The sequence below is a fragment of the Roseivirga sp. E12 genome, assembly GCF_017592825.1.
GTDB lineage: Bacteria > Bacteroidota > Bacteroidia > Cytophagales > Cyclobacteriaceae > Roseivirga.
Genome location: NZ_JAGFMD010000002.1, coordinates 171470 through 286812, shown reverse-complemented (window position 1 = coordinate 286812; position 115343 = coordinate 171470). Strand labels below are relative to the sequence as shown.

Here is a 115343-nt window from a genome sequence, read left to right as displayed (position 1 = left end):
ATCAAAATGCAGCATTCTCTGACTTTCATGTGACTGGTGGTAACCCTGCGGGAAATGCTTCATTTACTAACCCTGATTATGTGAATCGTAGATTTACTTGGGTGGGAATGAGAGAGCCAGCTCCAAGAGCTTAATACTGTTTGAAAACTTTAATCAAGAGGCCATCTCGATATATCGGGGTGGCTTTTTGTTTTAAAGACTCTTGACCTACTAGTTTCCTTAATACTTAACGAAAACAACATCAGGTTTCGTCATTCCCGCGCAGGCGGGGATCTCCCTATCTCTTAGTAAATTGTGTTATGCAGAAAGGAGGTTATGTATATATTATGTCGAACGTCCACCGGACTGTGTTATACATCGGTGTCACCTCCGATTTGGAATCTAGAGTATATGAACATGAAACAGGTTTAAATAAGGGGTTTACCAAGAGGTATAATTGTGTAGACCTCATCTACTATGAAGTTTTTGATAACATTGAGTCAGCCATTGCTCGAGAAAAGGCAATGAAAAAATGGAATCGCGAGTGGAAAGAACGGCAAATTAAGACCTTGAATCCCGAGCAGAAAAGGCTTAACGAGCAGGTCTTTCGTTTCAATTAAGGAGATTCCCGCCTACGCGGGAATGACGTTAGATGATATATGGGTAGGAATGAGAGAACCAGCTCCAAGAGCTTAAGACTGCCTGAAAATTAATTAAGGCCATTCCGAGAGGGATGGCTTTTTATTTAGTCAAGGATGATCATTTTTTGGCTTAAGTGATGTTCTCTAAAAAATGCCTTTAGCTCCCTTTCGAAATCGATCATTGTTTCTAATACATATTCATTTGAAATTAGATGGTATTGATCATCCAGCGAGGAGATCATCGAAGAGATTTTTTCGTCCAGGTCGTATTCCAAAGAAAGTTTATTCAGAGCCATAACTGAGTTTTCTAAAGAGAATGCGCCCTTTTCATATTGCTCACCAATTATGTTGATCAAAATACTCTCGTCAATCAAATGATGATTATCTAGAATGACTGTCCCAAGAATTTCTAGAATGGCATTTTTATCCGAGGAATAAAGGGAGAGGTCAATGAATATTGGGTGAGGATCCTCTTCTTTCAATAATGTCTCATCCGAAAATGTGGTTACTCTTTCAATTGGCACGATACCCATCTTTATAGAGATGCAGATAATTATCAGTTCATTGATATGATTTTCAAGCTTAAGTTTACTCATCTTACAGTTTTTACCTCACCTTGGCCTTTTTAATGATTTGTGCAAATAGGCCTGGGAAAAAGCGTTTTACATAGGCTGCATAAGACTCTTTCCCAATATAAACTTCTCTTTTTTGATGCTTAGTTGCTCTGATGATTTTTTCAGCGCAACGGTCTGGGCTGAGTCCGTTGGCCTGTGCATCGTCCATTGACCCTAAGGCCGTCCCATCACCTTTCAGCGCATGGATTGACAGGTTGGTTTTGATGAAACCAAGAGCAGCAAGCGTCACTTTGATACCACTATCCTCTAACTCTGCTCGCATACTGTCATAGAAGCCATGAAGCGCATGTTTACTGGCAGCATAACCTGAGCGATATGGCGTTCCAAAAATACCTGTAAGACTGGTGATCACCACAAAGTGTCCATTACCTCTTTCCAGCATATGGGGGATTAGTAGTTTGGTAAGACTCACAGAACCGAAATAGTTGACTTCCATTAAATCGCGATCCACTTCCAAAAGGGTGTCTTTAACTAGTGATCTTTGGCTTTGACCTCCATTGTTGATGAGAATATCTATTTGACCCAAAGCTTCGATGGCCTCGGATGTCTTTTCAACATGCGAATCAGTCTCAGTAAGATTTAATGGTAATACTTTAATGCGATCAGGGTTCTCGCATTCATGTTGTACTCGAAGTAGTTCTGCTTCTCTTCTTGCGGAAAGAATTAGGTTTACATCAAGTTGGCTGAGTCGTTTGGATAGGGCTTCGCCTACGCCTGAGGAGGCTCCAGTAATCCAAATGGTTTTTTGATGTAAATACGGCATGGCAGTAAAATACGCGATTCAGTGGAATTTACTTTTCTTTTGATTCTCCAAAAGAAAAGTAACAAAAGAAAAGGCGACCAACCTGTCTGCCGACAAAGGCAGGTATCAAAACCATCGAAGTGGAATTGTGCCCTTAGTTTTTTTATCGGTCGATGGTCACGCTGATGTTGGATCTCCACCCGCGCAGGTCAGCCAACTTTCATTTATTATATGATCTTAGGCTGGAAATGATTTTGTTGTCAATATTAATCTCCCTCTTTGAAGAGGGAGTGCCGAAGGCGAGGGAGTTGGCTGAGTTGTTTGGCTTCGCCTACGCCTGAGGAGGCTCCAGTAATCCAAATTGTTTTGTGATGTAAGTTTCTCATACCCCTCCGCCTTTCAGGCACCTCCCCTTACAAGGGGAGGAGTTTATTTTTTCGTGTAGGTCACAAAATCAAAGGCATACTTGTGGCGATCGTCTGCAGTGTGGTGAATGCGACCGGCTTCATTCCATTCGTGCTCATTAAACTCAGGAAAGAAAGTATCCGCTCCGTCAATCTCAGCATCTACTTCAGTGATCAACATTTTATCTACCATGCCCTTATCGATGGAGTCTTTGTAAATAACACCACCACCAATAATAAAGACTTCTTTTAGCGAATGCTGAACTTCACAAAGCTCAAAGGCTTCTTCTAAACTATGTACCACAAAGTGACCTTCTGGTGCCACATAATCTTGCTGCCTGGTTATTATCACAAAAGTCCTTCTTGGGAGAAGGCCTGGTAGTGAATCGAATGTTTTGCGACCTAGAATGACAAAATGGTCAACGGTCACCTCTTTGAAGAACTTAAAGTCATCAGGCAATCTCCATAGTAAATCATTGTCTTTACCGATCGCATTGTTCTTGGCTTTGGCTACTACTATTGTCCTGATCATAAGGTGTTTCCTAGTAAAAATGACTTAATGTCCATACGCTTCTTTCCTTCCATTTGCAGTTGGGTGATGGCTATTGCATTGCCTCCGGTTTGGATATGCAAGTAAGACTTGTTGTCCGTTTCATAGTCACCTGGCTTTTCACCAACGCTGGTAAAGTCCAATTTTTTGGCTCCAAAAATCTTGAACTTCTTTCCATTTAGATGTGTCCATGCTGCAGGGTAAGGAGATAAGCCTCTTATAAAGTTGTAGACCTCTTCGGAAGATTTGGTCCAGTCAATCTCGCAGGTCTCCTTAAAGATTTTTGGGGCATGCTTAATCTCTTGATTCGTGTCTTGAGGCTCTTGCGGATAATCACCAGCTTGGATGGCCCGAACGGTTTTGAGCACTAAGTGTGCTCCCTTTTCCATAAGTCGACCATAGACATCTCCGACAGTATCATCTTCTTCAATGGTCTCCTTTTCTTGAAATATGATATTGCCTGTATCGATTTCGTGTTTCAGAAAGAAGGTGGTGACACCAGTTTCTTTTTCGCCATTAATAATGGCCCAATTGATAGGTGCAGCGCCTCTATATTGTGGAAGCAAAGAACCATGCAGGTTGAAAGTGCCAATTTCGGGCATATCCCAGACAGCCACCGGCAACATTCTGAAAGCCACTACTATCTGAAGGTTAGCGTTATAACTTTTCAGCTCTTCAAGAAACTCTGGAGACTTTAGGTTGGTAGGTTGCAAAACGGGAATGTTCTGCGAAACGGCATAGTCTTTCACCGGTGTTGTGGCTACCTTTTGACCCCTACCTTTCGGACGGTCGGGGGCTGTAATGACTGCCACTACATTGAAGCCGTTTTCTACCAGTATTTGCAAACTTGGCACTGCAAACTCTGGTGTTCCCATATATATGATGCGTAGATCCTGCATTTATTCGAAATCAGGGTAAAGTAAATACTTCTTTCTCATGGCCTTGTAAGCATCTAACTTAGGTTGCCAAGTGGCTTTAATCTCTTCTTCAGACCAACCTGCTTCTACCTGCTTCCTAAACTCCTTAGTCCCTGAAAGCTGGTCTATGTAGGACCTAAAAAACGTGGTGTCATCCTTCAGGTCAGCATGATAGTCAAGAAGGTATTTTAAGGTCAACTCTCTCGGGGCAGCTTCGTCACCAAAGTATTTACCTTGGCATAGTTTGCCTTCCATGGGCGGATACTTTGAGCCTCCATTAGGTTGAGGTGTAAAGCTAAAAGTGCCTTTTGAATAGTCTGGATGCCCAATTACTTCGAAGGGAAAATCGGTTCCCCTGCCAACGCTGACTACCGATCCTTCAAAAAGGCCAAGCGTAGGGTAGAGGGCAATTGCGTTATCATTAGGTAGGTTTGGCGAAGGTTTGATAGGAAGGTCATAGATTGAATTATGATCCCATTCATCCATTGCGACTACTGTCAACTTTGATTTAACGGCATCACTTAGCCATCCTTCACCATTAATCATCAATGCTAATTCACCAACTGTTAAGCCATGTACAATTGGAATGGGGTGCATAGCCACAAAGGCGTTGATATCATCGTCTTTCACTGGTCCGTCCACATACATGCCATTAGGATTAGGTCGGTCTAGTACAATGACCTCTTTATCATTTTCGGCAGCAGCCTCCATTACGTAGTGCATGGTGCTGATAAAAGTGTAAAATCTAATGCCTACATCCTGAATATCGAAAATCAGCACATCGACATCCTCGAGCATTTCTGGACTTGGTTTTTTTGTTCTACCATAAATGGAAATGATCGGCAGGCCAGTTTTCTCATCTTTTGCATCATCTATTTTGGCTCCGTCAGGAGCTTCACCTCGAAAACCATGTTCTGGAGCCATCACTTTTACGACATTGACTCCTCTGGAAATCAGCGTATCAACCAGGTGCGTATTATTGATTACTGAGGTTTGATTAACCACCAAGGCTACTCTTTTTTCCTCAAGACTAGGTAGGTATGCCTCCATTCTTTCGGCCCCAAGCTGAAGTTCTTGCGCATTGGAACAGGCAAAAACAGAAAAAATGCAGAGGGCGAGCAGTAGTCGAATCATTCGCTTCGTTTATATTTGAGGAATTGCGTTAAAATTAACCATAATCTTGAACCTCCCTTATTTCATTTCCAAAAGAATCAATGCTACAGATAAGGGTAGTTTTTCATCTATCATCCATCGCGTGGCTATCGCCAGTGTCGCCTTGGGTATTGCCATAATGGTTATCTCTTTTCAAGTGCTGGGAGGCTTTCAGAATAACATCAAGGATAAGATATTCACTTTTTCGGGGCACATTCAGATTAAGAAATTCTCGCTCAATAACTCTTTTGAAGAAGAGCCGATCATTGTTACGGATGAGCGGATGGAATTACTAAAAAACGATCCTTATGTAAGGCACATTCAGGAGTTTGCTCATAAGCCAGGTTTGATAAACCGCAATGGTGAGAATTTTGGCTTGCTGTTCAAAGGAATAGGCAATTCTTTCGATCGTGAGGCCTTCCAAGATTATATGGTCGCGGGTGAAATCCCTGTTTTTGACACGACCAAGTTAGTGACGAACACCGTCATGTTGAGTCAACGTATGGCAGATCGGATGAATGTCGAGCTGGGCGATCGATTGGTGACGGTTTTCATTATGGACCCTCCCCGCAGAAGGAGCATGGTGGTTTCAGGAATCTTCAATACTGGCCTCGATAACTTCGATGAAAAGACTGTCATCGGGGACATTAACATGATTCGAAGCCTTAACGACTGGACTGCCGATCAGGTGGGTGGCTATGAAGTTTTTGTTAAAGATGTGGACAGACTAGATGAGGCTGACGATTCCATCATTCAGAAAATTAGTGTAGAGCAATACACCGAAAAGGTAAACGAGAAGTTCGTGCAGATTTTTGATTGGTTGGGTCTATTGTCCCAGAACGTATATATCCTCATTACCCTGATCTTATTTGTAGCCTGCTTTAACATGATCTCGGTCTTATTCATCCTAATTATGGAGAGAACCCAGATGATTGGCTCCTTCAAGGCCTTTGGTGCAACGAATAGACTAATCAGAAGAATATTCGCTTACAATGGCGTGCGATTGGTTATCAAAGGACTTCTGCTTGGTAATGTGATCGCCATTGCCTTTGGTGTACTTCAATATTACTTCGAACTGATACCACTAGAACCTTCTACATATTATATGGATCATGTGCCGATTGATTGGAATTGGTTGAGTACAATAGGTATTAACCTACTGACATTGGTAATTGTAGCACTGGTATTAATTATTCCGACAGCGGTGATTTCAAGAATTAGCCCTGTCAAGGCCATTCGCTTCGATTAATTGAGTGGTCTCCATCTCTCTTCGGTAGGAACGGAAGAGGCTTCCGATTTTTATTTGCATTACGCCAATTACGGCTTCCTTTATAATGCCGCCACTCATTTTAGATTCACCTCTCGTCCGATCGGTAAAAATGATAGGCACTTCGGTGATTTTAAATCCATACTTCCAAGTGAGGAACTTCATTTCTATCTGGAATGCGTACCCCATAAACCGAACTTTGTCTAGTTCAATTGTTTCCAAAATAGATCGATGATAGCACTTAAAACCTGCAGTCGTGTCACTTATTGGCATGCCCGTTACAATCCTCACATAGTGACTGGCAAAATATGACAGCATAACCCTACTCATAGGCCAGTTAACCACATTAACTCCTGTGACGTACCGCGAACCGATAGCCATTTCGTTGCCATCATTTTTACAAGCTGAATAGAGTCTATTAAGATCTTCTGGGTTGTGAGAGAAGTCAGCATCCATTTCAAAAATGTACTGATAGTTTCGCTTTAATGCCCATCGGAAACCATGGATATAAGCAGTACCTAATCCCAATTTTCCAGAGCGTTCTTCTATGAAGATACGATCGGGATAAGCCTCCATTTTCGCTTTGACTAGAGCCCCAGTACCATCTGGTGACCCATCATCGACTATAAGTAAGTGGAAGTTCGAAGGTTGAGACATCACTGCCTCGATCATCTCTTCGATGTTCTCTTTCTCGTTATAGGTCGGTATGATAACTAGGCTATCGCTCATATGAGGCACACAAATCTAATATAATCTCAAATACGGGCTTCAGGTCGTGAAAATTAATTTACTTTAAGCCACTTGTACTTCGGTAAATGGTTGAACGTCTCAGGAAAGGGATAGTTTTCAACCATGTCTCAATAATTGTTAAATGAAAAAAGCTGTATTTCTAGATAGGGATGGGGTTCTCAATGAAGAACTGGGTTACCAGGTAACTTCAATGGATGAGTTCAAAATCAAAGAAGGAGTTGCCGAAGGCTTAATGAGACTCAAGAAATCTGGTTTTACTTTGATCGTTGTGACCAATCAGAGCGGTATTGCTAAGGGGACTTATGATGATGCCTTTGTGATGGACTGTCACCAACGCCTTCAGGCAGTGTCTCAGAATGTACTTGACGATATCTATTTCGCTCCAGGCTATGATTCCGTCAGCAAGTCATTATCACGAAAGCCAGGTTCTCTAATGTTTGAAAGAGCCATTGCCAAGCATAATGTTGACATTACGAATTCATGGATGATTGGTGACAGAGAAAGTGATATGATTCCGGCTAAGAAAGTCGGGCTAAAAACCATTCAAATTACTCCAGAGACACCATCACCTTTGGCTGATAGTGCTTCAGCAAACCTGAGAGAGGCCGTTAAACTCATAGTTGGAAAAAGCTAGGAGCAAGTTTAAACCTGCTCCTAAATTCTTTATTCGCTTCTTAAGCCTTCAGTTGGCGCAGTTGTCATTACCTTTCTAATCTGCGATGAAACGGTAGTGATAACCATGGCTACCACTATCACAAAAGCAATTGCAAATGGTATAACAGTTATGGGTTTATGTACTTCATAGACCGTCTCGAATAGTGAGCTCATTAGCATATAGCTTATTGGAAGACCAAGGATAAGCGCCACTGCCAAGAACACTACAAATTGCCTGTTTATGACGTAGGCTAAGTTTTTCAACCCAGCGCCTAGGGCTTTTCTAATGCTGAATTCCTTGGTTCTGCTAGCAACATTGAGCGATACAAGTCCATACAATCCAAGGCATGATAGAATAATGCACATAGATGCGACAATACGCATGAGCTTCCCATGTCCGTCAATTTCTCTGAAATAGTTCTCAAGTGTCGCCTCTTGATAGAAGCCTCCAAATGGCTTTTCGGGAAATAGCTCTGCCCACTTGTCTTCAAGTGCTTCATAAGTGGAAACCAGAGTTCCGGGTTTTACTCTCATAGAAACAAAAGAGTACTCATCTTCTGGACTAAGCTTTATAATCATTGGTTCGATTTCTTCAGAGAAGTCATCCTGATGAAAGTCTTTGATAATGCCTATTACGGCATAACTCAAGGTATCTGATTTGAAGCGTTCGCCAAGAGCACCCTCTGGGTTAATTATTCTGGCCATACGCTCGTTGACCAATACGTTTTGAAAATCTGCTTCACGACCCTTTTCAAACGATCTACCTGTAACAACTTCTAGTTCCATGGTTTCAATGTATTCAGGCCCTACTTCCAAAGTGAGTATATCCAAGTCTTCTTCCAAGATTTGGATTTCCATTCGGGTAGCCCGTCTACTGAGGTGATGTTTTGATGGTGCTATCGATTCTATATTAGGGTTGGCTTCCATTGCTGCCATTAACTGCATTGCTTCTGTGGCTGGAAAGACGTTGGCACTAATGGTGGCTTCTTCATTGTACCCCCAATCCTGACTTTTTTGGAAGGTAGTATTTTGGGTGAACATTATGCCACCAACTACCGCAATGCAGGCCAGTATGTACTGAAAGGTTAGAAATACCTTCGTCATCTTGTTCTTGCCTCCAAACTTCAACCTCCCTCTAAAGATGTGTACTGCGCTGAAATTGGATATGTACAATGCCGGATAGGCCCCTGAGGCAAGCCCAGTAAATACAACCAATATCAAAAGGAAAACCCAAAGTGATGGTTGAGCAATATCGAATTCCATTCCGATATCAAACATCTGATCGAAGCCTGGAATTAAAACGGTGGTACCTAGGATAAAACCAAACACCAAGGCTACTAGTGTTAGGAATACGTTTTCTGCTAGAAATTGAAAAACCAATGATTTCCGAGTGCTCCCCATGACCTTGCGAACACCAATTTCTTTAAGCCGTTTGGTTGCAGATACTATCGCTATGTTGATGTAGTTGAAAATCGCCAGGACGAGAATAAACCCAGCTATAATTGATAATACTAGACTCCCAATACCATCTGTACTCCCTGTGATGGTATTCCTCATATGATCACCCTTGGTGTACAAATCAGTCCATGCGAAGAAACGAAAGCGCGTTGCAGGATAGTCCTTTCTCACCTCGTTTTGAAGCGCTACATATTGCTGTACGTTTTGAGTGATGTTGCTTATTGCCGAAGGATCGTCAAGTTGAATGAATGTGGCATCCAGAAATCTACCCCAGCTTGTTAGGTCAATATCCGGATTTACCTGTTTTAGTTGATCGAAGTTGACTAGTACTTGAAAGGCCATGCTTCTCTTGTATGGAAACTTTTTGGCTACTCCAGCTACTTCAAAAGTATACCGATTAGACCCGAATTCGAAGGTCATGGATTCCCCTAGTGGGTTTTTATCACCGAAATACTTAATTGAGGTGTTCTCACTTATGATAATCTTGTTTGGCTGATTGAGTGCTGATTTATCTCCCCATTTCAATGGGAAGGTGAACATGTCTAAGAACTCAGGGTCAACAAAACTGAAGCTTTGATTGAATACGTTAGCACCATTCTTTAAAACTCCACTTAATCGTTCTACTCTCACTACCCGGTCGATTTGCGGGAAGTCATTCATTAAGACCTCGGCAAAAGGAGAGGGGGTTATACCATATTCGGCTTCCTGACCACTTCGGTTAAGAAAGGAGGTGGCCATGTATATATCACCTTTGTTTTCGTGAAACTGGTCGGTAGTATACTCCATATCCACAAAGGCATATACCATAATGGCTACGCCTAGTGCCATGGCCAATCCGAAAATATTAATAAAAGAAGCTAGCGGACTACGTTTAATAGTCCGCAAAGTAGTTTTGAGATATGATTTAAGCATGTTGGTTGAGTTTTGACCTTATGCTTAGTGAGATGCAAAAGCCATCTCCAAGGTTGCATCAACTCCCTTTTTTTCTCAAACAGGTAAATGAATGCCCGTCACTCCAAATAGTGAGCGATACAATTTCCTTCTTGTCATTTCTCTTGAATTCCATTTTTAACCCTCCGGTATTAGTAAGGTCAAACTTATCTTCTTCGAATGCCACAAGAAGTGTTATTGGCTGAGATTTATTGGTGGGCTGCGCCATTAGTTTGGCACCGCCATCCATACTAACTGTTATGTCAAATCCTTGCTCAGAATTGTTATCATAGATATACTCGCCTACATAGGCTTTCAACTCCTTGTTTTCAATTTTATGTGCATCGCTTGATGTAGTTTGAGCTGTCGCTAGTTGGGCAAATGATGTGAATGCGATAAGGACAAATAGTCTGAAAAGGAATTTTGATTGTCTGGTCATAATGTTTGAGTTTTTAAGCTTGGAGGTGAGTTTTTAAAAAAAGGTTACAGTTTGAGTAATTCAGTGTACAATAAAAACTAAAAATATAGTTATTAAATCGGTAAGCCAAATTGGCTACTTAATATTCTATATTTATTAAGGCGGCAACTGCCTTCAACAATTAATCATTTTTAGCATGTCCAGAAGTATCAAACTAACCATCTTCAACCTGATGATCATATTCTTAATTGCTGCTTGTAGTAGTAAGAAAGAGTCTTCTAGTGAGCTTGATCGGAGGGCGGATGAGCGATTCACCGCATACATTTCCTCTTATACCACAGGTCAGGTTTCTTCACGGTCTTTCGTGACCGTACAATTAGCCAGTGAGGTGCCACAGGATTTGCAGCGGAAGGATGTTTTGAGTTTTTCCCCATCACTGCAGGGCGAGGTTAACTGGCTTACTGATCGCGTTATTGAATTTCGGCCTAACAGTGCTTTAAAGAATGGACAGGAATACAAGGCTAAGCTGAACCTAATGGACTTAGGCCTCGAGGTTGAAGAAGGTAGTGAGGATTTTGAGTTTCTGTTTGAAGCCATTGCTCAGGATTTTGACTTTAGGATCACGAGCGTTGTTAGCGACTCTGATGAACCCATGACAAAACAGGTGGTCAATGGCGAATTGCAGACAGCAGATTATGCCGATACATTGAAGATAAGTCGAGCTTTAATAGCCCGACAGCCAGGTGCAGAATTAGAGATACGCTGGGATTTTGATAAAAATGCTGGAACCAACCACTCATTTACCATTACTGGTGCAAAGCGTAAGGATGAAGCTGTGCAGCTTAGCTATGAGTTTAATGGGGAAGCAATAGGTGTAGTACGATCTAGCAGGGGTAAAATTGACATTCCAGCCTTGAGTGACTTCAAAGTTGTGACAAGCAGGGTTTTTAAGGTGGGAAGCCCTTATGTGCTTTTGAGTTTTTCAGACCCGCTCAATGAAGGCCAGGATTTGCACGGTTTGATCACCCTTGAAGATGATAATAATCTTAGGTTTTCAATCACCGAAAACCAGGTCAGGGTGTATACTTCGACTAACTTGACAGGGTCGAAAAGACTCTCGGTTTACCCGGGTATCAAAAACAAGCTGGACTATAAAATGCAAAACAGCTTTGATACCAATGTTTCATTTGCTCAAACAAAACCAGAAGTTAAGGTTGCCAATAAGGGAACTATTCTGCCGAGTACCGATGGCTTGGTATTGCCTTTTGATGCTGTAAACTTAAGGGCTGTTGATGTGACGGTCATCAAAATTTTTGAAGACAATGTCATTCAATTTCTACAAACCAATAATCTCGATGGCAATCAGCAACTGAGAAGTGTTGGGAGACCAATCCATGAAAGTCGTGTGATTTTGGACGAATCCAATCTACTTGACCTTTCGGGTTGGAACCGCTTCAATCTTGATCTGTCAGAATTAATCAATACCGAGCCAGGGGCTATTTATCAGGTGAGGCTAAGTTTTAAAAAGGCCTATTCACTATACAATTGTGGTGAGGGTACCCTTGACGAGTTGCCATTAGAAGGTGAGATTGAAGAAGATCAGTGGGATGCCAATAGTGGGGAAAATAGCGGTGCCTATGATAGCTACTATAATTACAGATACAATGCTAACTATGACTGGCGTGAGCGTGATAATCCTTGTAGTGACAGCTACTACTATGGTAATAATAGAATAGTCGATACTAATATTCTCGCATCTGACCTTGGGCTTATCGCTAAGATCGGAAACAACAGAAAGCTGGATGCTTTTGTAACGGACCTGCGTACGACTAAGCCAATTTCTAATGCAGTTGTGGAGGTATATGATTTTCAACAAACAATCATTGAAAGTCTAACTACCGACAGTGAGGGAAAAGTGAGCCTGAATCTTGACAGAAAGCCCTTTCTACTGGTTGTTAAAAGAGGCGTTGAAAGAGGATACCTGAAGCTTTGGGATGGACATTCGCTATCGCTGAGTAACTTCAATGTGGGAGGAGCCAGAGTTCAGCGTGGCATCAAGGGTTTTATCTATGGAGAAAGAGGTGTCTGGCGGCCTGGAGATAATATCTACCTCAATTTTATGCTGGAAGATGCAGATGCCAACCTTCCAAAGGACCATCCAGTAGTGATGGAATTAGTCGATCCTTCGGGAAATGTGAAAGTGAGGAGGGTTGAGACGGGATCTTTAAATGGGTTCTATCACTTTCCACTCAAAACGCAAGATGATGCTCCGACCGGAAACTGGCTAGCGAGGGTTAAAATTGGAGGCACTGAATTCACCAAGCGTATTAAGATTGAGACTGTAAAGCCCAATCGCTTGAAGATTGATTTGAAATTTGATAAAGATCGGATTACTGCAGGTAGTGGTGCCTTGAAAGGTGATCTTGATGTCCAGTGGTTGAGTGGGGCGCCAGCTAAAAACCTGAAAGCAGAGTTTGATGTTTCATTGAGCCCTTCTAGAACCACTTTCGAAGATTATCCTAACTATATGTTCGATGACCGAGCAAAAGAATTTCAATCTGAAAAAGAGAGCATCTTCAGTGGTACAATCGATGCAAAAGGTCATGCGAATGTTAATGTTTCCCTAAACAAGAAGTCGAATTCTCCAGGCATGCTGACCGCTACTTTCAGTGGCAAGGTTTTCGAGCCAGGGGGTGATTTCAGCATCGATCAGTTTAGTATTCCCTTTTATCCTTATGAAAGTTTTGTGGGTATACAGAAGCCCGAGGGCGATCGAAGAGGTCAACTCCTGACTGAGAAAGATCATGTCTTACAGCTTGTTTCAGTTAGTACTGAAGGGAATCCAATAAATAAAAAGCGTCTTGTGGTTGAGGTTTTCAAGCTCAATTGGCGCTGGTGGTGGGATAGATCCTCTGATGATCTTGCTTATTACATCAGTCGTAACTACAACCAGCCTTATGATCGGCAGGTGGTTGAAACCAATGAAGGTAAGGCCTCTGTTAAGTTGAATATTCCAAACCGAGATTGGGGTCGGTATTATGTGAGAGTAAGAGACACGGAGTCTGGACATTCTGCCGGTGCCATCACTTACTTCGATTGGCCGGGTTGGGCTGAAGAAGGTAGACCGGGTGGAGCTGCACTGCTTAACTTTTCAACCGATGCTGAAGACTATGAAGTCGGTAAACCAGTAAAAATCAACATTCCTGCCAGTGCAGAAGGCCGTGCATTGGTAAGCATTGAGAACGGGAGTAAAGTGGTCGCCTCATATTGGGTAGAAACCAAAGAAGGCGCCAACGAATTTGTGTTTGAGACCACGCGAGAAATGGTGCCCAATGCCTATGTGCATGCTACACTTTTACAACCTCATGCCCAGACTAGAAATGATTTACCAATTAGGCTTTATGGGATTGTGCCCATCAATATCAGTGATCAGAGCACTAAGTTAACTCCTGAGATTCTACTTCCAGATGTACTAGAGCCTGAGTCTGAAGTGACCGTGCAAGTATCCGAGCAAAACGGGAGTCCAATGACTTATACAATTGCTGTGGTTGACGAAGGTTTATTGGATATTACACGTTTTAGGACACCCGATCCTTGGAATACCTTTTTTGCTAGACAAGCCTTGGGTGTCAAGACTTGGGATGTTTACGATGATGTGATCGGAGCATATAACGGTGACTTATCGCGACTACTCGCACTCGGAGGTGATGGCTCAGCAGCAAGGCCAGAAAAAGTGAAGGCCAATCGGTTTAAGCCTGTTGTAATGCACTTGGGACCGTTTGAATTGAATGCGGGAGAGTCGGCATCGCATAGCTTTCAGATGCCTAATTATGTCGGTTCAGTAAGAACAATGGTCATCGCAGGACAGGACGGTGCTTATGGAAAAACTGAGCAGGCGACCCCAGTTCGAAAGCCTTTGATGGTACTCGGTACGTTACCAAGAGTGGTAGGGCCGGGAGAAAAAATCAAGCTACCTGTTTCGGTTTTTGTCATGGATGGCAATGTGAAGGATGTTCAAGTGAGTGTTAAAGGAAACGATTTGTTGAAAATCGTGAGTGCCAAAAATCAATCAATGAGATTCGATGAAATAGGCGATCAGGTTATTGACTTTGAATTTGAGGTAAGCGAATCAGTAGGTGTTGGAGAAGTAGAAATAGTGGCTACTTCTGGTAGAGAGCGAGCTACTTATAAAGTCGAGGTCCAAGTCCGGAACCCTAACCCCTTTATCACTGATGTAAAGGAATTTACCCTTCAATCAGGAGAAAGTCTGAATAATACCTTCGAACAGGTCGGTATGGTCGGCACCAATGAGTTCACTCTTGAACTGAGCGTTATTCCACCCATTAATCTGGGTAGGAGGCTGAGTTATTTGATGCGTTATCCGCATGGTTGTATCGAGCAGACTACTTCTTCCGTATTTCCACAGCTATTCCTTAGTGACATTACTGAGCTTTCCGAAAGAGAAGTTGAGGATGTACAAAGGAATGTGAAGGCTGGAATTGATCGCATCGGGAAATTCCAAACTGCTACAGGAGGGTTCGCCTATTGGCCAGGCAATAGCGATGACAATGATTGGGGTACGAATTACGGAGGTCACTTTCTTTTGGAAGCCAAGGATAAAGGCTATTTCATTCCTTCGCGTCTTCTAAACAATTGGAAAAAATATCAGAGAAAACGAGCTCGTAGCTGGAGCAGGTACTCTGCTTACAATGATGACCTAGTACAAGCCTATCGTTTATATGTATTGGCAAAGGCACAGGTTCCAGAGCTCGGAGCTATGAATCGATTGAGGGAAGATGAAAGACTCAGTTTGGAAGCCAAATGGCGATTAGCTGCCGCCTATGCGCTCACTGGCAGAGCCCAGGTTGCCAGAGAAATCATTAATGATTTGTCTATCGAGTCGGCAAGAAAGTCGAACTACTATTATTACGGATCCATGCTCAGAGATAACGCTATGATTCTTGAAACCCTTGGTCTCTTGAATATGCAGGATGAAGGACTGACGCTAATGCGATCGATAGCGAAATCGCTGAGTGAAGACCGGTGGATGAGTACACAAACAACGGCCTATGCTTTGTTGTCGATCATCAAGTTTGCAGGTGCTGATAAAACCAATAATGGAGTCGAAGCTAGCTACAAGGTGAATGATAATGCCATGCAACAGGTGTTAACCGCGAGACCTATTGTGTTGGTAGATGCTCCAATTCGTGCGAAAGAATCTACCAAGGTAGAAGTAGAGAACAAAGGTACTGGCGTGCTCTTCGTGAGAGCGATCAGAAAAGGACAGCCTCTTGCTGGACAGGAAAAACCTGCTGAGGAAGGCCTGCGCCTTTCAGTCACTTATACCGATAGAAACGGGAATGTGATTGATCCGAATAGTCTAGATCAGGGTGCTGACTTTTTTGCAGAGGTTTCTATTTACAACCCAGGGACCAAAGGAGTTTACAAAGACCTGGCGTTAAGCCAAATCTTCCCCTCAGGTTGGGAGATACTGAATGATCGATTGAACGAAGTTTCAGGCACGGTTCAAAAAGTAGACTATGATTATCGTGATATTAGAGATGATCGAGTGTTCACGTATTTCGACCTAAGACCTAATGAGCGAAAGAAGTTTCGAGTTGCGCTAAATGCTACTTATGCTGGGCAATACTATTTACCAGCGGTCAAGGTTGAAGCCATGTATGATGATACTATTAGTGCCAATACAGCCGGTCAATGGGTAAAAGTTGAGAGAAGCGATCGGTGAGAGTCTATATAAGACGATATCGTAAATGGCTATTGGCCTTTGCCACTTTGGTGGGTATAGTGTATTACTTTGCCCTGCCAAAGGAGCTATTCGATGATCCTTATGCCACCGTGGTCAATGACTTTCGAGGTGAATTGATGTCTGCCAGAATTGCCCAAGACGGTCAGTGGCGCTTTCCTGAGGTCACCGAGATACCAGATAAATATGAAAGAGCACTGTTGCTATTTGAAGACCAGCACTTTTATCAGCACCCAGGGGTAAACCCAATAGCCCTAGGCCGAGCCTTATGGCAGAATGTAAGCAAGGGAAAGGTAGTCAGTGGAGGAAGTACCATTACTATGCAAGTGATTCGTCTCTCACGAAAGGGTAGAGGGCGATCGCTGGCCGAAAAGTTGATTGAAATGACTTTGGCAACGCGACTCGAGCTTCGCTATAAAAAGTCTAGTATCCTCAAGCTTTATGCGTCTCATGCTCCTTTTGGAGGTAATACAGTTGGGTTAAGTGCTGCTTCATGGAGGTACTTTCAACGTCCTCCTGAGAATTTATCATGGGCCGAGTCTGCTTTACTGGCTATACTCCCCAACCAACCGTCATTACTTTTCCCAGGTAGAAGAAACGAAAAACTAAAGGGTAAAAGAGATCGACTGTTAGATAGGCTCTATGCCGAAGGGTATATGGATGCTACTTCACTTGAATTGGCGAAAGCTGAGCCACTCCCGGATGGACCAGGCAACTTGCCTCAGAAATCGAGTCACTTCCTTAACTACCTAGCCAGTAATGGGCAGTCAGGAAGGGTGACATTGTCCAGTGTTGATGGTCATCTTCAAGATAGAGTGAATGGAGTGTTAGAGGCGCATCATCAACTATTGAAAACTGATGGTATTCACAATGCTGCGGTCCTTGTGCTTGATGTGAAGGCCAATAGGGTTTTATCGTATAACGGTAATGTGCTAACAGCGGGCAAGGATCATGCGACTTCGGTAGATGTGATTCAAGCCCCAAGAAGTACGGGGAGTTTGCTAAAGCCAATGCTTTACGCTAGTCTACTTGATGAGGGCCTGATCTTACCGAAGACTTTAATACCTGATGTTCCGACCTTCTATGCTGACTTTGCACCTAAGAACTTTACAAGAAGGTATGACGGAGCAGTGCAGGCCGATATGGCCATTGCGAGATCATTGAATGTTCCAGCGGTGAATATGCTCAGGCTATATGGCTACCCCAAGTTTCATCAAAAATTGAGGGAATTAGGTATGTCGACATTGACGCAACCTGCCGACCATTACGGGCTTGCGATGATTTTAGGGGGCTCTGATGGTACACTCTGGGATATGGCAAATATCTATGCCGGAATGGCCAGATCGCTGTCAAGTTTTAATGAGAGTAGATCGGCTTTATACAAGGCCAATGACTTTGAATTTGCCACTTATTCAGGTGCTAAAACACCGAGTGTGGATGAATCAATGGAGTCGTCCCCTTTGAATGCAGCCAGTCTATGGTTTACTTTTCAGGCCATGCTAGAAGTTTATCGCCCTGACGAGGATGCTTCGTGGAAAATGTACTCGAGTGCACGAAAGGTAGCTTGGAAAACGGGAACGAGTTTCGGCTATCGTGATGGCTGGGCTATTGGTGTTACCCCTGAATACGTAGTCGGTGTGTGGGTTGGTAATGCCGATGGAGAAGGCAGGCCTGGGTTGACGGGCATAAAGGCAGCTGCTCCAATTATGTTTGATGTGTTTAATCTATTGCCAAAGACTAGTTGGTTTTTACCTCCAAGGCGGGAATTGACCGTGGCAGCTGTTGATCGTCAGAGTGGTTATTTGGCCTCTCCATACTCAGATGAAGTCGATACGGTATTTATTCCGAAGGTTGGCTTAAGAACTGTAGCAAGCCCTTATCACCAAAGGGTCCATTTGGACAAGACAGAGTCTTTCAGGGTAAATTCCGGGTGTTATCCATTGAATGATATAGTCTCAAAGAACTGGTTTGTATTGCCTCCAAAACAGGCTTTCTACTTCAAGAAAAAGAATCCTACTTATCAAGAGTTACCACCGCTGAAAAGCGATTGTACCAATGAAGAATTATCCTTGGTGGTGATGGATATGATCTATCCAGAACCAAATGCTACCTTATATATCCCAATTCAGCAAGATGGGACTAGAGGTCAGTTGGTTTTTGAAGCAACTCACCGGAAGCAAGCTTCAGAATTGCATTGGCATTTGGATGATAAATACCTGGGTAGTACCAGTGACCAACATGTCATGGGCTTACAGCCTACAGCCGGTGAGCATGTGCTAAGAGTGATTGACCCAGAAGGCAACGAATTGGTGAGGGCATTCAAAGTGCTTTCCAAGGAAGGTGATGAATAAAACGGAGTCTCATTACAACCTCATTTAATGGAAGTGTGTCAAAGACATAGACAAAGCTCAAAGGCAAATGAAAAAGCTCAAATACTTATTGTTGATGATGACCTTGGTTGTGATCAGCTCTTGTGGAGAAGAAGACACACTACCAGAGTCATGTTTAGAGGCAGGAGAAATAATTCTTACGGTTGAAAATGGTGTTGGCTCCATCAAAGAAGAAAGCGGTCAACGTATCATTACCTATTTCATTCCAGGAACCATAGATTCGTTCAGAGTAGGTGTGGTCTGTAACAACGAATTCCCAGACTTTCTGATTACGGAGGAAAGTGAAGTGCGATTCTCAGGCCATTTCCGTAGTAATAACAATCCTGTTGGAAATGTATTGGCCTTTGGTGATAACAGTATTGATATTCTGGAACTTACTTTTATTGAAGACATTACCGGAGACAATTAATTCTACTCTCCAATTGTAGTTAGAAGTTTAAGGTTGAAAAAGACCCCGCACTGGCGGGGTCTTTTTGTTTAACTAGTTCATCTCTGGTTTTAACCTATCGGCAAACATTGCCCTTAGTTTGGCAACTTTGGGGTCAATAATCGCTGTGCAGTAACCTTGACTTCGATGATCATTATAGTAATTCTGATGATCTGCATCTGCAGGGTAATAAGCTGCTAGCGGACTTACTTCGGTGACAATCGGATCGTCAAAGTAGTCCTTCATTTCCAAGACAATTTCTTCTGCTACTTGCTTTTCCTTATCGTCTTGATAGAAAATCACAGAACGATATTGCGTTCCTTGATCGTAGCCTTGTCTGTTCAAAGTAGTCGGATCATGTGTTGAGAAGAATATCCTCAACAAATCAGCATAATCCAGTACTTCAGGATCATAAGTAATCTTAATCACCTCGGCATGACCCGTTCTTCCCGAACAAATCTCTCTATATGTCGGGTTTTTAATCTGTCCACCTGAATAGCCAGATTCCACATGACTTACACCTTTTACTCTCTGAAAAACTGCCTCGGTACACCAGAAACAACCACCACCAATTATTGCAGTTGCTTCTTTGTTATCATCTTCCAGCAATTGCATGGAAGCTGAGTTGATACAGTACCTCAAACCACTTGGCTCAGGGCCATCCGGAAACACATGTCCCTGGTGTGCATCACAAGTATTGCATACCACCTCAACACGCGTCATACCATAACTCGTGTCCTTTATGTATCCAATAGCATTTTCCTTAACGGGTTGAGCAAAACTCGGCCAACCTGTTCCAGATTCAAACTTTACTCTGGAATCAAATAGTGGAGTTCCACAGCAAACACAGCCATATAGGCCTGGTTCGTGCCTTTCACAGAAAGCGCCCGTTCCGGCTCTTTCAGTGCCCTTAAGTCTTGCAATTTGGAACTGTTCTGGTGTGAGAATTGCCCTCCACTCATCTTCTGTTTTTTCTACCCTTCTGTCAGGGCTTGGGTTGCCATTATTGGCAAATTTGATCACATCAATCCACGTGAGCATATTATTCCTTTCTTTTGCTAAAAGAACAAATCTATGAAAGGATTAGTTTGAATTTGCAACAATAATTTTGTCATGAAAATTGGGATAGATTTTGGGAGTAAACTGGCAGGTACAACCGTGATCGCTTATCAAAAAGATGGACTGATTTATTTCGAGAAGTCCATAAAGAATCAGGATGCTGATCAAATGATCATCGAGTTTGTGAGGGAACAAAAACCTCAAATGGTTGGGATAGATGCGCCATTGTCTTTGCCAGGAGTCTATACTAACCTGAAAGGATATGAAGATTATCACTATCGTTTATGTGACAAGGAATTGAAAGCCATGTCTCCTATGTTTTTGGGAGGGTTGACCGCTCGAGCTATCAAACTAAAAGATCAACTAAGTGTAGAAGGAGTGCAGGTGTTTGAGACTTATCCTGTTCAGACGGGCGGAGGCTTGGGATTAAAGGAATTTGGGTATCGTTCCAAGGCATCTGATTACAACGCTATGCTTCAAGTATTGGGAAAAAGAGGCTTTCAGCTGGCTCCTGAGTCCAAAGTGGAGACTAGTCATGATTTAGATAGCGTTTTAGCGCTCATGGCAATCCACAATATGAGTACGGCTAACGAAAAGAGATCTGGCGATCCTAACGAAGGGCTGATTTTCTACTGAGGGTCAACCCTCTAAGACGACACTAACCCTGTTCTAAGCTGATATTTTTTCCTCTATATATTCTACCGCCTGCCCCACGGTTTGAAGTCTTTCTGCATCACTATCAGGAATTCTGATATTAAAGGTTTGTTCGAATTCCATTACTATTTCGGCATAGTCCAAGGAGTCGATACCTAGGTCTTTTATAAAATTTGCGTCAGTCGTGGCTTCGGTCGGTGCGATACCTATTTTTTCAACAAGTATTTGAATTACTTTTTCTAGCGTATTGCTCATTGGGGACTCTTGAATGAAATGATTTCGGAAGATAACCGATTCCTTTAAAATATTTAAAACCTCAGTGTAAATTCTGTGCCCTCGTTCATCACAGACTTAACGGTAATAGCACCACCATGTTTTCTCATTATTTGTTTAGACAAACTTAGCCCAATACCTGAACCTTGTTTTTTGGTAGTGAAAAATGGAATGAAAATTTTACCGAGTGCCTCTTCATCAATTCCTACACCATTATCTCTGATGGTAAGCGTAGGCCTTCCGTATTCGTTAATGAAGGCATTTAGGATAATCATTTTGTCTCCATCATTCTCGTCTAGGGCATGAATTGCATTTTGCAATAGATTAATCAGTACCTGATCGATTAACTCCTTGTCTATGTTAAACATCAAGCCTTTCGGCTCAATTTTTAGTCTGAAGTCGATACCCTTAGCAGCTATTTCATGTTTCAAAAGAAGACTGATATGATCTAGCACTTTTTGAACTTCTATCTCTTGAAGTTTTGGCTCTGGAATTCTCGTTAAGTTTCTAAAGTCAGATACAAAACGAATTAGTCCTTCACTTCTTCGCTTGATCGTTTGGACTGCGAGGTAAATGTCTTCTAGCTCTTCCTTTTCTATTGGAACATCATCTTCAATATTGTCTACAAGGTTTTCCTCTACAGTCGCAGCTAAGGAAGATAAAGGAGTCACAGAATTCATGATTTCATGTGTCAAAACCCTGATCAGGTTTTGCCATGCCTCCATTTCTTTTTCTTCCAGTTCACTTTGGATGTTCTGTATAGAGACTAGTTTGAATTCTTCGCCTCTTAAAACCAACTCAATCACGTAAACCGAAAGTTGAGTACGATTACCTTCATTCGTAAGCTCAATAAGAGCGCTTCCACCAGTCTTGAGCTTCACTAATGATTCCACCAGTTTTGCACTGACCTTACTCAGCTCGAAGATGTTAGTAATAGATTCTATACCAATTAGTTTTTTGGCAGAGCTGTTGATAATCTGAATATCACCTAATTTGTTGAAAGTGATAAGTCCAATGCCAACGTGCTGAACAATTGTTCGGAAGTAATGATAATTGGCTTCTTTGTCAGCGCGTATTTCTCTAAACTTCTTGATTACATTGTTGAACTCGTTATAAAGTTCATTCATTGACTGTCCACGACCATGAGTGGGGTAGGTGGTAGTGAAGTCATCGTATTTGATTGAACTCAGAAAGCCAGATATTTCTCGATTAGTCTTGTCAATAGACCTAACCAAGAAATAGATCTGAATGGCAATGATCATTGTCAAAAAGGTGGTATTGACACTATTAGGTACCTGAAATACCACATATGCCAAAAGCATAATTGAACCGATCAGTAAAACTATTCGGAGTACGAGAAGTAGCCGAATATTTTTAAAGCCCATGCTTCTCTAAACGTCTATATAATGATGCTCTTGTGAGTCCAAGTTCTTTGGCAGCCTTCGATATGTTGCCCGAATGTTTGTTGACAGCTTTTAGGATAATGTTCTTTTCGACATCATCAAGATTAAGGTTGTCTACAGCTTCGGTTTGACTATCTGTTTTCTGAACAAGGAAGAAGAAATCGTCAGGCATAAGAATATTGCCCTCACTCATAATTATTGCTCGCTCAATAGCATGCTGTAGTTCACGGATGTTCCCTGGCCAAGGGTATTTGCTAAGCTTCTTCATTGTTGAGGAAGCTACTTTCTTGTGAGGCTTGCGATATTTATCACAGTAAACCTTAACAAAGTGTTCTGCAAGGAGATTTACATCATCTTGTCTCTCTCTAAGAGGAGGTAAGTGAAGTTCTACCGTGTTAATTCTGTATAGCAAATCTTGCCTGAAAGTATTTTCAGCCACCATGTCATAGACAGGCATATTTGTTGCACAGACGAGCCTAATGTCAATATCAACAGCTTTGTTAGACCCAATGCGGGTCACTTGTCGCCCTTGTAAAACCGATAATAATTTAGATTGCAATGGCATACTGAGATTGCCAATTTCGTCTAAGAAGAGAGAACCGCCAGTAGCGATTTCAAAGCGACCTGCTCTGTCTTCTTTAGCATCCGTGAAGGCTCCTTTCTTGTGCCCAAAGAGCTCACTCTCGAACAAAGTCTCAGTAATGGCTCCCATATCGACACCTACAAATACATTGTCCTTTCGTAATGATCTTTGATGGATCGCTCTAGCGACTAATTCTTTACCGGTACCATTTTCGCCAAGTATCAAAACGTTGGCGTCAGTGCCAGCAACTTTGTCAATGATACTAAAGACGTTTTTCATTGCCGGACTGTCACCAATTATATCCTTGAAAGGCTTATTGATATCGTCCTCTAACTGTTTCTTAGCACTTTTAAGCTTATCGACTTCTTTATAAGATTCTTTTAGTTTGATAGCTGCAGATAATGTACCGATGAGTTTTTCATTTTGCCATGGCTTCAAAACAAAATCTGTAGCACCTTCTTTTAGTGCCTTGACAGCCATTTCAACATCACCAAACGCGGTTATTAGGATGACGACAGCTTGTGGGTCTGCATCAAGAATCTGCTCTAACCAATAGAAACCTTCTTTGCCACTTGTAATGTCTTTGCTGAAATTCATGTCCAGCAGAATGACGTCATAAGTACCATTGTTCATTAAGAACGGAATCTTCTTAGGGTTTTTCTCTATGATTACTTCTTTGGCATGTTTTTTCAAGAGCAGCTTAGCTGCAATCAAAACATCCTCATCATCATCGATTATTAAAATCTTACCTAATTCTTTATCCACAGTGTCGTTAGTTTATTCGAATGGCGTTTCTTAAGCCTAAATAGTGCCAATAGCCTTAATGCATCTAATATATAGGTTTTAGATACTTATGTGTCCGAATCCGTAACAAAAATTGATCGAATATGGACATGTTTTTGAGCTTTCATTGGAGGATAATGATTGTGTCTAATTTCCATGTTCAATTGTAATTGTAATTATTGAAGGATGAATTTTATATAAAGGGTATGTACATGTAACTGAAACCGATGGTATAAAAAAACACAATATTTAAGGAACGAAGATTTTGCAGAAGTGATTAAAGTACATATATTGCACACGTTGTTTTGAATTAATTTAAATATTAATTCAGATATTTTGAGTTTTTGACCTTTGGGCTCGGTACTGACCATACTGAGCCTTTTTTTATTCCCTCCTGTCAATAGTCTTAACCATAAAGTGTTCGAATACGATCAATCCGTGTGTTATAATTGTACACTTTGAGCCAGACTGAAATCTATAATATTGTCGTAACAAGCTGTAAATCAGTTTTTTGAAAAAGTGGCACTCTTGTTGTCTATAGCTGGCCGGATTAGAAAACACTATAACAACAGCAATGGATAAAAAAATCAAAAAGAAAACATTCACTACCAAGCGGGTCGTAACAGTACTTGGTAGCGCAGGATTAGTATTCCTTATACTATATGTTTTTGTTTTTGCCGATAAGGCTTCAAAACTCAATGTAGATTCAGAGAAAATCAGTATGGCCGAAGTGGTTGAAGGACCATTTCAAGAATACATACCTATAGAAGGAACAGTTCAACCCAAAGCGACATTCAGGCTTGACGCGAAAGTAGGTGGTAACGTTCAAGAAAAATTCTTGGAAGGCGGTGTAGAAGTTCAAAAAGGAGATACAATTCTTAAACTTGAGAATAGTTCTCTCGAAATGAACTATATAAGTCAACAAACTCAAACCAACCGTCTTAGGAATGAGATAGAAAATACCAACAATGGTTTGAAACAGTCTCTCTTTAGGTCGAATGCCGAAGTAATCAGGATTGATTTTGATATTGATGCTGCGAAAGACGTTTATACAAGAAATCAACAGCTTTGGAAGGATAAAGTAATCTCTGAACAAGAATATCTTAATTCAAAGCGTACTTATGATCGCTTAATAGCAACACGTGTTAACACTATAAAAACGAAAGAATTTGATTCTCTTAATTCTGTGAATCAGGTTAGTCAAAACACCCAAAGGCTCATCACATCTCAAGAGAGTTTGAGAATTGTTGAAGGCCAGTTAGACGATTTGTGGGTTACTGCACCTGTTAATGGACTATTGTCCACTGTAAATGCTGAAATTGGTCAGAGTATTGGTCAAGGAACTACGATCGCTCAAATTGATGACTTAGAGGGCTTTAAAATTCAAGCAAATGTTGATCAACACTATTTACCAAGAGTTTATGAAGGCCTAGTAGGTACTTATGACTTTGCGGGCTCTACTTACTCTTTAGAGATCAGAAAAAAATTCCCAGAGATTAATAACGGTACTTTCGTAGTAGAAATGGTAGGCCAAGTGCCTCAAGGTGTTCGTAGAGGGCAGACCATCTCTATCAGACTTCAATTGAGCGAAGAAAAGAATGCTATTCAAATCCCTAGAGGAAGCTTTTTCCAAACTACAGGGGGGAACTGGATTTTCGTTGTAGACGAGTCAGGAACCGTTGCAACAAGAAGACAAATCAGAATTGGAAACCAGACGCCACGTCACTATGAAGTGCTTGAAGGTTTACAACCTGGAGAAAAAGTCATATTTTCATCCTACGAAGGGTATGACGATAAAGACAAACTAATAATCAAACAATAAATTAATTCAAACAACCGATAACTTTTTACATTATGGAAAATGGTAAAAACATTATTACAACAAAAGGTCTGAAGAAGTTCTATTACACTGACGAGATCGAAACTACTGCACTAAACAACGTTAATCTGGCGATTGGCGAAGGAGAATTCGTGGCAATCATGGGTCCTTCTGGTTGCGGAAAATCTACTTTACTAAACATCATTGGTCTACTGGACAACCCTTCTGAAGGTGAGTTCTTCTTTTATGATGAAGAGGTTTCAAAATATTCTGAAAGACAAAGAGCTGAGCTAAGGAAGAAGAACATTGGTTTCGTATTCCAGAGCTTTAACTTGATTGACGAGCTTACAGTTTACGAAAACGTTGAGCTTCCTTTAATTTACTTGAAGTACCCTGCTGCGGATAGAAAGAAGAGAGTAGAAGAAGTGTTAGAGACTATGCAGATCATGCACAGAAAAGATCACTTCCCTCAGCAGCTTTCTGGTGGTCAGCAACAAAGGGTTGCGGTAGCTAGAGCTGTAGTTGCTAAACCAAACCTTATTCTTGCGGATGAGCCTACTGGTAACTTGGATTCAACAAATGGTCAAGAAGTAATGACTTTATTGAGCGATTTGAATGCCAAAGGAACTACCGTAGTAATGGTTACTCACTCTGCAACTGATGCAGAATACGCTCACAGAGTAATTAACCTATTTGATGGTCAGGTAGTATCTGAGAACATCAATTCTAAAGAGAACTCTCTAGTTTAATAATATTCCCTTATGGGTTTACATCCACTTGCCTAATGGCAGGTGGATGTTAAAAGAAGCTTTTAAATAGCTTCCTGGTATTGTATTGCCTAAAAGATAGAAAACACCATTATGAAAAAAATATATTACACGTGCTTGGCATTCCTCATGCTGTCAAGTGTAAGCTTTGGACAGCGTACCTTAACGCTCGAAGAGTGTATTAATATTGCTCTTGATAATAACATAAGTATTAAGAGAGCAAGAAATAATGCTCTAATTGCCAAGTCTACTTTTACTCAAAGCAAATTTAATTTCTTGCCTTCGTTGAATGCGGGTGCTTCCCACAACTGGGCAGAAGGTCTGTCATTTGACCAGACATCAGGAGGGCTTGTGAACACAACCACATTAAGTGGAGGTGGTTCAATCAGTGCAAACCTCAATATATTCAATGGGTTCTCCAATAGATTGGGAATGCAGCGTAGTAATCTCCTGTATCAAGCGGCAGAGCAAGATGTCAAAGGAAATGTTCAGGCTACGGAAGCAAGTATTGTATTCTCTTTTCTACAAGTGATTACCACTGGTGAGAACCTGAAAATCGCAGAACAAACAAAGGAGTTGTTGCAAGAACAATTGGAGCAACAGGAAATTAGAGAGAGAGCTGGAGTTGGCAACATGGAGCAGGTTTACAATTTCCGTTCACAGATTGCTTCGCAGGACCTAGCAATTGTAAACCTGAGGAACTCTTTGCAGAGCAACAGACTTACACTACTTCAATTATTGTTCTTAGATCCAACGGAGGAGTACACATTCGAGGGAATAACTGGTGATGATGTAACACTAGAACAAGAAATCGAAGAGTACGGTACTGTGTTTTCTAGGTCAATGGAATTTTCTCCGGCAGTAAAATCAGCTGAACTAAACCTGCAAGCTTCTAAGAAAACCTTGAAGATTGCTCAGTTCGCTTGGCTCCCATCATTAAGTGCTAGTGCTGCAACTGGTACAAGCTGGTCTTCCAACTTAAGAAATCAAGATGGCTCGGTCGTTGATCTGTCAGATCAGTTTGATACAAATAGAAGGAAAAACGCGAGCCTAAACCTTGGAATTCCACTCTTTACTAGATTTCAAAACAGGACTCAGATGCAACAGTCTAAAATCCAATACTTGAACTCTGAATTGAATCTAGAGCAGGCAAAAAACACGCTAACCAACCAAGTTCAGCAGGCTTATTTGGATTTAGTCAACGCGCAATCCACATATTCAGCGGCTAAAACGAGTCTTTTGAACCTTGATAATGCCTATGAATTCGCAAAGAATAGATATGAAAGCGGAACTATTGACTTTGTTACTTATTTACAAAGTTTGAATGGCAAGAATAGAGGTGAGTTGGAGCTTATTAGAGCTAAGTATAGCATCCTTTTAAGAAAAGCTATTCTGGATATTTACACAGGTGAATTGGATCCCGCAAACTCTAATTAAGTTTGAATACATCCACAGTTTGGTTATGCACTAAGAAAATTTGATTGTTTTCCATAAGTACAAATTGATAAGGGAGGTCAGGTAAACTGATTTCCCTTTTTGTTTTTTTATAGAGGTGAACCATATAAAGCTTGGAATCACTAATGAAGATGATCTCATCCTGATTGAATGTGAAATTATTCGTACTCTGGCCTGTGATTTTTTCGATGTAGTTACCAAGGTTGTCAAAAGCTAGAATGCCTTCCTCTTCAATTGCAATAAAGAGATAGTTTTGGTAGGACCTAATAAATTTCATTTCCCAATTCTCCAAATCTAGACTTAGGTTCAGCTTATTTTCGGCAAGTACTTCTCTGTCATTAATATCAACTTTAATCAAGCTTAATTCCTGATTGTTCAGTATCCAGAGGTTATTGTCGCTTGCTAGTGTTGCCAAACCTGAAAAATTGCTGATCTGATTATTATTGATAGAATACCTTTCAGAAGTATTTAGAAATCTATCTAGCAGAAGGTATTCTTGAAAGCTTTGGTAGTACACAAAGGTCCTTAATCCTTGCCATGCATCAATTAATGTTGGAGTCCCTTGTTTTTGGGGAGAGAAGTGATACACCTGCTTTCCTGTTTGATCCAATTTGTCAATTGCTCCCTGATTATTTGAAAAATACAGATAGCCTCGTCTATCTATTGAAGCCGCTGTAGGCGTGTAACCTAGATTGAATGAGTCAACCTTGACTAATTCTTGAGCAGGGCTACAAAAGTAAATGAGAAGAAAAGAGAATATGTATATACTAGCCCTCAAACGTCTTAAGCTTTATTTCACCATCAGAATACTCCGCATAAGTGTAATAGTTAAGCCACTCGCCTAGGTTAACATATCTGCTGTTCTGTCCCACCTCCAAATCTAAAGGAAGATGTCTGTGGCCAAAAATGTAATAGTCATAGTGATTGACCTTCTCCATCTCTTTAGAGAAGCTCCAAAGCCATTCATCGTCACCCATGAACCTCTGTTCTGTATCATTGGCTTGAGCACGACTTTTACCCGACCAGAAGTTAGCTAAACCAATGCCGATATTGGGATGTAACCAACGGAAGCACCATTGGAAAAATCTATTTCTAAAGATTTTTTTCAAAAATTTATAGCCACTATCTCCAGGTCCAATACCATCACCATGCCCCACAAAGAGTTTTTTCTCATTGATGAAAACATCAATAGGATCGTAGATGACTTTAGCTCCTAATTCTCGGTCTAGATAGCCGAACATCCAGAGGTCATGATTGCCAGTGAAGATTACTAGGTTGATTCCAGCATCCGCTATCTCAGACAGCTTGCCCAAAAATCTCGAGAAGCCTTTGGGTACAGTTGACCTGTACTCAAACCAGAAGTCAAAAAGGTCACCGACAAGGAAAATCGTATGCGCGTCTTTTTTGCATTCATCTAGCCAGCGAATGATCTTTTTCTCTCGCTCCAAACTGATCTCAGCTGTCGGAACCCCAAGATGGAAATCTGATGCGAAATAGACTTTTTGATGTGAAGCAGGATTTAATTTCATAAGTGAAGCAAAGTAAAAATTGCAAAACCTGTGTAAATAAAAAAATCAGGTCGTTAAACCTGATTTTTAATGTATTGAAACTATCTCTTTATTCTGTCTTTGGATCTTCCGCAGAAGCCTCAGGAGCAACATTGTCTTCGACTATTGGTGCTTCTTCGACCACCTTGTCAGTCTTAGCCTTTTCAATAGCCTCTTCTTCTTCTTCTTCTTCTTCTTCTTGGGCTTTTCCATTGTTATTGGTAAAAGCCTCGTAAGTGGTTTGCTTCTCAAAAGGTCGAGGTCCAATAAGACCTTCCAGATCTGATTGGAAGAGGATCTCTTTTGCCAAAAGCTCTTTTGCCAAGACTTCTAATTCAGACTTTTTATCAGTAAGTAGATCGATAGTCCTTTTGTAGGCCTTATCAACGATCTTTTTCACTTCTTCATCAATTGTCTTTGCCGTGTCTTCAGAATACGGTTTCGAGAAGCCGTATTCATTCTGTTTAGAATCATAGAATGAGATATGGCCAACCTTTTCATTCATACCATAGACGGTAACAATGCTGTAAGCCACTTTGGTAACTCTTTCTAAGTCACTCAGTGCTCCAGTAGAAATCTTATTGAAAATAATTTCTTCTGCTGCTCTACCACCTAGAGTCATACACATCTCATCTATGAGTTGCTCTGTCTGGTAAAGGAATTGTTCCTTCGGAAGGTATTGAGCGTAACCTAATGCTGCGACTCCTCTTGGTACAATAGAAACCTTTACCAATGGATCGGCATGTTCTAAAAACCAACCTGCTACCGCATGGCCAGCCTCGTGGTAAGCAACAATTTTCTTTTCTTCAGGAGAAATAATTTTGCTTTTCTTTTCAAGACCACCAATCACTCTATCAATCGCATCTTGGAAGTCTTCCATATCAACGGCCTTCTTGTCTTTTCGAGCAGCAATCAAAGCGGCTTCGTTACAGACGTTAGCAATCTCAGCACCGGCAAAACCTGGTGTTTGAGCGGATAACTTTTTAGGATCTATATCCTTAGCCAATTTAATAGGGCCTAGGTGAACTTTGAAAATAGCTTCTCTACCCACAATGTCTGGCTTGTCAATGCCAATCTGTCTGTCAAAACGACCTGGCCTTAAAAGTGCATTGTCTAATACATCAGGTCGGTTGGTAGCCGCGAGAATGATTACTCCAGAGTCAGTCGCAAAACCATCCATTTCTACTAACAATGAGTTAAGCGTGTTTTCACGTTCGTCATTTGAGCCGGGCATTTGACCTTTTCCACGTGATCTACCTATAGCATCTATCTCATCTATAAAGACGATACATGGCGCCTTTTCTTTGGCTTGTTTGAAAAGGTCACGTACACGAGCTGCACCCACACCAACAAACATTTCAACAAAGTCAGAACCTGATAGAGAGAAGAACGGTACCGCTGCTTCTCCTGCAACAGCTTTTGCTAACAAGGTTTTACCTGTACCTGGAGGTCCTACAAGTAAGGCTCCCTTAGGTATTTTCCCACCTAATTTGGTGAATTTCGAAGGGTTCTTTAAGAAGTCAACAATCTCTTTTACTTCTTCTTTGGCTTCATCCAATCCAGCAACATTGTCGAATGTGATTTTGACTTTGTTCTCTGCATCAAACAGAGCCGCACGTGATTTCCCAATATTGAAAATCTGACCACCAGGACCGGCATTGCCTGTCATTCTGCGCATCATCAGCCAGAAGAATAGTACAATAAGTATTAAGAATCCCCATGTGCTAAGGAAGTCCATGATAGTTGTTCTATCATCGAATTCTATTCTTACTTGCTGTTGCTTAGGGATTTTATTCGTGTCAACGAAGTTATCGTAGTAAGTACGAAAATCTTCAGCCGAGAAGAATTGCTTTTGGATTGTATAATGTGGTCCGCTATTAAAGCCAAATACGCTATTGCCGTCTAATTCAGTCTTATATTTCGCATTCTGTAGAGCTTCTTGCTTAAGTGTAACTTCTACAGTGTTTTGGCCATTAATAAAGACCACACGTGCAACGTCATTGCTTTTCACCATGTCCTCAAAACGGGATGGAGTGATAGCAATTCCGGTACTTTGACTTGTGAAATACGATACAGCGAAAAATACAATAATAAGGGATACGAATATCCAAACCTGGTTATTAGGTCTTTTACCACCTGGGCCTGGCTTGCCTAGTATATTCTTCTTTCTTGGGTTATCCGGCATTCTATATATTTTAAATTTTGTAAACCTACTTAATAACGCACTCTTAACAATAATGTTAGCTATGCATTTTGAGAAACACGACTGATTTTTGCATCACCCCATAATTCCTCTATGGCGTAATGGTCACGCTTTGCTTTATTGAAAATATGAGCCACTACATTCACATAATCGATTAGAATCCACTCTCTATTTGTGAATCCTTCTTTACGCCATGGGCTTTCTTTTGAATCTGTTTTTACCTCATGTTCTACAGACTCGGCAATGGATTCAATTTGAGTGTCAGAGTTTCCAGAGCAAATGATGAAAAAATCACTGATTGCACCTTTCACTTCTCTAAGGTCCATAACAACAATGTCCTCAGCTTTCTTCTCTTCCATCCCCTTAACAACGATGTTGCTCAATTCTTCAGAATTCATTCAATTGGGTAAGTGATTTTTAACTTATTTTAAGGATCAAAACTACTAAAAATTCATTGTACAAAATCCTTGCTAATACCTTATTTCTGGGCAAAAAGGTTATTTACATGCCAAGTTGTCATTCTACCAACGACATCGCTCTGGAAATGGCTAGAAACTCTGACATCACGGAAGGGACTGTCATAATAACCGATGACCAGACTGAGGGTAGGGGTCAGAGAGGAAATAGCTGGCATGCTTCACCAGGCAAGAACATTACACTGTCCTTATTGCTTAAGCCGAAATTCTTGGAAGCATCCAAACAGTATCCTTTGAATATGGCAATATCACTGGCAGTGTTAAAGACGGTTAATGACCAGCTGGCAGATAATGAGGCTAGTATTAAATGGCCAAATGATATTTATGTAGGGAGAAGAAAAATCGCTGGAATGCTTATTGAAAATGGCCTCAGTAGGAAAACTTTGGATTATTCAGTCATTGGTATTGGATTGAATGTCAATCAGTCTGATTTCGGAGGACTGCAGGCGACATCATTGAAAGATGAGTTAGATAAGGATAGTGACCTTGAACTCATATTTCAAAAGTTAGTGGAAAATGTTGAAGCTTATTATCTACAGCTGAAGGCAGGTAAAAGTTTGGCAATCAAGGAGGAATATTTGAGGTCTCTTTTGGGCTATAGATCCAAGCTAAAGTTCAGAACAGAGTACGAGTTTGAGGGGACAATTCAGGATGTAACAGAGTCTGGCCAGTTATCCGTTTCTATTAATGGGAGGTCTGAAAACTTTAGTTTTAAGGAGATCGATTTCATTCTTTAATCTTTTGACAATCTTTGATTTTCCTATTCACTTAGCTTACCTTTGTGCCGCAATTAATCAACGAATTATGCAAGAAACGCTTGAACATAAAGTAAAAGATATCAATCTATCTGATTGGGGTAGAAAAGAAATTGAATTAGCTGAGGCTGAAATGCCAGGTTTAATGTCTTTGAGAGAGGAATTTGGTCCATCTCAAATTCTTAAGGGAGCTAGAATTGCAGGGTGTTTGCATATGACAATTCAGACTGCGGTTTTGATTGAGACCCTTACCGCGCTTGGTGCAGAGGTTTCTTGGTCTTCATGTAATATTTTCTCCACGCAGGATCATGCTGCTGCAGCCATTGCGAAAGCTGGAATCCCAGTTTATGCTTGGAAGGGCATGAATGATGAAGAGTTTGACTGGTGTATAGAGCAGACATTGTTTGCGTTTGAGGGTGGAAAGCCCTTAAACATGATTCTTGATGATGGAGGTGATCTTACTAATATGGTATTGGACAAATACCCAGAGTTAGTACCTGAAATCAAAGGATTGTCCGAAGAAACTACCACAGGAGTTCATAGACTTTATGAGCGCATGAAGAATGGTACTCTTCCAATGCCAGCGATCAATGTTAATGATTCAGTGACTAAGTCCAAGTTTGATAACAAATACGGTTGTAAGGAATCACTAGTAGATGCTATCAGAAGAGCTACTGACGTAATGCTTGCAGGTAAAGTGGCTGTTGTAGCAGGTTATGGTGACGTTGGAAAAGGTTCTGCTGCTTCTTTGGCAGGTGCTGGCGTCCGAGTGATTGTTACCGAGATTGACCCAATTTGTGCGCTTCAGGCGGCAATGGATGGTTTCGAAGTTCAGAAAATGGATAACGCTATTCCTAGAGCTAACATTATTGTGACTGCAACGGGTAACTACAATATTATCCAGCAGAGACACTTTGAAGCTATGAAGGATAAGACCATTGTTTGTAACATCGGTCACTTCGATAATGAAATTGACATGGCATGGTTAAACGGAAACCATGGTGATAGCAAAATAGAGATTAAGCCTCAAGTGGATCTTTATAACCTAAACGGTAATGATATTATCGTTTTGGCTGAAGGTCGTTTGGTGAACCTTGGTTGTGCTACGGGACACCCTTCTTTCGTAATGTCTAACTCTTTTACAAACCAAACACTGGCTCAAATTGAGCTTTGGACTAATAGAGAAGCTTATGAAAACGCAGTATATACACTGCCTAAGCACTTGGATGAGAAAGTAGCCAAACTTCATCTTGCCAATATTGGTGTGGAACTTGAAGAGCTTACTCAAGAGCAGGCTGAGTATATCGGTGTTACTGTTGAAGGCCCTTATAAGCCAGAGCACTACAGGTACTAGAATTAAGGAGTATAGTGAGATTAGAAAATGGGCCGTAAGGCCCATTTTTATTTTAGGTCTTCGTTAATATAAATAAGGTTCTCACCGCTAACAGTTTTTGTAAAGCTGTATCGTGAAACGGCTTGTTCAAATACCTGGGTACACCCAGGTTGCATTTTTTCGTGGAGCTCTACAATTAGAAGCTTTACTTTCGGTAACCAGGATTCATAATCAGAGGTGAATACGTTCATTTCGGACCCTTCAATATCTAGTTTAAGAAAGTCTACAGATTCCCATCCCATTTGTGTTATCAAGTCACTAATGGAGTAGGCTTGAAAGGCACCCTCTGCTGATTCGTCAGTCTCTTCCACTTCAAATGCCCACTTTTCAAAATCAGGATTCTTGATTCTAAGATGTGAGGTTTTTCCCCAAATAGCGGATTTTAATGCTTTGATATTTGAGAATTCCTTTGTGTTTTTTTGAACTAATTCGAAGTTAGAGCTATCGGGCTCTACGGCTAATACTTCTGCATTTGGATACTTATTTGCAAAGAAAACAGAAGCAAATCCGACATTTGCTCCACCATCAATTATAGTCTTTGGTACATACGGTAACTCCATTTCATATCTGGTATTCAGAAAGATTTGTTGAAATGTAGGTACGTCTGAAGTTTCTTGTCTTAGGTAGAGTTTGGCCGAATACCCTTCCACATTGAAGTCTACTACTCTATTTGCCTTAGTATCGGTATAAAACTTATGGTAAAGGGCTAAACCCTTAGGTTTGCCGAACTTCCTAATGTACTGCTTAGGTCGATAGTAGAGCTTTAATTTATCTTGAATCGGGGCATATAAACTATTAGCAATATTTTTTATCGATCGAATAAATCCCATATCAGTTCTTTGGTTCAAAGACGAAGTTATTGGAGTAGAGCTGCTTATTGATAATCTCTTTATTATCATCAATAGCCTGATGTTTTGAAGCATCAAATTGATCTATACTAGTGAGCTTTCCATTTAAGAAGAAGAAGCCTTGGTAATCTAATGATTTCAAATACTCAAAAACGTCTTCTACTTTGATGCTATTCAAGTGCCGATTTTCACACTCAAATATGAGTTTTGGTCTATCGACTGTTAGAATGTCATTGGCACCTTTAAAAACTTGAAGTTCGTGACCTTCTACATCCATTTTTATAAAGTTCACTGGCTTTACTCTATCCATGAGAAGCTTGTCAAGCTGTATTACTGGTACTGTAATGAAGTGTCCGTCCTTAGTGTCATGTCTTTTCTCAAAAGTAGCCCCAGGTGAAGTCAGGCCCTCGGCCTTTGGGATGAATAATTCTAGCGTACTCTCTCGAGAAGACACACCAGCATGGTGAAGTGTTATGTTTTTGTAACCATAAGCGTTGATAGCCTCACTCACATACTTGTAAAGACTTGGTTGCGGCTCGAATGCTATCACTGAGCCACTATCGCCAACTGCCTTTCTCAGCCAATGCAGGTAACCGCCTTTATGTGTACCTATGTCCAATACCGAATCACCAGAATTGATGTTCTTAAGGATATACCCTAACTCAGGTGCATCGTCTTTGTATCTATACTTCACAGCGCGATACAAAAACTTGATTTTAGAAAAATTCCCTTTTGACATAACCTTTTATTGGTTTCGATGAACAAGGTGGTACTTGGCGAACTTAGATAAATCCCCATTTTCGGCATCTATACATGCTATAATGAATTTAGCAAATTGCGATTCACTAGGAAAATCGTAGATGAAACCTGACCATAGTAACTCAAAACCGGATAGTTCTGATAAACTCTCATCTCTAATTAAGGCAAGGGTTTCACCTGTTTTATTATTGATTTGCTCGGGTGTCATATCCCGTTGAGCAAAACGTTTGGCGTAATAAGGGATATTATGAATTAAAGTAGCCTCTATTAGGATTGGTGTCTTTTCACTTACCACGGTACTTTCATTTAGTACCTGACCAATCTCATCATAAGGTCTAAACTTCTCCAGTCTTGGTAATACAGTTGCGAAGCAAAAAAGAAAGAGTAGAATGATCCAGAAAGGGGCTGCCACCAAGAGTTGATTTTTGGATTCCACTTTTCTGAAATGGAAGTAAATCAATATGGCTAAACCTAGCGCAGGTGCTAAATAGGTAAGTGGGTGAAGGTTTAACTGTTGGATAGCAATCACATTAGCAGCGATGATCAGAACCGCAGGAAATAAAAAGCTACCGGACCATATGGCTTTCCAAAGAGTTGATTTGGGCTCATATTGCAACAGAAGAGGAACAATCATCAGTAACATAGCTGGATGCGCTTGAATCATGTAGGTGGGTATTTTCCCCTTGGCTATTGTGAATACAATGAACATGACTATAAACCAGCAGATGGGAAATAGTACTGCCGAAGCTCTTTTCCAATCTCTTATCCATTTGATTAGCGCAAAGAAAAATACCAGCGAATACGGAAGAATACTCCAAGAGATTACTTCAAGGTAGAAGAATGGTTTAGGGCCATTCGTCTTCTTACTTAGTGCCCTGCCGAAGGTTTCCCGATAGTAAATCTCCCAAAACTCAGCTCCATCTTTTATATACATGAAGATAACCCAACTGAGGCCAATTAACAGTGTAATAGGTATACCAAGGTGTAGTTTTAGTAGTTTGATATCATCCCAGATTCTTTGCCATTTGAAAGGCCCCTTCAGCAATACATAGAGGCCAATAATCCCTCCAATAACAATAATATATGGGAATCCCTTGGTAAGCACTGTCAGGCCTAATATGGCGAAGGCTAATATCATGTATTTACCCTTTTTCAACTCGAACCCTTTTAAGAAATAATACATGGTCAGGGTAAAGAAAAAGGTCAAAGGTATTTCTGGTGAGGCGTACTGTTTGACAGCAAGCAGTTGTACACTGAAGGCCATCATGATCATGGCATAGAGCCCTCCTTTATTGCCATAGAGCTGCCTTCCGATTAGGTAAGTAAACCAGATACTACCTAAAGCCATAAGAACGATTGGAAGACGAATGGCAAATTCATTCAGCCCGAAAATAGATGAAGAAGTGGCAATTAACCAATAGGTGAGAGGGGGCTTATTGTATCTCGGCTCATAATTATAAAATATTTCTAGAAAGTTTCCTGACTCGAACATTTCTCTGACAGCCTCAGCGTAAAAGCTTTCGTTAGGAGTCCAAATGTCATTGACATGAAAGTTAAAAAGGTAGAGCAAGGCGATGATGAGCATCAAAAACCTTGTTTGTTTCTTGTGCTCTCCATCAAGGGCTATATAATCCAGAAACTTGTTCATTCTACAGATTTGCCTTTATGAATGAGCCTCAAATACATGTATTTAAGGAAAGTATAATAACTGGCTGTTTTGCATATGATCAAACCCTCAAATCCATCTCTAAATCCACCTCGAAAAAAATAATCATTGATAAACCTGTAAAATGGACTGGCAATTAGTTTTATAATACTCGGGTTCTTACCCATAGCTTTCATTGCTAGTGCCGCTTCCTTAGCGTATTTGGCAGAACGATTGATGTGATCTTCATAACTCGTATAAGAATAGTGATTGATATCTGCCTTTATGGCAACTGTTGAACTACCTGCCTTCATAATCACTTCTGGGTGAGGGTCTAATCCCCGCCAATTTCCTTTTTTTCGATTATAAAGCCTCAGTTTTGAATCAGGGTACCATCCGGAATGTTTGATCCATTTTCCGCAATAATTAGTGAACCTATTGAAGAAATAACCATCATATGACCAAGAGTTTTTAACGGTTGCTATCTGAGCCTTTAGGCTTTCTGAAAGTTCTTCGTCAGCATCTAATTGTAAGACATAGTCATATTGAGCAGCGTTTTGGGCAAAGTTTTTCTGGTCAAGAAAACCTTTCCAAGGATTTTCAATAACCCTGGCTCCAAGTCCTTTGGCAATTTCTCTAGTTCTGTCAGTTGAAAAGGAATCGACCACCAAGAGTTCATCGCAAACACCTTCAAGTGAGGTTAGACATCTTTTGATGTTCTCTTCTTCATTAAAGGTGATAATGACACCAGAAATTTTTACGGATTGACTCATGGATTAAAATCGCTGCAATTTAGCATTTTGATTCGATTAGATGATGTGATGGTTATATTTGCCTTTGAAAAATTAGTGTCATGATTTTAATAGAGAACGCAGTAATAAGTGATGATATCAAAGAACAGTTCTTTGTTTGTGATATTGACAAGTGTAAAGGAGCATGCTGTGTTGAAGGAGATCTAGGAGCCCCACTAGAAGAATCTGAACTCAAAGAACTTGAAGAGTGCTATGAGGTTGTAAAACCATACTTATCTCCAGAGGGTATCGCGGCTATTGAGAAAGAAGGCACTTATATTAAAGATTTTGAAGGAGACTATTCCACTACTACAATTGGTGGTAAAGAATGCGCTTTCGCCATCTATGACGAAAAAAATGTTTTGAAATGTGGGATTGAGCAAGCTTACATTGATGGTAAGACTAAGTTCAAGAAACCCATTTCATGCCATCTATACCCGATAAGAATAACTAAGTACGACCACTATGAAGCGCTGAATTACGACCGATGGTCAATTTGTTCCGCTGCCTGTGCATTAGGCGAGAAACTGGGAGTTCCCATCTACAAGTTTCTCAAAGACGCATTGATTCGTAAATATGGAGAAGCTTGGTATCAGGAGCTTTGCGATGATATTGAGGTATAGACTAGTCTACCAAAAAGGACTCTCTATCTACATTATGATATAGTACTTCTATTTCTTTTTAGAAAATAGCTCTAATTGCTTATCTCATGTTTTGAAAACTCAAAACAACAGAATCATGGTTAAGAACTATTTAAAAATGGCATGGAGGAACTTGTTGAAACACAAGGGGCATACCGCCATCAATGTCTTTGGATTGGCAGTAGGAATGGCCTGCTTCCTACTCATCCTCTTTTATGTAAAAGACGAGTCCTCATTTGATAAATTCCATAAAGATTACGATCGGGTCTATCGGATTACTGAAGTCAACTATTCGGATGGAGGAGATAATTATTTGGCTAATGCATACAGTGCTATTGGTCCGGCACTCAAGAGTGATTTCCCTGAGTTTGAAGCTTTCGTAAGGCTTCATATAGAAGAATTCTCTGTAGCTAATGGACCGGAAAAGAAATTCCAAGAACCAAATTTTGCTTTCGCTGATTCCACACTATGGGAGGTGCTCGACTTTGGCTTACTCGAGGGTGACAAGGCTAGTGCATTGGCAGATCCATTTTCAATAGTTATTACTGAGTCAATGGCCTCTAAGTACTTTGGAGATGATGATGCTATGGGGAAAACTCTGAAAGTCGATGGTCAATATGACTTTCAGGTTACGGGTATACTTAAAGACCTACCGAAGAACTCTCATATGCAATTCGATTTCTTAGCTTCGTTCATAAGCCTTAGACAATTGCAAGGTGGGTGGATGTTCAATAACTGGTACTGGCCACCAATGTATACATATGTCAAAGTTCCAGCCGGAGCGAACGTTGAAAACATGGAGGCAAAATTTCCGGCTATGGTTGAAAAGTATCTGGGAAAACTTACGGCTGAGCAGCGTGGCTATCAAATGCAACCTCTTGAGGAAATACATACCACCACCGACTATGCCAATGAGTTAGGTAAAACTACCAACAAGACCTACCTGCTTATTCTCACCACAACAGCCTTTCTTATTTTGGCAATCGCCTGCGTTAATTTTATGAACCTCTCTTTGGCTAGATCTATCAGTCGATCAGGTGAAGTAGGAGTCAGAAAGGTTTTTGGAGCTGTAAGAGAACAGATCATTGTTCAATACCTGAGTGAATCTGTTTTGGTAACCATTATTTCAGGGGTAATAGGTTTTGGCTTCTTTCTGCTGGCAATGCCAGCTTTTAACGGATTAACCGAAAAGTCCCTTGAGGTTGCGGCTGCGGATGTGCCATTGATTTTGGGAGGGTTAATAGTGATTGCCCTGATTGTGGGGTTTCTGTCAGGGATTTATCCAGCACTCTTTCTCTCTGGTTTTTCGCCAGCGGCTATCCTAAAAGGAAAAGTCGCTAAGCAAAGCCCTTTTGCCAGTCTGTTCAAGAAATCTCTTATCACTTTCCAGTTCGTAATCTCTGCGGCCTTAATCATTTCCACCTTTATCATATACTTCCAGTTACAGTTTATGAGAAACAAGGCCTTAGGTTTTGATAAGGAACAGACTGTAGTATTGGAAGTACGGTCACTTAGGGATCAAACGAGAATTAAAACACTTAAGGATAGACTGAATCAATTACCTCAAGTTAGAGGAACGGCTGTATCATCCAGAATTCCTGGACATGAGGGCTTTTACGATTATAATGTGCTTCCAGAAGGAGAAACAGCCGAGAACAATATGCTCTTTATGCGTTTGGAAACAGATCTAGACTTTGCTAGCCTCTATGAGTTTGAAGTACTGAAAGGACGTGGTTTTGATAACCGCCTTTCGACAGATTCTTTAGCATACTTAATCAATGAAACTGCCGCGGCACAATTGGGTTGGGACGAAAGTGACCTTAACAAGAAACTGAACATGGGCAGTCTCAATCAAGATGGCACCTTTAGAGCAGTACATACGGGAAGTGTCATTGGTATCGTAAAGGACTTTAATTTCATATCACTGCATAACGATGTAGACCCTGTTGTTATCAGTGTGATTCCTAGCTCTCAACCATATATGCAAGGGAAGTTATCTGTCAAACTTGCCTCTGGAGATTTGATGGAATCTATGCAGGTGATAGAAGAGGAGTGGAGGCAATTTACAGCTGCCTCACAGTTTGAGTATTTCTTTCTTGATGATTCTGTGGAAAGGATGTATGCTGCAGAGAAACAATTGGGTAAGGTGTTTCTGACCTTTTCATCCATTAGTATTATACTGGCATGCCTAGGACTCCTCGCCATGACGACTCTTCTAGCAGCTCAATTGAAAAAGGAAATTGGCATAAGAAAAGTGTTAGGTGCTACTGTTGGAAGTATTGTTCTCCTTATGTCCAAAGGGTATATGCAACTGATTACTATCTCGTTTGTCATCGCTAGCGTGATCACCTATCTTGTCATGGAGAAATGGCTTGAGAACTTCGCTTATCATATTCAAATGCAAGTTTGGTACTTCCTATTGGCTGGCGTGGTTTTAGGGCTTATTTCGTTTATAACTATGAGTTTTAAATCTTTAAAAGCAGCTTACGGCAACCCGGTGGAGGCCCTTAGATACGAATGAAAATCAACTGGAAAATCTTAGGTGCCCATTTGCTTTTTTGGCTACTCTATATAGTCATCTGGGGAATACATGATCTTGCTTTTGCACCTACTTTTTGGGATACCGTTGAAGGGAATGTAATTGGTAGTCTTTGGTATGCTGTAGGGGTTTATATCAATTTATACCTGTTAATACCCTACTTACTCCTAAAGAACAAAAGGTGGGCTTATGTAGGCTTGGTTATACTGCTTATGCTTTTAGTCTCATATGGTCTGGCTCAGACATTTGCTTGGCATTATTTGAGTATTCACAAAGGGACGAGTGATTTCTTCGCAAGTGTTCAGGGGATTGCCAACACAGCATCTGATTTTTTGGTTGTCTATGGACTGGCCACATGTTTGTTTTTCATTAATGAATGGTACATAAAAGAAAGAAAGCTTCGTGAACTTGAGAGTCAAAATTTGAAAGCAGAATTAGTCATGCTGAAAGGGCAAATCAATCCACACTTTCTCTTCAATGCCCTTAACAGCGTGCATGTACTGATTAGAACCAATCCTGAACTTGCAACTGATACTTTAGAAAAGTTTTCTGACCTGTTGAGCCATCAGTTGTACGATGTAGAACAGGACAAAATTACGCTTAGCCAGGAGGTTCAAAACCTCGATAACTTTATTGAGCTTCAGAAAATGAGGCATAAGGATCATGTAGATGTGGATTGGTCCTATACTGGAAGTCTTGAGGGGCGACTGATATCACCGATGCTGTTTTTGAACTTTGTAGAAAATGCGTTTAAGCATGGATCTGCTAATGGTGATGAGCATGTCAAAGTTGAGATTTCACTTAGTCTTGCTGAAAATCAGTTGAGCTTTGTGTGTTCAAATTCTGCTTCTGAAGATGGTCGTGAACCTAAGAGTATAGGCCTGGGAATCGCAAATGTGAGGCGTAGGCTGGATATCATTTACCCCGACAAATATCAACTCTCTACAGGCTTTGATGAAGGTGCTTACAGAGTTCTGCTTAAATTAGATATTAGTGAAGCTTGATTGTATCATAATAGATGATGAGCCCCTGGCCCGAGATGGGCTAAGAGACTATGTGAAGAAAGTGAGTCTCCTACAATTGGTAGGTGAGTTTAAAAATGCCATCGAAGCGAAAGCCTTCATAGAAGAACACCCAGTTGATTTGATGTTTTTGGATATCAACATGCCAAAGATAAATGGCTTGAACTTCGTGAGATCTTTAGAGGAACCTCCAAAAGTAATATTCACCACGGCTTATCGCGAATTTGCAACCGAAAGCTATGACCTCGATGGTATAGACTATCTTTTAAAGCCTATCTCTTTTGAGAGATTCTTCAAAGCCGTGAATAAGGTGTTGGAGCTTTTACAACCCAATATCGAAGAGGGTACCCGAGATCATTTCTTTGTGAAAGTTGATGGTACAATCAAGAGAGTGCTCAATAGTGAGGTACTCTATATTGAAGGTATGAAAGACTATATCAAGATTTATCTAGCCAATGGATCGACTTTGATAACGCTCCTTTCACTAAAACAGATGGAACTAGCCTTGCCTGAAGGATTTATACGTGTCCATCGCTCTTTTATCGTTTCTCTGCGCAAAGTAGGAGAGATATCGGGGAATGTCTTGAAAATAGCAGGCTCTGATGTGCCCATGGCTCCCAACCTGAGGGCAGAAGTAATGCAGAAAGTCCTAGGAGACAACTATTTGAAAAGGAATTAAAAAAGCCGGCTACTAGCCGGCTTTTTTATAAGTCTGAAAAATCAAAATCATCGAGGAAGGCGGTAGTAAAGTCTCCTGACTTAAAGCCTTCATCATCCATTAGTTTTATATGGAATGGAATGGTAGTCTTGATTCCTTCGATTACGAATTCTTCTAAGGCTCTCTTCATTCTTACTAATACCTCTTCTCTAGATTGAGCGCTAACGATAAGCTTAGCAATCATGGAGTCGTAGTTTGGGGGAATAGAGTAACCAGCATAGACATGGCTGTCTACACGTACACCATGTCCGCCAGGAAGGTGGAGGTTGGTGATTTTGCCTGGAGAGGGTCTAAACCCATGACCAGGATCTTCCGCATTGATACGACATTCCATAGCGTACAATTTTGGGTGGTACGCTGTTCCCACAATTGGTACACCGGCAGCAGCCTTGATTTGTTCTTTGATCAAGTCAAAATCCGTGACCTCTTCGGTAATCGGATGCTCTACTTGAATACGGGTATTCATTTCCATGAAATAGAAATCCCCATGTTTGTCCAATAGGAATTCTACTGTTCCTGCACCCTCATAACCAATGGCTTCGGCAGCTTTTATTGCTGCAGTTCCCATCTTGTCTCTAAGCTTCTCATCAACCGCAGGAGATGGCGTTTCTTCTACGAGCTTCTGATGCCTTCTTTGGATAGAACAATCTCTTTCTGAAAGATGACATGCCTTTCCAAAACTGTCGCCAACTATTTGGATTTCAACATGGCGTGGTTCTTCTATGAATTTCTCTAGATAAAGACCGTCATTACCGAATGCGGCAGCCGATTCCATTCTAGCATCATCCCATGCCTTTTGAAAACCGTCATCATCCTTAACAATCCTCATACCTCGACCTCCACCACCAGCGGTGGCTTTTAAGATCACAGGGTATTTCATTTTGTTGGCGATTTTAATACCGTTTTCAACCGTATCAAGCAGGCCGTCTGAACCAGGAATGGTAGGTACACCTGCGGCCTTCATTGTAGCTTTGGCAGTAGCCTTATCACCCATTTTATCAATCATATCTGGGCTGGCACCTATAAATTTTATGCCGTACTCCTCACAAACGCGGGAAAATTCAGCGTTTTCGGAGAGGAATCCATAACCAGGGTGAATAGCATCAGCATTAGTGATTTCAGCTGCTGAAATGATATGAGGTATTTTCAAATATGACTCATTGGAAGGAGCGGGTCCAATGTTTACAGCCTCGTCAGCGAATCTGACATGTAAACTGTCCTTATCAGCGGCAGAATAAACAGCCACTGTTTTAATGCCCATTTCTTTACAAGTTCTAATAACTCGTAGGGCAATCTCTCCTCTATTGGCAATTAATATTTTCTTGAACACGGTGATTCAATTAAAGATGATACATAACGGGATTTATCCCTTTGCCTTATGACGGGTCAACCAAGAATAGTGGCTGATCGTACTCTATTGGCGATGCATTTTCAACTAGTACTTTTACAATAGTACCAGATATCTCTGATTCTATTTCATTGAAAAGTTTCATTGCTTCAATAATTCCAACTTTTTGTCCAACCGAGACAGTATCTCCAACACTCATGAAAGGAGGATCTTCTGGTTTTGGAGCTCTGTAGAAGGTTCCAATCATTGGCGATTTAATCTCAACGTATTTGCTGGTGTCATCCGCAGCAGGTGCAGCAGCCTTTGGCGCTTCTGCAGCAGGTGCCGCTGGCGCAGGTGCTGCCGGAGCAGCTGCAGGTAGGGCAGGAGTACTAGCCACTACTGTTGCTTCAGCATTTCGTTTCACCTCAATTTTGAACTCTTCAGTTTCAATGTTGACTTCTGCCAAACCAGATTTGGCAATAAAGTCGATCATGTTTTTAATTTCTTTCGGATTCATTCGTAGGTAAGTTGATTATTTTACTCGCTCACCGTAAGAGTGAGTTCTAGTGTCTACTTTAATTTTGTCCCCTAAGTTAATGAATAATGGCACTTGAATTTCAGCACCGGTTTCTAGGGTAGCGGGCTTGGTGGCATTAGTAGCTGTATCGCCTTTAATACCTGGCTCCGTGTAAGTGATTTCGAGTACTACATAAGCAGGTAACTCGCAGGTAAGAGCAAGTTCAGTTTCAGCATGAAATAGAATGTCGACTTCTTGACCGTCTTTAATAAGGCCAGCACTTTTGCCGATCATTTGCTCTTCGATCATTACTTGTTCGAAGGTATCGGAATTCATAAAATGAAAACCGAAATCGTCTTTAAACAAGAATTGATGTTTTCTTTTTTCAACTCTTGCCGTTTCAATCTTGTGCCCAGCAGAGAAGGTGTTGTCAACAACCTTTCCCGTTTTGACATTCTTTAATTTGGTTCTAACAAAAGCAGGACCTTTACCGGGTTTCACATGTTGAAACTCTGTGATCATCCAGAGGTCTTGATCTTTAACTATACAAAGTCCGTTTTTTATGTCTGCAGTAGTTGCCATATGACAAATCTATAGAGTTATGTCTAAAATTATTTAGGATCGTAGGCCCATTTTAACCAAATCGACCCCCAGGTGAAACCTCCACCGAAAGCCGCAATGATCAAATTATCACCTTTGCGAAGTTGAGATTCATAATCCCATAAACACAGCGGAATTGTTCCACTGGTAGTATTACCATATTTATGGATGTTCAACATCACTTTTTCTTCTCCCACGTCCATGCGTCTAGCTGTAGCATCAATGATACGTTTATTTGCTTGGTGTGGTACAAGATAGGCGATGTCGTCTCCTGTAAGGTTATTTCTTTGCATTACTTCAGCTGCAGCATCCGCCATATTAGTCACAGCAAATTTGAATACAGCAGAACCTTCCTGATAGACAAAATGCTCTCTATTTTGAATGGTCTCCAGACTGGCCGGTTTTCTACTCCCACCAGCTTTCATGTGTAAGTGCTGTGCTCCTGAGCCATCTGATTTAAGCATTGAGTCCATGATTCCAAAATCAGGAGATCCTGGTTCTAGTAAAACGGCTCCGCCACCGTCACCAAATATAATGCAGGTAGTTCTGTCGGTGTAGTCTATGATGGAAGACATTTTGTCTGCCCCCACAACAACGACTTTTTTGTATTTGCCAGTTTCGATGAACTGTGATCCTGTGATCAATGCATAGATAAAGCCAGAACAGGCAGCTTGCAAGTCATAGTTGAAAGCATTTTTGGCACCCACTGCATCTCCAATCAAGTTGGCTGTTGCAGGAAAAGTCATGTCTGGGGTAGTGGTGGCGCAAATGATCAGGTCAATATCCTCGGCATTGGTGTTAGTTTTCTCTAGGAGTCCTTTAACGGCTTCTATACCGATAACTGAGGTTCCCTGATTTTCACCTTTCAGAATGTGTCTTTGCTTGATGCCAGTTCTTGAAGTGATCCATTCATCAGTGGTGTCTACAATAGTTTCAAGTTCCTTGTTCGTTAAAACATAGTCTGGAACGTAACCATGGACACCCGTGATTTGAGCTCGAATGTTCGTCATTAAGTAGTATTAAGGCCTATATGATGACCTGAATTAAAAGTTCGGAGCCTAATATAAGCGTAAACCATTCAGAATCATAATCAGAAATTAGAAAGAGGTTAATGGACAAATGCCCTTAAATAAGTACTGCTCCTGAATTGATATCCAGGAGCAGTACTTTCAAGACTTTAGTAATTAAACTAAAACTTCTTTTTCCATTACCACTTTACCTTTGTAGTAAAGTTTACCCTCATGCCAGAACGCTCTGTGAGGCATGTGAAGCTCGCCAGTTGTAGGACAAACTACCAATGTCTTGGGAGTTAATTTTTTGTGAGTTCTACGCTTGTCTCTACGAGTTCTTGAAATTTTTCTTTTAGGATGCGCCATCTTAAATCTTATTTATATCGCTTTCGCTATTTTTTACTCTGTAAATCTTTTAACGCTGCCCATCTAGGGTCAACATCTTCTTCTTGCTGTTCGTCAGTATGTCCATCATCCTTATGTGAGGTATAGACCATTTCGCCTTCGGCATCTTGATCATCTTCCTCTTCTTGAAATCTGGGATGAAGTTTTTTCATTGGAATTTGTAAACCAATGAACTCGAAAAGTAAGTCAGCGATATTGATGGTTTGTGTATCTTTTAAGATAACCATCACTTCCTCTGACAACTCTTTTTCTTCTTCGCCAAACTTGAAAATCATTTTACTCTCAAAAGAGATTGGCTGATCAAATAAGTCTAGACTTCTATCACAAGTCAACTCAACACTTCCTTCAATTTTGAAGTCCATTTGAATCATACTGGCTGACTTTTGAAGTGAAACGTCTGCAGTAAGTTTCCCCTTGCTAAACATTTCATTTTCAAACAGTTCAAAGAACGAATCTAAAATTTCGAATTGATAATCGTAATTACCATTCGCTAGCTTGAAAATGTGAATATCAAATGCTCTCCTTGCTTTCAATTCCCTAGCTTAAATTTCAGGACTGCAAAGGTATGCAATTATTGATTAATGATGAAATATGTTTAGCATAAAAAAAGTATCTCGAAAAGAGCCTTTTAGCAGACCTGTTTTTCGCTGACAATCATTAAGCTTCCGGTCGCTCTAACTCTTTCTCTTTTATCATATTCTTAGCGGCCTTAGCGTCTACCATTAGTTCCCCAAGTGACTGCTCGTAACCATTAAGGTCAAGTTGCTCTGTACAGCACATTTTCAAGTCAATATTTTTGTATTTAGCACTCTCTTTAAAGTCGCTCAATATCTCTAATACATCATGTTGAATGTGACGTGTTCTTGACGCATCAATGAGAAGTTCGGCATCATTTGGCACCCTATTTAACACTCTCAAGATCTGCGCTTTGTTGAGGAAGGTCACCATTTCTGCCAAGACAATACGGTAATGCTTATGCGCCTTGTCATGCGTTTCCTTTAATACAAAAGGGTTTTTAAGATTATTTAAGAGAATGTAGAAAATAGCTACTGCCATACCTATTCCAATACCCTTTAGTAAATCGGTGAGTACAATGGCTAGCACAGTAACCACGAAAGGAATGAACTGCTGGTAACCAGACTTGAACATCTGCTTGAAAAGAGAAGGCTTAGCTAATTTGTACCCCACAACTAGGAGAATAGCGGCTAAACTCGACAGGGGAATCATATTGAGAACATTGGGAATAATCATTGCAGAGATTAGAATTAGAAATCCATGAATCAATGCTGATGCCCTCGTTTTACCTCCAGACTGAATATTAGCTGAGCTACGTACAATTACCTGAGTCACCGGCAGGCCACCTATCATTCCTGAAACAAAATTACCGATCCCTTGAGCCCGGAGCTCTCTACTCGTAGGAGTAACACGTTTCTGTGGATCTAATTTATCAGTTGCTTCAACACACAAAAGTGTTTCTAAACTCGCAACTATAGCAATGGTAATACCCAAAACCCATACTTCAATCATTCCGAAGGCACTAAAATCCGGCAGTGTGAATTGATCGATAAAGCCGTTGAAATCACTTGCAACAGGAATGCTAACCATATGGTCCTGGCTAATTGCCATTGAGGTTCCAGAAAATGAGATGGCCAATATAATCCCAACAATTACCACAACTAAAGGCCCTTGAATGACCTGCGTTATTTTAATTCGTTTGATAAACTGCTGTTCCCAAAGAATGAGAATTGCAAGCGAAATAAGCGCAATGGTGATAGCTCCTGGGGAGATAAAGTTGATCATATTGATCAGTTCCGAGAATGTATTTTCTCCATCGGCTTGAATAAAACCTAAATCCCCTTCAGGGTCTGCGTCATAGCCAAAAGCATGTGGGATCTGCTTTAGGAAAATGATAAGCCCAATTCCTGCCAGCATTCCTTTGATGACCGCACTTGGAAAGTAGTAGCCAATAATACCCGCTCTGGCTACGCCCAAAACGAATTGAATTATACCAGCTATCACTACAGCAACCAAAAAGATTTCAAAGGCACCCAGTTCTTGAATACCGGCCAAAACTATGGCGGCAAGCCCAGCTGCCGGTCCGCTCACTCCAAGTTGCGAACCGCTGAACATAGTGACTACAATGCCACCCACCATGCCGGCAATAATACCGGAGAAGAGTGGCGCACCAGACGCCAAGGCAATACCCAAACAGAGGGGGACTGCTACGAGAAATACAACGAGACCCGCAGGGGCATCAGATTTTAGGTTTGAAAAAAAACTATTATTCATTAGTAAGGTCTTAGTGTCCATTACAACTCGTGCAATGGCTAATTGTTAAGTAAATTTGATTTGAAAAGTAAACTGGATTGTTAGAACCTTAGTTCTGGAGGAGGAGTATTTATTTCTCCATGACTATTCTTTCTAGTCAGAAATAGATCCATTTCATGGGTCTCTGAATCGAATGAAATTGACGTTGAGCCTCCCTTGTTGTTGGTGACCAAAAAACCTTCTTTTAAATCCTCTAGGTCTTTTTCGGACTCCTCCGAATCGGATTCATAGAGTTCCATGCAATCGAAATTATCAAAAACCTGAGTGAAGGATTCTGCAGTAACGATTACCGAAAAAGTGCAAAAAAGTAAAAAAGCTATAGTCCTGTTCACCAGTTTCAAGATAACAAAGAATACGTTTGGATAATCATTCAGTTTTATAAATCGATCAATTCGTCTTTTATTCTGACAAACTACCTATTGTTCAGACTCAGCGCTGTTTCTATTACGGATAATGTCAACGGCCATATAAATAGCACTCCGCATACTCTGTTCATTGGCCATATTCTTTCCCGCAATATTAAAGGCCGTTCCATGGTCCGGAGATGTTCTTACAATGGATAAACCAGCGGTAAAGTTCACTCCATCTTCAAAAGCAATAGTTTTGAAAGGGATCAGGCCTTGATCGTGATACATGGCTAGTACACCATCAAAGTTAGAGTAACTGGCATTACCAAAAAAGCCATCGGCAGGATAGGGGCCAAAAACTAGCTTTCCCTTTTCTTTAAATTCGGAAACCAACGGAGCAATTAATTCTTTTTCCTCACTACCTAATAGGCCTTCTTCACCGGCATGGGGATTAAGTCCAAGTAGTGCCACTCTTGGCTTGGCTTTACCAAAGTCCTTCTTGAGCGAGGTCAACATTAGATTTAACTTTTCTTGTAGCACTTTCTTCGTCAGTTTTTGACTGATTTCCGAGAGGGCAATGTGCCCTGTAGCCACACCGATCCTTAGACTCTCGTTGCACAAGAACATAAGGCTGTCTTTCGCTTCGAAGTTGGAAGTGAAGTATTCCGTATGTCCAGGGAATTTAAAATCATCAGATTGAATATTGTTCTTGCTTATTGGTGCTGTAACAACTCCCTGAATACTGCCGTTTTTCAGGTCCTCAGTGGCTTGTTTGAGAGCAGCGAGGGCAAACCTTCCGGCTTCTGGAGTCTCAGTTCCGACCTTCAGCTCGAAATCCTCAGTCCAGCAGTTGATGACATTCAACTTGTTCTGACGATACTCTTTTATAGATCGAGCTTGATGGAATGAGAATTTCTCTATGTTCAGAATGGTCTTGTAAAGCGAAAAGACTTTGCCATGACCGTAAACAACTATATCTACATGGTTTAGAAGGAGATTGTTTTGTACTGCCTTGATAATTACCTCAGGCCCAATTCCGTTGATGTCGCCTATGGTAATGCCAATAATTGGTTTAATTCGATTGTGGTTTGCTGCCTCGTTCATGTCTCTTCTAAATCAGTAATCCATTTTCCTACCAAGCCTTAAATCGAGATTTTTGCGCAAATTAATGTTTTTTGCCTAAGTTGTCACGATGTCTTCAGTACGCCCTAAAAAACACCTCGGTCAACATTTTCTAAAGGACTTAAGCATAGCCGAGAATATAGCCAAAGCGCTTAGCGGCCATGGCGACTATAACCGAGTTTTGGAGATTGGTCCAGGGACAGGTGTGCTGACGCAATTCTTATTAGAACAACCAATCGAAACTTGGGTGATTGAAGTGGATAGAGAGTCGGTTTCCTATTTAAAGGATAACTTTTCTTCCTTGAGCGATAGAATTATTGAGGGTAATTTTCTAAAAGTCGACTTTATGAAGGCTACAAATACGCCTGTGGCGATAGTAGGCAATTTTCCATACAATATCTCTTCCCAAATATTTTTTCGGGTACTAGATTTCAAGAATGATATTCCCGAGGTGGTTTGTATGATTCAGAAAGAGGTCGCTGAACGTCTGGCATCGCCCCCTGGTAATAAGACTTATGGTATACTGAGTGTATTGCTACAGGCCTATTATGATATAGAGTACTTGTTTACAGTAAAACCAACAGTTTTCAATCCACCGCCAAAAGTTGATTCTGGAGTGATTCGCCTTAAGCGTAACAATATCAATAAGTTAGGTTGTGATGAAAGCCTTTTTAAGGCAGTAGTTAAAGCCGGCTTTCAAATGAGGCGGAAAACATTGCGCAATGCATTAAAACCTATAAATTTGCCCTCCGAATTGGTCGATCACCCAATGTTAAATTTGCGTGCTGAGACCCTTTCAGTTGAAGATTTTGTAACCCTAACAAATCTAATTTCATCGTGTCAGAAGCGGGCGTAAAATTTGAGCTTTCCAAGGAATATCTTGATCTGGTCGTTCAGGCAATCGAGCGGGCAGATAATGCTTTTATCCTTGAGACGATGGAAGGAGTCGATCCGGCAGACATCTCTCAATTACTGGAGGAGGCTACTCCTGAGAACACCAAATTTGTCCTCGATTTACTTCAAAATGAGGTGGGTGCTGAGGTCATTGAGGAGCTCGAAGAAGATACGCGTCAGGATTTCTTGAAGGAATTGAATCCTGAAGAGATTGCCGAATACATAGAAGAAATGGACTCTGATGATGCGGTGGATGTCATAAACGACTTACCCGTCAGAGTTAGAGAAGAAGTAATTGCAGCCATCAAGGATCCAGAAAGTGCAGCGCATATCCAGGAGCTGATGCGCTATGACGAGGATTGCGCTGGTGGACTGATGGCGAAGGAAATGATTGTCGCCAATGTGAACTGGACAATCCTTCAGACCATTGAAGAAATTCGTAGGCAAGCAGAAAATGTCGACAAGATTTATTCCATCTATGTAGTTGATGATAGACAGAAGCTTTTAGGTAAGGTTTCTGTTAAGCGTATCATACTTACCAATGACACGACCCATATCAAAGATATCTATGATGAAGATATCAAAGCGGTTGAGACCTACATGGATGAGGAGGAAGTGGCGGATATCATGCAGAGGTATGACTTGGATGCCGTGCCAGTCATCAACCTTCAGGGGAAATTGGTGGGTAGAATTACGATCGATGATATTGTAGATGTCATCACTGAGCAAGCAGAGGAAGATATGCAGTTGATGTCCGGTATATCTGCCGATGTGGAGGAGGACGATAGCATTTGGGCAATTTCCAAAGCACGACTTCCCTGGCTAATGATTGGTTTAGTAGGAGGTACCTTGGGTGCCTGGGCGATCGGCTTTTTCGAAGGAGATTTAGAAAGCAACGCTGCATTGGCATTCTTTATTCCACTTGTTATGGCAACAGGGGGTAACGTAGGTATTCAGTCATCTACTTTGGTGGTACAAAGTCTGGCCAATAGATCGGCATTTACAGAGTCTTTCAGTAAAAGAATTGGTAAGATGTTTTTGGTGGCCATTTTCACTGGGGTAGTGTTAGCCGCAATAAGTTTTGGCATTGTCTACATATGGAAAGGTGATGCTGATTTAGGTAAAGTTGTAGCCATCTCATTGATCTGTGTCATTATGCTGGCTTCCTTCACCGGGACTTCCACACCTTTAATATTAGACAAGTTCGGAATCAATCCCGCACTCGCCTCTGGTCCATTTATTACGACCACGAACGATATCCTCGGGATTATCGTTTACCTAGCCATCGCTAACGTTTTACTCTCATAAAAATGTCCAAGAAGTGCCTTATTGTTGATGAGATGCATGAAAGCATCCAGGATTTACTATCGCAAATTGGGATAGAACCTGTCTATCTTCCTAAAGCTTCGAGGTCCGAAATTCTGGATAAGATTCATGATTTTGAGGGTTTACTTATCAGAAGTAAAACTACAGTAGACCAAGAGCTGGTAGACAAGGCAGTTAAGTTAGAATTCATTGGAAGAGCAGGTGCTGGACTCGATAAAATTGATGTCGAATATGTCGAAAATCGTGACATAGAGATACTCAATGCTCCTGAAGGAAATCGTGACGCCTTGGCCGAGCATGCTGTGGCTATGCTACTGAACTTGCTGAACAATATTAACCGTGCCGATCGTGAAGTAAGAAATTGGATTTGGGATAGAGAGGGCAATCGGGGAGTAGAACTTAGTGACAAGACGGTCGGCATTATCGGCTATGGTCATATGGGGCAGGCTTTTGTGCAAAGACTGCGGGCCTTTGATTGTCGCGTGTTGGTCTATGATAAGTATAGGAAAGGTTTCGGGACAAAGAATGTAGAAGAGGTAAGCCTAGAGAAGATGTTTGCCAAAGCCGATATTTTGAGCTTACATGTTCCTTTAACAGAAGAGACGCGCGGCTGGATTAATGCTGACTTCTTCGAACAGTTCCATAAGAATATCTATTTACTAAATACAGCCAGAGGCGAAATTGTTCCCACAAAGGACTTACTGGCGCTTTTGGATTCAGGTAAGCTCTTAGGGGCAGCGCTGGATGTATTAGAGAAAGAAAAGTTCGATCAGTTAAGCAAGGACCAGAAGGTTCTTTTTGAGAATCTTTTTACGCGAAAGAATGTGGTACTGTCTCCTCATGTGGGAGGGTGGACTTTCGCCTCTTTTAAACGAATCAATGAGGTTTTGGTGGGTAAGATCGCCACACATTACCGTATTGATTGGAATGCTTAAGCTTTAAGATTTGCTAATTTTTAGCTAATTTTGATTTCAATCGCCTGAAGAGGCGATTTTATTTGTTTATAGACGGTTTCAATCTGAGGCCGTTCTTTGTTTAAGAGTACACAAAATATAATGATATGGCAGGTGTTAGTTATTACACTGAAGAGGGATTGCAGCGATTGAAAGATGAACTGCAGGAGTTAAAAACGAAAGGTAGAGCCGATATGTCCAAGCAAATTGCTGAGGCAAGAGACAAAGGTGACTTGAGTGAAAATGCTGAGTATGATGCTGCCAAAGATGCTCAGGGTTTAATGGAAATGCGTATTTCCGAGCTAGAGACTGTCATCGGTGATGCCAGAATAAAAAAACAGGAAGATGTGGACCTTTCAAAGGTGTCTATTCTTTCTACAGTGAAGATTAAGAATGTAAAGAATGGCATGGAAGTGAAATACACTTTGGTGTCAGAAAAGGAAGCCGACCTTAAAAGCGGCAAGATCTCTTATGAATCGCCTATCGGAAAGGGTCTTTTAAATAAGAAGATCGGTGAAATTGCAGAGGTGATTGCCCCTGCAGGAAAAATAGAGTTCGAAATTCTTGACATCACTTTAGAGTAAAATGCCGAGTATCTTCACCCGGATCATCAATCGTGAAATTCCAGGCTATATCGTAGCTGAGAATGAAGATGCGATTGCCTTTCTAGATATCAATCCATTGAATGAAGGGCACACCTTGGTAGTTCCAAAAAAAGAAGTGGACAAGCTTTTCGATCTGGATGAAGATACTTACCTCAAATTACAATCCTTTACACATCAAGTGGCCAAAGCCATTGAGAAGGCCATCCCTTGCCTAAGGGTTGGTGTTGCCGTAATAGGCCTTGAAGTGCCTCATGCCCATATCCACCTGATTCCCCTACATGGTATGCATGATATCGATTTCGGTAGGCCGAAGTTGAAGCTGGAAGCATCTGTCTTAGCAGGTATTGCTTCTAGAATCAATCAGCAGTTAGGCTGATTACTAAGGTATCTTGACTGAAGGATTGTTCTCTTAGTATGCGGATGCCCTTTTCTTTAATCTCAATGCTTTCAGTGATAATCATTGTTTTCATGGGGTGTCAAGCTCAGGAGGAGGAGATACCTGATGTTCTAAATAATTCTCCAGTTGAGGGAGTTAGGAGACGTATTCCTACTACTTCTGTTCCTCCATCTTTAATGCTCTATTGTCAAAATCGTCCAAGAACAGTAAATGATCCTTCCATTGTGTTAGTTAGAAATGGGGAAGAGACTTTTGTTAAAGGTGTCTTGTCTGATCTTAACATGCAGGATGTCGAAAAAATTGAGGTGCTAAAGTCTGAAGCAGCTGTCGCTAGGTTCGGTGAGAAAGCAAATTATGGAGTAATTCGGATTAGTGTTAAATAGATGCTTTTACTTCACCCTCCCCGGATTATCCGCTACAAAATTCTTCCAGCTTTTAGCACGACTTTGTAGGCTTCCGTTTTGGAAGTGATGACAAACAGCCACTGCCAATGCATCGGTAGCATCAAGCATTTTGGGTAGCTCTTTGATACTGAGCAAGGTTTGAAGCATAGAGGCGACTTGTTCTTTAGAGGCATTTCCATTTCCAGTAACGGACTGCTTCACTTTCTTAGGCGCATACTCGGTAATGGGAATGTCTCTGGCCAGGGCAGCAGACATTGCTACGCCTTGAGCTCTACCCAGCTTTAGCATGGATTGAATATTCTTGCCATAGAAGGGTGCTTCCAGCGCTACTTCGTCAGGATGGAACTCTTCGATGATAGAGGTGATCCGCTCGAAAATCTTCTTGAGTTTAAGTTCATGGCCAGAATACTTGCTGAGATGAATCACGCCAAACTGCAGAAGGGATAGCTTTTTACCAGTGACTTTTAAAAGCCCATATCCCATTACGCTGGTCCCGGGATCGATACCTAAGACTATTTTTTCTGGTACTACTGCCATCAGTTTGCAATATAATCAATCCGAATAGGCAGGCTATTTTATTTTTCGATGCTAATGGTATTTATTCGTGTATGATCCTTGCCATTGGCATATATGCGGGCTACCTGATTTTTCTTCTTGCTCTAATAGTTATTTGGAACACTTGGAGAACTGATAGTTTACGCAGGGAAGGGCTTCCGATTTCAGTGATTATTCCGTTTAGGAATGAGGAGGAGAACCTTCGAAAACTTGTTGACAGCTTGAGCAATCAAGCCGATGGAGCTTTTGAGGTTGTTTTTGTCAACGATCACTCTGAAGACAATGGCTTGGAATTGCTTAGTGAACTATTAAGTAGTGCTACTTTTCAGTATCAGGTACATAGTTTGGAAAAAGCTTTCGGGAAGAAGGAAGCTATCACCGCTGGAATTCAATTAGCTACCCATGACCTGATCATTACTACTGATGCCGACTGTTATGCAGAACCACATTGGCTTCGAGAAATGTCGGGCCAATTTCAAGACGATAACCTTCAGATGTTAGTAGGTCCAGTAGCTTTAACGGGAGATAGCTTTTGGCAAAAGATGCAATCCATCGAGTTTTCCTCATTGATAGGAACAGGCGGAGTTTTCTTAAGAATGAAGATGCCACTCATGGCGAATGGTGCTAATCTCGCCTATAGAAAAGAGGTGTTCAATAAAGTAAACGGTTTCAACGGAATTGATTCAACGCCATCAGGAGACGATGAACTGTTAATGCATAAGGTCAAAAAGGAGTTTCCAAATGGCATAAGGTTCCAAAAGTCAAGAGGATCAGCGGTGCAGACTTCGGCCTCCTTCAATTGGAGTACTTTTAAACAACAACGACTGAGATGGGCTAGCAAATGGAAGGTCGCATTTAGGCTTAGCACAATCCTGAGTGCCCTGGTAGTTTTTGTTGTGCAGCTGATACAACTTTGGCTTATCTTCCGACTTATCGAACCTGTCGACAATCTTAAACTAATTACTTCGTTACTATTGTTTAAATTATTGACCGAGTTCATTTTCCTTTGGTCGGTCAGACGATCCTTTGGACAAAAAATGAACGGGATTGCCTTTTTAGTTAACTATCTATTGTATCCCTTTTATGTCATTTATTTTGGCATTGCTGCTAACTTTGGAAAGTTCAAGTGGAAGGGTAGAGCATATTAGATGACAAGCATGACCGATGAGGAATTTGATGTAATGGATGAGTTGTACTTTGTACAGCCCTTCAGTCATTTAATTGAGGAACTCGAGATGAACGCAACTGATTTAAAGAGTGTTTTGAAGGGCTTATTAGATCGGGACTGGATCAAGTGCTTCTATAATATGAATGAGGAAGTTTTTGAAGACAAATTAGACTTTGACAACGAGTTTCAAGATTACTATTACTTAGCCACAAAAACAGGGCTTTTGGCCCACAACGGAAGATAATATGCCGCATAGTTCACTGCAGAATAGATTTGATCAAAAAGAGTTAGAGATTAATGCGCTCTTGGAGATTACTCAGGCAATGAACAATAATCTGCCAGAAGAAGACCTCTATAAAATTTATGAGTTTACGTTGCGAGCCAACCTAAGGCTTGACAAACTCACTCTGTACGTGCAAGAGGAGGAATGGGAATGCAAAGTGCAGTTTGGTACGAAAAAGGATTTTACACAAGTAGCGCTCGGAGAGAGCTGTTTGAAAGTAAGCGAAGCTACTGAGATCAGTAAATTGGATTTAGATGTTCCATGTTTCTCAGAGTTCGATATTATCATTCCTGTAAAGCATAAGGACAGGTTGTTGGCCTTTGTATTCTTAAAGGTTAAAAGCGAGATAGAAGACCTAATTGATACCACCTTTATACAGGCACTCAGTAATATTATATTGGTGGCTATTGAGAATAAGAGACTTGCCAGAAAGCAGTTGGAACAGCAGGCATTACAACGTGATATTGAAATTGCTAGTGATGTTCAAAACTTCCTTTTTCCGAAAGATCTGCCGAGAACCGAAAAGATCGAGATAAAAGCCTTTTACCAGCCATGCCAAACGGTGGGGGGTGATTACTATGATTATATAAGCCTTGAAGATGAGAATCAATTTGTTGTCTGTATTGCCGATGTTTCTGGCAAGGGTGTGCCCGCAGCGATATTGATGTCCAATTTTCAGGCAGTTTTGCGAACAGTTTCCCGGACGGCTCAAGATCCTAAAGAAGTTGTGACCGAATTGAACTACCAACTCAGCCATAATGCCAACAGAGAGAACTTCATTACCTTCTTTTTAGCGGTATATGATTATGGGTCGAAGGAACTGAGGTATATCAATGCAGGGCACAACCCGCCTATGTTAATGAATGGTGCCTCAGATGTGCAACGATTAACAGTCGGCACAACGGTACTCGGTGCCTTCGAGCCATTGCCCTTTTTAGAAATGGGTACTGTTACAGGTTTAGAAGACTTTTCCCTTTTCCTCTTTACCGATGGTTTGACAGAAACCTTTGATGATCAAGACGAAGAGTTTGGCGCAGAAAGATTGCAATCCTTCCTTGAGACGCACCATGGTCGTCCTTTAGATGAAATGCATCAAGACCTTTTGAAAGAACTGGATGATTATCGTAAATCACAGCCCTTTTCGGATGACTTGACTTTCTTATCTTGCAGGGTCAAGAATGGTACCGCATAAAACCCCTTCTCTTTTTAAGTACATATGGCCAAGCCTTGTTTGGAATGTTCCGAACGCTGGTAAGAAGATTTTCTTGACTTTTGATGATGGACCAATTCCAGAACTTACAGAATGGGTGTTAGAAACCTTGGCTCAGTTTAACATCAAGGCTACTTTTTTCTGCGTAGGAGAAAATGTCGATAAGCACCCTGAAGTTTTTGACAAACTCCTGTTGGAAGGCCATAGCATTGGCAATCATACCCATCACCATCTTAATGGCCGGAAGGCCCTGACACAAAACTATCTTGACAATGTTGCGCTGTGCGATGAGGCTCTCGCTAAACACAATGAGACCACCGAGCTTTTTCGGCCACCCTATGGAAGGCTTAAAACAAGGCAAAGAAAGTTGTTGAAGAATAGAAAAGTGGTAATGTGGGATGTGCTATCCAAGGACTATGATCAGTCATTAAGTCCGGAGATTATTTTGGATGGGATTATCAAGGCCACCCAACCAGGGTCCATCGTTGTCTTTCATGACAATCTAAAAGCTGAGAAGAATTTGAAGGTTGTTTTGCCGAAGTATATCCAACACTTTCTTAATCAAGGTTATCAATTTGGTCGGTTGTGATGGTAGTATTACTTGGGATATACCTGCTCCTTTATGTGGTCGAACTATTTTTGATGGCCGTTCATTGGTTGAAGTTTAAGAGTACCTCGCTCTTAGAAGGTGATGAGCTTCCCAAGGTTTCTGTTTTGGTCTGTGCTAGGAATGAAGAGCATAATCTAAGAGATAGTCTGTCGTCATTGCTAAGTTCTGATTACCCCTTTGATCGCCTAGAAATATTGGTAGGCAATGATAATTCCGAAGATAATACAGAGAGCATCATTCAAGAATTCGTTCAGCAGAATGATGTGATCAAATCCATCAGGATAGACGAAGAGAAAGATGGGCTTATCGCCAAGGGCAATGTTTTGAGTCAACTCATTGATGCCAGTCATTTCGAGTATCAAGTGATCATTGATGCCGACATGATCGTGACCAAAGATTGGTTAAAGCTGATGGTTTCCTCGCTCGTTAGTGGAAATGACATGGTAAGTGGCTATACGCAAATCCTTAAGTCTAACTGGATCGCGAATCTCCAATTTATGGATTGGCAATCAGTGCTCTTTGCCATGAAGACCATGGCCGACTTTATTAGACCCATTTCCATATTAGGTAACAACATGGCATTTAGGAAAAGTACCTATGATAGATTGGGAGGCTTTAGAGGACTGGGGCCTACTGACGTTGAAGATCTCGGTTTGCTACAAAGATTCCAGAAAGAAGGCCTAAAGACCATGCAGCTAGTCGAACCTTACGGTCATGCCTATACCAAGCCTCAATTGACTTTTGACGAATTACTTACTCAGCGTTGCCGATGGATGAACGGGGTATTTACACACCATTTTGTGCTGGGCATACCGGCCTTCTTTGCAAGGTTATGGGTGGTAATGGCACTGGTGATGGTCTGGTTTAATAAGGATTGGGCGCTGTTTATTGCTTTCTATGGTCTATGGACTAACTGGATGAAAAGTCGGATCATGACGACTCGGACAAAGTCTCACGACTCAATCTTTCTGATATCACCAATAGTTATTAGTCTTTTAGATACTTTAGCACTTTTAAGAATAATATTCATTGGAAAGGTTAGCTGGAAAGGAAGGAAACACTGATGATTGATACGCACGCTCATATCTATGCCGATCAGTTTAAGGAAGATATCGCTGAGGTTATTGAAAGATCTCAAGAAGCTGGACTGACTCGTATATACATGCCGAACATTGATCATACCTCGATCGATGCCATGCTTGAATTGGAGTTGCAATATCCAGACTTTTGTATTGCAACCATGGGGCTTCACCCATGTTCTGTGAACAGCGACTTTGAAAAAGAACTCTATATAGTAGAGGAGTGGTTATCGAAAAGGGACTTTGTCGCCATTGGGGAGATGGGTACTGATTTATATTGGGATAAGACCTTTGTCGATCAGCAAGTTGAGGCTTTCAATGTTCAAGTCGAGTGGGCCAAAAAATATAAAAGGCCGATCATTATTCATTGCAGAGAGTCGCTAGATATGACGATCGATTTGGTTGAAAAACTAAAAGACGATGACCTGACAGGTGTGTTTCATTGTTTCAATGGCTCGGTAGAGCAAGCCAATAGAATCTCTGCGCTAGATTTTCATATCGGTTTAGGAGGAGTATCTACTTTCAAAAATGCTGGTATGGATAAGGTCATTCCATCATTAGATATGGATCATGTGGTTTTAGAAACGGATAGTCCATATTTGGCACCTGTTCCCCACAGGGGGAAAAGAAATGAGCCAGCCTACGTGCAGTTAGTGGCACAAAAGGTGGCCGATTACAGAGAGACTTCAATAGAAGAGATCATCGCGACTACAACTAACAACGCAAACAAACTATTTCAATTCAATGCTTGAGTTAAAACCAATACAGCACTTTGATTTATTTGATAAGCCTAAGGCGAATATCTTAATCATATATACTGGTGGAACGCTTGGAATGGACTATGATGAGAATGGGGCACTGGCACCATGCGGTTTTGATCAAATACTAAGACGGGCACCAGTAGCCAAAGAGCTGCAGATCAATTTATCGGTCATATCCTTTGAGACTCCTATAGATTCTTCCAAGGTAGAGTTAACGCATTGGCAAAGAATGGCAGAAGTCATTCATAGACATTATGATCAATTCGATGGGTTTCTAATTCTGCATGGTACCGATACTATGGCCTATTCAGCTTCAGCGCTAAGTTTCATGCTTGACGGGCTCAACAAGCCTGTGATTTTTACAGGAGCACAGTTGCCCATTGCCTCTCCACGATCTGATGCCCGCGAAAATCTGGTCACTTCTTTAGAGATCGCTTCCGATAAAAAGAATGGTAAACCGATTATCACAGAAGTGTGCATATTTTTCAATAATGTCCTGCTTAGGGGTAATCGGTCGAAGAAGGTTGAAAGTGAACGCTTTGATGCATTCGAGTCTGAGAACTATCCCGTCTTGGCGAAAGCTGGGATTGCCATAGAGTATCAATGGTCTTATTTGAAGCCTTTTCGAGAGGAACAATTGAAACTCAGCGTGGCCCTGGACCCTGCAATTGTTATTCTAAAGTTATTTCCTGGTCTCAATCTCTCTACGGTTGAACACATCATTAAAGCACCTCTAGTAAAAGGCATTATACTAGAGAGTTATGGTGCAGGAAATGTGCCTCACGAAAAATGGTTTTTGGACTTACTGAAATCAGGTGTCGACACCGGAAAATTAATATTGAATATAAGTCAGTGTAATGGAGGTCGCGTATTGCATGGAAAGTATCAGACCAGTGGAGCTCTAGACAGTATCGGAGTTTTGAGCGGAGCTGATTTAACTACCGAAGCAGCAACCACAAAAATGATGTATGCACTAGGTCGTTTTAGTAATCCTACCGATAGCAAAATGTGCCTGACAACTTCGATTAGAGGTGAAATGAACTGATTTTTCATGGCTGACAAAAACAAATTTCGGCTTGCATACTGAAATTATTATTGATTTATTTGTCACCCTGCGAGAAGCGCAGATATCGAAAAGGAGAGGTGTCCGAGTGGCTTAAGGAGCACGCTTGGAAAGCGTGTGTACCTCTTAAGGGTACCGAGGGTTCGAATCCCTCTCTCTCCGCACTATCAACTAAAACTTTAAGTGATAATTTCTTTTAATCATATTTATTAATAATTTAGAAATCGTTTTAACCTTATATTAATCAAAACTAGACTATGAAAAAGTTATTTTCTTTACTGATGATCCTTGGCCTTTTTGCTTTTGGATTTAACGCTGTAGCTCAAGATAGCACGGGTACAGCTTCAGATACAACTGTCGTAGCGGAGCCAGATCCAATTCCTGAACAACCGGAATATGAGATTGAAGAGGAGGCCCAGTCTTTCGACCAAATCATTAAAGACAAGTTCATCGAAGGTGACCCTCAGTTTATGTCACCAGTATTGATCTGTTTAATTCTTGGCTTAGCTATCGCTATCGAAAGAATTATCAGCCTTAACTTATCAACAACCAATACTCAGAAGTTACTTAGCAAAGTTGAAGACGCACTTGAATCAGGTGGAGTTGAAGCTGCTAAAGAAGTTACTAAGAGCACAAGAGGACCAGTTGCGTCTATCTTTACTCAAGGACTTATGAGAATGTCTGAAGGCATTGAGATGGTTGAAAAATCAGTTATCGCCTACGGATCAGTTGAAATGGGTAGACTTGAAAGAGGTCTAGTTTGGATTTCATTATTTATCTCTCTTGCTCCAATGCTTGGTTTCATGGGTACTGTAATTGGTATGATTGGCGCCTTTGATGCAATTGAGGCTGCAGGTGATATTTCTCCTTCACTAGTTGCGGGTGGTATTAAAGTAGCACTCTTGACAACTGTTGCAGGTCTAATCGTTGCGATTATCCTTCAGTTGTTCTACAACTATTGTGTTTCTAAAATCGACTCTATTGTAAACTCGATGGAAGATGCTTCTATCTCTTTAGTAGACCTTTTGGTGAAGCATAATCTTTCTAAGTAATCATTGTCAACTCTAAAAAGATAAATTATGAGTCAGGAACAATGGATTGATATCGGATTATATGGCGCGATCATTCTGATCATTGTCGCAACACTTGCGGCCATCGGAATGAACCTCGTAAATGCCTTTAGTAATCCTAAAAGCCTTGTAAAAGGCGGAATTGGAATTGGCGTGTTAGCCATAATATTCCTAATTGGTTATTCAACGGCACCAGCAGAATTTGGTGCTTCTACAGCTAAGGCATTGGAAGCCTCCAGTTTTGACCCAAGCAGCGATGCGGCCGTGTCAACTTATAAACTGGTAGGTGGAGCAATGACGACAACGTTAGTACTACTTGTTGTTGCTTTAGTAGGTTTAGTATACTCATCTGTAGCAAGAATTGTAAGATAGTTTTATGGCAAGAAGTAAAGATAAGGGAAGTCAAGAGGTGAATGCGGGCTCAATGGCCGACATCGCGTTCCTGCTTTTGATTTTCTTCCTTGTAACTACCCAGATTGCCACTAACAAAGGACTGACGCTTTTGCTTCCTCCTAAGCAGGAAGAAGACGAGCCAATTGAAATCAAGCAACAAGAACGTAATCTGTTTAAGATCCAGATTAACTCTGCTGATAGACTTTTGGTTGAAGAAGAGCCGTTAGACGATGTTACGCAAATCAGGGATATGGTATATGACTTTGTATTGAACTTTGGAAACCCTAGTGATAAGAAGAAGGGTAAAAACGAAGTGAGTGACAATGATGTATACGCGAGTCTACCAGCTTCAATGAAATCATATATAGGTCGTAACCTAGGGTCATCCGATTCAGCCGATGGTCCAGGTAGCGCAATTATATCACTGAAGGCTGACCGTGGAAGTAGCTACGATATTTTCATTAGTATCCTAGATGAACTAAACGCGGCTTACAATAGAATTTATGGTGAAAGAGTCGGACTGACTGACGAAGAATTCAGAAAGTTGAATAGAAACGACCCGCGCCAGAAAGAGATGTACGATAGAGCTAGGTCGGGTATTCCGAAAGCGATATCTATTGCAGAACCATCAACAGTAGGAGGGTAATATTATGTCTAAGTTCAAGAAGAAAAGTGAATCGAGTCAGGATATACCTACCGCAGCATTGCCGGATATTATCTTTATGCTTCTGTTTTTCTTTATGGTAACCACCGTATTAAGAGAGACTGAGCTTAAGGTAGAACAGAATATCCCAAGGGCTGAACAGTTGGTGAAGCTTGAGAAGAAAAAATTGGTGACCTACTTATACGTAGGTGCTCCAAAAGATGAAAGTCTTGGATCAGAATCCAGAATTCAAGCCAACGATGCCTTTATAGGTATTGAGGGTATTGTACAATGGGTAAACCAAGAGAAGTCTAAGTTGAGCGAAGTAGAACGCGATCAGATCACAATATCTTTGAAGGTTGATGAAGAGACCAAAATGGGAATCATCGTTGATATTCAAACTGAGTTGAGAGAAGCGAATGCGCGTAAGATCATGTACGCTGCACCAACTAAGGCAAGAGATAACTAATCAATAACTTTTTCAAGAAAAGGGACTACTTAGTAGTCCCTTTTTTTATGCATTTTTAGTGATAGATGAACCAGGTAAAACTAAATGACAGAAGAGTCACTAATGGTTGGTGCATGTACGACTGGGCCAATTCTGTCTATTCGCTCACAATAACTACTGCCGTATTTCCCATATACTTTGAAAGTGTAACCACCAGTGCTGAAGGCAGTAAACTGGTAGACTTTTTAGGTTGGCAGTTACCCAATACCGTACTCTATTCTTATGCGCTGTCAGTATCTTTTTTATTAACCGCTCTAATGCTGCCATTATTGACTGGCATTGCTGACTATACAGGTAAGAAGAAGACCTTTCTTAAGATCTTTGCCTATTTGGGTGCATCAGCATGTGCAGCGATGTTCTTTTTCGAGGGCTCAAATATTGAGTTTGGGATAATAATGGTGATTTTGGCCAGTATCGGTTATTCCGGAGGCCTGGTTTTCTACGATGCATATTTGCCTGAGATAGCCACTGCCGACAGGTTTGACAGGTTAAGTGCCAAGGGTTATTCCCTTGGATATATTGGAAGTGTCATACTGTTGATTTTGAACCTTCTGATGATTCAAAAACCAGAGATGTTCGGTTTGCAGGAGGGTTCACTCCCTGCCAGAATTTCCTTTCTTACAGTGGCTGTTTGGTGGGCTGGTTTCGCTCAAATTACGTTTAATCGCCTTCCAGCGAATCCCTTTAATAAAACGGAGACAGATCATTGGTTTAAGAAAGGCTATAAAGAATTAAGACTTGTTTATAGCCAAATAAAGACCTTGCCGAATCTAAAGCGGTATGTGTTGGCCTACTTCTTTTTTAACGCAGGAGTTCAAGCGGTTATGTATTTGGCTTCGCTGTTTGGATCAAAGGAACTTCAACTACCAACCGAAGCCTTGATCAAGATTGTTCTTATTATCCAACTTGTGGCGATCGGTGGAGCATACCTATTTGCTAATCTTTCCAAAAGGAAGGGCAACGTGTATTCCTTAATGGCTATGATAATCATTTGGATCGTTGTATGCATTATGGCATTCTTTGTTCAGAATGAAATGCAGTTCTATGGACTGGCCATTATGGTTGGGTTGATTATGGGTGGTATTCAATCCCTTTCGAGATCAACATACTCCAAACTTATCCCTGAAGACACGCAAGACCACGCTTCCTTTTTTAGTTTTTATGACGTTACCTTCAACGTTTCTATAGTGGCTGGTACCGTAGCTTATGGGACGATTGAATGGCTCACCGGTTCAATGAGGTTTAGTGCACTTGGCCTAGGCGTTTTCTTCATCATAGGCTTAATAATAGTTCGCAATGTCAAGGTTAGAAAGGTTTGACCATAGACAAGCTATGAATCCTTTTTACCGCAAACGTTTGCAACGCGATTAGTGCTCTGAAGCCTCTTTAGCTTAGTTTTTTATAGCTATTATTGATTCTATACGGATTTTGTAAGCAGGAGACGCCTGTTTTATGGAATCGATTTTAAAACTTAAAAGAGCATGAAAAAACTACTTTACACTATGATTGCGATGTCATTATTGACATTCGCCATTACCTCCTGCGACAACGGGAATGCCGATTTTGATGTTGTCGATGTCGCACCGGTAATTTCTATTGCTGATCCCGGGAATGTAATTCAAGGACAAGCAGTAAATATTGAGGTTTCGTTTACTGATGGAAGCGAAAACTTATCTCAGAGTACATTGGCCTCGGCAACTTATGACCTTTCGAATGGGACTACTTCAGTTGCTTCTGGATCATTTACTGTAACCGGAAGAACTGCATCTGGGACGGTATCAGTTTCAGGAGGTCTAGCTGCTGGTGATTATACGTTAAGCGTAACAGCTGTTGACTCTAATGGAAATTCAGGAACTGAGACTTTTGGTTTTGCAGTTACTTCTGATTTCTCAGTAGGAATCATTGGTTCGGCTACGCCAACTGGATGGGATTCTGACACAGACTTAAGCTTTGTTACAGGAACTCAGTATGAGGTCACAATTGCTTTGACAGCAGGTGATGCAAAATTTAGAGCAAATGATGATTGGGGTACTAACTGGGGCGATACTGCATTCCCAACGGGTACTGGTACTCAGGATGGAGCAAATATTCCAATCGCAACTGCAGGTACTTACCTGGTGACTTTTGATACATCCACTGGAGCATATACATTCACTGCACAGTAGTCAAAAGAAAGAACTAGTTAAAAAGCCCAGTAACTGGGCTTTTTTTAACACTAACCTTTATGAAGAAATATCTATTTCCGCTAATACTGTTCTTTCTGACAACATCCCTTTCGTTCGGGCAGATTGTAACATTGGAGCCATCAACAGCTAATGGTGATCAAGAGGTCAAACTGATTTTCGATGCTACTCAAGGCGATGCTGGTTTAGTAGGGGCAAGTAAGGTATATGTTCATACGGGTGTGGTTACAGATAGTCCAACCGGTACCGCATGGACCTTTGTAAAGGGTAATTGGGGTGCCGATGATGGCATTGGTCTTATGACCAAAGTGTCAGGAGAAGATGACAAGTGGGAAATCACTCTTTCTCCCTCTGCACGAGAGTACTATGGAGTGCCTTCTGGTACCAATATGTTCAGGCTATCAATGGTGTTCAGGAATGCTGACGGATCCTCCAAAGGAGCAGGTACTCCTGGCTCAATCAATGGTGGAGAAGTAACTTCTAATGGCGACATCTACATGGATTTGAATGTTGCCAACTTTGTGACTATAACGTCACCTACCAACGAAGACATTTTTGTTGTAGATGGAGAGTCTGTTACACTTTCAGCTGAGGCCTCTAGTGATGTTACCGCTATGGCAATCTCTGTAGATGAAGGAAATGGTTTTGATGAAAAGGCCAACGTCACATCTGGTAATACAATCAGTTTTGACTTTACACCCACGGCAAGTTTTCAGGGAACGTTAAAGGTAACGGCTACGGTCAATGGAGAGAGTCTAGAAGTGACTCAGCCATTGAATGTGACCCTTACACCAGCCACTCAAGAATTAGCACTGCCCGCAGGCCTTGAAAAAGGAATAAACTATGGTGATGATCTAACCAAAGTTAGCTTAGTGCTTGAAGCCCCAGGAAAAGACTTTGTTTATGTGGTAGGAGATTTTAATAACTGGCAAGTTGGGTCAGACTACCTAATGAATGTAACTCCTGATGGTGAACTATTCTGGATAGAACTCTCAGGCTTGACGGCCAACCAAGAATATGTTTTCCAGTACCTAGTTGATGGCAATATAAGGGTAGGAGACCCCTATGCCGATAAGGTTGCCGACCCATGGAACGATTCGTTTATTCCAGCCTCAGTCCATGAAGCAGTTCCTACTTATAACAATATTGAATATGGTATAGCAACAACATTTCAAACAGGGCAAACCCCTTTTGCATGGGGTGCCTCAGAAGGTGCCTGGCAAAGACCGGAAAAAGAAGACCTAGTGATCTATGAACTACTAGTAAGAGATTTCATTGGCACGCACAGCTATCAAGACCTTGTGGATACGCTGGATTACATTGCTGGTCTTGGGGTAAATGCAATAGAACTAATGCCAATTATGGAGTTTGAAGGCAATGAATCATGGGGCTATAACCCTATGTACTTTTTTGCGCCTGACAAGTACTATGGTTCAAAAGACAATTTGAAGACCTTTATTCAGGCCTGTCACCAAAAAGGAATTGCAGTCATTTTAGATATGGTATTGAATCACGCCTTTGGCTTAAACCCAATGGTAAGGATGTACTGGGATGAAGCCAATAGCAAACCCGCAGCCAATAGCCCATGGTTCAACCCTGATGCCACACACCCTTTTAATGTTGGCTTTGACTTCAACCACGAAAGTACCTACACTCAAGACTTTGTTGACTCAGTCAATGCTTACTGGATAAATGAGTATCACTTTGATGGATACAGATTCGATTTGTCCAAAGGGTTTACCCAGAGAAATAACCCTAGTGATGTAGGAGCCTGGTCGGCCTTTGATCAGTCTAGGATAGACTTGTTAACTCGAATGAGTACTGAGCTCTGGTCTGTAGACCAAGGTGCTTATGTAATTCTTGAGCACTTTGCCGATGGCACGGAAGAAGCCGCTCTCGCTGTGGCAGGAATGCTTCTTTGGAGAAACGTAGGATTCTCGTATTGGAGTGCTCTTGGCGGCTCAACAGGAGACACCTTCCAAGGAGCTACGGCTAGTACTCATGTTTCGTATATGGAAAGTCATGACGAACAAAGACAACTATGGGAAGTCTTTCAAGAAGGAGGAGCTACAGATGGCTATAATACCCGAGATACAACAATCGCCTTAGAAAGGCTGAAAATGAATGCCGCCTTTATTTATACCCTCCCAGGGCCTAAGATGCTTTGGCAGTTTGGCGAACTAGGCTATGATATTGATATCAACTTTAATGGAAGAGTAGGGAATAAGCCCTTAGTTTGGGGTGCGGGCAATTTGGGCTATTACGAAGACCCTTTGAGAGGCTATACCTACGATGCCTTTGCCGCAGTGATTGGATTAAGAAACCTTATCAATCAAGAATCGAACATTAGCTATGTATATGACTTTAGTGGCGATATAAGATCCATATCGATTGACTCCGATGATTTAGATGTACTGATTGTTGGCAACTTCGGACTGACTGCTACCACAACTGACATCACATATACACAAACAGGAGAGTGGTATGATTACTTTTCGGACGGGCCAGTGGCTGTGGGCGATGTGAATACCTCAATAGATCTTGCGCCAGGTCAGTTTAGAATTTTTACTTCTAACGATGTGTCGGATGGGTTTCCAGGGGTTGTTGAAGCATTTGTGAGTCCAGTTACCGTAAACCCAGAAGTGTTTGGACCAGATGATGAAATCACCATTACGTTTGATGCTACTAAGGCCAATCCCGATGGCACAAGCGGACTTGTAGGTGCATCCAAAGTGTACATGCATGCCGGAGTTGTCTTTGACGATGTCAATAGCCAAGCCATACAGAATTTAGTTGGTAGCCTTACAGACGATGGTGTGGGTCTTATGACAAAAGTCGATGGAGAAGATGACATGTGGCAGATCACGATTACGCCAACAAACTATTTCTCTATCACGAGTGGGGAAGCTGTAAGGCTCGGTATGTATTTCAGAGATGCTGATAATTCTAATGTTGGTAAGGGATTCAGAGGCTCTACAGTATTTCTAGACATGGAATTGGAAGGAGAGCTAATTAGCGTTTCTCCAGCGGAATTCGATCAGGATGATCAAATCACTTTGACTTATGATGCTAGGTTTGGTAATAGAGGTCTTGTGGGTGAAAACAAGGTGTATATGCATTCGGGTATCAGTTTTTCTGAAAACGGGACTGCGTTTGAAGATGGTTTTGTAATTGGCAACTGGGGAGAAGATGATGGCGTTGGCCTAATGACTCGATCTTCAGAAAATGCGAATAAGTGGCAAATCACTTTTACCCCGACACAATACTATGGGATGAGCGATACCGATGTTGCCTATCGTTTAGCAATGGTATTTAGAAATGTCGATGGTAGTAAAAAGGGTGCTGGAACTCCGGGCGATTTTGAAGGGGGTACTGTAATTGCCAATGGGGATATATTCTTTGACTTCCCAATCATCAAAGAAGTCACTAGTATCGAAGATGAGTTACCAGGCTTCAACTACTACCCAAATCCAACACAAGGAATTATTAATTTCTCAGGCGATATACCTGGTATCCCCAGAGCAATAAAGATTTTTGACCTTAATGGAAACGAAGTCTTCAACCAAAAGCTGTCTCGTGGAAGGGTAGAACCAGTGGACATAACAGGATTAAAGTCAGGCCTCTACCTACTAAGAATATTGACCGACCAAAAGCGGTATACTTTGAAAGTTCTTGTTAGGTAAAGAAGAAATAAAAAAGGGAGGCTTAAGCCTCCCTTTTTTATTGAGTTTATTCGAATTGCATATGCTTGACAGAGTCTCCCGAGTCCCTTAATTCTCGGAGTGAGTCGATGCCAATTTCTAGATGAGCATTTACATAATCGCCAGTTACCTTGCTATCACTTGCCTCGGTCTTAACACCTTCAGGAATCATCGGGTTGTCAGACACTAATAGTAGGGCACCTCTAGGAATTTCATTCACGAATCCCACAGTGAATAACGTTGCTGTCTCCATATCAACAGCCATTGCACGGATTTTTCTTAAATACTTTTTGAAAGCCTTGTCATGCTCCCAAACTCTTCTGTTAGTGGTATAGCATGTTCCGGTCCAATAGTCTCTTTGGTGCTTCTTAATCATAGAAGAAACAGCCCTTTGCAATCTAAATGAAGGTAGGGCAGGTATTTCTACAGGCATATAGTCGTTACTTGTTCCTTCTCCTCTAATAGCCGCGATAGGCAGTATCATATCGCCCAGTTGGGTTTTCTTCTTTAAACCACCGCACTTGCCAAGGAATAAGACTGCCTTAGGGCTGATGCTGCTTAAAAGGTCCATCACTGTGGCTGCCATCGCACTACCCATTCCAAAGTTGATGATTGTGATGTTCTCTGCAGTTGCACTCTGCATCGGTCTGTCTTTTCCCCTAATCTCGACCCCGAATTTCTCAGAGAACATGTTTACATAATTAATAAAGTTGGTGAGTAAGATGTACTCTCCGAACTCTTCATTAGGCACTCCAGTGTATCTAGGGAGCCAATTTTCTACTATTTCTTGTTTGGTTTTCATATAGCTTATTTGGTTCAGGAGAATTATTTAGCTTTGCCAAATGCTCGAACTCAGGCTTCCGAAATACGAATATCGAATTGAACAAAGGGCCGGCAAGTTAGCCATTTTCGATCCGATAAGGAAGAAGTTCATTGTATTAACCCCAGAAGAATGGGTTCGGCAACACTTTCTTAATTTCCTTAATAATCATTTAAACTATCCTTCAAGCCTTACTAGTGTGGAGACAGGGCACAAGTATAACTCGCTAACGAAAAGAAGCGATATCATGGTTATGGATAATGAGTTGAAGCCTCTGGTCTTAGTCGAGTGCAAAGCTGCCTCAGTGGCTATTAATGAGTCCACAGTTAGACAGTTGGCTGTCTATAATACCGCTTGCAAGGCGCGTTTGTTAATTGTAACTAATGGAATTGTAACATATGCTGGTCTTTGCGACAACACCAACGATTCTTTTGAAGGACTGATGGAAATTCCTGATTATAATAGTTTGACAGCTATGCTTTGATTCAGTAAATTCCTAGGTGAGTTTTATCAAGAAAGCAGGGTTTCTTACAGCATTCATAATTCCATTACTGGCCATCCTCGGATTCTATTTAGGAGGTTACTGGAATTTTATGGCGTCCGTCTTTGTCTTTGTTTTCATTCCCTTAGCAGACTGGATTATTGGAAAAGATCCAGAAAACATGACTGATGAGAAAGCCATATTGGTATCAGAGCAATTCTACTACAGGTTGATCACTTACATATGGACATTCTTTCAGCTTGGCTTCCTAATGTGGGGTGCCTTCGTGATTGCTGAAAGCGCAATGGAGCCGATATTCTTGATTGGGTTTATTCTTTCCTTCTCTCTGGTTACTGGTGGTATTGGCATTACAGTGGCACATGAGTTAGGGCATAAGAAGTCAAAGCTTGAACGAGTTTACTCTCGGATCATCCTGATGACGGTTTGTTATATGCATTTCTATATTGAACACAACCGAGGTCATCATGTATATGTAGCTACTCCTCGTGATCCAGCGACAAGCCGAAAGGGAGAGAACTTCTATGCCTTTTGGCTTCGCTCTGTAATAGGTAGCTATTTCAGCGCATGGAAGCTTGAGAGAAGCAGATTGGAAAGAAAAGGCATCAAGTTCTGGAGCTTCTATAATGAAATGATCTGGTATACCCTTTTGCCAATATTTTTTGCTTTGGCTTTGACTACAGGGGCAAGTATCTACTTTGATCGATTGGTATGGGAGGTGCCTTTGTTCTTTTTCATACAGAGTGTTTTAGCATTTACTTTACTGGAAATCGTCAACTATGTTGAGCATTATGGCATAGTCCGAAAAGAGAATTCACCAGGGGTTTATGAAAGAGTAAATCCAATGCATTCATGGAATTCCAATCACCGATTGAGCAATTTCTTCCTCTTTCAACTTCAGAGGCATTCCGATCATCATGCCAATGCGATTAAGCGATATCAGGTTTTAAAACATTATGAAGAGTCTCCGCAGTTACCTTCGGGATATCCCGCAATGATTTTATTGGCGGCCATACCACCTCTGTGGTTTAAATGGATTAATCCTAAGCTAAAGACCTGGGAGGAAACAGTTTATAATCGAGCTAACTAGAGACTCTTACTGGCCTTTTCATCAGCCCTTTTTGCATGATTTTTTCTTTGAATGTTGCCAACCATGTTTGCGACTGTATCTCGGCTGAGCAACCGCGGAAGAAAGGCGCTGAGTTTATTCCAAAACCCTGGTACTGCAACTACCTTTCCCTTCATTAGGGCATTGAAAGCATATTCAGCCACAAAGTCACTGTCCATGATGTTAAACTTGATGTTCGGATCATCGTTGCCATTCGCCTTGGCAAAGTTGGTTTTGGTCATGCCTGGGCAAATTACTGTGGCGTTTATTCCTGTTCCTTTCATTTCATTGGCCAATGCCTGAGTGAAATTCAGCAAATAAGACTTAGAGGCATGGTAAGTCGACATTAAGGGGCCAGGAACAAATGCGGCAACTGAAGCATTGTTGAGAATGTAACCTTTCCCGCGAGAGATCATACCTGGTAATAGAAGCTTAATAAGTTCTGTTGCAGTGACCATATGAACCTGCAACATAGCACGGTCTTTGGCCCAACTGCTTTCCGCAAAGTATCCGAAATTGCCGAAGCCTGCGTTATTGAAAATTAAATCTACTTCAATGCCCTGGCCTTTAAGGAAATTGACGATTGTTTCAGCAGCTTCTTCAGCAGATAAATCCAGAACAAGGGTGATAACGGACGAACCGAGATTCTGCAGTTTGGCGGAGGCTTTTTCTAAGCCTTCAGAGTCCATGTCCACCATAACAAGGTTATAACCTTTGGTGGTCAATAATTTGCAGAATTCGAATCCAATGCCACCAGCAGCGCCAGTAACTAATGCAGTATCAGCCATTTTGTATTTGTTCGGGGAAAATTATATAAAAAAAGGAACCTCTAAAAATAGAGGTTCCTTTTCGGTAATACTTTTAAGCTATTAGGCCAAGTGTTGGTCTAAAGAAACGTACGGTAAATCAAATGCCTCAGCTACTGCTTCATAGACAACATCTCCTTTAATTACGTTCAAGCCTTTAGCCAGTTCTACATCGTCATTACATGCCTTTTTCCAACCTTTGTTCGCCAACTGGATAGCGTATGGAAGGGTGGCGTTAGTGAGTGCCAACGTAGAAGTGTAAGGTACAGCTCCTGGCATATTAGCTACGCAGTAGTGCAACACATCATCAATAACATATGTAGGCTCTGCGTGAGTAGTAGGTCTACAGGTTTCAATACAACCTCCCTGATCTACTGCTACGTCCACAAGCACGGTACCTGCCTTCATCTCTTTAAGCATATCTCTTGTAATAAGATGTGGAGCTTTAGCACCAGGAATCAATACTGCACCAATAATCAAATCAGAATCTTTGATCATTGCACGAACATTATATTCGTTTGACATCATCGTTTTGACGTTAGCCGGCATGATGTCATCTAATTCTCTCATCCTTTTTAAGCTGATATCCATCATTGTCACATCAGCACCCAGGCCCGCAGCCATTTTTGCAGCTTGGGTTCCAACAATACCACCACCAAGGACTAAAACCTTAGCAGGAAGCACACCAGGCACACCACCTAGTAACTTGCCCATACCACCAAGAGGCTTTTCTAAGTAGTTGGCACCTTTTTGAGTTGCCATACGTCCAGCCACTTCTGACATTGGTACTAACAATGGTAAGCTACGGTCCGCTTTTTCTACTGTCTCATATGCCAGACAAACTGATTTGTTTGCAATCATAGCCTTAGTCAATGGCTCATAAGAAGCAAAGTGGAAGTAAGTAAAGAGTAATTGGTCTTCTTTGATAAGGTTATACTCAGACTCTATAGGCTCTTTTACCTTCATGATCATTTCGGCAATCGCATAAGTCTCCTCAATTGTGGGGAGAATTTGTGCACGTGCACCTACGTAGTCTTCATCAGTAAAACCACTTCCCAGACCAGCTGTAGATTGAACATAGACGGTATGACCGCGCTTTGTAAGCTCAGCTACGCCAGATGGGGTAGCAGCTACTCGATTTTCGTTGTTTTTTATTTCCTTAGGTACGCCAATGATCATGATAAAAGGACGTTTAAATTTTAGTGTGCGCAAATATAGCAAGTGGAGATAACAAACGTTTGCTATTGAAATAAAAAAGCACTTAGGTACTGATAATCAGAAGGAAATGTGACTACATAGGCTAATCTCAAAATTATGTTCTTTTTGATCAAAATTGAAAAGAATAAAATTTTGCTAATCTCTGTTATTTGAATTTGAGATTTGATTCAAAAATCATTCACAGAATAATATTCTATGAATGGTGTCTTTTTGCTTCTTAAACCAAATTTGATTTGTCTTAAATATTGATTACTTTTGTGTTCCATTTGATTGGGAAACAACCGTTCATTAAAACCATGAAGCCTGTGGGAGCAACAAAGAGTATTAACAAGCGAAAGGTTAGTGTAGAAGATGTCCTTAGAGATTATCGCCTAGTCTTTGAAAGTAGAGAAGCTAGTTTGATAGGCCGAAAGGAAGTCTTCATGGGGAAGGCAAAGTTTGGCATCTTCGGTGATGGTAAAGAATTAGCTCAAATCGCCATGGCCAAAGTCTTCCAGAATGGAGACTTTAGATCCGGTTATTACCGCGATCAAACCTTCATGTTTGCTATTGAAGGCTTGACTATTCAGCAATACTTCGCTCAATTATATGCTCACACTTCTATAGAGGCAGAACCAGCGTCTGGCGGCAGACTAATGAATGGCCACTTTGCGAATCGTCTTTTAGACGAAAATGGAGATTGGAAGAAGCAGACGGAAATGAAGAACTCCAGTGCTGATATTTCTCCGACTGCAGGTCAGATGCCACGTTTAGTGGGTTTAGCTTATGCTTCCAAACTCTATAGAGAAAACAAAGAATTACACGGACTCAGCGATTTCTCCATCAAGGGAAATGAGGTAGCCTTTGGCACAATCGGAAATGCTTCTACATCAGAAGGGCATTTCTATGAAAGCATTAATGCCGCTGGCGTTCTTCAGGTCCCGATGGTTATGTCTGTTTGGGACGATGACTATGGGATTTCTGTGCCGAAAGAGTATCATACAACAGGTGGGAGTATCTCTGAATTCCTTTCTGGAATGCAAAGAACAAAGACTAAATCAGGTTACGAGATTATTAAGGCAAAAGGTTGGGACTACTTGGGACTAATTGATGCCTTTGAAAAAGGAACTAAAATAGCAAGAGAAGAGCATGTCCCTGTTCTAATTCATGTTCAGGAGATGACTCAACCTCAAGGGCACTCTACATCTGGATCCCATGAACGCTATAAACCAAAAGAGAGACTTGAATGGGAGAAGGAGCATGACTGCCTTGTCCAGTTTAAGAAGTGGATTCTTGAGAACAATATCTCTAGCGAAGAAGAAATAGCTGAAATTGAAAAGGAAGCTAAAGCTACCGCAAAAACTGCTAGACAGAATGCTTGGAATGGTTTTATCGATGATATCAAAAAAGACCAAGACAAGGCAGTAGAAATTCTTGAGGCCTTAGGAAGCGAAAGTGCACATGGAGGCACCATCCTTCAAATCGTTTCAGAACTCAAAAGTACCCTAAACTCAATCAGACTTGACACTTTTAAGGTCGTCAAGAAGGTTTTGAGAATTACTCGTAACGAAGAAACATCTGCGAGAGCCTCACTGGTCGCTTGGCTAGAGAATGCGAATAAGGAGAACCATTCACGTTTTAATTCTCATGTGATGAGCGAATCTGCAGATGCTTCCTTAAGGGTAGAAGAGATCGAAGCTGAGTTTTCGGAGTCATCACCATTGGTTGATGGGAGGGAAGTACTTCAGGCTTGCTTCGATGCAGCCATGAGTAGAGATCCTCGCGTTTTTGCCATTGGCGAGGATGTAGGGAAAATCGGTGATGTAAATCAGGCATTTGCAGGTCTTCAAGATAAGTATGGGCAGCTGAGAGTAACGGATACCGGAATTCGAGAGACTACCATCATCGGTCAGGGAATTGGTGCAGCCTTGAGAGGGCTTAGACCAATAACAGAAATCCAATACCTGGATTATTTGCTATACGCGATTCAAACACTTTCTGATGACTTAGCTACCCTGCAGTACAGGACGGCAGGGGGTCAAAAGGCGCCACTCATTATTAGAACAAGAGGCCATAGACTAGAAGGAGTATGGCACTCAGGATCACCAATTGGAATGATTTTGAGCAGTCTTAGAGGTATTAATGTATTAGTGCCTAGAGATATGACACAAGCTGCTGGTTTCTATAATACCATGCTTAAATCTGATGATCCAGCATTAATCATTGAATGTCTTAATGGGTATAGATTAAAAGAGAGAATCCCAGATAACATTGGTGAATTCACTGTACCATTAGGTAAACCAGAGATACTGAGAAGTGGTGAAGATGTGACTGTCGTGACTTATGGCTCGATGTGTAGAGTGGTAATGCAAGCGGCACAAGAACTAGAAGAAGTTGGTATTTCGGTTGAAGTCATTGATGTGCAAACATTACTTCCATTCGATGTTGATCATTCAATCATTGAATCACTCAAGAAAACGAATCGTGTGGTGTTTGCTGATGAAGATGTACCAGGCGGTGCCTCGGCTTACATGATGCAGAAGGTTCTGGAAGAGCAACAAGGTTACTTACAGCTCGATTCTCAACCAGTGACTATCGCAGCAAAAGAACACAGACCAGCGTATGCTTCTGATGGGGATTACTTCTCTAAGCCAAATACTGAGACGGTATTCGATAAGATTTATGAACTAATGAGTGAGTCCGACCCAGTTGGATTTCCTGAGATTTACTAGTTGGTAGAGGCAATTGTGATGCCCTGAAGAGTGAATTCCTCAGTTCTGGCCACATTGCTCTCGTTTAAGGCACGATCACGAATTTTGAATTCCAGCATCAGTGTGTCCGTCCTAAAAATGGGAAGGAACAAACCTGAATTCATCTCATAAGTAACCACGCCTTCGATTGGGCGATCGTTGTTTCGAATAAAATCGCATGGATTATCTTCACTAGAAAGGCATGGGAACCTTCCATCGAATGAGATACCACATAAGGTAGTTTTATTTGCGCTACCTCGAGGCTGAGCTCTCATCTCAAGCTCTTCAAAAACACCATTGTTTTTAACCAAAAAATCAACTTCAATGTTAAATTGATTTTCGTTGAAATTGATCAATAGTGTGTCTAGAAAATCAGCGTCATTATTAAGGTCTAGATTTTCTCTATCCTCAATAACATAATTCACACAAGAAAAAGGAGGGTCAGTTGGTCTCTCTCCAAACTCAATAAATCCGTTAGGGCCAGTTACTAATCCGAAAGAGTTATATGGGGCATTGTTTTCATTACCATCAAGGCCCAAATCCCCGTTGCCATCTTCTACATTAAATGAGAGGCTCAGTACTGTTTCCTCAAAAAGAGGGTCACCCTCATTCCTAATTTGAAAAGTGATATTATCAAAACTGATAGCTGGAGCATCCGGTAAATCTGGGGGCTTATTGCAGCCAATTGCGACCAGCCCGAGAGCTGTTATGGCCAACAAAACCTTTGAAAAGTGTGTAATTCTCATGCAAAGCATTTAAAAGAGTACAATTATAGCAATATTTGCCCTAATAGTCTTCCCATTGTCAATAACGAATGCCTGATATCAATAGTTTATCTCAAAGAATTATTTCTGTCAACTCTTTGACATTTGATGATCTTGCACTTGAAATTTTTAGATTTCAATTTAGGCATAACCCTATATACCGATCGTATGTTCAGGCTCTGGGTAAGCAAGAACATGATGTCACCAATATCTACGATATCCCCTTTTTACCAATTGAATTCTTCAAGACCAAAAACGTCAAAACTGGAGAATGGAACACCGATTGTGTTTTTGAAAGCAGCGGTACAACCCAAAGTCAGACCAGCAAGCATTATGTTTTTGACGAGTCTTTTTATCTCCAGAATTGCCTTAGAGGTTTCGAAACTGTTTATGGTTCCGTAAAAGATCATACAATTCTCGCTTTGCTACCCTCATACCTTGAAAGAAGTAACTCTGGACTTATTTCGATGGTAAACTATTTCATCTGCGAAAGTGATAATGATAATTCTGGCTTTTTCCTCAACGAGTGGGAATCCTTGAATAATACCTTGATTTCGTTGAGAGATCAAGAAAAAAAGACACTACTCATTGGAGTAACCTTTGGGTTATTAGACTTCGCTGAGAGATTCCAAATGGAGTATCCAGCATTGACTGTTATGGAAACTGGAGGAATGAAGGGCCGAAGAGAAGAAATGATAAGAGATGATGTTCATTCAGTTTTAAAAAGTGCCTTTGGTGTCGAGAAAGTACATTCTGAGTATGGAATGACTGAGCTTTTTTCTCAAGCATATTCTCACGGGGAGGGTATTTTCTCTCCCAGCCGTACTATGAAGGTAATCTCTAGAGATTTGAATGACCCTCTGGCTTATCCATTTAAAGGCAGAAATGGTGGGTTGAATATTATTGATTTGGCTAATTTCATGACCTGCTCATTTATTGAAACTAAGGACATGGGAGAGGTTTTTGAGAATGGAAACTTTGAGGTAAGAGGGCGAATTGACAATGCTGAACTCCGAGGTTGTAACTTGATGATGATTTAAAATAAAGTCAAAATCAGGTCGTTTCGAGATAGGTTAGCCTGGAATAAGATTATTTTGTTTAGGGTTAATTTTTAACTTTGTTGTATAACTACTCAAATGAATAAGAAGAAAATCATCATTATAGCGCTTGCTGTGGCTTTTTTGGGCATAACTTCTTGTGCACAAAAAATCTGTCCGGCTTATGCCAAGGTTGATAAAAAGGAAGAAAAGAAAGAGAAAAAAGAAGGTCAGTTTTAATTTTAGACCAAATATTTCTTTATATCTTCTGCATCAATGCTTTCACCGCACATGATCACCAACCTTTCCGTTACATTTCGAAGTTCTCGAATGTTACCTGACCAGTCATAGGCTTGCAAAGCCTTTAGCCCATCTGCAGTTACTTCTTTCTTTTTGGTGCCGTATTCGTGCGCTATATCATCTAAAAACTTATCGACTAGTAAAGGGATGTCATCCTTTCGTTCTTTCAAAGGTGGTACTTGAACTAGGATTACGCTCAATCGGTGATAAAGGTCTTCTCGGAAAGTGGCCTCACCAATCTCCTTTTTTAAATCCTTATTTGTTGCTGCTAGTACCCTGACATTAACGTTGATGTCTTTATCACCACCTACTCTTGTGATCTTATGTTCTTGCAGTGCTCGAAGAACTTTTGCCTGAGCTGAAAGGCTCATGTCACCAATTTCATCTAGGAAGAGCGTTCCATCATTGGCTTGTTCAAATTTGCCTATGCGTTGCTTATGAGCAGATGTGAAAGCACCCTTTTCATGTCCGAATAATTCACTTTCAATAAGTTCAGCTGGAATGGCAGCACAGTTAACCTCTATGAAAGGGGCGCTGGAACGATTGCTACGTTCGTGTATTCCCCTTGCAACAAGTTCTTTTCCGCTACCATTTGGTCCTGTAATAAGAACTCTGGCATCAGTAGGACCGACTTTGTCCATCATTTCTTTGACCACAGACAGAGAGTCCGATTCGCCAATCATCTCATAACGCTTGGAGAGTTTCTTTTTGAGAGTTTTCGTCTCCGTGACAAGCGAACTCTTATCCAAAGCATTTTTGACAGTGAGTAAAAGACGGTTTAAGTCCGGGGGTTTTGGTACAAAATCAAAGGCTCCCATTTTGGTGGCGTCTACCGCAGTTTCGATAGTGCCATGTGCCGATATCATGATGAACTGAGTATCAATGCCTGCCATTTGGACGCGCTCTAGTAATTCGATGCCGTCCATTTTGGGCATTTTAACATCACATAGGGCAATATCGTACTTGTTGGCAATCAGCTTATCCAGACCTTCTTGACCATCCTTGGCTTCATCAATTGTGTACTTCTCATATTCGAGAATTTCTCTGAGAGTGCTTCTGATACTCTGTTCGTCATCAATGATTAAGATCTTGGCCATAGAATTTAAGTTTTGTCAATATTAAAAGGTCGTGACATTCTAAACAAATAGTTTGCCACGACCTTTTTAAAAACAAGCCGATAAGCCGGGTTCTGTCATATCTCGACTAATCGAGACGTTCTTATCATTTATCTAGTCGAGACATTGCTGTCAAGATCAATCTGCCTACCCACCTACATTGGGCGGGTACCCTCAAACGTAGGCTTACGTGGCATTTCACCGCATAGAGTTTACCTGATTTCACTACAGCATTACCTGTACATCCTTTCTGTTGCACTAGTCCTTCCCCGACAAGTCGGGGTGACGGCCGTTAGCCGCTATGCTTCCCTATGGTGCCCGGACTTTCCTCCCCGACTTGTCGGGGCGATAAGATGGCTTGCTTGTACAAAGGTATGGTTATTGCAGAAAGGGAATTTGAATTCTCCCCAAAAGTTTGCCTCAACCTGCGGGATTAACAAAAAAATATTGATAACTATTTTGAGGTGAGTGGTATCAAGCTTAAAGAAACTAGATGCAGCCATTATGAAGAAGAACTACTACGGCCTTAGTATGGGATTAATAAGGCAAACCGACAGACCCACCAACCATATCTCAGAGAGCAACTACTTTGTCCATATAATGAAGGACCTTATACAGGAATTTAATAAGATAGGTGCCGATTGCATTTTCTTAAAAAGAGACCTTAGTGAATTAGGAGATTTTATAAATGAGATGGCTGTTGAAGGGTATGTGATTTTTAGCTTTCAAACGGAAGAGTATTTTTCTGATGTATTGAAAAACGCAGAATTGGTCGTTGAAGATTTTGCCATACAACTAGTCGGAGCTGCAAAGACATCCAGAGAAAAAGTTGATAATGCTATTGCGGTAGAAAATTTTAAAATGTGCTTTAAGCCCTATTGTATAGAAAAGGCTGTTCCAGATGACCTATCTAAGCAGAGTGTGGTAGATATAGTCTTAGAAGAACTTAAAGAAGTCATTAGTAGGGGGAGAGGAATCCCCTTGGTGACAAAACCATCAATCGTAAACCTTTTGCTAAATAGGAACTTTAGTGCTAATTGAATAGGGCAGTAAAAGTGTATTGTACTTAATCCTTACTCAGTTCAATTGGGAGATAATCATTTTTTTAATACATTTCGAAAGCTGGCGGAGTTAAACTATTACTCATTTCAATAACTCCGATGAAAAATTCTTTTTTTACCATTAGCATGGGATTCGTCAATAGAGAACCCCATTACACCAAAACCCCAGATCAAAATAATATTTACACCGACATTATGAGAGGCTTAGGGCAAGGACTTTTACGTTCTGGTGCTAAAATTTATCTTCCTTACCCTGTGGAATTGATAAAATCCGAGGAAGAAATATGTGATATAATTGCCCATTCGGGATATTGCATGATGTCTTTCGAAAGGGGAATGTCTAAGTCGCATGTTATTCGGCTTGTAAATTCAATTGTTCGAAGTTACGCATACGAATTAGTCTCTCAATTTGACAATGAATTGAATGAGGATAGCATCCAAGTTTTCGCGGAATGCTTTAAACCATATGTCGTTTCTGTAGATAGCGCCCGTGCTATACCACTGGCAAAGTCAATGAGTCAACTGAATGAAGCTATGCAGAGAGGTAGAAATTTGACATTGGATACCAAGCGATTGTTACTTAAGGTACTTAATTCTACAAAGGCTGTTGCTTGAATATCACTGTTCAAATATACCCTCTAAGGATAGATTTTCGAAGGTATTACCATTTGTGAGTATTGCAAATTCATGACCACAACCTGATTTGTAATAGTCTATTGTTAATTCAAAATCACTTCCAGATACTTCTTGGACTCCTGCCCTAGGCAAGTAAAACCCATCCGCCCAACAGTCTAGTCTGTACTGGGTATACCCATTGTCTTCTATTTTGAATACCTCTCCGCCTTGTTCAGTTATTTTCCAGTCTACATCCACGCGGCTTTCGATGTCTGGGTTTCTTATAGAACCTTCAATCTCCCTAACAACCATTGATCTGGTACCTGAAAAGTCAAAGTCTAATGTACTATCTGTGAACTTTAAGGAAGTTTGAGGGAATGTGATTTCATATTTTTTCTCCTCTGAGTCAACTTCCGAAGTATTAAGAATAGTGAAGTCGCCATTGATTGTAACATTTTCGTATTGATAATCAACTAACTGGACAGATATTAGATTGCCAGTTCTATCAAATGAATCATCGTATGCTACTATCATATCTCCTGCTCTCAAAATGTCAATGGCATCTACACAAGAGTTGAGCTTAAGTGTCAATCGATTATTGTCAGCATCTATTTCTCTAGCGCAGTTTCCCCGAAGTGAAAATATGTTATAATCAATATGGGTGTCTATAGTTCCTCCAGGGTCCTGAAGATCCAGATTGATCATTGCATTTAATACAATACTCTCCAGATCGTTGACGATCAGTTCCATTATCAGGGCTTTTCGGGCCTGCTCGATATAGGGAATGTTTTGCTCGCCTTTTGGTTCAGAGCTGTCATCGCACGAATGGCTGAAAAAGACAATGGTCAGTAAACATATGAGGCCTTTAATCCATTGAGATAATCTTCGATGCATAATGGTGTGTGGTGGTTGACTTTAAAGTCAACGTAATCCTAAGACTGTTTCTTATGTATCCTAAGTGGTTTGATCCGAGCTTAGTAGTAGAATAGACGACCTTTAATGCCGTTTTTGTTAATCTCCAATGCGGGTGCTGGTAAACGAATCATATCAGCCATGAATAGCAGAGCTTTCAACCATTTTTTGTCAGTTTTGATGTAGGATAGGTCGAAATCGATTCCAAAATAGTATTGTCTGAAATTCTCAAACCCAGCTATTCTGTTTTGATTATCTCTGGCAAAGACCATGTTTTGAGCACCATAACCAAGTGCCAGATTGATCCATTTCGGAAAACGGCTTTCCTTGGCAAAAGAGTGTATATCAAAAGAGACCCAGTAGGTTTGGCCGTTGTAGTCTTTCAACAATTCTTCCAAAAGACCACTCCCAAGGATTTCGGGTCTTTGGCCCGCCAAGCTGGTTTCATGGAAGCTCCACTTCATCTTGATGCGCTGTTCATTCCAAGCTCTTTGTTGTAAGAAGAAAAGTCCGGACCCGGCAGCATTAGCAATCACATCTCCATAAGAGAAACCGAAATCGGGAGAGAATCCATCTAAGATCTCCACCGGAAGTAAAAGCAAGGTGCTTAGTGTGCTGCTCCAAGCGATTGCTTTGTGATCTGACAATCGGGTATTCTTGAGTAAGGCATAGTTGACTCTAGAAAAATTGTATGTAGTGAAGGTATGTCCAAATTTGTCCACCTGCTTCCATTCGGCATTGTCATTGAAGAATTTGAATTTGTCAAGACCCTGTTCTTTGTACCAAGCTTGGCTCAGCACAATCATAGACGCACCATAGCCAATACCACCGTAAAGGGCTATTTTTTTAAGTCTATTATCGGGTAATGTGTCCTGCCCGTAAGATGAAAGAGCGTGCCCGAATAGTAAAGCCAGGCACAATAGCATGGATCGCATATCGCAAGATAATTAATCTACTTACCTAATGCCTTTTTATAGGTGTCTATTGCCCTTGATCTTGCAAACTTATGGCCAACAATGGGAGTAGGGTAATCTTTAGTGTCATACTCAGGGATCCACTGTTTAATGTATTTCAGCTCACGATCAAACTTTTCAGTCTGAGAGGTCGGGTTGAATACACGAAAGTAGGGTTGGGCATCCGTTCCTGTACCTGCGGCCCACTGCCAACCTCCATTATTAGAGGCTAGATCGAAATCTAGAAGTTTTTTCGCAAAATAGGCTTCACCCCATCGCCAGTCAATCAAGAGATGTTTTGTTAGAAAGCTGGCTACTATCATACGGACACGATTGTGCATATAACCAGTCTGATTCAACTGCCTCATTCCGGCATCTACAATCGGGTACCCAGTCAAGCCATCACACCACTTCTGAAAGCCTTCTTCATCCTGTCTCCAGGAAATCTCATCGTATTGTGGCTTGAATGCATTGTTAACCACATGCTGATTGTTAGCTAAGATCATGGCATAGAAGTCTCTCCAGATGAGCTCATTCAAGAAGGTACTGTTCAGCGTTTTTGCTGTCAAGGCTAAGCTTCTGATGCTTATGGTGCCAAACCGAAGATGAACCCCTAGTTTAGAGGTAGCATCAAGGGCCGGAAAGTCCCTTTGCTGGTCATATTTTCTTATCGCTACATTATCAAGATCAGGACTAGGGGTGTCAATTGAAGATTTCTCGAACCCCATTTCATGTAGGGGTATTATTTTGTCCACTCCTGGGTGCCAATTTTGTTCTTTAAGTGCATCTCCTTGAAGAGTGGGAGGATTGTGGTCAAACTTACTACGCCAGACCCGACTGTAAGGAGTGAAGACCTTATAGAAACTGCCGGTGCCTGATACAATTTCTTCCTTTTCGTAAATCACATGATCCTTGAAAGTATAAAAGCCGATTCCTTTAGTTTTTAGGAACTCTTCAATTTCATTGTCTCTTTCATGAGCATAAGGTTCGTAATCTCGATTTGTAAATACTGAGACTATTTTAAACTCTGAGGCAAGTGCCTTGAAAGCTTCTAAGGGTCCTGAATGTAAAGACTTAATGCCAGACCCGATTTGAGCCAACTTATCATTCATTTGATTCAATTGTCCATGAATGAAGCTGACTCGAGCATCGTCCTTGTCTTCTAGTTTATCCAGAATATTCTTGTCGAAGATGAAGATTGGTAGTACACTTAAGTTTTCCTTCAGTGCATAACTCAGTGCAGTATTGTCGTAAAAACGGAGGTCTCTCCTAAACCAGAAGATATTGATTTTTGACATTCTCGGTAGTAATTCAAGTTCCTAACCGAAAAGTCTGCCATTAGTTTCCACTTTCGGCTTCAGAACTTTCCTTTTTTGCCGTTTCCTTTCGTTTCTTTCGTTTCTTGTTCACCCCAGAAAAGAATTCCCTAAAACTGTTGAAGCTGGTAGTTTGAGTAATACTGGCCCCTGTAGTGTTGGTAGTGGCCCCTTGTTGATTCGCAAGGTTGGCGATGTCATAGTTATTTCGCGAATAGACTTTGACCTTATATCTACCATCGTCCGTCAACAGGTACTCTGCAGTCCAATCTCCGGCTATACTGTTGACGTCAACGAGGTTTGTCAAACCGCCTTCTCGCGTGATCCTGAGTCTTCCATCCAAGAAAGTGTATGAAAGCCTTAGCCTAAAAGTATTAAAGGCTTCCTGATCTAAGTCTGCCAAATCGAGGTCAACTTCAAGATTTTCATCAAGTTGTGCGATGAGCTGGCTAAACTGGTTAGACAGAAACTGACTTACATTTTGTGTGGTCGTTCTTCCTCCAATGGTGATGCCGCCTTGGTCAGAAAACCTGTTAAGTACAATGAGACTTAATACTTGGCGGTTAAGTTCTTGTTCATCGCTTAGGAGTCTATTTTTAAAGGCATCAATTGCCACCTGATTCTCTTGTCCTTGAATTTGACTAAAGTCAATATCAAAGTCAATTGTAGGCGATAACATTGGGCCTTCTAGGGAAAGCAAGACTTTTGTTGGGAACCTTCTATTTACACCCGTATTACCACTTTCACCGGCAGGGGCGGCAAAACCGGTCTGCTCTAAAATAGGCTGGAGAGAAGTGTTCTGAGAGAATGATGCGTTCAAATCTAAAACTCCTGTATATGGATCGCCATACCAGGTAATAGTGCTAGGCTGCTCAATGTCAAACTCCTTGGTTATGATGTTATACAGGGAGAAATTGTATCCACCTTCTACTATATTCAGGCCGCCAGTCATTGTAAAATCCCCTTGCGGATCGATTTGCAGTCTGAGCTGACCATTGCCTCTTCCACGAATTATATCTCCAGATTTAGGGTCTATGATTATCTCTACATAGGCATCTGGAGTGACGCCAATATCCAGATCCAAGTTGAGTCCCTCGATTCTGATTTTGTTTACCTCATCTTCTTTAATCTCAACAGTGTTATCTACAGATGTTGTATCAGTGCGATCTATGAAAGTTATGTAATCAGGGTTCTCGCTTTCATCAAACCCCTCGCTTATGGGAACGAAGAGGCGAGTTTCTCCGGCCGTTTGCACATTAGCCGCAATGGTGAGGTTCGATGCTTCTCCTGTCAGTTCAACTGTCCCAGTTGCATATGCGGTTCCATAATATGGTTCTCCAATCGTGTCGATCGTGTTGAGTACTTGAAACTCGTTCAAGTCACCTTTAAGGTTTAGTCTGAAGTCACGAAATGAGCTGTGTGCTATGGTGCCATTGAAGTCTGCCTGACTTCCAATTTCATCTTCAAAACCCATGTCTGATAGTTCAATAAGGTTCTTTTTAAAAGACACCTCACCATTGAAATCATACTTTGTGTTGAGGTAATTTATCTTCATCTGGGCATCTTTCAAATTACCAGTTCCAGTGATTACCGGGTTTAAAGTAGTGCCTGAAACTTGATATTGACCGTTCAGAAAACCACCCAGTTCAGTAAAATACTCTTCTACAAAGGGTTCGGCAATCCGAAGGTTGGCATCATTCAATTGAAGATCGAGCTTCAGTTGTTCGGTGGCGTTAGAAGGAGAGAAGTCTCCTTGCAATGAGATGATTTGCTTGTCCAGTCGTTTGACAGTAAAACCTAAGTCGAACTTCCTTCTGAGGTCATTCCAATTCAGATTTCCTTTCAAATCGCCCACCAAGAAGTTGTTAACTCTCAAATCGTCCAGCTGAAATTTGCCAAAGAGTAGTGGATTGAAGTAGATGTCTTGGGCAGATAGATTGCCCGACAGATTGCCGGTATATGTTTTGGAGGTAAGAGGGTTGACATTGGCTACAGAAACGTCCTCGAATATAATGCCGAGTTTTTTAGTGCTATCTTTTGTAACAGCCACTTCACCATCAAAACTGATCGACTGGTCTGAGTTATACACACTAAGTTTTTTGATGTCGATTCGTCTTTCGCCAAATATTACCCGGTTCTCATCCTGTATTTTCCATTGCTCATTAAGGGCCTGCAGTGTCGAATTATTTTTAAACCTTAGTACCGTGCTATCTGGATAAAAATCAATATCTGCACCAAGTTTGGCAAAATTACCTGTGCTCTCTTGCTCCACGCTCTGTTCAATATCAATGTGTGGGCCATCCCAATTAGCAGTGATTTCAAGTGACTGAGTCTCGGCAGTATTGGCATAACGCTGTCTCTCTGAGCTTAAATATCCACCAGTGTATACTTTGGAAGCATCTCTCAGATCTGTGGAATTGATAGCGATTGTGTTTTTATAGAACCAAATATTGGCCCATTTAACCGTATCAGAATTAGCCGAAACGCTCAAGTTTGTGTTTTGCTCGTTTGTAAATCGGCCTTGTACATTGGAATGCTCAGAAACATATAGTGATGTATCAAAGAGTTGAAGTATGGGGCTTATATCTCTTAAATCAGCTCGATAGGCAATGTTGAAGGGTGTCTCGCTGGTCTTGTTTTTTGCTAAAAACTCGTCAACCTCCTGAAGCCTGCTTGAGAAAATCAGCCTATATTCTTCATTGATGGTTTGTAACTCATCAAGTAGATTGGTGAATTCGAATTGACCATCTAATTGGATATCAAATTGATTTTCTGAGGCAAATCGCACTTTTCTTCCATTGATGTCTCTCTGAGAATCGAAGAGTAGTGAATCAAAGACAATGTCATTCTCTTGGTACTTGAAATAAGTATCATTCAATCCAAGATTTCCTAAAATGCTATCTAGTTTTATACCCGTAATGTCAATGTCGAAATTACTGGCTATGGTTACATCTTCATTGATAATATTCAATGCTTGTAGTTGCGCTGTATCTAACTCTCCTTTAATTTTGAAGATTTGCTTTTGATCTCTAAGGTCAACCGACCCTCTTGCTCCAAGACTAATATTAGGGTCTTTAATTGCGAGATTTCCTTTAAAGAATGACTGTGCAAAAGTCCCATCAGTCACGATGTTGGTATAATCATAACCATTGATGCCAACTCTTGGAATGTCTGCCTTTAGTCTAAAATAGGCATCTTCAATAGTGAAGCCGCTTCCTTTAATTGTGCCGTTCATGTCAACAGTCTGAAAGATACTGTCGCCTGTGAAGAGTCCCAGGTCAAAGTCATTCATGCTAAGGCCTCCGTCATACGTAGCTAGTTCGCCTGGTACTGGCTCTATATTAGTATTGGAAGAAAACGACCCAATTTCTGTATCAAAACTACCGTCAGCCACAAAATCATTCACATAACCTGTGAAGTTGCCACTAAGCTGAACCATTCCGAGTTTGCTGGTTATGTCATAGGCCCTTTGACCTATGTATTCCTGAAAGTCATTGGCATGGATGGTAGAATTGTTTAGGGTCACAGAAAAGTCTGTCGTTTCGATATTTGGTAGTCCCTCTAGCTCAATCGAACCACGCAATGCGGTGTTTTCTCCAAACTGGAGTTCAAAATCATCTGAAAAGAAGTCGCTGACATTACCCTGAAAGAAGCCATCGATTTTGACTAATTCGTTGTGTTTTTTGAATTCAGGAACAAAATAACTTAGCTCATCCGTATGTAGTCTGGTATCATCAAAATTGGCCCGAATGTCAATGCTGTCCAAGAAGTAGCCCATATCACTTGGGCGGTTCATACCAAAAACAACCTCATCTGTAATCCGCGACTTGCCAATTTTCAAGTCCAAATCGTAGAAGGCCATCTCTCGCCATGAGTTCCTAAAGAAGGTTTTGAGCTCATCAATTTGAAACCCAGAGGCACTATCCCTTGCCGTTAGATATTTGATATCTATTTGAAAAGTGTCTGCTACGGCTTTTAAATTCAGTAAGTCAGCATTTAGATCGACTAGTTGAAAATGATTGTAGTCAAAGCCTGTTTTTACACTATCCCGGTTACGATCCGAAATACTAAACTTTGATTCTATGAGAGTGATCTCGTCAATGGTGAAAGCGGCTGGTTGAACCGGGCCGTTCGTAGGTTCTGCTGCAAGCAACTCACCCAGTTTAATTACCCAGTCATCAATGTTGAGTCTTCTGCTCGTTTCATCTCTTAGATTCACTTCCGCACCCTTAACCCATGCTTGGCCGGTTTCAAAGTTTTGCTTACCGATGAGGTCTCTCAATTTAAAGGTGAGCACCATTTCATCGATACCGATCATTTTGACATCATTCAAGTCATAAATGATGGTACCATCCACTGAAACGGCATTGAACCATTTTATATTGATGTAATCAATCTCCGTCTTATAGCCAGTACCTTCTGTAAGATATGTTGTGATCCGACCACTGATATAATTTTGGACTGGCGGTAGGTGTATCAGGAGCGCAACCAGCGCTAGTAAAATGAAAGGAGTAAGGACAAGCCAAAGAATTGATTTAACAATTCGTTTTTTAATAACTTGCGATCTTTTAATTTTCTCTTTCAATGCCTTCCTCCGAAATCAAAATCTTAGCCATAGAATCCTCTTGTGATGAAACATCTGCGGCTATCGCAGTCAATGGCAAAGTACTTAATAATATAATCGCAACGCAATCGGTACACGAAAATTATGGGGGTGTAGTACCTGAATTGGCAAGCCGCGCACACCAGCAAAATATTGTTCCTGTTGTAGATGAAGCACTCAAAAATGCTGCCATCTCTAAAGATGACTTATCAGCCATAGCTTTTACACGAGGGCCAGGACTTATGGGAGCTTTGTTGGTAGGTACCTCTTTTGCCAAATCAATGGCACTTGCGCTTAATGTTCCTCTAATTGAAGTGAACCATATGCAAGCCCATATTTTGGCTCACTTTATCGAAGACCCGAAACCGAATTTCCCATTCTTATGTCTTACGGTAAGTGGAGGTCATACCCAAATTGTTCTGGTCGAGGACTTTCTAAAAATGGAAGTGATAGGAGAAACCAAAGACGATGCAGTAGGTGAGGCTTTTGATAAAACGGCAAAAATGCTGGGTTTGGGCTATCCTGGAGGTCCGATTTTGGATAAAATGGCTCAAAAGGGAGATCCACTCAAGTTCAAGTTTCCAGAAACGGAGATGCCCGGTCTAAGCTATTCTTTTAGTGGTATTAAAACTGCTGTTTTATACTTTCTGCGTGATGAACTCAAGAAGAATGAAGACTTTATTAAAGAGAATATGAATGATATTTGCGCCAGCGTTCAGCATACTCTGATTCAGATGTTAATGCAAAAACTCAGAAAGGCTTCCAGACAATATAAGATTAAAGAGATTGCCATTGCTGGCGGTGTTTCTGCCAATAGTGGATTAAGGAACACTTTGCATACCATGGCGGAGCAGGAGCGATGGAATGTATATATACCTTCATTTGAATATTGCACGGATAATGCCGGAATGATTGCAATGGCTGCTCATTTCAAGTATTTGCAGAAAGAGTTTGTAGACCAGAGTGTGAGTGCCTTACCTAGAATGAAGTTCTAAATGAAAGAGCAGGTTAGAGTTGGTGATGTCAAATCACATCAGTTTAAAGTGACAAAGGACCATTTAGCAACTTTTCAGGCTGGCCCTGTTCATCCCGTTTGCAGCACTTTTGTATTAGGTAGAGAAATGGAATGGGCAAGTCGGCTTTTTGTGCTTGATATATGTGAGCCCCATGAAGAAGGTGTTGGCACTATGCTTCATATAGAGCACAAATCTCCAGCATTCGTTGGCGATAATGTTAGTCTCAAAGCGAAGGTGATACAGTTTGAAAAGAATGAATTGATTTGTGAAATAGAAGTGACTTGTGATGACCGACTTGTTGCCCTTGGAAAAACTGGGCAGAAAATAATGTCAAGAGAAAAGATCACTCAAATTTTCACTAGTTTAGGAAGATAGATGGCGAAGGATAAGCAACGATTTGCGAGAACGGTAAATATCAAGAATAGGAGGGCGAGCTATGAGTTCGAATTTCTTGATAAGTATGTTGCTGGAATGCAATTGATGGGAACAGAGATTAAGTCCATCAGAGAGAGTTTGGTAAATATGCAAGATGCCTTTTGCTACTTTCAGGGAAACGAGCTGTTTGTAAAACAGCTTCACATAGCGCCTTATGCACAAGGAACTCACTATAATCATGAGAGCGATCGTGAAAGAAAACTCTTAATGAATAAAAGGGAACTGAGTAAACTTAGGGAAAAGTCGAAAGAGAAAGGTCTGTCTATCATTCCAACCCGACTTTTCATAACCGATCGTGGGTTTGCCAAGCTTGAAATTATCCTGGGCAAAGGCAAGAAATTGCATGACAAACGAGATTCCATAAAGGAGAAGGATTTAAAAAGAGATCTGGAACGAATCAATTATTAATAGATGCAAATAGGAGATCATGGTGTAGTGAGATTGAGTATTGTTCCGATGCGAGCAGATCAGTCTGATGCATCAGAAATGATTTCTCAATTGTTGTTCGGAGAGCACTACCGTGTTCTTGAGGTTTCCGAAGACAATTCTTGGGTGAAAGTGGAAAACGCTTTTGATAGCTATCAAGGTTGGATTGATGTAAAGCAGCATCACTCAATCTCATCAGAATATTTCGAGCAAATAGAGAGCAGTGAGTATAAGATTTGTACTGAACTGCTGAGTAAAATTCTCTTTAACCATCAAGTCAGTTTCATTACCTGCGGAGCGATACTCCCATTGCTCAATAATCCAATTTTCAAGGAAGAGGGAAATGTTGTTTTTAATGGGAACGCGAAAAGTGTTCATCAAAAAGTAGGAGCTACCGCATTGATCAGCACAGCTAAGATGTACCTGAATACTCCTTATTTATGGGGAGGACGATCACCTTTCGGAATAGACTGTTCAGGTTTCTCTCAAGTGGTTTTCAGGATGTCGGGCTACAGGTTGCCTAGAGACTCCTCGCAGCAAATTATGAAAGGTGAGGAGATAAAATTTGATGAACATGAACCGGGAGATTTGGCATTTTTCACAAATAAGGAAGGCAAGATGAATCATGTCGGTATTTTGATAGGCGAAGGGGAGGTTATACATGCCTCAGGACAAGTACGGATTGATCAAATTGATAAGAAGGGTGTGTTTAATCGAGAGCAAAACCGATATACCCATCATTTATTTAAAATTAAGCGAGTGTTAAAGTGATTCATGAGACGTGTTCTGGTCCTAAATCAAGATTATAGCCCATTGTCTGTTTGTTCTGCGGAGAGAGCTTTCCTCTTGATTTACTTAGATAAGGCTGAACTCGTGCATGGTGACCCAGAGCTCAAGATTAGGTCCATCAATTCTAGTTATCCGACACCCTCTGTCATAAGACTTCAGAAATACATTTATATACCTTTTAAAACAGTGATGCTCTCGCGTCAAAATATATTTAAACGAGATGCCCATCAATGTCAGTATTGCGGAAATACCAAAGACCTGACGCTTGATCATGTAATTCCCAAGTCAAGAGGAGGAGGGTCTAACTGGGCTAATTTGGCAACGGCTTGTAAACGTTGCAACTCTATTAAAGGAGACAAGACTCCTGAAGAAGCTGAAATGCCCCTTTCACAAAAGCCATTTAAGCCATCTTATATAATGTTTGTGCGCAACTTCAGTGGCTTTACTTCTGATGACTGGTTACAGTACTTGAGTTTGAATTGATCAGGAGCAGTAATTTGCTTTTCCGGGTATTCAAATAAAAAATAAATTCTTACCTTTGCAGTCCGTTTCAAACGAGGCGGCTTTTTGTAACAAGTACAAGGAGTTTTTATAACCAAAAATTCCCCAATGTGTGCCCTGCATATTGAAGGAAGTAATCACAGGGCAATATTATCATGTCAGAAGAAAAAAAAGCACCTGAAGCAGTAGAGGAAACTGTAGTTGCTCAGGAAACTCAAGAGACACCAGTCGTTGAGGAAAAAGTAGAGGAAACTGTAGTTGCTCAGGAAACTCAAGAGACACCAGTCGTTGAGGAAAAAGTAGAGGCAACTGAGGTTGCTGAAGAAACTCCAGCAGTAGAAGAGAAACCAAAAGCCAAAAAAGCACCAGCAAAAAAGGCTGCTAAAAAAGAGGCTGAACCAGCTCAAGAAGAATTTGATTGGGAAGCTTTTGAGACCAAAGGTTTCGGAGAAGGTTACTCTAACAAAGAGAGAGAAGATTTAGAAGCACTTTATGGTGACACACTAAATACTATCGAGGAGAAAAAAGTAATCCACGGTACAGTTGTATCGATTACTCCTAGAGATATTGTATTGAACATCGGCTACAAGTCTGATGGTTTAGTAAGTTCTTCAGAATTCAGAGATACACCAGATTTGAAAATCGGTGATCAAATCGAAGTTTACATTGAAGAGCAAGAAAACGCGCAAGGACAGCTAGTGCTTTCAAGAAGAAAGGCGAAGATTGTTCGTGCATGGGAATTGATCCAAGATGCTAGTGAAAATGATAAGGTAATCGAAGGCTTCGTAAAAAGAAGAACTAAAGGTGGTCTTATTGTTGACGTTTACGGTGTTGAGTCATTCTTGCCAGGTTCACAAATTGATGTGAAGCCAATCAGAGACTTTGATGTCTTTGTAGGTAAGAAAATGGAAGTGAAAGTTGTGAAAATCAACTACAGCAATGACAACGTAGTAGTATCACATAAAGTACTGATCGAGAAAGATCTTGAGAAACAAAAAGCACTTATCCTTGAAAACCTTGAGAAAGGACAAGTATTGGAAGGTGTGATCAAGAACATGACCAACTTCGGTGTATTCATCGACCTAGGTGGTGTTGATGGTCTATTGCACATCACTGATATCTCTTGGGGTAGAATCAACGACCCAGCTGAGGTGTTGAACCTTGACGAGAAAGTGAATGTAGTAGTACTTGACTTTGATGATGATAAGAGAAGAATTTCTCTTGGTATGAAGCAATTGACTGAGCACCCATGGGATCAGTTAGATGCTGCTATTGAAGTAGGTTCTAAAGTGAAAGGTTCTATTGTGAATGTTGCTGATTACGGTGCATTCCTTGAGCTTAACGCAGGCGTTGAAGGTTTAATTCACGTTTCTGAAATGTCTTGGTCTCAGCACTTGAGAAATCCACAAGACTTCATTAGCGTAGGAGATGAGCTTGAAGCAGTTGTGTTAACACTTGACAGAGACGAAAGAAAAATGTCTCTTGGTATCAAGCAATTGACTGAAGATCCTTGGACTAAGCAAGATGTATTAACTAAGTACGGTGTTGGTACTAACCACACAGGTATTGTAAGAAACCTAACCAACTTTGGCTTGTTCATCGAGCTTGAAGAAGGTATTGATGGTTTGGTACACGTTTCTGATCTTTCTTGGACTAAGAAAATCAAGCACCCATCAGAATTTGTGAAGGTTGGTGATGAGCTTGAAGTACAAGTACTTGAGTTAGACATCGACAACAAGCGTTTAGCACTAGGTCATAAGCAGTTAGAAGAGAATCCTTGGGATACTTTCGAGACTGTATTTACGCCAGGTTCCGCTCACAAGACAACTGTAATTTCTAAAAACGATAAGGGTGCTTCTCTAGAATTACCTTATGGACTTGAAGGAATTGCTACCAACAAGAACTTGAAGAAAGAAGATGGTTCTAACGTTGAAGTAGGTGAGACGCTAGATTTCGTTGTTGTTGAGTTCTCTAAGGACGACAAGCGAATCGTTATGTCACACACTTATACGCATACTGCTCCTGAAAAACCTGCGGCTCCTGTAAGAAAGGCACCGTCTGGTGGTTCTGCTAAGGCAAAAGCGAAACTGAAGAACAATGATGCTGAAGTTTCTACTTTAGGAGATCTTGATGCACTATCTGCTTTGAAGGCTGAAATGGAAGACAATACCAAGAAGGCTAACGAGAAGAAAGCTGCTGACAAGAAGAAAGCAGATGCAAAAGCAACTAAGGCTAAGAAAGAAGAGGCTCCTAAAGAGGAAGCTCCTGAAGCCGATGCTGCTGAAGAAGCAACTGAAGAGTAAGGTTTAATATATTTCAAAAAGCATCCTGTGAAAACAGGGTGCTTTTTTTATTACTTAATTGTTGAAAAATTGGTGCGCCTGACGATTATTGATAAATTTGCGCACTGAATTACTAGCGCTGTGGCCGAGTGGTCCCGATAGACCGGGAAGCACTGCAAAAGATGTGATCATCTGTATTGCAAAGAGAAAAACGAAAGCCACATCGTTTAAAATTATGGCGCTGTGGCCGAGTGGCTAGGCAGAGCTCTGCAAAAGCTCGTACAGCGGTTCGAATCCGCTCAGCGCCTCTCCAAAGCTCCGATTTATCGGGGCTTTTTGCATTTTGATAAGCGGATGAGAACCGCTCGGTTCGAAAGCGATTTTAAGAGCTTCGCGAGGGGTATGTGCGGCATGCCTTGCGGGTATGAGCAATTCCTGCCTTTGGCAGACGCTCAGCGCCTCTCCAAAGCCCCGATAAATCGGGGCTTTTTTTGTTATTATGTATTTCAGTAATTAACTGTCAAAGGACTTGGTCTTCGAGGGAGAAAAATAATGACAATCTTCTCCTAATTGTTATTGCAAAAGTTGCGGTTTTAACAGCCTAAATTGTAGTTCAAACCAGACGATTGAAAATGGTTGCGTTCTTTCCTCAGAACTTCATTATTTATAACGATTCTAAATAAAATATTTGGAATTATTTGAAACATAAAATATTGAAATACAGCTTGTTGAATATACTTTTTGATTGGTTTCAAGGCCTGAAAAGGGCCTGAATTTTAGTTTGAATTACGAGCTTCCGATGCTACCTTTGCCGCTACATTTTCAACATTGAGTTAATCTGTGATTAAAAATACATTTTACATGGTAGCGAAAACAACCATTGTCCGATTTGCGACAGCATGCTTATTTGTATGCTGTTTTCTTTTTTCTGGAGCAAATCTTTTTGCTCAAAGAGATGCAGTACCCACTGATGAGGCTATCATCAAAGCAGGTGCCGGATTATTTGAAGAATATCAGTGCAATACTTGTCATACAGTCGACCGAAAGCTTGTGGGTCCAGCACTTGGAGGTGTTTATGATAGAAGAGAATTGGAGTGGATTTACTCTTGGGTAAAGAACTCTGGTCTAATGATTGAAAATGGAGATCAGCAGGCAGTTGCTCTATTTAATGAGTTCAACAAGGTGCCAATGGCTCCTTATGATCTGGATAACGATCAAATCCTGTCTATCCTCGCTTATGTGAGAAATGTAGAAGAGAATCCTGTTGAAGTAGTTGTAGACCCTGCCGGAGGTGGCGATGGTGCGGTGGCTCAAGAAGGCGGTGTTCCAGCACAATATCTCAATGTAATGGTTGGAGTCCTTGTTTTCGTACTTCTTGTTATTCTCATTGTTCTGGGATTAATCATCAGTGTCCTTAGAAGAATAGCTGCCGATAAGAAGGATCTTGATGAAGATGATGAAGATGTAATTAACGAGAAGTTCAGTCTATCTGCCTTTGTTAAGAGTCCAACAGTAATAGGTATTATCACTTTCTTAGTGATTGTCTTAGCAGCAAAAAATGTAATTGATGGTCTCTACACAGTTGGTGTGCAGCAAGGCTACGCTCCGGAGCAACCAATTGCATTCTCTCATAAACTTCATGCTGGCGATTATGAAATTGCTTGTCAGTATTGTCACACAGGCGTTGAGATTGGGAAATCTGCAAACATTCCTTCTGTGAATATTTGTATGAATTGCCATAATTTCTTGAAAACTGATTCGCCAGAAATTCAAAAACTTTATGCTGCACAAGAGTCTGGGCAGCCTATTGAGTGGGTTCGAATTCACAACCTGCCAGACTTAGCCTATTTCAATCACTCACAACATGTGAAGGTGGGTGAAATAGAGTGCCAAACTTGTCACGGTGAAATTCAAGAAATGGAAGTTGTAAAGCAGCACGCTCCTTTAACAATGGGCTGGTGTATCGACTGTCATAGAAATACGGACATTAACTCACAAGGCAATGGTTACTACGACAAGCTTGTAGAGCTACACAATAAGAGTTCGAATACGCCAATGAAAGTGGCTGATATCGGTGGTTTGGAATGTGCTAAGTGCCACTATTAATTGAATACACGATTTCTGATTGATATACAATGAAAGAAAATCAAAAAACATACTGGAAAGGAATTGAGCAGTTAACAAACGATTCTGAGTTTGTTAAAAAGAACGAAGGTGAATTTCCAGAATATCTTCCTGTAAGTGATCAGGACGGTAATAGCAACAGAAGAGATTTCTTAAAGCTAATGGGTTTCGGTATCGCTGCCGCTTCTTTAGCTGCATGTGAGGCTCCTGTTAGAAAAGCTATTCCTTACTTGAACAAGCCAGTTGACGTTGATCCGTCTGTGCCTAACTATTACGCATCTACCTATGTAAATGGTGGAGATGCTGTAAGTATTGTTGTAAAGACAAGAGAGGGGCGCCCTATCAAAGTTGAGGGTAACAAGTATAGTTCAATCGGTCAGGGTGGTACAAATGCTCAAGTTGAAGCGTCTGTTCTTTCTCTTTATGATAAAGAGCGTCTTGCAGGTCCCTCTAAGGACGGTGCTGAGGCTGACTGGGAAACTGTGGATAGAGAGATTACTGCTCAACTAAATGATATTGCTTCTAAAGGAGGGCAGATCAGAATTGTTAGCCAGTCTGTATTGAGTCCGACTACTAAAAGAGCTGTAGGTGAATTTGCTGCTAAGTTCCCAACAACACAGCACGTGACTTACGATGCTGCATCAGCATACGGAATTTCAGAGGCACACAGAAGATCTTTCGGTGAAGCAATGATTCCATCTTATGATTTCAGCAAAGCTCATACTATTGTAAGTGTAGGTGCTGATTTCCTAGGTACTTGGATTTCGCCAATCGAGTTTACTAAGCAATACAGTAAGACAAGAAAAATTAACGATCATCACAGAGAGATGTCTCGTCATTATCAGTTTGAGTCAAACTTGTCATTGACAGGTTCGAACGCTGATTATAGAACACCAATCAAACCATCACAAGTTGGACCTTTAGTAGTAGCCATGTATAACGGTATTGCTGCCAAAGCAGGTCAGGCAACTGTAAGTGGTGGAGCTGCTGTTGATCATGCTACTGAGGCAATCAATGAGTTATGGGCTAATAGAGGTAAGTCACTTGTGGTTTGTGGTTCTAATGATCCAATGGTTCAGGTATTGATTAACGGAATCAATAGCATGTTGGGCAACTATGGAACTACTCTAGATGCTAATGTACCAGTACACTATCGTCAAGGTAATGATCAGGCAATGAGTAATCTAGTGAAAGAAATGAACAGCGGATCTGTTTCTGCGGTCATTTTCTTTAACTGTAACCCTGCTTACGATTCAGCTGAAGGCGCAGCATTAAGTGCTTCTATCTCTAAAGTTGGCTTGACAGTTTCTACATCGGATAGAATGGACGAGACTGCTTCTGTTGTGAAGTATGTGGCGCCTGATCACCACTACCTAGAGCAGTGGAACGATGCAGAACTTAGAGAAGGACATTATAGTTTGGTTCAACCGACTATATCTCCAATATTCAAAACAAGACAAGCACCTGAGTCATTCTTGAAATGGGCAGGTCAGGATGTAGAATACTATACTTACCTACAGAATAACTGGAGAGAAAACTTCTTCGGTAAGCAAACAGACACTTCAAGTTTCCAAACTTTCTGGGATAAAGCACTTTATGATGGTGTATTCGAGACTGGAGGAAGCAACAGAAGCCTAAGCTTAGATACCGCAGCAGCTAGTGCAGCGGCTACAAGCATCGCTCAGAATTATAAAGTGGGCGCAGGAGGTTTTGAGCTTTCACTTTACCAAAAAATAGGATTAGGAGATGGTTCTCAGGCCAACAACCCTTGGTTGCAAGAAATGTCTGATCCAATCACTAAAGCTACTTGGGATAACTACTTGACAATGTCAATTGCTGATGCCAACGAAATGGGCATCACTTTGAAAGAAGGTGAAACGCAATTAGTTGATTTGACAGTAGGTGGAACCACAGTTAAGATTCCTGTTCTAGTTCAGCCAGGCCAGGCCAATGGTACATTGGGTATGGCAGTGGGTTACGGAAGAACAAAAGCTGGTAGAGTAGGAGATAACCTAGGAGTAGATGCCTATCCAATGATGACTAAGCTCAATGGAGCTAATGTTATGGATGTGTTTGCTGGTGTTAGTGTTACGGCTACGGGCGAGAGCTACAGAATTGCTCAAACTCAGACGCACCAAACGTATATGGGGCGTGAGAATGTAATTCAGGAAGCTACGCTTTCAGAGTATAAAGAAGATGCAGGTGCTGGAAGATGGCATCCAAAAATTTATAAGGAAGGTAAGTATATCAAACCTTCAAAGATCACCTTGTGGAAAGGTCACGAATACTCTAACCACCACTGGGCGATGACTATCGACATGAATTCTTGTACTGGATGTTCGGCTTGTACCGTTGCATGTCAGGCAGAAAACAACATCCCTGTTGTAGGAAAAGAGGAAGTGTTGAACAGAAGAGAAATGGCATGGATTAGAATTGACAGATACTATTCTGCAGCTAATCCGGCAGGAAGTAAGAAGGAGCTGGAAAATGCAGCTGAAAATCCTGAAGTTACTTTCCAGCCGATGATGTGTCAGCATTGTAATAATGCACCTTGTGAAACTGTATGTCCTGTTGCAGCGACAACTCACAGTTCAGAAGGATTGAATCAGATGACCTACAACAGATGTATTGGTACTAGATATTGTGCTAACAACTGTCCTTACAAAGTAAGAAGGTTCAACTGGTTCAAATACCACGACAATACACAGTTCGACATGAACTCATCAATGAACAACGATTTGGGTAAAATGGTATTGAACCCAGACGTAACCGTTCGTGCAAGAGGTGTAATGGAGAAATGTACAATGTGTGTACAGCGTATCCAAGCTGGTAAACTTACTGCGAAACGTGAAGGTAGAAGACCTGTTGATGGTGAAATCAGCATAGCTTGTGCTTCTGCTTGTCCTTCAGATGCAATCACATTCGGAGATTTGAATGATACTAATTCGAAAATCTCTCAAATGTTACAGATTGAGGATAAGAAGGATGGCGAAGGCGCTACCGAGCGAGTGGTCAATGAAGAGCGTGCTTACCACGTGTTAGAAGAGATTAATGTCAACCCTAACATTTGGTACATGACCAAGATCAGAAACAAACAAAAAACTGAAGCTTAATTTATAAACCGAAAGAATATGCAGGTTACTTCACCCGTAAGAAAACCTTTAATCACAGGCGGTAAGACCGTTCATGATGTTACTGAAGACATCTGTCGCCAGGTTGAAGCTAAGCCTTCAAAACTGTGGTTGATGGCCTTCGGAATTTCCGTGGTTACATTAGCCATAGGCTTCCTTGCTGTTGCTGCTACCCTTTGGGAAGGCATTGGTATGTGGGGTCTAAACAAAACAGTAGGCTGGGCATGGGATATCACCAACTTCGTATGGTGGGTAGGTATTGGTCACGCAGGAACACTTATTTCTGCAGTACTGTTGCTTTTCCGTCAAAAGTGGAGAATGGCAATTAACAGAGCATCTGAGGCGATGACTATCTTCGCTGTAATATGTGCCGCTATGTTCCCTGTACTTCACATGGGTAGACCATGGTTAGGAGCTTACTGGGCACTTCCATTACCAAATACCTTCGGTTCGTTGTGGGTAAACTTTAACTCTCCATTATTATGGGACGTTTTTGCCATCTCAACTTACTTCTCAGTATCTCTTGTATTCTGGTACCTCGGTTTAGTGCCTGATTTTGCAACAATTAGAGATAGAGCAACAGGTATTAGAAAGAAAATTTATGGTGCACTTTCTCTAGGATGGGATGGCGCTGCCAGAACTTGGTCTAGATACGAGTCAGTTTCTCTTATTCTAGCAGGTTTAGCAACACCACTTGTACTTTCAGTACACACAATCGTATCCTTTGACTTTGCAACTTCAGTTATTCCTGGATGGCACACCACTATCTTCCCTCCATACTTTGTGGCAGGAGCGATTTTCTCAGGTTTTGCCATGGTACTAACACTAATGATAGTTACCAGACAGGTATTTAAACTTCACGACTATATCACAATCGAGCATATTGAATTGATGAACATTGTAATCATTGTTACAGGTTCTATCGTGGGTATCGCTTATATCACAGAGTTCTTTATCGCTTGGTATTCAGGCGTGCCAGCTGAGCAATATGCTTTCTTTAATAGAATGCAAGGGCCTTACTGGTGGGCTTACTGGTCAATGATGACATGTAATGTGATCTCGCCACAACTGTTCTGGTCTAAGAAAATTAGAACCAGTATTGCTGCTACGTTCATCATTTCAATCATTGTGAACATCGGTATGTGGTTCGAGAGATTCGTAATTATTGTGACTTCGCTTCACAGAGATTACTTGCCATCTTCATGGGCGATGTTCTACCCAACAGTTTATGACATGGGAGTTTACTTGTTCACCTTCGGATTATTCTTCACAGCGTTCTTCTTGTTCGCGAAGTTCTTCCCAGTGATCAATATGGCTGAAGTGAAGAGTATTGTTAAATCATCATCAGAAAAAACGGCTTAATCATGAGTGATTCTAAAGACTTTATCCTAGGTGTTTACGATGACGAAGATGTACTGCTTAGCGCAGTAGGTAAGATTCGTGGTGCCGGAATCAAAATAGACGAAGTATATAGCCCATTTCCAGTTCACGGACTAGATGATGAGCTAGGTTATAAAAAATCGAGACTACCTATTGCGGCATTTATGTTCGGGATTTTAGGTACGACCCTCGCTTTAACAATGCAAATCTGGATGTTAGGTATCGACTGGCCAATGATCATTGGTGGTAAGAACCACGTAGCATTGCCAGATTTTGTGCCTGTGACTTTTGAGCTTACAGTACTTCTTGCGGCTTTCGGTATGGTAGGTACCTTCTTGGTATCTAGTGACCTCAAGCCTTGGAAAGACCCTAAGTTGTTAGATATCAGAATTACTGATGACAAGCATATTATGGCAATTGACCTAGGTCAGAATAAAGCTGTAGATGCTGAGAAAATTGGTAGCGCACTGAAAGATTCGGGTGCTGTTGAAGTGAATGATAAAAAAGTTGAAGAATAAGCTGACTAACGTTATGATGCATAAATTAAAAGCTTTTGTTCCCCTTGCACTTGTAGTACTTATCAGTGCTTGTACTGCCAAAGGTGACAACCCTGGTTTAGAATACGCTCCACAGATGTATCACTCTATACCTTACGAGCCACTAACTCAAATCACAGATAAGGAGAGTGGTCAATGGTTGAGTAATAGAGAAGATGGACTAGGTGAGTTTTATAATTCTAACCCAAACAATCCTTATTCACAAAATGTAAGAAGACCAGTTGCAGGAACAGTGAGAAGGACGAGTAATAACATATTGCCTTATAGATTGGAGAAGGATCAGTTGGCCGAGGCTGCATTGATTGAAAACCCATTCCCAGCAAGTCCTGAAATACAGGCTGAAGGCAAGAGGTTATATACTGAATATTGCCAGCACTGCCATGGTGCAGATGGTAAAGGCCAAGGTAAAGTAGGCGTGGTATATGCAGGTGTACCTTCTTATTCAGCTCCAAACAAGAAAGATTTACCTCAAGGACACATCTTTCACGTGATTACTCACGGATATAATCGTATGTGGCCTCATGCTTCACAAATCAGTGAAGAGAGACGTTGGAAAATCGCAAGGTATGTTCAACAATTACAGCAACAGTAACAGATAAATTTTTTAGAGATGTCAAAAGAAGTATTTGATTTTAGCGCTGGAATAAAGAAGAAGCTTGCCATAGCTTTTATTTCAGGTGTAGTGCTGTTGCTAGTGGGTGCTTGGTTGTCTTCAACTGGTGGCCATGGCGAAGATCATGGTGGAGATGACCATACTACTGAGTTAGCTGAGGCTGATGGACACGGTGCTGCCGAAAAAACTGAAGGAGATCATCATGAAGGTGATGACAAAAAAGGTGCCGATCATGATGCGGATAATGCTGGTCACGGTGCCGATGCCGGAGAGCATGAAGGAGGAGAGAGCCATGAAAAAGGATGGTTCGAAAGAGTTGTGATGGACGTATGGGTGAACAATGTGTATTTCACAGGTTTAGCATTGATAGGTCTATTCTTCTTTGCAATCCAATATGCCGCTCAGGCAGGATGGTCTACATATATCTTAAGAATTCCATTGTCAATGGCGAGCTGGATTCTACCAGCGGGTATCTTGATGCTTCTGACTTTCATCTTCTTCAATCACGATATTTTCCACTGGACGCATAGTAATTTGTATGAGGTTGGCGGAGACCACTATGATGAACTGATCGCGGGAAAAGCGAATTTCTTCTACTTACCATTGGAAGGTGGTTCATTCCCGGTATTCTTTGTTGCGAGGATGGTTATCTTCTTTGGAGCATGGGTATTGTTATTTAGAAAACTAAAGTCTCTTTCGAATCTGGAGGATGAACTAGGTGGTACTTCTTATTGGTATAAGATGAGAAGAACATCAGTGGCATTCTTATTAATATTTGCTGTATCCTCATCCATCTCTGCGTGGGACTGGGTAATGTCAATTGACGTACACTGGTTCTCTACTATGTTTGGTTGGTATGTATTTGCCAGTTGGTTTGTAGCTGGTTTGGCATTGATCACACTGATGACGGTATTGTTGAAAGAAGCTGGTTACCTATCACAGGTAACATCAAATCATTTACACGATCTTGGTAAGTTCGTGTTCGCATTCAGTATATTCTGGACATACATCTGGTTCTCCCAGTTCTTGTTGATCTACTACGCAAACATTCCAGAGGAGTCAGTATACTTCGTGGAACGATTCTTAAGCGACAAGTATGCACCAGTGTTCTTCGTGAACTTAATCATGAACTTCTTCTTCCCATTCTTAGTGTTAATCACTAGAGATGCGAAGAGATTGAATGTATTCTTGAAAATAGCTTGTATCGTAATTATTCTAGGGCACTGGATAGATTTCTATCTAATGGTGACTCCTGGTACAATGGGTGAGTCTGGAGCTTTCGGTTTGACTGAAATAGGGACTTACTTAATATTCGGATCAGCGTTCTTGTTTGTAGTACTCAAAGCACTTTCATCTTCTGCTTTGGTACCGAAGAACCATCCAATGTTAGAAGAAGCAAAACATCACCATATTTAACACATAGACAAACTAGTAGATATGTTCGGTTTTTACATAGCACTTGCGGTTTTCTTAGTTGTAGCCATCCTACTTCTGATCTTTAGGATCACGCGTTTGGTTGGTATAGTTAAGGGAACAGGAGATAAGGTTGTTACAGGTAGTAACAATGCGAATGCAGCGATGATGATTGTGTTCATGGTGTTGTTCTTTGGACTTTCAGCATGGTATTCATATGCTTATTTCGATGCATATGATCCACCAGTAGCCTCTGAGCACGGTGAGCTTACAGATAAGCTTTTCTGGAGAACCATGTGGGTCACTGGAATTGTATTTGTGATCACTAATATTCTGTTATTCTACTTTTCTTATAAGTACAGATATTCAGAAAAGAGAAAGGCTCTTTTCTACCCTCACAACAACAAGTTGGAGTATATCTGGACAGGTGTTCCTGCCATTGTACTTACCTGGTTGGTAATCTCAGGCTGGATGGCTTGGGATGGTATTATGAGCGAGGCTCCTGAAGATGCTGAGCAAATTGAAATCATGGGATATCAATTCCAATGGTCAATCCGATATGGAGGTGTAGACAATCAAGTAGGTGACTACGATTACCGTTTGATTGACGCTGTCAATGCTCATGGTCAAGATCTTTCTGATAGATCGAACTTCGATGACTTTATTTCTAATAGCATGGTAATTCCTAAGGGGAAACCAGTATTGCTAAAGATTAGAGCAAGAGACGTACTTCATAGTGTATTCATTCCTCACATGCGAGTCAAAATGGACGCTGTACCAGGTATGCCTACGCAGTTTTGGTTTGTAGCGAACAAGACTACTGACGAGATCAGAATCGAAGAAGGAAATCCTGATTTCAATTATGAGTTGGCTTGTACTGAAATTTGTGGTGGAGGTCACTTCTCAATGAAGAAACGAGTAGTCGTTCTTGAACCTGCAGAATATGCTGAGTGGAAAGCAGATCAAAAATCATGGCTTTCTAAAAATCCTCAGTATTTGAGTCAAGTTCCTGAGAACTTGAAGGAATTAGCATTAGTTACAGCCGGAATTAACGAATAAAAAGACATTAAATCAGTGCATATGGCAACAGAAGCAGCACAAATCGATGTTCACGCACATGACGATCACCATGATCACCATGAGCAGTCATTTATTGAAAAATATATATTCTCAACGGATCACAAGACCATTGCTAAGCAATTCCTGATTACAGGTATTTTCTGGGCAATTATTGGAGCTGCCATGTCAGCAATCTTCAGATTGCAGCTTGGTTTTCCTGAGGCAGATCTTGGATGGTTGAGACCGCTATTAGGTAGATGGATTACTGAAACGGGTCAGTTAGACCAGGAGTTCTATCTAGCTTTGGTAACAATGCATGGTACCATCATGGTATTCTTTGTGTTAACCGCTGGACTGAGTGGTACGTTCTCTAACTTCTTGATCCCTCTTCAGATTGGAGCAAGAGATATGGCTTCAGGCTTTATGAACATGCTTTCTTACTGGTTCTTCTTCGTTTCAGGTGTTTTGATGTTCATCTCACTATTCTTAGAAACGGGGCCAGCTTCGGGCGGTTGGGTAGTATACCCACCATTGTCGGCAATTCAAACGGCCATGCCGGGTTCTGGTATGGGGATGACACTTTGGTTGATAGCCATGGTGTTCTTTATAGCATCTTCATTGCTGGGAGGTATTAACTATATCACTACAGTAATCAATCTAAGAACAAAAGGTATGACCTTCTCAAGGTTGCCATTGACAATCTGGGCTTTCTTCTTGACAGCCGTGATTGGTGTTCTTTCATTCCCAGTATTATTTGCGGCAGCCCTACTTCTAGTATTTGATAGAAGTTTTGGTACCTCATTCTATCTGTCAGAAATTTATATTCAAGGTGAGGCGCTTTCTAATGTAGGAGGTAGCCCAATTCTATATCAGCATTTGTTCTGGTTCTTAGGGCACCCTGAAGTTTATATAGTGTTACTACCTGCTTTAGGTATTACATCTGAGATCATTGCAACCAACTCAAGGAAACCAATCTTTGGTTACAAGGCGATGATTGTGTCAATGCTTGGTATTACGTTCCTTTCGTTTATCGTTTGGGCTCACCATATGTTCGTGTCAGGTTTGAATCCTTTCTTAGGGTCAATCTTCATGTTCTTAACATTGATTATTGCAGTACCATCAGCAGTAAAAGTTTTTAATTACCTGACTACTTTATGGAAAGGTAATATCGTGTTTACGCCAGCCATGTTGTTCTCAATTGGTTTGGTATCAGTGTTTATTTCCGGGGGTATCACGGGTATTTTCCTAGGTAACTCAGCAATCGACATTCAACTACATGATACTTACTTTGTGGTTGCTCACTTCCACTTAGTAATGGGAGCGGCATCAGCATTCGGTTTATTAGCTGGGGTTTACCATTGGTTCCCTAAGATGTTTGGCCGTATGATGGATGCTAAGCTGGGTTATATTCACTTCTGGTTGACGTTCATTGGTATTTACTCTGTATTCTTCCCAATGCACTATATCGGAATCGCAGGCTTCCCTAGAAGATATTACTCATTTACCAACTTTGATGCGTTCAGTGGATTTACAGATTTGAACCAGTTCATTTCAATAGCCGCCATTGCAACATTCATTGGCCAGTTTATCTTCTTGTTCAACTTCTTCTACAGTATGTATAGAGGTAGAAAGGCACCAGCGAACCCTTGGAAGTCAAATACTTTGGAGTGGACTACTCCACGTAACCCGGGTCACGGTAACTGGGAGGGCGAAATTCCTCACGTTTACAGATGGCCATACGATTACTCCAAGCCAGGTGCAGAGGATGATTTTATTCCTCAGACTGTTCCATTCTCAGAGACTATGGACTCTAACTTGCCGCATGAAAATGACTTGATTGCATTGGAAAAAGAGCAGGCAGAAGAGATTGTAGTAGATGAGTCTGCCGGACACTAAAACGAGATTGTTTAGACGGTTTTCGGCCGTCACGATAATAGCCGTTTACTTGTTAATAGCAGTAGGCGGAATAGTAAGAAGTACTGGGTCAGGAATGGGATGTCCTGACTGGCCTAAGTGTTTCGGAAGTTGGGTACCACCTACAAGTGTAGATGAGTTACCTGCAGACTACAAAGAGAACTATGTTCAACAACGAGTTGAAAAGAACAAAAAGTTCTCTAAGTATTTAACAGCATTTGGGTTCGATGACTTGGCTTACCAAGTAGAAAATGATCCCAGCATTCTTGAAGAAGAAGATTTTAATGCGGTTAAGACTTGGGTAGAATATGTAAACCGCTTGATAGGTGCGGTTATCGGCCTGCTGATCTTTGGCACTTTTGTGTTATCGATTAGATTTTGGAAGAAAGATAGACCCATCACCGTTCTTTCATTTATTGCATTTGTATTGGTCGGTTTCCAAGGCTGGATTGGTTCTATCGTAGTAAGTACAAACTTATTGCAATGGATGATCACAATTCATATGCTCTTGGCAATCGTAATTGTCGGTTTGTTGATTTACGTCTACTTCCGCTCCAAAAGACAGAGTCTTGAAGTTGTGACTGGACTGCCAGCCAAATTGAAATGGTTAGTTGTAGCATGTATGTTACTGACGATCATTCAGATTGTTTTGGGCACCCAGGTCAGAGAAGGAATTGACACCGTTGCAGCCTATGCTGCTCGGTCAGAATGGATTTCTAATTTGGGAGTGACCTTCTTAATTCATAGGTCTTATTCATTGCTGCTACTAGCTCTACATGCATATATGTTCTATATGCTATTAAGAAGTGAAGGGCTCAAGTCATTGACAAAGTGGTTGTTAATCATAGTCATTGTTGAAATATTGAGTGGAGTTGTTATGGCCTACTTCGGAGTACCCGCTTTTGTACAACCAATACACTTGCTATTAGGAACATTAATAGTTGGAGTACAGTATTATCTGTTGCTTCTCATTAACCATAAACAAAGGAGTATTGCTTGAATATGATATCAGGTGATTCAGCAAATATTAAAGTAACATCACTCTTTGCTCAAAAGGCAAAGGCATATGTGGAATTGACCAAACTGAGACTTTCTCTAGTGGTATCTTTTTCATCTGCCTTTGGCTACGTTTTGGCCATGAGAGGAAGTGTAGATTGGATGCAATTGACAATGCTCTTCATTGGTGGGTTCTTGATTAGTGGTGCCTCATGTACTATCAATCAAGTGCTTGAAGTGGAATACGATAAGTTAATGAAGCGTACGCAAAGCCGTCCCCTTCCGACCAATCGTTTGAATGCCACAGAGTCCTTATGGTTTGCGGGAGTTGTAGCCATTCTTGGACTTTATATGCTTATGATCTGGACCAACTGGTTGACGGTTGGTCTCGCAGCATTATCTATGATTTTATACAGCTTTGTCTATACTCCTCTGAAGAGAGTTGGGCCTATTGCTGTTTTTGTTGGCGCTATCCCAGGTGCTTTGCCTCCTCTATTGGGGTGGACAGCTGCTACTGGTGATATCAACCATGCGGCAATGATCATCTTCGGTATACAGTTCATCTGGCAGTTTCCACATTTCTGGGCAATTGCATGGGTGGCGGATGAAGATTATAAAAAGGCAGGGTTCAAGCTTTTGCCAGTGAAAGGAGAGAAGGATCTTAAAACCGCTTTCCAGATAATGACTTATACCTTGTTTTTGATTCCAATGGGCTTATTGCCAATGTACTTTGGGTTGACAGGGGTGAATTCAGCTGTAGTTGCTACAGTCTGTGGTGTGTTGTTCTTGGCGTCAACGATTAAGTTGATGAAAGATCAATCAAGAAAATCTGCTTTGCGGATTATGTTCGGTTCGTTTCTATACTTACCGATAGTTCAGATCGCGTACCTATTAGACATGGTGAATTGATGGTGGAGGATTATAAACTAGTAGACGTACCCGTAGAGCAACCGCTCTCAATGCATCCTAAGAAATTTGCGCTTTGGTTGTTCATCGTGACTGTGGTGATGATTTTCGCTGCCTTTACGAGTGCGCACATTGTAAGACAAGCGGATGGTAATTGGTTGGTATACGATATACCACCAATGCTTTGGATTACTTCTGGAATCATATTGACCAGTAGTATCTTCATGCAATGGGCATACATAGCTGCTAAAAGGGATAAGTTGGAGCAAGTAAAACTTGCACTTTCAATAACGACAATATTAGGCTTGGTCTTTTTGTATGGCCAGTTTCAAGCTTGGGGTCAGTTGGTAGATGCAGGAGTATTTTTTGTGGGAAATCCTGCGGGAAGCTTCATGTATGTGTTCACTGGAATCCATGCCGCACACCTGATAAGTGGTGTGATTTATTTGTTATATATGCTAATTTCGTCCTTTAAATATAAGGTGCATGCTAAGAATATGTTGAACATGGATATGTGTACAACTTACTGGCATTTCCTTGGAGGACTCTGGATATATTTGTTCATATTTTTATTGCTGAATCATTAATTAAACTGTTCTATGGCAACTACTGCTACAGTAAATAAGAAGAGCTTATGGGGAGGTGGAATTGCGCCTTTCAAAGCCAGCTATGGAAAGCTGATGATGTGGTTTTTTCTACTATCAGATGCTTTTACTTTTTCTGGCCTGCTTATCACCTATGCCTTCCTGAGATGGAGTGCCCCAGCTTATAAGGGCGATCCTGAAGCTTTTACTTTTTCAACAGAATATTGGCCAATACCTGAAAAGGTTTATGAGGCTTTTCCTGGTTTACACGGTGTAGAAGCACCACTATACTTTGTTGGTCTTATGACCTTCATCCTGATCTTAAGTTCAGTTACTATGGTATTGGCCGTAGAAGCAGGGCATAGAATGGATAAGAAAGGTGTTGTCAAGTGGATGCTATGGACAATTATTGGTGGTTTCGCTTTCTTGAGCTGCCAGGCTTGGGAATGGTCTCACTTTATTTCAGGTACTGACATTGCTACAATTGGTGATGTTGTTAAGAATGGCATCTGGGTGGAGAACTATGAGATTATAGGAGCCAACCTCAGTTTTAATCAATATGGACCTCCGGCTTTTGCCGCATTGTTCTTCTTTATTACAGGCTTCCATGGTTTCCACGTGTTCTCTGGAGTTTTGATCAATGTGATCATCTTCTTTAATGCTGCCAGTGGTATGTATGAAAGAAGAGGCCATTATGAGATGGTTGAAAAAGTTGGCTTGTACTGGCACTTTGTAGACCTTGTATGGGTATTCGTATTTACATTCTTTTATCTGATTTGATAGACTTTTATTATGGAACAAGTAACAAGCAACGTAGTAGTTCAGCCCGTAGATAAAGCCAAAATTCGAGGAATTTGGAAAGTGGCGTTGATTCTGTTTCTAATAACAGTTATTGAGTATGCCTTTGCCTTCACAATGGATGCAGGTATGTTAAGAACCGTAATCTTCGTAGGGCTTACTATAGTCAAAGCATGGTTTATTGTAAGTGAATTCATGCACCTAGGCCATGAGGTCAAAGGGTTGATTTACTCGATCATTTTGCCAATGGTATTTATCTTATGGCTCATAGTCGCACTAGTGAATATGGAAGGTGCGGCAATTAAAGATGCCAGAGGTATTGTAGATGTTGAACAACCAGCGACAGAACATGTCGGAGGTGAAGAACACTAAATGAAAAGAAAATATTAAATATAGAAATCAGGCTGTTCTCATGGCCTGATTTTTTGTTTTAGGCTATGAACAAAAAAATAATTCTTCTGTTTCTGGTAATTGCCTTACCCGCTTTAATCTTCCTTTTCTTGAAGGCATTTGGTAATAATGAGTTCACTATACCAGTCTACTATGAACAAGGTCTGGGTGACTCTTTGGCCACCCCATGTTTGGATCGCTCTTTGGAACAGTATGTTGTCGAGAACCCAGGTCTTCCCCTAGGGTCATTTAAGATTGTGCATTTCGAGAGAATGGACGGTCCAGTATTAAAGACGCGCCTAGAAGAGCTTGAACGATTGCAAGATGTATTCTATGATAATCCAGATATCAAGCTATTGACACATTTAAACGGTGCTTCCATAAAGCAGCAGGATATAAGCGACTATGACAAAAGAATTCAATTCTTAGATCAGTTTTGGAAAATCAATGAGATGGATTCCAGCACTTGGGCAGACCTTAAGTACTGTGGTGTCGCCATGTCTTCTTTGGACAACCGTGTGGTATTAGTTGATGAACTCAATAGAATCAGAGGCTATTACAACATTTTGGAACGAGAAGAAACAGATCGGTTAATACTAGAGTTAAGGATTTTAAATTCAAAGAGATAAAGGCATGTCACAGCAGAAGAAGTCCATGTTCTGGATTAAATTCCTCTCGATTGCAATACCCTTGGCTGTTGCTATTCTATTAGGACTAAGAACGAAACTTGATTTAGGAGAGTGGGTGTATAACCTACCCCATGTGATCGGTGTGATAAACAGCCTTACTGCCGCATGTTTGATTTTGGCGTTCATTTTTGTCAAACAGAAGAAAATCAGTCTTCATAAGAAATTTAACTCAGCAGCTTTTATACTCGGTGCTATTTTCTTGCTCTGCTACGTCACCTATCATGCAAGCGCAGAATCTACGGCCTATGGCCAAGATGATTATACAAAATACATCTACTACTTCTTTCTATTGAGCCACATACTGCTTTCTATTGGTGTAGTACCCATGGTTTTGTTAGCCTTTTATTATGCCTTGAATGATATGATCGACAAGCATAGAAAAATTGTCAAATATACATTTCCGGTTTGGTTGTATGTCTCAGTGACTGGTGTAATCGTTTATTTGATGATTAGCCCTTATTACATTCATTAGTGGGATATGCGAGTATTGAGGCTTAAATTTGTGATATGTTCAAACGGTTGAGAACACTTCTACTTACTATTCTGGCAATGGTGCTAATTAGTGCAAATTCATTTGCCCAGTGTGCCATGTGTCGTGGTTCTGTAGAGTCTACCGTTAGCGCTGGAGAAACTTCCATGGCTTCCAACCTGAACCTTGGTATTTTATATCTGTTTTTTGCACCGTATCTACTGGTAGGTTTAATTGCTTACTTCTGGTACAAGACTAGTAGGAAAAATGTCAAGAAAGCCAAAGGCATTGGCAGTATTGCAGGGTAAGTGCCCTCAGTGCCATCAAGGTGATTTGTTCACGCACAGTGCTTATAATCTAGGTAAATTCACAAAAGTTAATGAGCACTGTTCTCACTGTGATGTTCGTTTCGAACGTGAGCCCAGATTTTTTGATGGTGCCATGTACATCAGCTATGCACTTTCGGTAGGCCTCTTTTTGGTGAGTGCCTTTATCATTTACATGTTATTTCATCCAGTTTCTGAGAATGTTTATCTCATAGCCATTATTTCGGAAGTATTTTTGCTGTACCCATTGATGTTCCGCTATTCGCGCATCTTTTACCTCTACATTTTTGGAGGTCTTAAGTTTAAGCCCGAATTAGAGAGGAAAGAAAATAATTAGTAGATTCCGTTAAAACGGTATTAGGGTACAATATTTTGAGTGATAAGCAAGGTTTTTTTCGAACCAACAAGTTCCTAATTATCAGTATAGTACTGGTAATGATTACGCTCATTATCGATGAGGCTATATTTTCTGATCAAAGCCGAAGAGTCGACCCTCAGACTACTATCACCAAAAATCTTCATACTGCCCTTTTTGAATTAGATGATCACATAGAAAGGATCAGCGATGTCGCTATTGTAGACCTGAACAGGCTTTTTAATCGCTTTACCAACAATGAAGAACTTCCTTATTTCATTTATGAGAATGGGAATGTCATCTACTGGAGCACCAACCGATTTGTCCCGAAATATGGAACCCTTGGTGGAACCTATCTCTATAAATTTCTCGAGCTAAAGGGCGGCCAATATATTGCCAGAAGGAAGGTCATCAATAGTGCTCAAAACAGGGTGGTTGAAATTTTTGCACTATTGCCCTTGTCGTCTGATGTGGTATTGAATGATTCATTTCTAGAATATGGACTAAATGGCAATGTCTTCGGTCGTTCCTCTTTTACGCTTTCTAGCGAAGAGGCCTCACCTGAAAAGAATATCAGTTCTCCAGAAGGGAGCTTCCTATTTTCTTTTGCAGGCACCGAACGAATGAAAATTGATTACCCTCGCTTTTCAACATTCATTTTTCTGCTCTACCTTATCTCTATTGCGGCTTTTATATGGTCTGGCTTCGTGTACAGTCATAAACTTGCTTCCAGGGGTAAACCGTATTTTGGAGTTACCCTTATTGCGATTTTTATGCTTGTGGTCAGGCTGTCCATGCTACGATATGAGTACCCATTGAGCATTATTGAGTGGTCTTTATTTCAACCCGATAGTTTCGCTGCGAGCTGGTGGCAACCCTCACTAGGTGATTTTATATTAAATCAAATCGCCCTATTGGTTGTTATAGGCTACGGTTATAAGGTGTTTACTCAGCGGCAACGAGATAATCCCAGCCATTCTATTAAGGCTGTAGTACTTCCATTAATACTCCTTGTGACTACACTTTTCTATTTTATAGATGAGGTACAGTCTTTACTGCTCAATTCGCAGTGGTCATTTGATGTAGCGAGAGATATTAGCTATAGTCCATTCAAACTCTTGGTTTATCTCGCCTTGTTTATCATAGCCATAATGGTATTCCTCATTGGTCAGTACCTCAGTAAAGGGCTTAGGAATATTCCTCAAACACGACTGGTGAATTCAATACTGACATTTCTATTAGTTGCCACTGTATCGTTAGGGATTGGATTGGAGATAGAGTCGCTAGTGCTCGTGGGATTCTTGATGGGCTATCTTTTGATAGTTTTCAATTTTAATTTGTCGGATCATTTAGATAAGGTCAACTACAACACATTCTTATACTTTTTTATTGCGGCATTTCTTATGTCGAGCGTTTCGACTTCAATTCTGACAAGGCATATTCGGAGCGAGAATTTACAAGACAAAAGAGCACTGGCTACACGACTATCTACAGAAGAAGATGAGACTGCAGAGTATTTCCTTTCTCGAGCACGTGAAAGCATTGAAGAAGACATTAGAATTCAAACAGGTATCACGAGTCCGTTCGGTTCCAAAGATCAAATAAGAAGGATTATACAAAGAGTATACTTGGGCGAATATTTTGACAAATATGAAATA

107 protein-coding genes, 2 tRNA genes and 1 other RNA gene (2 of these 110 running past the window's edge) are annotated in these 115343 nt (G+C 41.1%); 70 read left to right on the top strand and 40 right to left on the bottom strand.

What is annotated here, in order from left to right; genetic code table 11:
* Both paaN and J4E76_RS08915 read left to right on the top strand, forming a co-directional pair.
* Positions 1-134 carry the final stretch of a phenylacetic acid degradation protein PaaN gene (paaN, locus tag J4E76_RS08920; protein WP_208503261.1) on the top strand. The gene continues 1543 nt to the left of window position 1, outside the view, so 134 of the gene's 1677 nt are visible here — the last part of the coding sequence; its start codon lies beyond the left edge, outside the window; it ends in the stop codon at positions 132-134.
* Positions 135-299: 165 nt separating this feature from the next.
* Entirely contained in the window at positions 300-599 is a 300-nt protein-coding gene (locus J4E76_RS08915; RefSeq protein ID WP_208503259.1) for a GIY-YIG nuclease family protein, read from the top strand.
* A gap of 125 nt (positions 600-724) precedes the next feature.
* On the opposite strand, the gene J4E76_RS08910 is transcribed toward J4E76_RS08915, so the two are convergent.
* The 5 genes from J4E76_RS08910 to J4E76_RS08890 form a co-directional block, all read right to left on the bottom strand.
* The gene (locus J4E76_RS08910; RefSeq protein ID WP_208503258.1) at positions 725-1216 is read right to left on the bottom strand and encodes a hypothetical protein; all 492 of its coding nucleotides are present in this window, start codon (positions 1214-1216) and stop codon (positions 725-727) included.
* A gap of 10 nt (positions 1217-1226) precedes the next feature.
* Positions 1227-2018, bottom strand: coding sequence for an SDR family oxidoreductase (locus tag J4E76_RS08905; protein ID WP_208503256.1), 792 nt, complete (start codon positions 2016-2018; stop codon positions 1227-1229).
* Positions 2019-2426: 408 nt separating this feature from the next.
* A complete protein-coding gene (locus tag J4E76_RS08900) occupies positions 2427-2933 on the bottom strand; it encodes a dihydrofolate reductase (RefSeq protein ID WP_208503253.1) in 507 nt (168 codons plus the stop codon).
* On the bottom strand, positions 2930-3850 hold the full coding sequence (gene fmt, locus J4E76_RS08895) for a methionyl-tRNA formyltransferase (protein ID WP_208503251.1): 921 nt from the start codon (positions 3848-3850) through the stop codon (positions 2930-2932). The genes J4E76_RS08900 and fmt overlap by 4 nt, the downstream gene beginning before the upstream one ends.
* Positions 3851-5002, bottom strand: coding sequence for an exo-beta-N-acetylmuramidase NamZ domain-containing protein (locus J4E76_RS08890; protein WP_208503249.1), 1152 nt, complete (start codon positions 5000-5002; stop codon positions 3851-3853).
* 46 nt (positions 5003-5048) lie between these two features.
* On the opposite strand from J4E76_RS08890, the gene J4E76_RS08885 reads away from it, so the two are divergent.
* Entirely contained in the window at positions 5049-6269 is a 1221-nt protein-coding gene (locus J4E76_RS08885) for an FtsX-like permease family protein (RefSeq protein WP_208503245.1), read from the top strand.
* On the opposite strand, the gene J4E76_RS08880 is transcribed toward J4E76_RS08885, so the two are convergent.
* Positions 6231-7016, bottom strand: a complete 786-nt coding sequence (locus J4E76_RS08880) for a polyprenol monophosphomannose synthase (RefSeq protein WP_208503243.1) — start codon at positions 7014-7016, stop codon at positions 6231-6233. The genes J4E76_RS08885 and J4E76_RS08880 overlap by 39 nt on opposite strands.
* Before the next feature lie 142 nt (positions 7017-7158).
* Here J4E76_RS08880 and J4E76_RS08875 point away from each other — a divergent pair, with 142 nt between their 5' ends.
* The gene (locus tag J4E76_RS08875; RefSeq protein WP_208503241.1) at positions 7159-7671 is read left to right on the top strand and encodes an HAD-IIIA family hydrolase; all 513 of its coding nucleotides are present in this window, start codon (positions 7159-7161) and stop codon (positions 7669-7671) included.
* A 29-nt stretch (positions 7672-7700) separates the two neighbouring features.
* On the opposite strand, the gene J4E76_RS08870 is transcribed toward J4E76_RS08875, so the two are convergent.
* Complete coding sequence (locus tag J4E76_RS08870; protein WP_208503239.1) at positions 7701-10061, bottom strand: ABC transporter permease; 2361 nt, start codon at positions 10059-10061, stop codon at positions 7701-7703.
* Positions 10062-10119: 58 nt separating this feature from the next.
* Positions 10120-10518, bottom strand: a complete 399-nt coding sequence (locus J4E76_RS08865; RefSeq protein ID WP_208503237.1) for a DUF3471 domain-containing protein — start codon at positions 10516-10518, stop codon at positions 10120-10122.
* A gap of 175 nt (positions 10519-10693) precedes the next feature.
* Between J4E76_RS08865 and J4E76_RS08860 the strand changes: the two genes are divergently transcribed.
* The 3 genes from J4E76_RS08860 (at position 10694) to J4E76_RS08850 (ending at position 19060) form a co-directional block, all read left to right on the top strand.
* Positions 10694-16243, top strand: coding sequence for an alpha-2-macroglobulin (locus J4E76_RS08860; protein ID WP_208503235.1), 5550 nt, complete (start codon positions 10694-10696; stop codon positions 16241-16243).
* Positions 16240-18612, top strand: a complete 2373-nt coding sequence (pbpC, locus tag J4E76_RS08855; protein WP_208503233.1) for a penicillin-binding protein 1C — start codon at positions 16240-16242, stop codon at positions 18610-18612. The genes J4E76_RS08860 and pbpC overlap by 4 nt, the downstream gene beginning before the upstream one ends.
* 67 nt (positions 18613-18679) lie before the next feature.
* Entirely contained in the window at positions 18680-19060 is a 381-nt protein-coding gene (locus tag J4E76_RS08850) for a hypothetical protein (protein WP_208503231.1), read from the top strand.
* Positions 19061-19132: 72 nt separating this feature from the next.
* Here the strand turns inward: J4E76_RS08850 and J4E76_RS08845 are convergent, their stop codons facing one another.
* Entirely contained in the window at positions 19133-20119 is a 987-nt protein-coding gene (locus J4E76_RS08845) for a bifunctional methionine sulfoxide reductase B/A protein (protein WP_208503228.1), read from the bottom strand.
* Positions 20120-20191: 72 nt separating this feature from the next.
* Between J4E76_RS08845 and J4E76_RS08840 the strand changes: the two genes are divergently transcribed.
* Complete coding sequence (locus tag J4E76_RS08840; RefSeq protein ID WP_208503226.1) at positions 20192-20773, top strand: DUF429 domain-containing protein; 582 nt, start codon at positions 20192-20194, stop codon at positions 20771-20773.
* A gap of 33 nt (positions 20774-20806) precedes the next feature.
* On the opposite strand, the gene J4E76_RS08835 is transcribed toward J4E76_RS08840, so the two are convergent.
* The 3 genes from J4E76_RS08835 to J4E76_RS08825 are packed head-to-tail and all read right to left on the bottom strand — an operon-like array spanning position 20807 to position 23815.
* Positions 20807-21046, bottom strand: coding sequence for an acyl carrier protein (locus tag J4E76_RS08835; protein WP_208503224.1), 240 nt, complete (start codon positions 21044-21046; stop codon positions 20807-20809).
* A gap of 53 nt (positions 21047-21099) precedes the next feature.
* Complete coding sequence (locus J4E76_RS08830; protein WP_236017351.1) at positions 21100-22386, bottom strand: PAS domain-containing sensor histidine kinase; 1287 nt, start codon at positions 22384-22386, stop codon at positions 21100-21102.
* Positions 22387-22438: 52 nt separating this feature from the next.
* Entirely contained in the window at positions 22439-23815 is a 1377-nt protein-coding gene (locus J4E76_RS08825; RefSeq protein WP_208503221.1) for a sigma-54 dependent transcriptional regulator, read from the bottom strand.
* Positions 23816-24407: 592 nt separating this feature from the next.
* Between J4E76_RS08825 and J4E76_RS08820 the strand changes: the two genes are divergently transcribed.
* The 3 genes from J4E76_RS08820 to J4E76_RS08810 all read left to right on the top strand — a co-directional run bounded on the left by J4E76_RS08820 (position 24408) and on the right by J4E76_RS08810 (position 27856).
* The gene (locus J4E76_RS08820) at positions 24408-25655 is read left to right on the top strand and encodes an efflux RND transporter periplasmic adaptor subunit (protein WP_208503219.1); all 1248 of its coding nucleotides are present in this window, start codon (positions 24408-24410) and stop codon (positions 25653-25655) included.
* 50 nt (positions 25656-25705) lie between these two features.
* On the top strand, positions 25706-26401 hold the full coding sequence (locus J4E76_RS08815) for an ABC transporter ATP-binding protein (protein ID WP_208503513.1): 696 nt from the start codon (positions 25706-25708) through the stop codon (positions 26399-26401).
* A 111-nt stretch (positions 26402-26512) separates the two neighbouring features.
* A complete protein-coding gene (locus tag J4E76_RS08810) occupies positions 26513-27856 on the top strand; it encodes a TolC family protein (RefSeq protein WP_208503217.1) in 1344 nt (447 codons plus the stop codon).
* Here the strand turns inward: J4E76_RS08810 and J4E76_RS08805 are convergent.
* The 4 genes from J4E76_RS08805 to rsfS all read right to left on the bottom strand — a co-directional run bounded on the left by J4E76_RS08805 (position 27849) and on the right by rsfS (position 32022).
* On the bottom strand, positions 27849-28652 hold the full coding sequence (locus tag J4E76_RS08805) for a hypothetical protein (protein WP_208503215.1): 804 nt from the start codon (positions 28650-28652) through the stop codon (positions 27849-27851). The genes J4E76_RS08810 and J4E76_RS08805 overlap by 8 nt on opposite strands.
* On the bottom strand, positions 28642-29403 hold the full coding sequence (locus J4E76_RS08800) for a UDP-2,3-diacylglucosamine diphosphatase (protein WP_208503213.1): 762 nt from the start codon (positions 29401-29403) through the stop codon (positions 28642-28644). The genes J4E76_RS08805 and J4E76_RS08800 overlap by 11 nt, the downstream gene beginning before the upstream one ends.
* An 88-nt stretch (positions 29404-29491) precedes the next feature.
* Positions 29492-31606, bottom strand: a complete 2115-nt coding sequence (gene ftsH, locus J4E76_RS08795) for an ATP-dependent zinc metalloprotease FtsH (RefSeq protein WP_208503211.1) — start codon at positions 31604-31606, stop codon at positions 29492-29494.
* 59 nt (positions 31607-31665) lie between these two features.
* Positions 31666-32022: a ribosome silencing factor gene (gene rsfS, locus J4E76_RS08790; RefSeq protein WP_208503209.1), complete on the bottom strand. Its 357-nt coding sequence runs from the start codon at positions 32020-32022 to the stop codon at positions 31666-31668.
* A 107-nt stretch (positions 32023-32129) separates the two neighbouring features.
* On the opposite strand from rsfS, the gene J4E76_RS08785 reads away from it, so the two are divergent.
* Together J4E76_RS08785 and ahcY are read left to right on the top strand one after the other, a co-directional pair.
* Entirely contained in the window at positions 32130-32837 is a 708-nt protein-coding gene (locus J4E76_RS08785) for a biotin--[acetyl-CoA-carboxylase] ligase (RefSeq protein ID WP_208503207.1), read from the top strand.
* 67 nt (positions 32838-32904) lie between these two features.
* Complete coding sequence (gene ahcY / locus J4E76_RS08780) at positions 32905-34209, top strand: adenosylhomocysteinase (protein WP_208503205.1); 1305 nt, start codon at positions 32905-32907, stop codon at positions 34207-34209.
* A 47-nt stretch (positions 34210-34256) separates the two neighbouring features.
* On the opposite strand, the gene J4E76_RS08775 is transcribed toward ahcY, so the two are convergent.
* The 4 genes from J4E76_RS08775 to J4E76_RS08760 are packed head-to-tail and all read right to left on the bottom strand — an operon-like array spanning position 34257 to position 38273.
* On the bottom strand, positions 34257-35096 hold the full coding sequence (locus J4E76_RS08775; RefSeq protein WP_208503203.1) for an FkbM family methyltransferase: 840 nt from the start codon (positions 35094-35096) through the stop codon (positions 34257-34259).
* Positions 35080-35835 carry an FkbM family methyltransferase gene (locus J4E76_RS08770; protein WP_208503201.1) on the bottom strand — a complete coding sequence of 252 codons (756 nt, stop codon included), beginning with the start codon at positions 35833-35835 and terminating at the stop codon, positions 35080-35082. The genes J4E76_RS08775 and J4E76_RS08770 overlap by 17 nt, the downstream gene beginning before the upstream one ends.
* Before the next feature lie 6 nt (positions 35836-35841).
* Entirely contained in the window at positions 35842-37503 is a 1662-nt protein-coding gene (locus J4E76_RS08765) for a glycosyltransferase family 39 protein (RefSeq protein ID WP_208503199.1), read from the bottom strand.
* Positions 37500-38273 carry a glycosyltransferase family 2 protein gene (locus J4E76_RS08760; protein WP_208503197.1) on the bottom strand — a complete coding sequence of 258 codons (774 nt, stop codon included), beginning with the start codon at positions 38271-38273 and terminating at the stop codon, positions 37500-37502. The genes J4E76_RS08765 and J4E76_RS08760 overlap by 4 nt, the downstream gene beginning before the upstream one ends.
* Before the next feature lie 80 nt (positions 38274-38353).
* Here J4E76_RS08760 and J4E76_RS08755 point away from each other — a divergent pair, with 80 nt between their 5' ends.
* The 4 genes from J4E76_RS08755 to J4E76_RS21165 all read left to right on the top strand — a co-directional run bounded on the left by J4E76_RS08755 (position 38354) and on the right by J4E76_RS21165 (position 43172).
* Positions 38354-38914, top strand: coding sequence for a DUF3109 family protein (locus tag J4E76_RS08755; RefSeq protein ID WP_208503195.1), 561 nt, complete (start codon positions 38354-38356; stop codon positions 38912-38914).
* A gap of 115 nt (positions 38915-39029) precedes the next feature.
* Positions 39030-41453, top strand: coding sequence for an ABC transporter permease (locus J4E76_RS08750; RefSeq protein WP_208503193.1), 2424 nt, complete (start codon positions 39030-39032; stop codon positions 41451-41453).
* Positions 41450-42475 (top strand): sensor histidine kinase, encoded by a 1026-nt coding sequence (locus tag J4E76_RS08745; protein WP_208503191.1) that lies wholly within the window; start codon positions 41450-41452, stop codon positions 42473-42475. Before J4E76_RS08750 ends, J4E76_RS08745 begins: the two co-directional genes overlap by 4 nt.
* Positions 42465-43172 carry a response regulator transcription factor gene (locus J4E76_RS21165; RefSeq protein ID WP_208503189.1) on the top strand — a complete coding sequence of 236 codons (708 nt, stop codon included), beginning with the start codon at positions 42465-42467 and terminating at the stop codon, positions 43170-43172. Before J4E76_RS08745 ends, J4E76_RS21165 begins: the two co-directional genes overlap by 11 nt.
* Before the next feature lie 25 nt (positions 43173-43197).
* Here the strand turns inward: J4E76_RS21165 and accC are convergent, their stop codons facing one another.
* The 9 genes from accC to pdxA all read right to left on the bottom strand — a co-directional run bounded on the left by accC (position 43198) and on the right by pdxA (position 50852).
* Positions 43198-44541, bottom strand: coding sequence for an acetyl-CoA carboxylase biotin carboxylase subunit (gene accC / locus J4E76_RS08735; protein WP_208503187.1), 1344 nt, complete (start codon positions 44539-44541; stop codon positions 43198-43200).
* A 46-nt stretch (positions 44542-44587) separates the two neighbouring features.
* Positions 44588-45058, bottom strand: coding sequence for an acetyl-CoA carboxylase biotin carboxyl carrier protein (gene accB, locus J4E76_RS08730; RefSeq protein WP_208503185.1), 471 nt, complete (start codon positions 45056-45058; stop codon positions 44588-44590).
* Positions 45059-45073: 15 nt separating this feature from the next.
* Complete coding sequence (efp, locus tag J4E76_RS08725) at positions 45074-45640, bottom strand: elongation factor P (RefSeq protein ID WP_208503183.1); 567 nt, start codon at positions 45638-45640, stop codon at positions 45074-45076.
* Positions 45641-45669: 29 nt separating this feature from the next.
* Entirely contained in the window at positions 45670-46668 is a 999-nt protein-coding gene (locus J4E76_RS08720; protein ID WP_208503181.1) for a beta-ketoacyl-ACP synthase III, read from the bottom strand.
* A 174-nt stretch (positions 46669-46842) separates the two neighbouring features.
* The gene (gene rpmF, locus J4E76_RS08715; RefSeq protein WP_208503179.1) at positions 46843-47034 is read right to left on the bottom strand and encodes a 50S ribosomal protein L32; all 192 of its coding nucleotides are present in this window, start codon (positions 47032-47034) and stop codon (positions 46843-46845) included.
* A gap of 26 nt (positions 47035-47060) precedes the next feature.
* On the bottom strand, positions 47061-47606 hold the full coding sequence (locus J4E76_RS08710) for a DUF177 domain-containing protein (protein WP_208503177.1): 546 nt from the start codon (positions 47604-47606) through the stop codon (positions 47061-47063).
* Positions 47607-47730: 124 nt separating this feature from the next.
* On the bottom strand, positions 47731-49362 hold the full coding sequence (locus J4E76_RS08705; protein WP_208503175.1) for a SulP family inorganic anion transporter: 1632 nt from the start codon (positions 49360-49362) through the stop codon (positions 47731-47733).
* An 80-nt stretch (positions 49363-49442) separates the two neighbouring features.
* Complete coding sequence (locus J4E76_RS08700; protein ID WP_208503173.1) at positions 49443-49640, bottom strand: hypothetical protein; 198 nt, start codon at positions 49638-49640, stop codon at positions 49443-49445.
* Positions 49641-49817: 177 nt separating this feature from the next.
* Positions 49818-50852, bottom strand: coding sequence for a 4-hydroxythreonine-4-phosphate dehydrogenase PdxA (pdxA, locus tag J4E76_RS08695; protein WP_208503171.1), 1035 nt, complete (start codon positions 50850-50852; stop codon positions 49818-49820).
* Positions 50853-50940: 88 nt separating this feature from the next.
* Here pdxA and rsmA point away from each other — a divergent pair, with 88 nt between their 5' ends.
* From rsmA to J4E76_RS08665, 6 genes are all read left to right on the top strand, one after another.
* Positions 50941-51726: a 16S rRNA (adenine(1518)-N(6)/adenine(1519)-N(6))-dimethyltransferase RsmA gene (rsmA, locus tag J4E76_RS08690; RefSeq protein WP_208503169.1), complete on the top strand. Its 786-nt coding sequence runs from the start codon at positions 50941-50943 to the stop codon at positions 51724-51726.
* Positions 51708-53072, top strand: a complete 1365-nt coding sequence (gene mgtE / locus J4E76_RS08685; protein WP_370592799.1) for a magnesium transporter — start codon at positions 51708-51710, stop codon at positions 53070-53072. Before rsmA ends, mgtE begins: the two co-directional genes overlap by 19 nt.
* Before the next feature lie 2 nt (positions 53073-53074).
* Entirely contained in the window at positions 53075-54025 is a 951-nt protein-coding gene (locus tag J4E76_RS08680) for an NAD(P)-dependent oxidoreductase (RefSeq protein ID WP_236017348.1), read from the top strand.
* A gap of 125 nt (positions 54026-54150) precedes the next feature.
* Complete coding sequence (greA, locus tag J4E76_RS08675; RefSeq protein ID WP_208503167.1) at positions 54151-54627, top strand: transcription elongation factor GreA; 477 nt, start codon at positions 54151-54153, stop codon at positions 54625-54627.
* A gap of 1 nt (position 54628) precedes the next feature.
* Positions 54629-55024: an HIT family protein gene (locus tag J4E76_RS08670; RefSeq protein WP_208503165.1), complete on the top strand. Its 396-nt coding sequence runs from the start codon at positions 54629-54631 to the stop codon at positions 55022-55024.
* Between the two features lie 65 nt (positions 55025-55089).
* A complete protein-coding gene (locus tag J4E76_RS08665) occupies positions 55090-55428 on the top strand; it encodes a hypothetical protein (protein WP_208503162.1) in 339 nt (112 codons plus the stop codon).
* Between the two features lie 6 nt (positions 55429-55434).
* Here J4E76_RS08665 and ruvC read toward each other — a convergent pair whose 3' ends face one another.
* Positions 55435-55986 carry a crossover junction endodeoxyribonuclease RuvC gene (gene ruvC / locus J4E76_RS08660; RefSeq protein ID WP_208503159.1) on the bottom strand — a complete coding sequence of 184 codons (552 nt, stop codon included), beginning with the start codon at positions 55984-55986 and terminating at the stop codon, positions 55435-55437.
* 71 nt (positions 55987-56057) lie between these two features.
* Between ruvC and J4E76_RS08655 the strand changes: the two genes are divergently transcribed.
* From J4E76_RS08655 to J4E76_RS08585, 15 genes are all read left to right on the top strand, one after another.
* Positions 56058-57152 (top strand): glycosyltransferase, encoded by a 1095-nt coding sequence (locus J4E76_RS08655; RefSeq protein WP_208503157.1) that lies wholly within the window; start codon positions 56058-56060, stop codon positions 57150-57152.
* Positions 57153-57416: a hypothetical protein gene (locus J4E76_RS08650; protein WP_236017347.1), complete on the top strand. Its 264-nt coding sequence runs from the start codon at positions 57153-57155 to the stop codon at positions 57414-57416. It abuts the gene before it with no gap.
* A 1-nt stretch (position 57417) separates the two neighbouring features.
* A complete protein-coding gene (locus J4E76_RS08645) occupies positions 57418-58647 on the top strand; it encodes a PP2C family protein-serine/threonine phosphatase (protein ID WP_208503155.1) in 1230 nt (409 codons plus the stop codon).
* On the top strand, positions 58634-59254 hold the full coding sequence (locus tag J4E76_RS08640; RefSeq protein WP_208503153.1) for a polysaccharide deacetylase family protein: 621 nt from the start codon (positions 58634-58636) through the stop codon (positions 59252-59254). The genes J4E76_RS08645 and J4E76_RS08640 overlap by 14 nt, the downstream gene beginning before the upstream one ends.
* Positions 59254-60339 (top strand): glycosyltransferase, encoded by a 1086-nt coding sequence (locus tag J4E76_RS08635; RefSeq protein WP_236017361.1) that lies wholly within the window; start codon positions 59254-59256, stop codon positions 60337-60339. Before J4E76_RS08640 ends, J4E76_RS08635 begins: the two co-directional genes overlap by 1 nt.
* On the top strand, positions 60339-61106 hold the full coding sequence (locus J4E76_RS08630) for a TatD family hydrolase (protein ID WP_208503148.1): 768 nt from the start codon (positions 60339-60341) through the stop codon (positions 61104-61106). Before J4E76_RS08635 ends, J4E76_RS08630 begins: the two co-directional genes overlap by 1 nt.
* Positions 61099-62160, top strand: coding sequence for an asparaginase (locus tag J4E76_RS08625; protein WP_208503146.1), 1062 nt, complete (start codon positions 61099-61101; stop codon positions 62158-62160). Before J4E76_RS08630 ends, J4E76_RS08625 begins: the two co-directional genes overlap by 8 nt.
* Before the next feature lie 92 nt (positions 62161-62252).
* Positions 62253-62340: transfer RNA gene (locus J4E76_RS08620), tRNA-Ser, on the top strand.
* Positions 62341-62435: 95 nt separating this feature from the next.
* Positions 62436-63230 (top strand): MotA/TolQ/ExbB proton channel family protein, encoded by a 795-nt coding sequence (locus tag J4E76_RS08615; RefSeq protein ID WP_208503144.1) that lies wholly within the window; start codon positions 62436-62438, stop codon positions 63228-63230.
* Between the two features lie 27 nt (positions 63231-63257).
* Positions 63258-63620: a hypothetical protein gene (locus J4E76_RS08610; protein WP_208503142.1), complete on the top strand. Its 363-nt coding sequence runs from the start codon at positions 63258-63260 to the stop codon at positions 63618-63620.
* Between the two features lie 4 nt (positions 63621-63624).
* On the top strand, positions 63625-64287 hold the full coding sequence (locus J4E76_RS08605; protein WP_208503140.1) for a biopolymer transporter ExbD: 663 nt from the start codon (positions 63625-63627) through the stop codon (positions 64285-64287).
* A gap of 4 nt (positions 64288-64291) precedes the next feature.
* A complete protein-coding gene (locus tag J4E76_RS08600) occupies positions 64292-64753 on the top strand; it encodes a biopolymer transporter ExbD (protein ID WP_208503138.1) in 462 nt (153 codons plus the stop codon).
* A gap of 65 nt (positions 64754-64818) precedes the next feature.
* Complete coding sequence (locus tag J4E76_RS08595) at positions 64819-66111, top strand: MFS transporter (RefSeq protein ID WP_208503136.1); 1293 nt, start codon at positions 64819-64821, stop codon at positions 66109-66111.
* A gap of 162 nt (positions 66112-66273) precedes the next feature.
* On the top strand, positions 66274-66957 hold the full coding sequence (locus tag J4E76_RS08590) for a SusF/SusE family outer membrane protein (protein WP_208503135.1): 684 nt from the start codon (positions 66274-66276) through the stop codon (positions 66955-66957).
* Positions 66958-67016: 59 nt separating this feature from the next.
* The gene (locus J4E76_RS08585) at positions 67017-70658 is read left to right on the top strand and encodes a DUF4961 domain-containing protein (protein ID WP_208503133.1); all 3642 of its coding nucleotides are present in this window, start codon (positions 67017-67019) and stop codon (positions 70656-70658) included.
* A 46-nt stretch (positions 70659-70704) separates the two neighbouring features.
* Here the strand turns inward: J4E76_RS08585 and J4E76_RS08580 are convergent, their stop codons facing one another.
* Positions 70705-71478, bottom strand: coding sequence for an AMP nucleosidase (locus tag J4E76_RS08580; RefSeq protein WP_208503131.1), 774 nt, complete (start codon positions 71476-71478; stop codon positions 70705-70707).
* A gap of 40 nt (positions 71479-71518) precedes the next feature.
* Between J4E76_RS08580 and J4E76_RS08575 the strand changes: the two genes are divergently transcribed.
* Together J4E76_RS08575 and J4E76_RS08570 are read left to right on the top strand one after the other, a co-directional pair.
* The gene (locus J4E76_RS08575; protein ID WP_208503129.1) at positions 71519-71980 is read left to right on the top strand and encodes a type I restriction enzyme HsdR N-terminal domain-containing protein; all 462 of its coding nucleotides are present in this window, start codon (positions 71519-71521) and stop codon (positions 71978-71980) included.
* A gap of 16 nt (positions 71981-71996) precedes the next feature.
* On the top strand, positions 71997-73085 hold the full coding sequence (locus J4E76_RS08570; RefSeq protein ID WP_208503127.1) for an alkane 1-monooxygenase: 1089 nt from the start codon (positions 71997-71999) through the stop codon (positions 73083-73085).
* On the opposite strand, the gene J4E76_RS08565 is transcribed toward J4E76_RS08570, so the two are convergent.
* Positions 73082-73891 carry an SDR family oxidoreductase gene (locus tag J4E76_RS08565; protein WP_208503125.1) on the bottom strand — a complete coding sequence of 270 codons (810 nt, stop codon included), beginning with the start codon at positions 73889-73891 and terminating at the stop codon, positions 73082-73084. The genes J4E76_RS08570 and J4E76_RS08565 overlap by 4 nt on opposite strands.
* An 81-nt stretch (positions 73892-73972) precedes the next feature.
* Positions 73973-75088 carry an alanine dehydrogenase gene (gene ald / locus J4E76_RS08560; protein WP_208503123.1) on the bottom strand — a complete coding sequence of 372 codons (1116 nt, stop codon included), beginning with the start codon at positions 75086-75088 and terminating at the stop codon, positions 73973-73975.
* A gap of 335 nt (positions 75089-75423) precedes the next feature.
* Between ald and J4E76_RS08555 the strand changes: the two genes are divergently transcribed.
* Positions 75424-77838, top strand: a complete 2415-nt coding sequence (locus J4E76_RS08555; RefSeq protein ID WP_208503121.1) for a thiamine pyrophosphate-dependent enzyme — start codon at positions 75424-75426, stop codon at positions 77836-77838.
* Here J4E76_RS08555 and J4E76_RS08550 read toward each other — a convergent pair.
* Entirely contained in the window at positions 77835-78602 is a 768-nt protein-coding gene (locus J4E76_RS08550; protein WP_208503119.1) for a hypothetical protein, read from the bottom strand. The genes J4E76_RS08555 and J4E76_RS08550 overlap by 4 nt on opposite strands.
* A gap of 68 nt (positions 78603-78670) precedes the next feature.
* Here J4E76_RS08550 and J4E76_RS08545 point away from each other — a divergent pair, with 68 nt between their 5' ends.
* Both J4E76_RS08545 and J4E76_RS08540 read left to right on the top strand, forming a co-directional pair.
* Entirely contained in the window at positions 78671-79660 is a 990-nt protein-coding gene (locus J4E76_RS08545) for an acyl transferase (RefSeq protein WP_208503117.1), read from the top strand.
* 96 nt (positions 79661-79756) lie between these two features.
* Positions 79757-79897 carry a hypothetical protein gene (locus J4E76_RS08540; RefSeq protein WP_208503115.1) on the top strand — a complete coding sequence of 47 codons (141 nt, stop codon included), beginning with the start codon at positions 79757-79759 and terminating at the stop codon, positions 79895-79897.
* 2 nt (positions 79898-79899) lie between these two features.
* Here the strand turns inward: J4E76_RS08540 and J4E76_RS08535 are convergent, their stop codons facing one another.
* A complete protein-coding gene (locus J4E76_RS08535) occupies positions 79900-81054 on the bottom strand; it encodes a sigma-54 dependent transcriptional regulator (RefSeq protein ID WP_208503113.1) in 1155 nt (384 codons plus the stop codon).
* A 65-nt stretch (positions 81055-81119) separates the two neighbouring features.
* An RNA gene (gene rnpB, locus J4E76_RS08530) (RNase P RNA component class A) lies at positions 81120-81437 on the bottom strand.
* Between the two features lie 139 nt (positions 81438-81576).
* Between rnpB and J4E76_RS08525 the strand changes: the two genes are divergently transcribed.
* Together J4E76_RS08525 and J4E76_RS08520 are read left to right on the top strand one after the other, a co-directional pair.
* Positions 81577-82113: a hypothetical protein gene (locus J4E76_RS08525; RefSeq protein ID WP_208503111.1), complete on the top strand. Its 537-nt coding sequence runs from the start codon at positions 81577-81579 to the stop codon at positions 82111-82113.
* A gap of 119 nt (positions 82114-82232) precedes the next feature.
* Entirely contained in the window at positions 82233-82748 is a 516-nt protein-coding gene (locus tag J4E76_RS08520) for a hypothetical protein (RefSeq protein WP_208503110.1), read from the top strand.
* Positions 82749-82751: 3 nt separating this feature from the next.
* On the opposite strand, the gene J4E76_RS08515 is transcribed toward J4E76_RS08520, so the two are convergent.
* From J4E76_RS08515 to J4E76_RS08500, 4 genes are all read right to left on the bottom strand, one after another.
* Positions 82752-83642, bottom strand: coding sequence for a hypothetical protein (locus tag J4E76_RS08515; RefSeq protein WP_208503108.1), 891 nt, complete (start codon positions 83640-83642; stop codon positions 82752-82754).
* Positions 83643-83722: 80 nt separating this feature from the next.
* Positions 83723-84595 (bottom strand): DUF2279 domain-containing protein, encoded by an 873-nt coding sequence (locus tag J4E76_RS08510; protein ID WP_208503106.1) that lies wholly within the window; start codon positions 84593-84595, stop codon positions 83723-83725.
* Positions 84596-84612: 17 nt separating this feature from the next.
* Positions 84613-85911, bottom strand: a complete 1299-nt coding sequence (locus J4E76_RS08505; protein WP_208503104.1) for a deoxyribodipyrimidine photo-lyase — start codon at positions 85909-85911, stop codon at positions 84613-84615.
* A 40-nt stretch (positions 85912-85951) separates the two neighbouring features.
* Complete coding sequence (locus J4E76_RS08500) at positions 85952-90514, bottom strand: translocation/assembly module TamB domain-containing protein (RefSeq protein WP_208503102.1); 4563 nt, start codon at positions 90512-90514, stop codon at positions 85952-85954.
* Between J4E76_RS08500 and tsaD the strand changes: the two genes are divergently transcribed.
* The 25 genes from tsaD to J4E76_RS08375 form a co-directional block, all read left to right on the top strand.
* Complete coding sequence (gene tsaD / locus J4E76_RS08495; RefSeq protein ID WP_208503100.1) at positions 90514-91527, top strand: tRNA (adenosine(37)-N6)-threonylcarbamoyltransferase complex transferase subunit TsaD; 1014 nt, start codon at positions 90514-90516, stop codon at positions 91525-91527. The genes J4E76_RS08500 and tsaD overlap by 1 nt on opposite strands.
* Positions 91528-91923, top strand: a complete 396-nt coding sequence (locus tag J4E76_RS08490; protein ID WP_208503097.1) for a thioesterase family protein — start codon at positions 91528-91530, stop codon at positions 91921-91923.
* Entirely contained in the window at positions 91924-92391 is a 468-nt protein-coding gene (gene smpB, locus J4E76_RS08485) for an SsrA-binding protein SmpB (protein ID WP_208503094.1), read from the top strand.
* 3 nt (positions 92392-92394) lie between these two features.
* Entirely contained in the window at positions 92395-93180 is a 786-nt protein-coding gene (locus tag J4E76_RS08480) for a C40 family peptidase (RefSeq protein ID WP_208503092.1), read from the top strand.
* 3 nt (positions 93181-93183) lie between these two features.
* The gene (locus J4E76_RS08475; protein ID WP_208503090.1) at positions 93184-93681 is read left to right on the top strand and encodes an HNH endonuclease; all 498 of its coding nucleotides are present in this window, start codon (positions 93184-93186) and stop codon (positions 93679-93681) included.
* 173 nt (positions 93682-93854) lie between these two features.
* On the top strand, positions 93855-96002 hold the full coding sequence (gene rpsA, locus J4E76_RS08470) for a 30S ribosomal protein S1 (protein WP_236017346.1): 2148 nt from the start codon (positions 93855-93857) through the stop codon (positions 96000-96002).
* Positions 96003-96218: 216 nt separating this feature from the next.
* Positions 96219-96289 (top strand) — tRNA-Cys (locus tag J4E76_RS08465).
* Between the two features lie 553 nt (positions 96290-96842).
* On the top strand, positions 96843-98087 hold the full coding sequence (locus J4E76_RS08460) for a c-type cytochrome (protein ID WP_208503088.1): 1245 nt from the start codon (positions 96843-96845) through the stop codon (positions 98085-98087).
* 29 nt (positions 98088-98116) lie between these two features.
* A complete protein-coding gene (locus tag J4E76_RS08455; RefSeq protein WP_208503087.1) occupies positions 98117-101218 on the top strand; it encodes a TAT-variant-translocated molybdopterin oxidoreductase in 3102 nt (1033 codons plus the stop codon).
* Between the two features lie 18 nt (positions 101219-101236).
* Complete coding sequence (gene nrfD, locus J4E76_RS08450; RefSeq protein ID WP_208503085.1) at positions 101237-102598, top strand: NrfD/PsrC family molybdoenzyme membrane anchor subunit; 1362 nt, start codon at positions 101237-101239, stop codon at positions 102596-102598.
* Positions 102599-102600: 2 nt separating this feature from the next.
* Complete coding sequence (locus J4E76_RS08445) at positions 102601-103134, top strand: DUF3341 domain-containing protein (protein WP_208503084.1); 534 nt, start codon at positions 102601-102603, stop codon at positions 103132-103134.
* 16 nt (positions 103135-103150) lie between these two features.
* Positions 103151-103765, top strand: coding sequence for a cytochrome c (locus J4E76_RS08440; protein WP_236017345.1), 615 nt, complete (start codon positions 103151-103153; stop codon positions 103763-103765).
* Positions 103766-103783: 18 nt separating this feature from the next.
* Positions 103784-105202, top strand: a complete 1419-nt coding sequence (locus J4E76_RS08435; protein ID WP_208503081.1) for a quinol:cytochrome C oxidoreductase — start codon at positions 103784-103786, stop codon at positions 105200-105202.
* 21 nt (positions 105203-105223) lie between these two features.
* Positions 105224-106258 carry a cytochrome c oxidase subunit II gene (locus J4E76_RS08430; RefSeq protein WP_208503079.1) on the top strand — a complete coding sequence of 345 codons (1035 nt, stop codon included), beginning with the start codon at positions 105224-105226 and terminating at the stop codon, positions 106256-106258.
* Between the two features lie 21 nt (positions 106259-106279).
* Positions 106280-108154: a cbb3-type cytochrome c oxidase subunit I gene (locus J4E76_RS08425; RefSeq protein ID WP_208503077.1), complete on the top strand. Its 1875-nt coding sequence runs from the start codon at positions 106280-106282 to the stop codon at positions 108152-108154.
* Entirely contained in the window at positions 108135-109172 is a 1038-nt protein-coding gene (locus J4E76_RS08420) for a heme A synthase (protein WP_208503075.1), read from the top strand. The genes J4E76_RS08425 and J4E76_RS08420 overlap by 20 nt, the downstream gene beginning before the upstream one ends.
* A 2-nt stretch (positions 109173-109174) precedes the next feature.
* Positions 109175-110077 carry a heme o synthase gene (gene cyoE / locus J4E76_RS08415; RefSeq protein ID WP_208503503.1) on the top strand — a complete coding sequence of 301 codons (903 nt, stop codon included), beginning with the start codon at positions 109175-109177 and terminating at the stop codon, positions 110075-110077.
* A 50-nt stretch (positions 110078-110127) separates the two neighbouring features.
* Complete coding sequence (locus J4E76_RS08410) at positions 110128-110661, top strand: cytochrome c oxidase subunit 3 (RefSeq protein ID WP_236017341.1); 534 nt, start codon at positions 110128-110130, stop codon at positions 110659-110661.
* Positions 110662-110673: 12 nt separating this feature from the next.
* The gene (locus J4E76_RS08405) at positions 110674-111438 is read left to right on the top strand and encodes a cytochrome c oxidase subunit 3 (protein WP_208503071.1); all 765 of its coding nucleotides are present in this window, start codon (positions 110674-110676) and stop codon (positions 111436-111438) included.
* Positions 111439-111450: 12 nt separating this feature from the next.
* The gene (locus J4E76_RS08400; RefSeq protein ID WP_208503069.1) at positions 111451-111828 is read left to right on the top strand and encodes a cytochrome C oxidase subunit IV family protein; all 378 of its coding nucleotides are present in this window, start codon (positions 111451-111453) and stop codon (positions 111826-111828) included.
* A 65-nt stretch (positions 111829-111893) separates the two neighbouring features.
* Positions 111894-112475: a hypothetical protein gene (locus tag J4E76_RS08395; RefSeq protein WP_208503067.1), complete on the top strand. Its 582-nt coding sequence runs from the start codon at positions 111894-111896 to the stop codon at positions 112473-112475.
* Positions 112476-112479: 4 nt separating this feature from the next.
* The gene (locus J4E76_RS08390) at positions 112480-113007 is read left to right on the top strand and encodes a DUF420 domain-containing protein (protein ID WP_208503065.1); all 528 of its coding nucleotides are present in this window, start codon (positions 112480-112482) and stop codon (positions 113005-113007) included.
* 35 nt (positions 113008-113042) lie between these two features.
* A complete protein-coding gene (locus J4E76_RS08385; protein ID WP_236017338.1) occupies positions 113043-113312 on the top strand; it encodes a hypothetical protein in 270 nt (89 codons plus the stop codon).
* On the top strand, positions 113272-113667 hold the full coding sequence (locus J4E76_RS08380) for a DUF983 domain-containing protein (RefSeq protein WP_208503063.1): 396 nt from the start codon (positions 113272-113274) through the stop codon (positions 113665-113667). The genes J4E76_RS08385 and J4E76_RS08380 overlap by 41 nt, the downstream gene beginning before the upstream one ends.
* A 35-nt stretch (positions 113668-113702) precedes the next feature.
* Positions 113703-115343 carry the 5' portion of an ATP-binding protein gene (locus tag J4E76_RS08375; RefSeq protein WP_208503061.1) on the top strand. Its footprint extends 2043 nt past the window's final position, so the window shows 1641 of its 3684 coding nt (coding positions 1-1641); it begins with the start codon at positions 113703-113705; its stop codon lies beyond the right edge, outside the window.

What these genes read in the sequence shown, in the direction of transcription:
- J4E76_RS08915 (WP_208503259.1), top strand. Translation starts at nt 300, where the DNA reads ATGCAGAAAGGAGGTTATGTATATATTATGTCGAACGTCCACCGGACT.
- J4E76_RS08910 (WP_208503258.1), bottom strand. Translation starts at nt 1,216, where the DNA reads ATGAGTAAACTTAAGCTTGAAAATCATATCAATGAACTGATAATTATC.
- J4E76_RS08905 (WP_208503256.1), bottom strand. Translation starts at nt 2,018, where the DNA reads ATGCCGTATTTACATCAAAAAACCATTTGGATTACTGGAGCCTCCTCA.
- J4E76_RS08900 (WP_208503253.1), bottom strand. Translation starts at nt 2,933, where the DNA reads ATGATCAGGACAATAGTAGTAGCCAAAGCCAAGAACAATGCGATCGGT.
- fmt (WP_208503251.1), bottom strand. Translation starts at nt 3,850, where the DNA reads ATGCAGGATCTACGCATCATATATATGGGAACACCAGAGTTTGCAGTG.
- J4E76_RS08890 (WP_208503249.1), bottom strand. Translation starts at nt 5,002, where the DNA reads ATGATTCGACTACTGCTCGCCCTCTGCATTTTTTCTGTTTTTGCCTGT.
- J4E76_RS08880 (WP_208503243.1), bottom strand. Translation starts at nt 7,016, where the DNA reads ATGAGCGATAGCCTAGTTATCATACCGACCTATAACGAGAAAGAGAAC.
- J4E76_RS08875 (WP_208503241.1), top strand. Translation starts at nt 7,159, where the DNA reads ATGAAAAAAGCTGTATTTCTAGATAGGGATGGGGTTCTCAATGAAGAA.
- J4E76_RS08870 (WP_208503239.1), bottom strand. Translation starts at nt 10,061, where the DNA reads ATGCTTAAATCATATCTCAAAACTACTTTGCGGACTATTAAACGTAGT.
- J4E76_RS08865 (WP_208503237.1), bottom strand. Translation starts at nt 10,518, where the DNA reads ATGACCAGACAATCAAAATTCCTTTTCAGACTATTTGTCCTTATCGCA.
- J4E76_RS08860 (WP_208503235.1), top strand. Translation starts at nt 10,694, where the DNA reads ATGTCCAGAAGTATCAAACTAACCATCTTCAACCTGATGATCATATTC.
- J4E76_RS08850 (WP_208503231.1), top strand. Translation starts at nt 18,680, where the DNA reads ATGAAAAAGCTCAAATACTTATTGTTGATGATGACCTTGGTTGTGATC.
- J4E76_RS08845 (WP_208503228.1), bottom strand. Translation starts at nt 20,119, where the DNA reads ATGCTCACGTGGATTGATGTGATCAAATTTGCCAATAATGGCAACCCA.
- J4E76_RS08840 (WP_208503226.1), top strand. Translation starts at nt 20,192, where the DNA reads ATGAAAATTGGGATAGATTTTGGGAGTAAACTGGCAGGTACAACCGTG.
- J4E76_RS08835 (WP_208503224.1), bottom strand. Translation starts at nt 21,046, where the DNA reads ATGAGCAATACGCTAGAAAAAGTAATTCAAATACTTGTTGAAAAAATA.
- J4E76_RS08830 (WP_236017351.1), bottom strand. Translation starts at nt 22,386, where the DNA reads ATGCTTTTGGCATATGTGGTATTTCAGGTACCTAATAGTGTCAATACC.
- J4E76_RS08820 (WP_208503219.1), top strand. Translation starts at nt 24,408, where the DNA reads ATGGATAAAAAAATCAAAAAGAAAACATTCACTACCAAGCGGGTCGTA.
- J4E76_RS08810 (WP_208503217.1), top strand. Translation starts at nt 26,513, where the DNA reads ATGAAAAAAATATATTACACGTGCTTGGCATTCCTCATGCTGTCAAGT.
- J4E76_RS08800 (WP_208503213.1), bottom strand. Translation starts at nt 29,403, where the DNA reads ATGAAATTAAATCCTGCTTCACATCAAAAAGTCTATTTCGCATCAGAT.
- ftsH (WP_208503211.1), bottom strand. Translation starts at nt 31,606, where the DNA reads ATGCCGGATAACCCAAGAAAGAAGAATATACTAGGCAAGCCAGGCCCA.
- rsfS (WP_208503209.1), bottom strand. Translation starts at nt 32,022, where the DNA reads ATGAATTCTGAAGAATTGAGCAACATCGTTGTTAAGGGGATGGAAGAG.
- J4E76_RS08785 (WP_208503207.1), top strand. Translation starts at nt 32,130, where the DNA reads ATGCCAAGTTGTCATTCTACCAACGACATCGCTCTGGAAATGGCTAGA.
- ahcY (WP_208503205.1), top strand. Translation starts at nt 32,905, where the DNA reads ATGCAAGAAACGCTTGAACATAAAGTAAAAGATATCAATCTATCTGAT.
- J4E76_RS08770 (WP_208503201.1), bottom strand. Translation starts at nt 35,835, where the DNA reads ATGTCAAAAGGGAATTTTTCTAAAATCAAGTTTTTGTATCGCGCTGTG.
- J4E76_RS08765 (WP_208503199.1), bottom strand. Translation starts at nt 37,503, where the DNA reads ATGAACAAGTTTCTGGATTATATAGCCCTTGATGGAGAGCACAAGAAA.
- J4E76_RS08760 (WP_208503197.1), bottom strand. Translation starts at nt 38,273, where the DNA reads ATGAGTCAATCCGTAAAAATTTCTGGTGTCATTATCACCTTTAATGAA.
- J4E76_RS08755 (WP_208503195.1), top strand. Translation starts at nt 38,354, where the DNA reads ATGATTTTAATAGAGAACGCAGTAATAAGTGATGATATCAAAGAACAG.
- J4E76_RS08750 (WP_208503193.1), top strand. Translation starts at nt 39,030, where the DNA reads ATGGTTAAGAACTATTTAAAAATGGCATGGAGGAACTTGTTGAAACAC.
- J4E76_RS08745 (WP_208503191.1), top strand. Translation starts at nt 41,450, where the DNA reads ATGAAAATCAACTGGAAAATCTTAGGTGCCCATTTGCTTTTTTGGCTA.
- accB (WP_208503185.1), bottom strand. Translation starts at nt 45,058, where the DNA reads ATGAATCCGAAAGAAATTAAAAACATGATCGACTTTATTGCCAAATCT.
- efp (WP_208503183.1), bottom strand. Translation starts at nt 45,640, where the DNA reads ATGGCAACTACTGCAGACATAAAAAACGGACTTTGTATAGTTAAAGAT.
- J4E76_RS08720 (WP_208503181.1), bottom strand. Translation starts at nt 46,668, where the DNA reads ATGACGAACATTCGAGCTCAAATCACGGGTGTCCATGGTTACGTTCCA.
- rpmF (WP_208503179.1), bottom strand. Translation starts at nt 47,034, where the DNA reads ATGGCGCATCCTAAAAGAAAAATTTCAAGAACTCGTAGAGACAAGCGT.
- J4E76_RS08705 (WP_208503175.1), bottom strand. Translation starts at nt 49,362, where the DNA reads ATGAATAATAGTTTTTTTTCAAACCTAAAATCTGATGCCCCTGCGGGT.
- J4E76_RS08700 (WP_208503173.1), bottom strand. Translation starts at nt 49,640, where the DNA reads ATGGAACTCTATGAATCCGATTCGGAGGAGTCCGAAAAAGACCTAGAG.
- pdxA (WP_208503171.1), bottom strand. Translation starts at nt 50,852, where the DNA reads ATGAACGAGGCAGCAAACCACAATCGAATTAAACCAATTATTGGCATT.
- rsmA (WP_208503169.1), top strand. Translation starts at nt 50,941, where the DNA reads ATGTCTTCAGTACGCCCTAAAAAACACCTCGGTCAACATTTTCTAAAG.
- J4E76_RS08680 (WP_236017348.1), top strand. Translation starts at nt 53,075, where the DNA reads ATGTCCAAGAAGTGCCTTATTGTTGATGAGATGCATGAAAGCATCCAG.
- greA (WP_208503167.1), top strand. Translation starts at nt 54,151, where the DNA reads ATGGCAGGTGTTAGTTATTACACTGAAGAGGGATTGCAGCGATTGAAA.
- J4E76_RS08670 (WP_208503165.1), top strand. Translation starts at nt 54,629, where the DNA reads ATGCCGAGTATCTTCACCCGGATCATCAATCGTGAAATTCCAGGCTAT.
- J4E76_RS08665 (WP_208503162.1), top strand. Translation starts at nt 55,090, where the DNA reads ATGCTTTCAGTGATAATCATTGTTTTCATGGGGTGTCAAGCTCAGGAG.
- ruvC (WP_208503159.1), bottom strand. Translation starts at nt 55,986, where the DNA reads ATGGCAGTAGTACCAGAAAAAATAGTCTTAGGTATCGATCCCGGGACC.
- J4E76_RS08655 (WP_208503157.1), top strand. Translation starts at nt 56,058, where the DNA reads ATGATCCTTGCCATTGGCATATATGCGGGCTACCTGATTTTTCTTCTT.
- J4E76_RS08650 (WP_236017347.1), top strand. Translation starts at nt 57,153, where the DNA reads ATGACAAGCATGACCGATGAGGAATTTGATGTAATGGATGAGTTGTAC.
- J4E76_RS08645 (WP_208503155.1), top strand. Translation starts at nt 57,418, where the DNA reads ATGCCGCATAGTTCACTGCAGAATAGATTTGATCAAAAAGAGTTAGAG.
- J4E76_RS08640 (WP_208503153.1), top strand. Translation starts at nt 58,634, where the DNA reads ATGGTACCGCATAAAACCCCTTCTCTTTTTAAGTACATATGGCCAAGC.
- J4E76_RS08635 (WP_236017361.1), top strand. Translation starts at nt 59,254, where the DNA reads ATGGTAGTATTACTTGGGATATACCTGCTCCTTTATGTGGTCGAACTA.
- J4E76_RS08630 (WP_208503148.1), top strand. Translation starts at nt 60,339, where the DNA reads ATGATTGATACGCACGCTCATATCTATGCCGATCAGTTTAAGGAAGAT.
- J4E76_RS08625 (WP_208503146.1), top strand. Translation starts at nt 61,099, where the DNA reads ATGCTTGAGTTAAAACCAATACAGCACTTTGATTTATTTGATAAGCCT.
- J4E76_RS08615 (WP_208503144.1), top strand. Translation starts at nt 62,436, where the DNA reads ATGAAAAAGTTATTTTCTTTACTGATGATCCTTGGCCTTTTTGCTTTT.
- J4E76_RS08610 (WP_208503142.1), top strand. Translation starts at nt 63,258, where the DNA reads ATGAGTCAGGAACAATGGATTGATATCGGATTATATGGCGCGATCATT.
- J4E76_RS08605 (WP_208503140.1), top strand. Translation starts at nt 63,625, where the DNA reads ATGGCAAGAAGTAAAGATAAGGGAAGTCAAGAGGTGAATGCGGGCTCA.
- J4E76_RS08600 (WP_208503138.1), top strand. Translation starts at nt 64,292, where the DNA reads ATGTCTAAGTTCAAGAAGAAAAGTGAATCGAGTCAGGATATACCTACC.
- J4E76_RS08595 (WP_208503136.1), top strand. Translation starts at nt 64,819, where the DNA reads ATGAACCAGGTAAAACTAAATGACAGAAGAGTCACTAATGGTTGGTGC.
- J4E76_RS08590 (WP_208503135.1), top strand. Translation starts at nt 66,274, where the DNA reads ATGAAAAAACTACTTTACACTATGATTGCGATGTCATTATTGACATTC.
- J4E76_RS08585 (WP_208503133.1), top strand. Translation starts at nt 67,017, where the DNA reads ATGAAGAAATATCTATTTCCGCTAATACTGTTCTTTCTGACAACATCC.
- J4E76_RS08580 (WP_208503131.1), bottom strand. Translation starts at nt 71,478, where the DNA reads ATGAAAACCAAACAAGAAATAGTAGAAAATTGGCTCCCTAGATACACT.
- J4E76_RS08575 (WP_208503129.1), top strand. Translation starts at nt 71,519, where the DNA reads ATGCTCGAACTCAGGCTTCCGAAATACGAATATCGAATTGAACAAAGG.
- J4E76_RS08565 (WP_208503125.1), bottom strand. Translation starts at nt 73,891, where the DNA reads ATGGCTGATACTGCATTAGTTACTGGCGCTGCTGGTGGCATTGGATTC.
- ald (WP_208503123.1), bottom strand. Translation starts at nt 75,088, where the DNA reads ATGATCATTGGCGTACCTAAGGAAATAAAAAACAACGAAAATCGAGTA.
- J4E76_RS08555 (WP_208503121.1), top strand. Translation starts at nt 75,424, where the DNA reads ATGAAGCCTGTGGGAGCAACAAAGAGTATTAACAAGCGAAAGGTTAGT.
- J4E76_RS08550 (WP_208503119.1), bottom strand. Translation starts at nt 78,602, where the DNA reads ATGAGAATTACACACTTTTCAAAGGTTTTGTTGGCCATAACAGCTCTC.
- J4E76_RS08545 (WP_208503117.1), top strand. Translation starts at nt 78,671, where the DNA reads ATGCCTGATATCAATAGTTTATCTCAAAGAATTATTTCTGTCAACTCT.
- J4E76_RS08540 (WP_208503115.1), top strand. Translation starts at nt 79,757, where the DNA reads ATGAATAAGAAGAAAATCATCATTATAGCGCTTGCTGTGGCTTTTTTG.
- J4E76_RS08535 (WP_208503113.1), bottom strand. Translation starts at nt 81,054, where the DNA reads ATGGCCAAGATCTTAATCATTGATGACGAACAGAGTATCAGAAGCACT.
- J4E76_RS08525 (WP_208503111.1), top strand. Translation starts at nt 81,577, where the DNA reads ATGAAGAAGAACTACTACGGCCTTAGTATGGGATTAATAAGGCAAACC.
- J4E76_RS08520 (WP_208503110.1), top strand. Translation starts at nt 82,233, where the DNA reads ATGAAAAATTCTTTTTTTACCATTAGCATGGGATTCGTCAATAGAGAA.
- J4E76_RS08515 (WP_208503108.1), bottom strand. Translation starts at nt 83,642, where the DNA reads ATGCATCGAAGATTATCTCAATGGATTAAAGGCCTCATATGTTTACTG.
- J4E76_RS08510 (WP_208503106.1), bottom strand. Translation starts at nt 84,595, where the DNA reads ATGCGATCCATGCTATTGTGCCTGGCTTTACTATTCGGGCACGCTCTT.
- J4E76_RS08505 (WP_208503104.1), bottom strand. Translation starts at nt 85,911, where the DNA reads ATGTCAAAAATCAATATCTTCTGGTTTAGGAGAGACCTCCGTTTTTAC.
- tsaD (WP_208503100.1), top strand. Translation starts at nt 90,514, where the DNA reads ATGCCTTCCTCCGAAATCAAAATCTTAGCCATAGAATCCTCTTGTGAT.
- J4E76_RS08490 (WP_208503097.1), top strand. Translation starts at nt 91,528, where the DNA reads ATGAAAGAGCAGGTTAGAGTTGGTGATGTCAAATCACATCAGTTTAAA.
- smpB (WP_208503094.1), top strand. Translation starts at nt 91,924, where the DNA reads ATGGCGAAGGATAAGCAACGATTTGCGAGAACGGTAAATATCAAGAAT.
- J4E76_RS08480 (WP_208503092.1), top strand. Translation starts at nt 92,395, where the DNA reads ATGCAAATAGGAGATCATGGTGTAGTGAGATTGAGTATTGTTCCGATG.
- J4E76_RS08475 (WP_208503090.1), top strand. Translation starts at nt 93,184, where the DNA reads ATGAGACGTGTTCTGGTCCTAAATCAAGATTATAGCCCATTGTCTGTT.
- rpsA (WP_236017346.1), top strand. Translation starts at nt 93,855, where the DNA reads ATGTCAGAAGAAAAAAAAGCACCTGAAGCAGTAGAGGAAACTGTAGTT.
- J4E76_RS08460 (WP_208503088.1), top strand. Translation starts at nt 96,843, where the DNA reads ATGGTAGCGAAAACAACCATTGTCCGATTTGCGACAGCATGCTTATTT.
- J4E76_RS08455 (WP_208503087.1), top strand. Translation starts at nt 98,117, where the DNA reads ATGAAAGAAAATCAAAAAACATACTGGAAAGGAATTGAGCAGTTAACA.
- nrfD (WP_208503085.1), top strand. Translation starts at nt 101,237, where the DNA reads ATGCAGGTTACTTCACCCGTAAGAAAACCTTTAATCACAGGCGGTAAG.
- J4E76_RS08445 (WP_208503084.1), top strand. Translation starts at nt 102,601, where the DNA reads ATGAGTGATTCTAAAGACTTTATCCTAGGTGTTTACGATGACGAAGAT.
- J4E76_RS08440 (WP_236017345.1), top strand. Translation starts at nt 103,151, where the DNA reads ATGCATAAATTAAAAGCTTTTGTTCCCCTTGCACTTGTAGTACTTATC.
- J4E76_RS08435 (WP_208503081.1), top strand. Translation starts at nt 103,784, where the DNA reads ATGTCAAAAGAAGTATTTGATTTTAGCGCTGGAATAAAGAAGAAGCTT.
- J4E76_RS08430 (WP_208503079.1), top strand. Translation starts at nt 105,224, where the DNA reads ATGTTCGGTTTTTACATAGCACTTGCGGTTTTCTTAGTTGTAGCCATC.
- J4E76_RS08425 (WP_208503077.1), top strand. Translation starts at nt 106,280, where the DNA reads ATGGCAACAGAAGCAGCACAAATCGATGTTCACGCACATGACGATCAC.
- J4E76_RS08420 (WP_208503075.1), top strand. Translation starts at nt 108,135, where the DNA reads ATGAGTCTGCCGGACACTAAAACGAGATTGTTTAGACGGTTTTCGGCC.
- cyoE (WP_208503503.1), top strand. Translation starts at nt 109,175, where the DNA reads ATGATATCAGGTGATTCAGCAAATATTAAAGTAACATCACTCTTTGCT.
- J4E76_RS08410 (WP_236017341.1), top strand. Translation starts at nt 110,128, where the DNA reads ATGCATCCTAAGAAATTTGCGCTTTGGTTGTTCATCGTGACTGTGGTG.
- J4E76_RS08405 (WP_208503071.1), top strand. Translation starts at nt 110,674, where the DNA reads ATGGCAACTACTGCTACAGTAAATAAGAAGAGCTTATGGGGAGGTGGA.
- J4E76_RS08400 (WP_208503069.1), top strand. Translation starts at nt 111,451, where the DNA reads ATGGAACAAGTAACAAGCAACGTAGTAGTTCAGCCCGTAGATAAAGCC.
- J4E76_RS08395 (WP_208503067.1), top strand. Translation starts at nt 111,894, where the DNA reads ATGAACAAAAAAATAATTCTTCTGTTTCTGGTAATTGCCTTACCCGCT.
- J4E76_RS08390 (WP_208503065.1), top strand. Translation starts at nt 112,480, where the DNA reads ATGTCACAGCAGAAGAAGTCCATGTTCTGGATTAAATTCCTCTCGATT.
- J4E76_RS08385 (WP_236017338.1), top strand. Translation starts at nt 113,043, where the DNA reads ATGTTCAAACGGTTGAGAACACTTCTACTTACTATTCTGGCAATGGTG.
- J4E76_RS08380 (WP_208503063.1), top strand. Translation starts at nt 113,272, where the DNA reads ATGTCAAGAAAGCCAAAGGCATTGGCAGTATTGCAGGGTAAGTGCCCT.